The following is a 115,343-nucleotide window of genomic DNA, read 5'->3' on the forward strand; positions in this document are numbered from 1 at the left end:
CAAACTACTAAGTTCCCAAGCTTTATGTACCCATTTAGCAACTATTTATGCATCGTGTTTATGTTAGGCATTTTAATTGTGATGTCTTTAACACCAGATATGCGTACTGCGGTCATGATGATTCCTGGTTGGATCTTATGTTTGATGGTGGCTTATCAATTTAAACGCCGGAAATTAAAGGCTGAGCAGTCTTTAACCGCCGTAGAAGCAGATATTTAATAAGATAGTAAGTTGTAGCTAAAAAAGGACGTATCTCATACGTCCTTTTTTATTTTTAAAATTTAGCAACAGAAATTAAAAGATTTTATTATTGTTATAATATAACATTTCTTCAATTTAATGATGAGCAGTTTTCCCATTTTTGGTGAAGATAGAGCATATTTATGAAGCGTTATTTAGGTTTACTTTTATTATCTCTCACGGCTTGTAGTACTCAAACACCCAAGCCAACAACTCCTCTGCGCACCCACACTTTGCCTCAACCTACAAAAACAGTGGTTAGAATAAAGCAGCAACCCGAAGATTATGTGGCTTGGATCGCAACCGCAGATCACGGACAGTCTGTACAAGCTTATAAGCAATTTCTTAAGCAAAAAGGGCTTGCCAATTTAGTTCCAGACCATGAGTTATTACGCTCGGCTCGCGATTGGCAAAAATGTGGAGTTGAACCGTATGCGGTGCCACCAAGAGAGATTTGGTCCAACATCGTTCCGACGCTTAGCATTTTAAAAGCATTAGTTGACGATGGGGTGATTAACGATTTTGAAGTGACATCGGCCTATCGAGCTTTATCTTTAAACCGCTGTGCGGGTGGTGCAGATGCTTCGCGACATGTCTTTAATGCAGCGCTTGATTTTCGAATTGGAGCAGAACAGCCTACAGATTTAGACCAGTTTAATATTCAACAAACCAAAACCAAACTTTGTCAGTTCTGGGAAACCAAGGGCCAAGCACTTAACATGGGGCTGGGTGTCTATGCTTCGGGACAAATCCATATTGATAGCCAAGGATTCCGTTCATGGGGACCTGACCATCACTATCGAACCTCGATTTGTCAGTAACTATAAAAGCAATTTTTTCAAAGACTAAAAGAGTTGGCTTAAATAAAACTAGAATAAAAACTTGATCAATAGTTATGTTATAACATAACATTATTGTGGTTTAGAAATAGATTACGCCTGTGATCTGGCCATACTTAAATGGCCAGCCATGATCAGTTTAAATATTATTCAAAGAGATCAAGCCATGCGCACTGCAATCGCCAACTCATTTGCCAAGCTTCCCGTCACTGTTTTATCTGGCTTTTTGGGTGCAGGAAAGACCACATTACTCAACCACATTTTAAATAATCGTGAAGGCCGCCGTATTGCCGTGATTGTCAATGATATGTCAGAGGTGAATATTGATGCGGCATTAGTACGCGAAGGCGGGGCGGAGCTTTCAAGAACAGATGAAAAGCTGGTTGAAATGAGTAATGGCTGTATCTGTTGCACGCTACGAGAAGATTTATTGGTTGAGGTTAAACGTTTAGCCGATGAAGGACGCTTTGACCAATTGGTGATTGAGTCAACTGGCATTTCTGAACCGCTGCCTGTGGCAGAAACCTTTACCTTTGAAGATGAAGATGGAAACTCACTCAATGAGTTTGCACGTCTCGACACCATGGTTACGGTAGTCGATGCTTTTAACTTTCTTAAAGATTACGGTTCAATGGACTCACTGCAACAACGTGGTGAGTCGCTAGGCGAACAAGATGAGCGAACTGTGGTTGACTTGCTTATTGATCAGATCGAGTTTTGTGATGTGATTATGCTGAATAAAATTGACCTGATTGATCAGGCTCAGCAACACCAGCTCATCGCAATTTTAAAAACTTTAAACCCGCGCGCTCGAATTGAAATTGCTCAATTTGGGAAGATCGCTTTAGATAAAATCTTAAATACTCAACTCTTTGACTTTGATGAAGCAGCACAAGCACCAGGCTGGTTAAAAGAATTACGTGGCGAGCATACGCCAGAAACTGAAGAGTATGGGATCAGTAGCTTTGTTTACCGTGCCCGTCGACCGTTCCATCCAGAACGTTTTTATGATTTGGTGCAGGGTGAATGGCCGGGTGTCGTGCGTTCTAAAGGCTTTTTCTGGTTGGCTGCTGAACCGACATTGGCTTATTCATGGTCACAAGCGGGTGCAATGGCGCGGCATGGCTTGGCAGGTTATTGGTGGGCCGCCGTTGCAGAAGAAGACTGGCCAAGTGACTTAGACAGCATCGAACAAATTAAAAAGGTTTGGGATGCTCAAACAGGTGATGCACGTCAGGAGCTGGTTTTAATTGGTATGCAAATGGATGAGCAAGCCTTAATACAACGATTAAACGACTGCTTATTAAGTGATGAAGAAATGGCTTTAGGACCACAAGCGTGGCAGAACTGGTCTAATCCTTTTAAACAAGAAGATGAAACCATGTTGATCGCTTAATTAAAAAAGCCCCTATTTAAAAGGGGCTTTGTTTTATGATTTCTCTTTGATAAAAATCTTTCGAATATAGCTATTAAGCGGTGTTGAATAATATTTTTCAATTGCCGCGCTAATGATGAAAGTTAGAATCAGATAGCCAATTAAAAGCATAATTTTGATGCTAGAGTCGGTTTGAGCTGGAATAAAAGCAACTTTCATAAGCCCCAGCACAACTAGATGAAACAAATAAGTTTCATAACTTCTTTGCCCCAACCAGACCATCACTTTTGTAAATAGGTTATGCGCTTGTGTTTCGGAAGGATGTTGAAAACACAAAATCAGTAAGCCTGTGGCAAAAGCAAATAGGCTGATAGCCCAAGTACTGACTTCTTTAATTGGCGCATATAAATATAGAGCGACCATGCTCAAAATAAGCAACCACGAAAGAGGTTTTTTATAGGCCCAATCTGGCTGATATTTATGAGAGAAAATAGCAGTTAAACAGCCAATTGCTATGCCATCAAAACTTGAAAAATAATGATATAAATAAGCACCGCTTTCTTCTCCAAAATGTAGAGACCTAAAATAAGGCCCGTATAAAATCACTCCAACAAGTACAGCAACAAAGACTTTATTACTGCGGGTAAGCAGGCACAATAATGGAAAAACAAAGTAAAAAACTTCTTCTACAGAGAGCGACCACAACACCCCTAAAGCGTAGTTGACCCAACCGAATTTAATAATCAGGATATTCATCCAGAAGGTTAAAGCCGCAAAAATTGTTAATGGATAGGAAACCTCAATGCCATTCGGAGCTTGGTTCATAAAGGGTTTTAAGTCAAATGAACCAAGTATGCTTACCCCTAAAATGAGTAATATCAGACACGGTAAAATACGCGCTGCCCGTCGGATATAAAAATGCTTGAGGTTAATTGCGGAAAATTGTTTGTCTCTTTTTAAAGTGTGATGGGTAATTAAAAAACCCGAAATCACAAAAAACATGGTCACGCCATAATTTCCGTTTCTTGCGATGACTGTGCTAAATGCTTCACCTAAGAAATCAAAACCTAACCATGTATCTTTAAGTTTATAAGGAATATTAAAATGATGTAAAAGAACCAAAAGGATAGAAATTCCACGAAGAATATCTATTTTATAATTACGCATTCGATGTGCTTCCAGTTTTATTAATATACTGTGTGGCAGAAGAATACTATCGATGAGTTATTTTAAATAAAAATTTTAAGCGTCATTTCGTAAACCCAAAAGGACCACACTTTTAAACTCTTGGATGGAGCACAGGGCTAGCAGAAATAACTATTAAATAAATATTAATAAAATCCTAATATATTTGAATTTATCTACATAAAACTTTAAATTAGCTCTTATAGAGTTATGTTTATTTTTTAAACTTTTTAAAATCTATTTAATTCATAAATTAACATATTGTATGTAGTTGTATATACATAGCATGTCAACTAAAATACCTTTTTGCCTGCTGCCTTTTTGAGACTTTGCTATGCCCAGAACATCAAAACAAGAACATGCTGAGCTTTCGATTGAAGCTGATAGTCCCGTTCCTTTATATCAACGCGTAAAACAGCTGATTTCACAAAAAATTTATGAAGGCTCATGGGCTGTAAATAAAAAAATTCCTTCGGAAAGTGAACTGGTTAATCAACTCGGTTGTAGCCGCATGACGGTAAATCGTGCGCTACGAGAGTTAACAACAGAGGGCTTACTCGTTCGAATTCAGGGCGTTGGTTCTTTCGTTGCTGAAGGACAGGGCCGTACTGCACTTTTTCAAATTAATAATATTGCCGAAGAGATTATTGCACGAAACCATAAGCATCATGCTGAAGTTTTAGTCTTAGAACAAATTTATGCAAATGCAGAACAAAGCGTGTTAATGCAGACTCGCGAAGGGCAAAGATTATTTCACTCGATTATTGTGCATTATGAAAATGATGTACCTGTTCAGGTCGAAGATCGTTTAGTCGATGCAGCACTGATTCCAGATTATCTACAACAAGATTTTAAAACCATTACCCCAAATGCTTATTTAATGGCAAAAGCACCTGTCTCAGAAGGTGAGCATATTGTCGAGGCAGTTTTAGCATCGCCGCAAGAGTGTAAGTGGCTGAAAATCACAAAAGCTGAACCGTGTTTATTGATCCGTCGCCGCACATGGTCAAACAAACAACTCATTTCAAGTGCGCGTTTGATTTATCCGGGCAGTCGTTATTATCTCGAAGGGAAATTTAACCCATGATTGAATTGATCAGGGCCGATCAATATACAAAAATGCTTTGGAAAAATGGTGCAGGCTTTACTTTAGAAATTGCTCGAAGCCAAGGTGAAGCTGATTTCGATTGGCGTATTTCGATGGCAGATGTGACCACTTCTGGGCCATTTTCGCTATTTCCCAATAAGCAGCGAATTATTAGTGTGCTTGATGGGAAAGGCATGGTGCTGCATGTCGATGATCTTCCTGCCAAAACGCTGAACCAAGGCGATATTTTTGCTTTCCATGGTGAGAGTCAGGTTCAAAGTGAACTGGTAGACGGGGCAATTCGGGACTTAAATTTAATTTATGATCCTGCAAAGTTTCATGCTCGTTTTCAGTGGTTGAATGATGCAGCGGAACAGGCATTTATTAGCTCGGCAGACCTGATTTTTATTTTTAATCAGCGTGATGAAACACAAGTAAATGTGGATGATCATTCCGTTCAGCTTGCTGCTCACGAGACGTTAAAAATTGAGAGAAATGCTGGAGTGACATCAATCAGTTTTCTAAAAAAACAACTCAAAAGCTGCTATGTCATTGAGTTAATTCAACGTTAAAACTAAATAAATTCTTTTTTAAAAGCACATGTCTAGTGAAAAGATATGTGCTTTTTTTATGGCTAATATAAAAATAAATTAATTTAATTCATGAGCTTATTCAATTTTTTTAAAAAAATATGAGTAACCCTCTTCACGCCGTAAAATATTTGTGTAGTATATGGATGTATATACAAGTTAATACATTACTATACAAATGCAGAAACAAGTGATGTTCTGCTGATGTAAGCTCAAAGGAAGGAGTCCGCCTGTGACAACAACAACGACAACAAAATTTCGTGATGTAGAAATTCGTGCGCCACGCGGCACTGAATTGACGGCTAAAAGTTGGTTAACTGAAGCTCCATTACGTATGTTGATGAATAACCTTGATCCGGACGTTGCAGAAAACCCGAAAGAGTTGGTTGTATACGGTGGTATTGGCCGTGCAGCACGAAACTGGGAATGTTTCGATAAAATTGTAGATACTTTAAAAAATCTTGAAACTGACGAAACTTTATTAGTTCAATCAGGCAAACCAGTAGGTGTATTTAAAACTCATAAAGATGCACCACGCGTTTTAATTGCAAACTCTAACCTTGTGCCACACTGGGCAAACTGGGAACACTTTAACGAATTAGACGCTAAAGCTTTGGCAATGTACGGTCAAATGACAGCGGGTTCTTGGATCTACATCGGTAGCCAAGGCATTGTACAAGGTACTTACGAAACTTTCGTTGAAGCAGGCCGCCAACATTACAATGGTGATTTAAACGGTCGTTGGGTTCTTACTGCTGGTTTAGGCGGTATGGGTGGTGCTCAGCCTTTAGCTGCAACACTTGCAGGTGCGTGTTCTTTAAACATTGAATGCCAGCAAGCAAGTATCGATTTCCGTTTACGTACTCGTTATGTAGATGAACAAGCAACTGATTTAGATGATGCTTTAGCGCGTATTGATCGTTACACGAAAGAAGGCAAGGTCATTTCAATTGCACTTCATGGCAACGCTGCAGAGATTTTACCTGAGCTTGTTCGCCGTGGTGTACGCCCTGACATGGTAACCGACCAAACAAGCGCACACGATCCACTCAATGGTTACTTACCAGTAGGCTGGACTTGGGATGAATATCGTGAACGCGCGAAAACAGAACCAGAAGCTGTTGTAAAAGCTGCAAAACAGTCGATGGCGAAGCACGTACAAGCGATGCTTGATTTCCAAAAAATGGGTGTTCCAACATTTGACTATGGTAATAACATCCGTCAAATGGCGAAAGAAGAAGGCGTAGAAAATGCTTTTGACTTCCCTGGCTTTGTACCTGCATATATCCGTCCATTGTTCTGCCGTGGTATTGGTCCATTCCGTTGGGCAGCGCTTTCTGGTGACCCAGAAGACATTTATAAAACAGATGCCAAAGTTAAAGAATTAATTCCTGATGATGAACATTTACATCACTGGTTAGACATGGCACGTGAACGCATTAGCTTCCAAGGCTTACCAGCGCGTATTTGCTGGGTTGGTTTAGGCTTACGTGCAAAACTTGGTTTGGCATTTAACGAAATGGTTCGTAGCGGTGAATTATCAGCTCCAGTTGTGATTGGTCGTGACCACTTAGACTCAGGTTCAGTTGCGAGTCCAAACCGTGAAACTGAAGCAATGCAAGATGGATCAGATGCAGTATCAGACTGGCCTCTATTAAATGCATTGTTAAATACAGCGGGCGGCGCAACTTGGGTGTCTTTACATCACGGCGGTGGTGTAGGTATGGGCTTCTCTCAACATTCAGGCGTTGTAATTGTGTGTGACGGTACAGATGACGCTGCTGCACGTATTGCTCGTGTACTGACCAATGACCCTGCAACAGGTGTTATGCGTCATGCCGATGCCGGTTATGAAATTGCGATTAACTGTGCGAAAGAGCAAGGCTTAAACTTGCCAATGATCACGCAATAAAAATACATGGAAGAACTAGCGGTGCTTTTTGCAATTGTGAAAAGCACTGTCTCAGCAGAATATAGTGCAAAAAATTAGGAAGCCAACATGGAATTACTGATCCAACCGGGAAAATTAACCTTAGCTGATTTACGTCGAGCTTACCTCAACCCGATTAAAGTTAAATTAGATGACAGTGCTTCAGCTGCAATCAACGCAAGCGTGGCTTGTGTAGAACAGATTGTAAATGAAGGGCGTACAGCTTACGGCATTAACACAGGTTTTGGTTTACTTGCTTCAACCAAGATTGCTCCTGAAGATTTAGAACAATTACAGCGTTCGTTAGTTCTTTCGCATGCAGCAGGTGTAGGTGAACCACTTGATGATGCAATGGTTCGTTTAATTATTCTATTGAAAGCAAATAGCTTGGCACGTGGCTTCTCAGGTATTCGCCGTAAAGTGATTGATGCTTTGTTGGCTTTAATTAATGCTGAAGTTTATCCGCACATTCCTCTTAAAGGTTCAGTAGGCGCTTCGGGTGACTTGGCACCACTTGCCCATATGTCATTGATTTTACTGGGTGAAAGTAAAGCGCGCTACAAAGGTGAATGGTTACCAGCAATTGAAGCTTTAAAAATTGCAGGCTTAGAGCCAATTTCTTTAGCTGCTAAAGAAGGTTTGGCACTTTTAAATGGTACCCAAGTTTCGACTGCTTATGCTTTACGTGGCTTGTTTGAAGCTGAAGATTTATTTGCTGCTGCGACAGTTTGTGGTGGCTTAAGTGTTGAAGCAATGTTGGGTTCACGCTCACCGTTTGATGCACGTATTCATGAAGTACGTGGTCAACGTGGTCAAATTGATGTTGCTGCGGCGTATCGTGACCTCTTAACAGACTCAAGTGAAATTGCACATTCACACGAAGACTGTAGCAAAGTTCAAGATCCGTATTCTTTACGTTGCCAGCCACAGGTGATGGGTGCATGTCTAACCCAAATCCGTCAGGCTGCTGAAGTTTTAGCAATTGAAGCAAATGCTGTATCTGATAACCCACTTGTTTTTGCAGAACAAGGTGATGTGATTTCTGGTGGTAACTTCCATGCAGAACCTGTAGCAATGGCGGCAGATAATTTAGCATTGGCAATCGCAGAAATTGGTTCACTTTCAGAACGTCGTATTTCGATGATGATGGACCGCCACATGTCACAGCTTCCACCGTTCTTGGTTGCTAATGGTGGCGTTAACTCAGGTTTCATGATTGCTCAAGTTACCGCAGCAGCTCTTGCGAGTGATAACAAAGCACTTGCACATCCAGCGAGTGTTGATAGTTTGCCAACTTCAGCGAATCAGGAAGACCATGTATCAATGGCTCCGAATGCTGGTAAACGACTTTGGCCAATGGCCGATAACGTTCGTGGCATCTTAGCTGTCGAATGGTTAGGCGCTTGTCAGGGTCTAGACTTCCGTGAAGGCTTAAAAAGCTCGCCTAAACTTGAACAAGCTCGTAAAATCTTGCGCGATCAAGTTCCTTACTACAGTGAAGACCGTTTCTTCGCTCCTGATATTGAACAAGCAAGTGAATTACTTTCGAGTGGTTGTTTAAACGAGTTACTTATTCCAAAACTACTCCCTAGTCTATCTGAAGTGTGATTGATAAAACGGTCACATGGAGTGGCCGAATCCAACTAAATATCCTCAAGGATTGGAGATTATAATGTCACAAGACTCTACATTACAGCGGGGGCTAAACACCCGCCACATTCGTTTCTTGGCATTGGGCTCAGCAATTGGAACTGGGCTTTTCTATGGTTCGGCTACTGCCATTAAAATGGCGGGGCCTTCGGTCTTACTAGCGTATATCGTTGCAGGGATTGCAATTTATATTGTTATGCGCGCACTGGGAGAAATGGCTGTCCATAACCCTGTATCCGGTTCATTTAGCCACTATGCATCACAATACATAAGTCCTTTGGCAGGTTTTACCACAGGTTGGACTTATGTTTTTGAAATGGTGATTGTTGCACTTGCCGATGTCACCGCTTTTGGTATTTATATGGGGTTCTGGTATCCCGATGTACCACGGTGGATCTGGATTTTATCTCTCATTATGTTCTTGGGTGCCATTAACCTGATTCACGTTAAAGTCTTTGGTGAACTCGAATTTTGGCTTTCCATCATCAAGGTGAGTGCTATTGTTGCCATGATTGTGGGCGGAATAGGCTTAATGTTCTATGGCTTCCATGCTGACCATAGCAATGTCGTTCCGGGACTTCAAAACTTATGGATTTATGATGGCTTTATGCCACATGGTATTGCAGGCTTAGTTGCATGTTTATCTGTGGTTGTATTTGCTTTCGGTGGTATCGAAATTATTGGTTTAACTGCTGGCGAATCACAAGATCCGAAAACGACTTTGCCAAAAGCAATTAACGCTGTTCCAGTACGTATTTTACTTTTCTATGTGCTGACCATTTTTGTTTTGATGTCGATTTTCCCATGGAATCAAATTGGTAGCCAAGGTAGCCCATTTGTACAAATTTTTGAAAATTTAGGCATTAAATCTGCTGCGAATATTCTAAATATCGTTGTGGTAACTGCTGCGATTTCGGCAATTAATAGTGATGTATTTGGTGCCGGCCGTATGTTGTATGGTATGGCGAACCGTGGTCAAGCACCTCGCATTTTCCAAAAATTATCGCGTAATGGTGTGCCTTGGATGACTGTTGTGGTTATGGCTGGCGTGCTGTTAATTGGTGTGGTGCTGAACTACCTAATTCCTGAAAATGTATTCATGATCATTGCATCAATTGCGACTTTTGCAACGGTTTGGGTATGGCTCATGATTTTGCTTTCACAAGTTGCGATGCGCCGTAAATTATCTACTGCTGAAATTAAGGCACTTGATTTCCCTGTATGGGGTTGGCCATATGCACCTGCGTTCGCGATTGGTTTCATGGTGTTTATTTTAGTCATGATGGGTTATTTTCCTGATTCACGTCCTGCAATTTATGTCGGTATAACATGGCTTGCTCTTTTAACTATTGCTTATCGCATATGGGTAAAACCACAGCAAAACTTGGGAAAGGAAAGTAATCCTATCCAGCAAAATGTTGAGATAGAAAGCTAACAAATGAACTGCCCAATGGTTTAACTATTGGGCAGTTTTGAGGAAAGGCTCATGAAAAAACTTTGGCAAAATTGCCACATTGCGACCATGCAAAATGGGCAATACTCCTACATTGAAGATGCTGCAATTGTCACAGAAGGGCATCTCATTCAGTGGATTGGAAAACAACAAAAACTTCCTACCGACACATATTCCGAAACAGTTGATTTAAAAGGCGCTTGGGTAACCCCAGGTTTCATCGACTGTCATACGCATAGTGTATTTGGTGGCAACCGTAGTGTTGAGTTTGAAAAACGCTTACAGGGCGTAAGTTATGCTGAAATTGCAGCAAGCGGTGGTGGTATTGCCAGTACAGTGCGTGCAACCCGTGAAGCAAGCGAAGAACAACTATTAAATTCAGCACTTAAACGCATTCGCTGTATGCAACAAGACGGTGTAACGACTATCGAGATTAAGTCTGGTTACGGACTCAATTACGAAAATGAGCGCAAAATGCTGCGTGTGATTCGTCAAATTGGTGAAAAATTACCAATGACGGTCAAAAGCACATGCTTGGCTGCTCATGCTTTACCACCAGAGTACAAAGACCAAAGCGATGCTTATATTGAGCATATCTGTACAGAAATGTTGCCTAAACTGCATGCTGAAGGTTTAGTCGATGCGGTTGATGCTTTTTGTGAGCATCTGGCATTTTCACCTGCTCAGGTTGAACGTGTTTTTAAAACAGCCCAATCTTTGAATTTACCCGTTAAGCTTCACGCGGAACAGCTCTCATCTTTAGGTGGCTCAAGCTTGGCAGCACGTTATCATGCATTATCGGCTGACCATTTAGAATACATGACCGAAGATGATGTCAAAGCTATGGCAGAGTCGGGTACGGTTGCTGTGTTATTGCCGGGCGCCTTTTATTTGTTGCGTGAAACACAATACCCACCGGTTGAAAGCCTGATTAAGCATGGTGTACGTATTGCACTGTCGAGCGATTTAAATCCGGGTACATCTCCAGCACTTTCTTTACGTTTAATGCTGAATATGGGAAGCACACTATTCCGCCTTACACCTGAGCAGGCACTGGCAGGGGTGACCATTCATGCTGCACAAGCACTGGGTTTAGAGCAAACGCATGGCAGTTTGGAACAAGGTAAAGTCGCTGACTTTGTGGCTTGGTATATTGAGCATCCATCTGAAATTGTTTACTGGCTTGGCGGAGATTTGCCTAAGCGAGTGATTCAGCATGGACAAGAAGTTATTTTTTAAACGGTGTCACATGAATCACACATTTAAATGGCAAGGTCGCCATGATGGCGAAGGTGAAGAGCACCAACGTATTCATCATATTATGAATAAAACCCAACACGCAGACTTTGCGTTGATTGGTTTTAGCTCTGATGAAGGCGTGAAACGTAACAAAGGCCGAGTCGGTGCTGCCGATGCGCCAGATGCAATCCGTAATCAGCTGGCTAATTTACCTATTCATCGTCCAGTGAGTATGGTCGATTTGGGTACAGTCACTTGTGAATATGACAATTTAGAACAAGCGCAAACTGAATTGGCTGAGCAAGTCGCAAATAGCCTACAAAATGGTTTAAAACCGATTGTACTGGGCGGTGGACATGAAGTTGCATTTGGCAGTTTTAGCGGTCTGTTCCAATATGTACAAACCCACGCACCAGATAAAAAAATAGGCATTATTAACTTTGATGCCCATTTTGATTTGCGTGAAGCAGAGCATGCCACCTCTGGAACACCTTTTTTACAGGCCGCAAAACTATCTGAGCAGCATCAAAAACAATTTAATTATTTATGTATTGGGGTCGCTAACCATGCCAATACTAAAGTTTTGTTTGATACAGCCGATGCGCTGAATTGCTCATATTTACGTGATCATGAGGTTAATATTTTTAACCTACCAAACGTGCTTGCGGCGGTTGATACTTTTATTGAAAAAGTCGACTGTTTGTACGTTACGATTGATTTAGATGTCTTCGCGGCTGCGGTTGCACCGGGGGTCAGTGCACCTGCTGTAAAAGGAATTGATTTAGCCACTTTTGAAGCAATTTTTAAGCATATTCAAGAGACTGGAAAAATCAAACTTTTAGATATTGCTGAATGCAATCCAAAATTTGATTTAGACAACCGAACTGCAAAACTGGCTGCGTATATTGTTTATCAATATTTGTTTTCTTGAGAAAGAATTTTTAATTTAGAAATAAAAAAAGTGCACTGAGATCGCTCATGTGCACTTTTTTAAGTTTCTGAACCATTAAAGTCAGCTACGGAATATAGATATCAACTATAAATAATTTAATTAAAAAGAAAATTAATTTATAAAATCATTGAGTTAAAAAAATACTCGATTTTTACACTATTTTATATGCTGCTTGGCACGTAATTTGTTTTGTCTTTATTTTAACCTTTGTTAAATATTTCTGGATAATTAAATGAAAAACAGAACCTTACATTTTGCTTGTATCAGTGTTTTATTTTGGATGTCTCATTCTTCTAATGCTGCAACCCCCGAAATAAATACGAATCCCATCGAAAAATCACAATCTAAACAAAACAGTGGTGTCTCTGTTCGGGTGAAAGCTTTAAACCAGCTTTTACAAGAACAGTGGGAATACACTTTGAAAAATAGTCCTGAAACTGCAACGACTTTAGGAGATTTACGCTACAACAATCGATGGACTGAGCTTTCAAAAAATCAGATCGAGAAAGATAAAAAAAGTACTCAAAATTTTTTAAAACGTTTTGAAGCGATTGATAGCACAGGGTTTTCGGCAACTGATCAATTAAATAAAGATCTAATGATTTATCAGTTGAAAGAGACACTTAAAAGTTATGATTTGAAACTCTATGAGATTCCTTTCAATCAAATGTGGGGGCTACATTTACAATTTCCGGGATTTATTAGCTCAATTCCCTTTGATAATGCCAGGCAATATCAAGACTATATTTCTCGTTTAAAACAAATTCCTCTTATTCTTGATCAAGGTATTCAGTTAGCAAAACAAGGACAAAAAGATGACTTAATGCCACCGAAATATTTAATTGAAAAGGTGGCAAAGCAGATTAATAGTATTGCGACTCCAGCAGGGAAGGACAGTGTGTTTGCTTCTCCATTAAAGCAATTTCCAAAAAACATTTCGAAAGCAGAACAAGAGCGTTTAAGCCGTGAAATGCTACAGGCCATAGATCAGCATGTTCGGCCCGCCTATCAAAAACTCGGAACGTTTATTCAGAAAGATTACTTACCCTATGGACGAGAACACGAAGGTATCTGGAGCTTGCCAAACGGTGACGAGCTCTATCGCTTTTATGTAGAAAACAATACGACCACCTCTGAAAGCCCTGAAACTATTCATCAATTGGGATTAAAAGAAGTTACTCGTATTGAAGCGGAAATGCTGAAAATTGCCAAAGCACAAGGTTTCAATGACTTAAAAAGTTTCCAACAATCCTTAAAAACAAATCCAGCCGTTTTCCCAAAATCTCGTGAAGAAATTTTAGAGATTTATCGAGGATATATTGCCCAAATGCAACCAGAGCTGCCGAAGCTCTTTGGTTTATTACCCAAAAATAAAGTCGAAGTTTTGCCTGTAGAGCAATATCGAGAAAAAGAAGCGGCAGGTGCGGAGTATCACCAAGGAACACCTGATGGATCACGCCCCGGACAAGTGTATGTGAATACAGGGGACTTCGCTGAACGTTCAAAAATATCAATGGAAGCTACGGCTTATCATGAGGCAATTCCCGGGCACCACATGCAGATTGATATTGCCCAAAACCTGCCAAATTTACCGATGTTCCGAAAGCAGCCCAACCACACAGCTTATATTGAAGGATGGGCACTTTATGCAGAGCAATTGGGTAAAGATGTTGGTTTCTATAAAGACCCGCTTTCAGACTATGGAAGACTATCGAGTGAGTTGTTCCGTGCTTGTCGGTTAGTGGTTGACACTGGGGTACATTATAAAAAGTGGACCCGTCAGCAAATGATTGATTTTATGAGAGAGCATTCTGCTTTAGATGAACCTGATATTCAGGCAGAGACAGATCGATATATTGCTATTCCTGCACAAGCATTAGCCTACAAGATGGGCCAACTAAAAATTTTAGAGCTACGAGAGTTAGCGAAACATGAGCTTGGTGATCGTTTTGATATCAAAGCATTCCATGACATGATCTTAAATGCAGGAACATTGCCTTTAAATATACTCGATGCACGTATTAAAAATTGGATAAAGGAACAAAAAGCGGCAGCATAAAATAAATTCGAAATTTAAGTCAGGTCCTCGTTGGGCCTGATTTAAAAACAGATAGAAAACATCATATAATAATGAAAAATATAGTTTGTTTTTGAATTTTAGAATGGAAAAATAATGAACCAGAAGAATAACCCGATTGGAATGATTGATTCTGGTTTAGGTGGGCTGTCTCTATTTAAGCACATTCGGCAGGCCCTTCCGAATGAAGATATTATTTACTTTGCAGACTCGAAATATGTCCCGTATGGAGACAAAGAGAGTGACTGGATTGTTTCAAGAACCACTCAGTTAATCTCAAATCTTATTAATGATGGGAAGTGCAAAGCGATCGTTGTTGCTTGTAACACCATGACTGCGGTAGCGATTGAAACAATCAGAGCACAAATTAGTGTTCCCCTAATTGCGATAGAACCAGCGGTAAAACCAGCAGTAGGAATAACCTTAAGTAAGCATATTGCTGTTTTGGCAACTGCAACTACGGTTAAAGGAAAAAATCTAGAAAGTTTAATTGCAACTTACGCACAAGATATCAAAGTGTCTTTAGTGCCCTGTATTGGTCTGGCCGAAAAAATTGAAAATGGCAAAGCACATACCGCCGAGGTTAAAAGCTATTTAAAAAATATCTTGGCGCCGCTAGTTGAGCAAAAAGTTGATACGATTATTTTAGGATGTACACACTATCCATTTGTCTCAAACATTATTCAGGATCTTGTGGGTTCTGATATTCAAATTATTGAGCCTTCAGAAGCAGTTACAGCGCATTTAATGCGCCAGTTAAAAAGATATGACTTAAGTTCAGAAAGTACAAATGAGGGGAGTCATATCATTTGGACCAGCTCAGACCCAATTACAGTCGCTGATGTTACTTTTTCGCTGTTAGGTAAGCATTTACCAGTAAAAACTACTGGTTTTTAATGCCAAGAAAAACGCCTAATCCCATAAAAATGAGTCCGCCCATCATGGACATAGATTTCTGTGACTTTTGTGTTTTATTTAATTTTTGACTAATGTAATTAGCCAAGAACACACAAACAACATCGGCTGAAACAAAGATCAAATTCACAATAAGCCCCAGAATGATAAATTGAAACCAAACTGGAAAATCTAATGAGGTATTAATAAATTGAGGTAAAAATGCAATATAAAAAATAGCGGTTTTAGGATTTAAAACTTCGACCAAAATGCTCTGCTTCAAAGATAACTGACCATCTTCGAAATTCTGTTGAATAGCAGGCTTAGATGTAGATCTAAATAATTTAATGCCTAACCAAACTAAATACAAAGCGCCTAGAATTTTAATAATATCATAGAGTTTTGGAATAATTTGAAAGATGGTCGTTAAGCCTAAAGAGGCTGCGATGATATGAAAACATCCGCCTAAAAAAATGCCAAATGCCGCCATCAAGCCAGATTTTCTGCCGCGAGAAAGCGTTTGTGCAGCGGTATACAGCATTGCTGGACCCGGAATATAAGCAAAAATAATCGTAGTAATTAAAAATGTTATAAAAAGTTCTAAAGAAATCATGTTTTACCTATCTTATTGTTACTATTTTTGAATAAATTTTACGCAATTTAAAGTATAAGAAATTTATAAGTATTTCAATTTTATAATTAGATTTATTTCTATAAAACTAAAAATCATCCAAAGAATGATTTTAAATTCTTTGGATGATTAAAAATAGCTTGATCTAACTTTTAGAGTCGCTGTCTAAAAGCCTTCACTACGAAGACCTAAGTTCAAAGCGCCCAAATTAAGCTGTTTTAAGTTCCCAGCGCTGTTTTGGGTCATTAGATCGTTGACTAATACCTACAGATGAACCCCAGAGATGTGTTAGTACAGCATCTGGTTGACCTTCTACAAAGATATAACCATCTTCAAATGCCCAATTAGTTTGGTACTGGCGACCCGCGCCTTGCAAGAAAACATTGCCACTATGCCAATTAACTGGTTTTATTTCTTTATCATTGGTACTGTTTAACGCTGTTTGCAGTTGTTCAAAAAACTCATTTGATTTTAAGCTTACTTTTAAAATCTTTTTAGCCGTATCCATATTTTTTTCATTCGTATGTAAATTTAGAGTTTTTCTAAGCTCTAAAAGGACTTTTACGGCTTCTTTTTTAAGATCTTGAGCATTTTCATATTCTTTATATGCTTTTCCATGAAGCTCCGCCATGCTTTCTTTCTTTATATTTTTTAGTAGAGCATCGATATTCTCATGGCGTAAATGCAACCGGAACTCTGACCTTGTGGTCCAATCTTTTTGATCCAAGACATCTAATTGCACAGAGGCAAGAATGATCTTATAGAGTTGTTCATTCTGTTCAGGAATACCTTCAAAGCCAGGAATATTTAAAACTAGCCAAGGAGAGCGAGCATATTCATGGAACTTTTGTTCGATGCGATGAATTGACTCATGAGCGAGTACGGCATTTAAATATTCGTTCAGCTTAGTCTCATCGAGTTTGCCAATGAGTTCGGATTTAATATTTTCTTCGCCGTTACTATAAATAAATGTCTGTAATAAATGAACAATATCAAGACAATCACTGGTTTTTAAGTGGGCGAGTGTTTCTTCATCTTGTTTTGGCAAAAGACTAAGGAAATTTTCTAAGTCTTTGTCTAATAATTTATATGCAATCGCATTTGTTTCAACATGAGCACCGAGCACCCAACTAGAACGGATATCTTTAACTTTGTTGTATAGCTTATTCTCTCGACCACTGCGATAGTCGTGGCTCTCAAAATACCAAAGTTCTTCTTCTATGTTTTTAACCTTGTCATGTACCGTAAATTCACGATCAGCGGTATGAGAATACGCTATCTGACCCGTTTCACCAAGTGCACTCACCGCATCTTGTAAACCATGTATCTGGCCACCATACAGACTTGAAATACATGCACCTGTTTCTTTATTAACGATTCTAAAGTTTCCTTTTGGGAATCCATTAGCCATGATAAGTCACTCCTTATAATTAGAAAGTTTTTGTAATTGTCGAAATTAATAGTTATCAAGTAAATTTCGAAGCGTGATTTATATCATAATTTTTCACATATAAATCCAAGTGTTTTTGTTGGTTTTTGTATATAACATTCTGATTTAATTGTATTTATTAGGGTGGCTTAATAAAAAACCTTAGACTATGTATTAGAGCTTTATGAATGCAATATAAAGTCCAATATGTATTTCAAAGACATATCTGGCTTTTTAATAGATGAGTTATCAAAGTTATGGCTGCTTTGATAACACTATACTTTTAAATTCTTCTACAGTTACTGACTTCGCCAAGTTACGTGGTTGGTCAACGTCTGTACCACGTAATACAGCAACGCGATGAGGCAACAACTGAACTGGTAGATTATAAAAATTGGTGTCAGCCCTTCGTTTACTGCTGGAATCTATACAATACATTGACGGCCTTTTTCGTTGTTAGGTAAACATTTGCATGTAAAAGCTGTAGAGAAATAAGCTCTCGAAAAGAGGGTAAGTAGGTGTTGGCTTACCATCTGATGGAGTAGGGGCTTTCTATAAAATGTTTTTATACTTCGCTTTTTCTCACCTTAGACGTATTTATATAAACTATTAAATTAGAATTAACGATTAATCTATTTTATTAACTAAATATATATAACTCATGTTTATATTTTAAATTTTATTAAAAGCTATAAATATAAAATAAGGAAAACATTATATAAACATTAATAAAATTATTATATTTAAAATTTTTTATTAAAATAAATTGACGTAATTAAAATCACCGATTATTATCTCGTTGCTGGCCTACATTGCCAGACGGTTTTGACAGACCGTAAGTCCCCATAGCGGATTATAGTTCTACTATAAGTCGTTAGACCCTTGCGTCCCCTTTCTTTGCGGTAGGACGGAAGGGGGACGCCCCGTGCGTGCTGGTCTCTATGGGCACCAGTCTGTCAACCCTCTTTCGTTCTACCACCATAAATTAATTCGCGGTGATCTGGTGGTAGGACTCCATTTTTAAGGAGTTGGCTATGCCACTATTCAAACTCATTTTCTCTCTTATTTAATTATTTTATTTATTTAAAATTTAGGTTTTTTGCGACCTGATTTTTTAAATTTATAAATTATTTTTATTTTAAAATTTTAATTATTTTATTTTCCTATTTTATGGGAGGATTAACTGTTATTTGAAAAATTATTTTAATATTTAAGTTAATCATATTTTTATTTTATTTAAAGATATAAATAATCATGAGAATAATATGAAACTTCATAAATTTATATTAGTTTTAAACCTTATGGTCGGTGCTTACAGTATTACAAATGATGAGGCCAATGCTCAGCAGGAATTTAAAAGAATTTGTTCGTCAGGTGAACACAGGCAAGCCAGTTGCAATTGTATTTGCCAACAGCTTGCACAGGTGTATTCGCCTCAAACCGTACAACGTTTAAAACACACCAGTTTGCAAAGTCCTGATCTCCCACAGGACTTTGCCCCTAACTTGTTCGGCATCATTCGACGCTGCGACAAAAATGAAATGGGCTAAGTTCGCTTAGCTCCTTTATCTCTGTGTCGCAATGATCTCTCAAACTTTAAATCAGCGCAAAAGTAAAAGTCCGTTGTGACACAGGGCCCTAGGGGAGTGTTCTCTATGATCAAACTCGATTTTCTTTCACTGGAAAGGGGCTGTGTGGCAGTATGAATGCAATAAAAAAGCCCGATATGCACTTACACATATCGGGCTTAATCAATCAGTTATTAAAGCAGGGGATGCCTTAATAATGATCTTTTTTGAATTACTCTACAGTTACTGACTTCGCCAAGTTACGTGGCTGGTCAACGTCTGTACCACGTAATACAGCAACGTGATAAGACAATAGCTGAACTGGTACGCTATAAACAATTGGAGCTAGCCATTCGTTTACTGCTGGAATATGCACAACATGTTGACGGTCTTTTTCATTGATTCCGCTATTTTCATCAGCGAAAACAAATAACTCACCACCACGTGCCTGAACTTCTTCCATATTTGATTTGAGCTTATCAAGCATTTCATCATGCGGAGCAAGAATCACGATTGGCATTTCACTATCAACGAGTGCTAATGGGCCGTGTTTTAACTCGCCCGCTGCATAGCCTTCCGCATGAATATATGAAATTTCTTTTAGCTTTAATGCGCCTTCCAATGCGATTGGATAATTCGTACCACGGCCTAAGAATAAGCAGTGATTTTTTTCTACGAATAATTCAGACAAACGCAAAATTTCTGGATCATGTTTAAGCGTATCAAGAATAACTTTCGGGCTGTGCCATAGCTCACGCGTAATTTCTTCAAGCAGAGCAGGGCTAATACGTTGTTTCACTTGACCAATTTTCAAGATTAACAACATAAGCGCAGCGAGCTGAGTCGTGAACGCTTTAGTTGAAGCAACACCAATCTCAGGACCAGCAAGAGTCAATAAGTGATGATCAGTTTCACGAACCATTGAAGACGTAGCAACGTTACAGATAGTCAAAGTCTGAATATCGATATTGTTTGCTTTCGCACGCTTTTGAGTTTCACGTAGTGCAGCTAAAGTATCGGCAGTTTCACCTGACTGTGAAATACAAATATAAAGTGTATTTTCAACAATCACTGGTGTGCGATAGCGGAATTCACTTGCGATTTCAACTTGGCAAGGCACACCAATCAGTTGCTCAAACCAATATTTCGCAATCATTCCTGAGTGGTAACTTGTACCACAAGCAATGATTTGTACGCTTTGAATTTTATTGAAATCTGCTTCAGCGTCTTTCAAGAAATCATCACGTAAGCTGTTGCCGTCAAGCGCTTGAGAAATCGTTTGCTTGATTGCTTCTGGTTGCTCATAAATTTCTTTGAGCATGTAGTGTTTGTATTCACCTTTTGATGCACTGCTTACGGTTGCATCAAGCTCTCGCACTGGACGCTCAACGCGTTCGCCATTTACAAATACTTCAATTGAAGTACGTGTAAGACGCGCAATATCACCTTCTTCTAGGTACATAAAGCGGTTCGTCACAGGTAAAAGAGCAAGTTGGTCTGAACTAATAAAGTTTTCACCAATACCTACGCCAATGACTAAAGGTGAACCTTCACGTACAGTAATGAGTTCATCTGGATAATCGCTGTGGATAATACCGAGCGCGTAAGCACCTTTAAGCTGAGGTACAACAGTTTCAACAGCTTCTAAAAGGCTATCTGTGCTTTTTAGAGCTTCAGCAACTAAGTGTGCAACAACTTCAGTATCTGTTTGAGAAGTGAAAACATAACCTAATGCTTGAAGGTCATCTTTTAGCTCTTGGTAGTTCTCAATGATGCCGTTATGTACAACAGCAACCTTACCAGACATATGTGGGTGAGCATTATTTTCAGTTGGCTTACCATGGGTCGCCCAACGGGTATGCGCAATGCCGATAGCCCCTGTAAGTTGGTGTTCAGCAACTGCATCTGCAAGATTGATGACTTTACCTACACGGCGCTCACGTAAAATTTGTTGATTATTCAGTAAAGCAACACCCGCAGAATCATAACCACGGTATTCAAGACGTTTTAAACCTTCAATTAAAATCTCGGTTACACAACGCTCTGCAACGCCTCCGACGATACCACACATACTTCAATCCTCTTATTTTTTAACCTTTTGGGGACGTTGATAATTTGCTTTTGAAATTTGTTGCGCACGTTCAAAGGAGAGACTTTGTTCGGCTACATCTTTCGTAATCACAGAACCCGCACCAACTGTTGCGCCATTCCCAATGGTCACCGGAGCAACCAGCGAGCTATTAGAACCGATAAAAACGGCATCGCCAATAGTGGTTTTGTGTTTATTTGCACCGTCGTAATTACAAGTAATAGTACCTGCCCCAATATTTGATTCAGCACCGATTTCAGCATCACCTAAGTATGTGAAATGGTTAGCTTTACTACCTAGTCCAATCGATGTGTTTTTAACTTCAACAAAGTTGCCGATATGCACTTCATTTGCCAATTTAGCCCCTGGGCGTAAGCGTGCAAATGGTCCAATTTGAGCATTTTCGCCTACAACTGCGCCATCAAAAACGCTATAGGCTTGAACTTTAGTGCCTGCTGCAATTTTGGTGTTCTTTAAAATACAGCCAGCGCCGATTTCTACAAAATCACCAAGCTCACATTCACCTTCAATAATAACATTGATGTCAATACGAACGTCTTGTCCAACTTTTACAGAACCACGTAAATCAAAGCGTGCAGGGTCAAAGAACATTACACCTTGCTGCATGAGCTTTTTGACTTGTTCTTGCTGGAACTGGCGTTCTAAAGCTGCAAGTTGTAAGCGGTCATTAACACCTTCAACTTCAAAAGCAAGCTCTGGTTCAACAGAGGCAACTTCTAAGCCATCTGCAATTGCCATTGCAACGATGTCAGTTAGATAATATTCACCCTGTGCATTTTCATTTGAAAGTTTAGGCAACCACTCATGAAGTTTTGCGTTGCTAACACAGTAAATGCCTGTATTGAATTCTTTAATTTGGCGTTGTGCTTCGTTTGCATCTTTATGTTCAACAATGGCTTGAATTTTGCCATCTTGGCGCACAATACGGCCATAACCTGTTGCATCATCTACAGTGAGCGTAACTAAACCAATTCCTGTCTGGGTCGATGCATCTAATAATTTTTGTAGCGTATTTGGATTAATACATGGCACATCGCCTGATAAAATCAGTGAAACACCTTCTTTAGGAAGTACAGGTAAGGTCATTTGTACTGCATGGCCTGTACCAAGTTGTTCAGCTTGCTCAACCCATTGAACATTTTCTTGGGCAAATGTTTGTTGTACACGGTCACCACCATGACCATAAATCGTAATAATATTTTTAGCTTGTAATTGTTTTGCCGTTTGAATGACATGCCCTAATAGTGGGCGACCCGCTAAAGGTTGGAGTACTTTAGGAAGCTGAGAACGCATACGCGTTCCTTTGCCTGCAGCAAGAATAATGACGGTAGTTGACATGTATAACTCTAATGATTAAGTCAAATGGATAATAATTAGTGTACAAAGAGCAGCCCATACACCGGCAATAATATCGTCAAGCATAATACCAAAACCACCATGTACTTGACGATCAATAACACGGATAGGCCAAGGTTTCCAAACATCGAAAATTCGAAATAATATGAAGCCGACGATCACCCACATCCAGTTCATTTGTTGTAAATAAATGAGAGGAAGAAAGGTTATAGATTGCCCTGCAAATTCATCCCACACAATTCGACCATCATCGTGTACATCTATGACTTTTGCTGTTTGTCCACAAATATAGATTCCGACCAAGGACATGATAATCATCGCGATTAAGCTTAAGTTAAATCCAAGCGATATCCAGATCGGAACGAAGAGTAGGGCAAAAGCAGAGCCAAAAGTACCAGGGGCTTTAGGTGCGAGACCAGATCCGAAACCAACTCCACAGAAAACGATGCAGCGGTTGAACCAAGACATGTCTTTAAAATGAATCGGCGGCTTATGCAAAGTGTTGGTATCCATGAATTTGCAATGGGTAATCTGAACCCAAATGCTCAAAAGTTAGTTGTGTTTGCTCAACGATCTGTCCGATCATTGTAATCTTAATGTCTAGTTGTTTTTGCAAAAGTTTTTCATAATTTTGCGGTGTTATTGTAAAACATAATTCGTAGTCATCACCGCCAGCTAGCGCATATTGCCACCGCTGCTGTTCTGGTAGTTCTTCTAGCGTTGAATCAATCGGCAACTTTTCTAAAAATAACCGAGCACCGACGTGTGAGGCTTTTAAAATATGACCTAAATCTTGGGCTAATCCATCAGAAACATCAATCATGCTAGAAGCGAGACCCTTCAGCTGTTGTCCAAGCTGACAGCGTGGTGTTGGGTAGTCTAGTCTTTTTTGTAATGGATGACCTAGGTGTTGTAAACCATAAGCTGCATCTCCAACTTGACCGCTCACGCAAACATAGTCACCGACTTTTGCGCCCGAACGTAACACAGCTTGTCCGTTTTCAATCCAGCCCATAGCTGTGACCGTAATGGTGAGATGTGGACCTTGAGTTGTATCTCCACCAATGAGAGCAACACCAAATTGATTACAGCAGTCATGGATACCCTGACTGAATCCTTCGAGCCATTCATGGTCAATGGTAGGTAGGCTTAACGCAAGTAAAATACTATGAGGTTTAGCACCCATGGCAGCGATATCTGAAAGATTTACAGCCACACTTTTCCAACCAATTGCATGGGGAGAGGTATCAAGAGGAAAGTGACGACCAGCAACGAGTGTATCTGCACAGATCACCAATTGTTGATTTTGAGGAGGGGTAACTAAGGCTGAGTCATCTCCAATACCTAAGGTGACATCTGTATAAGATTGTCTGTTAAAGTATTGGTCAATAATAGAAAACTCAGCCATATCAACTTCAAACCTATTAGTTTGCTTGTTGTTTTTCAGCACTACGTAGTGTTGAACTTAAACGATCTAAAACGCCATTAATGTATTTATGGCTATCTGCTCCACCAAAATGTTTGGCGAGTTCAATGGCTTCATCAAGAACTACACGATAAGGTACTTCTAAATGATCACGTAACTCATAAGCACCTAAACGTAAGGTTGCGAGCTCAACACCATCAAGTGCATTAAGTTCACGGTCAAGTACCGGAATGAGTAATGCATCAAGATCGTCGCGCAGTGCAATCACTTGCGTTAATAGTTCGTGATAGTAATTTAAGTCTACCTTGTGCATCGCATTTTCAGCACGGGTACGTGCTTCAATTTCATGTACAGGGTTGTGACTCATTTGCCACTCATAAATACCTTGTACAGCAAAACGACGTGCTTTGCGTTTTGCTGCATAAACGGCTTGCAGTGTTTGAGACATGCTTTAAATTGCCTTTAATAAATTAACCATTTCAATTGCAGTTAAAGCAGCTTCGCTACCTTTATTACCTGCTTTTGTACCTGAACGTTCGATGGCTTGCTCGATGCTATCAGTAGTTAATACACCATTGATGACAGGCAAGCTGCTTTCTAACGCCACTACACCTAAACCTTTTGCACATTCACCAGCAACGAAGTCAAAGTGTGGTGTGCTACCACGAATAACTGCGCCAAGTGCGATGATTGCATCAAACTGGTTTGATGTAGCTAATTTTTTAGCAACAATCGGGAGTTCCCATGCGCCAGGAGCATGAATAACAGTAATGTTATCTTCATTTACACCATGACGTTTTAATGTGTCGATTGCACCATCCAATAAGTGTTCAACAACAAAACTGTTGAAACGACCCACTAAAATCGCATAACGACCTTCGCTTGCGAGATGTAATAAACCTTCAATACGGCGAATTGCCATAGCAACCTCGATTATTTCGTTGTGATTTGATCAGCAGTGATATATTCCACTACTTCTAAATTAAAGCCAGATAAAGCATTGAAACGTAATGGTGAGCTAAGAAGCTTCATTTTTTCAACACCTAAGTCACGCAAAATTTGAGCACCAACACCAATCGTTTGATATTGATGTGAAAGTGCTGCATTGGATTTCACCGGTTTTGGCTTATTTAAATCATCCAACGCTGGTCCCAAGTCTTGCAAATGATCTTGCCCGATCCAGACTAAAACACCGCGATCACTCGCTGCAATTGTCTGTAGTGCACGGTCTAGATTCCATGCAGGTTCACCATCAGCTTTATTTAGCTTAAGTAAATCGCGAATTGGACTGAAACCATGTACACGTACTGTTGTAACACCTTCTTTTGGCTCACCTTTGACTAAAGCCAAATGGATGTCCGGGTTACCAATCTCACGATAACGATAGAGTTCAAATGAACCATATTCTGTTTGAATGGTTTTTTGATCCAGACGTTCAACCGTTTGCTCATTGGTCATGCGGTAGTGAATCAAGTCCGCGATTGTACCAATTTTTAAGCCATGCTTCTCGGCAAAAATTTCTAAATCTGCACGGCGTGCCATTGTGCCATCTTCATTGATGATTTCACAAATGACAGAAGCGGGTTCAAGACCTGCTAAGCGTGTTAAATCACAGCCCGCTTCAGTGTGACCTGCACGATGCAGAACACCACCTGGTTGAGCCATTAACGGGAAAATATGACCCGGTTGTACAATATCACTTGGCTTTGCATGCGCTGCGACAGCAGCTTGAATTGTATGTGCACGCTCTGCTGCTGAAATACCAGTCGTAATACCTTCAGCGGCTTCGATTGATAAGGTAAAGTTTGTACTGTGCTGAGCACCGTTTTGGTCAACCATCAACGGCAGGTTTAACTGCTTACAGCGTTCACGGCTTAACGTTAGGCAAACTAGACCACGTGCATGGGTAATCATGAAGTTAATATCTTCAGGACGAACATGCGTTGCTGCAATGACAAGATCACCTTCATTTTCGCGATCTTCGTCATCCATCAAGATAACCATTTTGCCTGCACGAATATCGGCGACAAGATCTTCAACACGACTCAGCGGCATTCGCTTTCACCTTTTTTTGTCGTTAGACAATTTCTATTTAATAAATTTTGCATAGTTTACGCTGTTTAGAGAATTTTGCCTATGATTCTGATTTATCCAAATTTGTGACACTTAAGAATAGATCCAGCTTTATTTATACAAATAAATCATAAGAAAGTGGAATAATTTAAAATAAAAGTCATGAATTTAAATAAAAAAAACCTAGCCAAAAGGCTAGGTTCTGATGTGCGCACTTACTTTTTATGAAGCTGCACTACTTGGGCTATCATTTTGTGGGATTGATTTTTTCCCCATCAAAATTTCAGTTCGGATATTTTGAGCAAGTTCAGCACACTCTGCATTCATGCCATTAATCATAAAGGCATGACGAGTCATGACATTACTTGGGTTTGGCATTGCAACAAGTTGATAGCTGTCTTGAATAGCCTTGAGTTGATCATTCTCAAGATATAAAGCAGATTCTTTTGCATGAAGGTGCTGTGCTAAACGTTGAGCAGCTTCTTTCGCATCAATTTGCATGGCTTCTACAGCATTACAAGTTGCACTACGAGTTTGCAAAGCAAAGCGTTTATCTTCGCGGTAACGTTTATATAAAACGTCAGAAAGCAACTGGAATACGGTTCCAATCATGAGTAAACACTCTACAGCGTGTGTATGCGAGGTTGAAATCGCAAGTGTAGCGCCGTCAGCATTAAACTCATTTACGACTTCAATATCCGCTAACTTTAACTGGTAATGTTTCACGCATAACTCAATACTCTTGTTTAAAAAGAGCTGACAGAGTTTAAAGTACGGAACAGATACCGATTGGTTAACACTGCTTAATAACTGTTTAGGGTCATAAAACTGAATATTGAGTGCCAACATATGTTGGTCAGCTGAATCTGCGGTTTTCTCTGGCTGTGGACGAGCCGCTGGTTTACCTTTGGCTTGTTGCTGAGCTTGAGCAACCAACGTTACTGTATTTTGTTTTTCTAGAGCCAATGCCTGAGTTAACTGCTGAATTTCATGTTTTAAGCGGTTTTCTTCGTTAATGCGTGCCAAGTATTCGCTACGGGTCGGACGAGCAATCGCGCGATAGGCAAGCCACAATAAAACATGCAAAAACAGAGAAGCTAAAATTGCTAGCCATTGAGTACGCAGAATTTCACCAATACTTGGCTGAATAAGCGTAATTTCAATAGAGCCCACTTTCTTTTCGTTTTGCAGAGCATCGCGAGCAAAAATCTCACCTTGGCGAGTTTTTGAAATTCCGCTTGTTGCCAGCACTTGTTTATTGGCATCAAGAATGCGAATAGACGCAACGCTTGGATTGGTCGCATAGCGATTAGCAATCAGAGCTAAAGATACCGTATTTGCCGGTTCTAGCTCGGATAAGCTGTCTGCAACGAGCTGACTGGTCATGAGCTGACCTTGACTCGCACGGTTTTCATTGAGCTGGTGTGTCGTTGCAATCACCAATAAAAAGGTATGCAATGCAAAACTAACGATCAGTAGGCTAGCAAATAGCCCTTGTCTAGGCGCAATCAAGTTAAACTTCCAAGGCAATTATATTGAAATTCGATTATGATTCTTACAATAGTTGTCACTCAGACTAGAGTCAATTCATGCGAGAAATCATTCTTATATCCTTTTTAGGACCAGACCAACCAAACCAGTTTACCCGATTAATGCAAGTACTATCCGTACATTCATTGCAAATACTGGATGTAGGTCAGGCTGTTATTCATAATCAACTCACATTGGGCATTGTAGTCGCGTCAGATAATGAAACTGCGACCGCATTGGCAATGAAAGAAATTCTGATTTTAGCACATGATATTGGCTTAACAGTGCGCTTTAAACCAATCACAGGCGCAGAATACGATCAATGGGTAACTGAAGGTGGTCGTACTCGTTATATCGTCACGGCTTTAGCGCCTGAACTCACTGCTGCCCACTTACAAGCAGTTACACAAATTGTGTCTAGCCAAGGCTTTAACATTGAAACTGTTACCCGTTTATCGGGCCGTGTCGACTTTGAAAAGGATAGCGCATTCCCACGTCGTGCATGTGTACAGTTTGGTTTAAGTAGTGGCCCAACTTTAGATGCGCAAGCCATGCGTGCTGCCTGTTTACGTCTTTCAAGCGAATTAAATATTGATGTTGCTGTTCAAGAAGACAATGCTTATCGACGTAACCGCCGTTTAGTTTGTTTCGATATGGACTCAACACTCATTGAACAAGAAGTGATTGATGAGTTAGCGATTGAAGCAGGGGTAGGCGCACAAGTTGCTGAAATTACTGAAAGAGCGATGCAAGGTGAACTTGATTTCCAGCAAAGCTTCCGTGCTCGTGTTGCATTATTAAAAGGGCTTGATGCTGCTGTTTTACCTAAAATTGCAGAGCGTTTAACCATTACTGAAGGTGCAGAGCGTCTTATCTCAACCTTAAAAGCACTGGGTTATAAAACGGCAATTTTATCTGGTGGATTCCAGTATTTTGCTGAATATCTACAAGGTAAACTTGGTATTGATGAAGTTCATGCCAACATTTTAGATGTGCAAGACGGTTTCGTAACAGGTGAAGTGAAAGGCGCAATTGTTGATGGCGCTCGTAAAGCTGAGTTATTACGCGAACTTGCAAATAAAATGGGTATTTCTCTAGAGCAAGCAATGGCAGTAGGCGATGGCGCAAACGATTTGCCAATGCTTGCGATTGCAGGGCTTGGTGTAGCTTATCGCGCTAAACCTTTAGTTCGTCAAAATGCAAATCAGGCTATTTCAAGCGTTGGCTTGGATGGGGTACTGTATTTACTTGGTATGCATGACAAAGATTTAAACCGTGCTTAATCTATAAGGCTAAGCTTTAAGCGCTACTTCAGAGTAGCGCTTTTTTTATGCAGAATAGTTATAAAATCAAGGGTGTTATGCTCAAATCATGCACAGAAAAAAGGCAATAAAAAAATCTGAAAAAAACTTATTTTGGCCCTTAAAAACAGCATATTTTTTTGTAATGACACGCCAGAATTGATGCCATATAGGGAATCGAACTTTTTTAATTTTACAAAAATGTAATGACAAAAGAATGTTGCGACAAAGTATGTCGCATTAAGAAAAAACGGGTCTTTTTTTCTAAAAAAAAACATCCATAATGCATCCTAAGCTTCAACACAAATTATGAATTAAAGTTGTTTTTGGAATGAGGTCGGGTTTTTAAGACCGAATCTTTTTAGACGTTTTCATTAAGACGGAGGTTTCTATGGTAACAGCGAATTTTGCCGCTATCGCCGGATTCAGCTTGATCGCTGTCGCGCTTGTTGCTGTTTTCTTTTCTCCTTACCGTCGTTGGCTTGGTTTTATGCTTGCAGGGATGTTCTTTTGGGGGCTATTGGAAGTGGTCCGTTTTGGAGTTCAAGTCACTTTTGAAATGCCAGTCACATATAGTTATTTAACTGCACTAAGTCTAGCGATGGTAATGGTTACATTTGTTTTGTTACGTGAGGATAAACAGGCACAAAAGGCGTTGGCAAATCGCCAATATATAGAACACACGCCAGTATATGAAGATGATCAGCAGCAATGTTCTAGCCGATAATTAAATTGTTATCTAACGGTAAAGAGGTATGCACAGCATGCCTTTTTTTATTTACGAAACGTGATTTTTATTATACAAAGCATTTATTAAAAAATAGCCAGTTATGCTAGGATATACGCGTCTGTTGACGTTTCATCTAGATTGCGTTGCCAGCTAAAAATTATCAGTTGATGCACAAAACACAAGCAATGGTATGTCCTTGCCGAGTTTTGCTATACAGTTTTCATAAAAATACAATAGGCGTGAATGTTCATGAAACTTTCTTCTATACCTGTAGTCAAATTACCTCTCGTTGATGTCAGTACAGACCCGTTAGATTTATTGGTAGCAGGTTTAGTGCTGCGTATGAAGCAATTGGCACGTACTAGCCCTAAGTTTATTGAATTGATTCATGACCGCGCTTTCCGTATTCAAATTGGTACGGATTTAGGTGTTGCACGTCAGATCATTATTAATAATGGACAGATCGATACTGTTGCAGGTGCAGCTGAAAAAGCTGACTTTATCTTGCAGTTTGCAGATAGTGAGCAGGGTGTAAAAACTTTGATTAAAGGTGACCCAACAGCATTTATGACCGGTATGCAAAACGGCAGTATTAAAATGGAAGGAGACTTCAGCCTACTCGTTTGGTTTAACCAAGTGGCTAGACTCATTCCACCTAAGTTGCCAAAACCAGTTAAAGATAAAGTACGTCAGGCGCGTGCTTTTATTAAAGAGAAAACTGGTCGTTAATCACCAGATATAAAAAAACTCCCATTTGGGAGTTTTTTTATATCTACGCTTCGACTTCTAGATTGAACGTCACAGGGCCATCATTAATGAGATGAACCTTCATATCGGCTGCAAAGATACCAGTTTGAACTTTTTCAAATTGTGAATGTGTATATTCAACTAACTGTTCATATAACGCTTTGGCATCTGCTGGTGGCATGGCTGGACCAAAATCTGGACGTAAACCTTTTTGCGTTTGAGCCATCAGGGTAAATTGTGAAACAAGCAGGATTCCACCATGTGCTTGAGAGACATTCCAGCCCATTTTGCCTTGTTCGTCATCAAAAATACGATATTTCAAAATCTTATCAATAAGCTTTTGGCCCATTGCTAAAGTGTCATCACGGCCGAGGCCTAAAAAAACCAGTAGTCCGTGTTGGATTTCACCAGTCGTCTCACCGTCAACCACCACTTTGGCTTCAAGAACTCGTTGTATTAAAGCGCGCATAGTTAAAGCAAATTTCTGCAATTAATTGAATTAGTTTAGTTTAGCAGAATTTAAATTAAATGATTTTTAAAAGGAAATTTCATGGAATTGCAACAATGGTCTAAAAGCTCGCAATTGATTTATAAAAATATGCTTTAATGCTAAGAAGCAAGCGAATAATCATTGACTATGTCTCCAATTATCCATTCTTTACTAGATACAGACTTGTACAAATTTACGATGTTACAAGTGGTTTTGCATAAATTCCCGCAAACCCATAGTGTCTATCATTTCCGCTGTAGAAATTTAGAAGACACAGTCTATCCACTAGTAGATATTCTGGATGATTTAAACGAGCAACTCGACTACTTATGTAGCCTTAAATATAAAGAAGACGAGCTTCAATATTTGCGTAAATTACGCTTTATAAAAAGTGACTTTGTTGATTATTTAGAACTATTTCAACTGAAACGACGCTTTATTCAGGCAAGCATCGATGCTGAAGGTCGTTTGGATATTCATATTGAAGGTCCGATGGTTCAAGCCATGATGTTTGAAATTTTTGTATTGGCAATTGTAAATGAACTTTATTTTAGCCGTATCAAAACTGATGAAGTATGGGTTGAAGGTAAACGCCGTTTAAAAGCCAAGCTTGAATTGATTCAGGAATATGAAAAAACTCAAAAACCGAATGATCCGCCATTCTTAGTTTCTGATTTTGGTACACGTCGCCGTTATAGCTTCGTATGGCAAAAACATGTTGTGGCAGCCTTTCATAAAACAGTGCCAAATGTGTTTCGTGGTACAAGTAATGTCCTGCTTGCAAAAGAGTTAAACATTACCCCAATCGGCACGATGGCTCATGAATTTCTACAGGCTTTTCAGGCGCTTGATGTACGACTGCGTGATTTTCAAAAAGCGGCTTTAGAAACATGGGTACAAGAGTATCGTGGCGATTTAGGAATTGCCCTAACTGACGTCGTTGGTATGGATGCTTTCCTCCGAGATTTTGACTTGTATTTCGCGAAACTCTTTGATGGCTTACGTCATGACAGCGGTGACCCCTATGAATGGGGCGATAAGGCCTATGCACATTATCGTAAATTAAAAATTGATACCAAAACCAAGATGCTGACTTTTAGCGATGGTCTTAATTTGCCAAAAGCATGGGAATTACATCAATACTTTAAAGATCGTTTTCAGGTGAGTTTCGGTATCGGAACTAATTTGACCAATGATATGGGCCAAAAGCCGCTCAATATTGTGTTGAAATTAGTCGAATGTAATGGTCAGTCGGTTGCGAAAATCTCTGATAGTCCGGGTAAAACCATGACTGATAACGATACTTTCTTGGCTTACTTACGTCAGGTTTTTGAAATCGAAGAACTTGAAGAAGTGGTTTAATTAAAAAATAGTCTCGCTATTTTGTATTTTTAAAAGTAAGAATGCTGATATCTGATTTTCTGCTAAAGAGTTGCAGAAAATCAGAGTTTGTTAGATATAAGCTTATGCTAATATGAAATTAAGCTGGTATAAAAAGAAACCATGACGATGACACTCCCGGATTTTAAACTCGATTTATTAATAGAAGCAGAAGAATTAGTGCCTTTTCTAGGCAATGAATATATTCGCATTGTAGATTTGAGCCGTGCTTCTGTTTATGAGCAACTTCATATTCCGCATGCTATTCACTTACAACCAAAATGGTTAGTGACTCAACACGAAGAAGCCACAGGCATTTTGCCAGATGAAGCGGGTTTACAAGCACTGATTGAGAAATTGAATATTTCACCTAATCATCATGTTGTGGTCTATGATGATGAAGGCGGAGCATGGGCTGGACGTTTAATCTGGAATTTGCATTGCTTAGGATTCACCCGCACCAGTTTAATTAATGGTGGTATCCATGCATGGTTAGGAGCAGGGTTGCCAACTACAGCAGAAGTCGAAAAAGTTTCTCCTGTTGCAGACTTAATTCAGATTGATTTATCGCATGCCGCTCAGTTCCGTGTGAACTATGAAGAACTACGTAAACAAGTAGAACAAGAAAATGTTCAATTGTGGGATTGTCGAACGAGTGATGAATATAGTGGGATTCGTTTAGCAGCGCGACGCGGCGGTCACATTCCAAATGCGCTCCATTTTGAATGGAGTACTGCACTTAATCGTCAAAATCATCTAAAATTGCATCCGCTTGAACGCACGCGGCAGCGCCTTGAACAACTTGGGTTCGATTTACAGCAACCTGTAGTTGTGTACTGCCAGTCACATCACCGTTCCGGTTTGGCCTATATTTTGGCTAGGCTCTTGGGCTGGGAAGCAAAAGCCTATGATGGTGCGTGGAGTGAATGGGGCAATCGCCTCGATAGTCCTATTATTACTGGAGAATCACCGTCGTGAGTTTCACATCTCGATTAAAAAAAGAATTATTTATTAAGGCACAAAACCTTGTACCACAGCATCAATTGAGCCGTGTGGTAGGTAAAGTTGCTGCGAGTGAAAATCCAGTTGTGAAAACTGCTGTTATTCATGCATTTAAAACCAAATATGGAATTGATTTATCGATTGCTGAACAAGGCAATGCACTGAAATATAAATCTTTTAATGACTTTTTTACTCGTGCTTTAAAAGATGGCGTGCGTCTCGTTGACGAAAATGCAGATAGCATTGTGTCACCTGCTGATGGCGCTATTTCTCAGATTGGTAAAATTACTGCGGGTGAAGTATTTCAAGCAAAAGGCCAAAGCTTCTCTGTAGAGAAACTCATTGGCGACCCACAACTTGCTCAGCCGTTTCAAGAAGGCGAGTTCGCGACAGTCTATCTATCTCCACGCGATTACCACCGTGTACATATGCCGTTTGCAGGTACATTGACTGAAACTTTGTATGTACCAGGTGAGCTATTTTCGGTAAATCAAGTGACCGCTGAAAATGTACCGGGACTATTTGCCCGTAATGAACGCATGGTGTGTTTGTTTGATACTGAACTTGGCCGCATGGCAGTTGTTTTAGTGGGTGCAATGATTGTTGCTGGTATTGAAACTGTGGCAACAGGTAAAGTAAAACCTTCAGGTCGTATCGAATTACAGCATCATCAGTTAAAGCTAGAGAAAGGTGCTGAGCTTGGACGTTTTTATTTAGGTTCTACCGCAGTTATTTTATTTGAAAAAGATAAGATCGAATGGGAACAACGTTTTAAAGCTGAGTCTGTAGTTGTAATGGGCGAGCGCATGGGACATACAGTTTAGTAAACGATATAACCCCTATAAGATAAGTAAACCCTGACTTTAATTATTCAGGGTTTATTTTTTGAGTTAAATCATATAAAAGTAAAATATATAACTATGTTTGTATTTATATTATATGGAAATATAATTGTTATTAAGTGATCTGAAATAGGACGTTATAAAAGCTAGTCTGTAAATATGTGTCTGAAGAGAGCAAAAATATTAATATGATTGAAAATTAATAAATAAAAATAGAAAGAAATATTTAAGTTAGACTTAAGTCGTAATTTTAATTTTATTTGAAGATAAGTTATTAAATATAAAAAAATTATTTAATTTTATAAATATGAAGCGCTTTTTAGATATTGCACAGTTTTTAGCCTTGGCATAATGATTGCTAACTATTCAGGACCTTACTGTAATTTTCATATTTTTTAGGTTCTGAAATCATGTTAAAAGTTAAACGCCTGACAGCTTCGGTTTTATCTGCACTTTGTATTTCACTCAGCCATGCCAATGATTTTAAAGTTTTAAATCAAATTTCAAAACAGCCTACTCAACTTCAAAGTGGCGAATATAAAGGTAATTATTACGTTCCATCTACTTTAAATACCATTACATGGGGTTATTTACCGAATCGGGATGCTAAACCCGTCCTTACCGTTCCGTCGGGTAGTGTTGTGACATTTGATACGGTTTCTCATGAAGGTTTGCTTGAAGATCAAGGGCGTAATGCTGAAAAGTTCTTTCAATCGAAAGGTGTCAAATCTAATGAAATCTTGGAAGATGCAAAAACAATTACGCAGTCAAATTTAAAGCATGATTTTCATAAAGATGGACCACATATTGTGACAGGTCCTGTTGCAATTGAAGGCGCACAGCCCGGTGATATTTTGAAAGTTGAGGTACTTAAAGTTGAGCCGCGTGTACCTTACGGTGTTATTTCAAATCGACATGGTAAAGGTGCTTTAGTGGGGGAATTTCCTAAAAAAGCAAAGCAAGAAAATGCATCGGCTGAGCACCCTGAACGCTATGGAAATGTCTCAATTTTCACACCAATTGAAAAAAATACTAAAGGTGAGTACGAAGGCGTATTAAAAACAGAATCGGGTAAATCAATACGTTTCCCTCTTTATCCTTTTATGGGAATTATGGGGGTAGCAGCCAATACTTCTGAGCCTGTTCACTCTGTACCGCCTGCAATGTATGGTGGAAATATTGATATTAATGAACTAGGTGCAGGTTCAACAGCTTATTATCCTGTTCAGGTCAAAGGCGCCTTATTTTATACGGGTGATAGCCATTTCGCGCAAGGGGATGGTGAAGTAGCATTAACTGCACTCGAAGCTTCAGCCCGCGCCACACTAAAATTTACCTTGCTCAAAGCAGGTAAAGATAAAATACCGGGCAAAGAGCTGGAACAACCTTTAGCTGAAAATGCTGAGTTTTGGATTACACCGGGACTTGATGAAGATCTAGATGAGGCGATGAAAAAGTCTACACGTGAAGCCATTCGTTTCTTAAACCAAGAATACGGTATTGATGAAGCAACGGCTTATGCGTATTTAAGTGCCGCAACTGATTTTGAAGTTTCACAAGTTGTAGATAAAACCAAAGGGATCCATGCAAAAATCAGAAAATCTGATTTTAAAGAGTTTGAGAGTAAATAATTAAGTGCACTAAGCTTGGTATTTAAAATATTAAATACCAAGTTAAATTCATTTTAACTATTAATAAGTTTTACATATTTTATAATTGAGTATAATAAATATCACACATATTTATTAGTATAAAATCTAATGCACTCACTTCCGAACGCTCTACTTTATATTGCTGCATTATTAACATTCTGTGCCGCATTACTTCATTTTGTTTGTGTGTTCTGGGGGGCAAATGGTTTTCAGTTTTTAGGGGCTGGGAAAAGTATTGTCCAGATGGTCGAAAGAGGGCATTGGTATCCTAATTTTACAGCTATAGCTGTGGGGTTAATTCTAACGGTATGTGCTACTTATGCTTTCTTTGCAGCAAAGGGAATAAAGGTATTACCATTTACTAAACTTATTTTGTCGCTTGTTGCAGCGGTTTTTCTTATCCGTGGTCTGGCTTTTCCGTGGTTAAAGTCAAAATTTGTCGGTAATAGTGATTTATTTTGGTATATCAGTTCAGCCTTTTGTCTCATATTGGGAAGCTTATATGCCGTTGGAGTATATTTAATTTGAAATGAATATATTCTAAGTGAACTAGAGTGAATAATTTTAAAAAAGGGAGCAACGCTCCCTGTTTTACTTATTTAGTCCAACCATATTTTTTGAAAATAGTATTACCTTGCTGAGACGATAAGAACTCTACAAAACGTTTAGCTTCAGTGTCTTTTAAACTATGCTTGGTTAAGGCAACACCTGTATCACGATAGACAACCAACTCTGGTTCAATAGGTATAATTTGCCCAACATCTGGGTTACTAATTCCCCAAATATTAAAAACTAACCAAGCATCATAGCTGCTATTTTCTTCCCAGCTTTTCTTGGCAATACCCGTATTAGCTGCATAGGTGGTAATATTTTTTCGAACAGATTTGGTTAATTGAATGTTGCCAGTTCTACCAGCGATATCCTCCCACATACCGACCTGACCTGCACCATGAGTAACTAAAACTTTAACGCCAGATTTAGCTAGGTCTTTAAATCCTTTAATATTTTTAGGATTTCCTTTGCGTACTAAAATGGCTGCGGGGCGTAAATATAAAGGTTCCACCGAGTCTTTTATAATTTGCTCAGAAAAAGCATTTTCAAAATCCGACATCATGGCTTCGGAACCACTATATATAACATCGGCATCTAGTTTCGCTTGGTCAGACCATTGAGATGTAGGCCCAGCCGTTACATGGACTGCTATGCCCGTTTTATTGGTGAATTGTTTGGCGGCTTCTTTCATGGCGGGTGCTGGCCCACCAGGACCATATACCTGTACGTCTGCAAAACTATGGATGGGTAGAGAACCGAGAATAAGACAAATCAGATACGATATAAATTTATATTGTTTTGACATTTTAATCGCTATAGTAATTAAGAAAATATCAGCATATATTTTTTATTATTTAAACGGGATTAATTTTTGCAACGATATTTATAATACATTTCTTTAAAATATATTTTAATTGGATTTTAAGTGACTGTATAAATGTAAATTCTTTTGAAGTAAATATAACTATAGAAGTTTTTATGGTAATTTATATTTTATAAATTGATTATTTGAATAGATATATTGTAAATAATAGAGGAGTAATCCCTTGATTAAAAAAAGTAATTCTTTTTTAAAAATTTTATTTAGCAGCACTTGTTTGGTGTCTTGCTCTGCTATGGCTGCTCCAATTACAGATTTGGGTAAGCAAATTGTGAGCGACAAACCGGGTTCAATACTGTCGCTAGAACAGCAAGATGTGACGGATTTATTTCCTCATGCAGATCAGCGGTTGTTGATCAATTATCGTAGTCGAGGTATTCAGGGCGAGCCCATTGTGACATCGGCTTTTATTTTATTACCTAAAGGTACACCACCAAAAAATGGTTGGCCAATACTCGCTTGGGCGCATGGCACGACCGGAGTAGCTGATACTTGTGCACCTTCGGGTGATTATGTTGGTGGGCCCGTTCATTCATACCAAGAAGTTGCTTCTAAAGCGTTAGATGGTTGGCTTGCGCGTGGCTATGCAGTTGTCGCACCTGATTATCAAGGTTTAGGTACACCGAGTGGGCATCCCTATATGAATGCAAAGAGCCAATTGCATACGGTAGTCGATGCGGTGCGTGCATTACATTTGCTTAAGCCCAAGAGTTTTAATAAACAGTGGTTGGTGATGGGACATAGTCAAGGCGGGGCTGCGGCAATTGCAGTGTCTGCCTATGGTCAAAAAGATGCGCCTGAACTGGATTTAAAAGGGGCAATCGCTCTTGCGCCAGGCGGCTATCAATATGAAGGCATTGCAGAATATGTGCAGACTCATCCAAACCCAGAACCTAGTGTGGCAGCATTTTTCCCGATTGTTTTATTAGGAGCACAAGCAGCAGAACCAAGTATTGTTCCTGAGAATTTAGTCAGTCCAGAAATGAATGCGGTGCTGACTCAAGGGCGCAGTCGTTGTTTATCTGAACTTCAAGCTGATTTGAAGAAATCGCCTTCTAGCATATTTCGATCTGATGCGGATTTAAAACCTCTTTTGGCTTATCTAAAACAGCAGTCCATTGAAAATATGGTGCCTACCGTACCGTTAATGATTGTTCAGGGTTCTAAAGATCATTTAGTCGATCCTAGAGGGACATCTGCTTATTACCAGCAGCTATGTAAATTAAAAAAACCAGCTATATATCAAACGATTGATGGCGGAGATCATCGCGATGCATTGCGCCAGAGCAATACGTTTGCCACTAACTTTTTAAACGTAATAGAGAAAAATCAAAGTAAATCGTATTGCTCGAATTTTAAGTAAATTATTTTAAATAATACAAAAAAGCCGACTTTTCATAAGTCGGCTTTTTATTTAAATAGAGGTGACTTTAGGTCATGTTATATAGTCTTTCTTTCGGAAAAACTACGGTAAAGGTTGAACCTTCATTTTCTTTAGATTGCACATCTAAATGGGCACCGTGTTGCATAAGCACGTGTTTTACAATCGCTAAGCCTAAACCTGTACCACCTGTTTGGCGACTACGGTCACTATCAACACGATAGAAGCGTTCGGTTAAACGTGGCAAATGTTTTGGGTTAATTCCAATACCTGTGTCTTGTACACTAAAGTAAGCATGTTCACCATCATCATGCCAGCCAATTGTAATAGTTCCGCCTTTTGGTGTGTACTTGATGGCGTTAGTAATTAAATTACTAAATGCACTGGCAATTTCCATGTCAGAACCAATCAGGTCACAATGACTATCAATGTGTAAATTGAGCGTGTGTCCATAATCGGCATTGTAGGCCTGAGCATCATCAAAAAGTTGACTCATTAAACTCGGCATTTCAATAATCTGATTCTTTGCAATTTTTTTATTATTTTCTAAATTCGATAACAGTAGTAAATCATTCACCAAAGCATTCATACGCTTGGTTTGTGATTGCATCTGATCAAAGGCACGTTTCCAGCGCGGACTAATATCTTCCTGATCTGTAAACGTTTCGATATAACCACTCAGTACGGTTAATGGCGTACGGAGTTCATGAGAAATATTGTCGACGAAGTCTTTACGCATTTGCTCAAGGTTGTGCATACGCGTCACGTCGTAAGCCACCAATAAGCGACTTTCTCCACCAAATCTTGTCAGCTTAACCTGTACATATCGGTCATCGTCAAAATTTGAGTGAAGCTTAATCCCATCGGGTGCCTGATCAATATTATTAAAATATTCAATAAAGGTTGGCTGACGTAAAATCGTTAATAGATTTCGGCCGCGGTCGAGAGGACTGATTCCTAACAAACGTTCAGCAGCAGGGTTCCACCACTCGATTTGATGTTGGTCATCAATTAAAACAACGGCTTCAGCAAGTGCAACTAATGAAGACTGTGCTCGGTCAATTAAACCGACCATTTCCGCCTGAACAATTCGCTCCTGACGCTGAGCACGGTAAACATTAAATAATAATGCCCCCCAAATCCCGTTAAGATTGGGAGGAACGTCATAAGGTTTATTCGCAATCCAGTCATTGACCAGATATAAAGAACGCAACTGGAGTGTAAAAAACACCACGAAGGCGATAAAAATACAGCTCCAGAAATACCCAAGGCCTAAACCGACTAAACCGGCAATAATTAGAAAAAATAATAAAAGCCGTAAATCTTGTTTGGCAAACGTCCATAAACTACTGTAGCGGGAAAGTTTTTGTTCACGTACCTGTTCGGGGACGGGGTAGGGTTCATACATAAATCTTGGTTAACCTGCGGCTAAATCTGCACGTGTTGAGAAACGGTAGCCAGTTCCACGCACAGTCTGAACAAATCGGTCAACACCAAACGGTTCTAAAACTTTACGCAAACGGCGAATGTGCACATCGATAGTGCGGTCTTCGATATATACATTACCGCCCCACACCTGATCGAGCAACTGGGCACGTGTATATGCACGCTCTGGATGGGTCATAAAAAACGCAAGTAAGCGATATTCAGTTGGACCCATTTCTAAAATATTGTTGCCAAAGCTAACACGCTGGCTTACAGGGTCAAGAATCAAACCATTGGCATCAATGGTTTTTTCCCCACTTAATGCATTGGCACGACGCAGAACTGCCTTAATACGTGAAACCAGTTCACGTGTTGAGAACGGCTTAGTCATGTAGTCATCAGCACCTGCGTCAAGACCTTGTACTTTGTGGTCTTCTTCTCCGCGGGCAGTCAACATAATGACGGGAATTTCTGATAGATTTTCATCTCGTTTTAAGCGGCGACATAAATCGACACCACTTACGCCTCCAGGTAACATCCAATCAAGCAAGATAAGCGCCGGACGTTGGTCGACGATAATTTGATGAGCCTGTTTGGCATCTTCTGCCTGTAAACACTGAAAGCCTGCCATGTCCAAAGAAGTATGGATCATTTCGCGAATAGGAAGCTCATCATCGACAATTAAAATATAGTCATCTTTCACAGCGCAATATCCTATAGATTTAACGGTGAACCGTTTTGTAGTTATGACAGGCTTATTACAAAGATTAATTATGACAATTTCATTGCAGAAAAGTCTATAAAATTAAATTTAGCAATAATTTGTGACAAAACCAAGGCAAAGCTATGACCAAATTATGACATCAAGACTTTAGTTTTCTTAAAATCATTCAATAGCTTATCAATGAAGTAGCTTAATTAGTTTTGCACATTTATCGCTGTCAAAAAACTTTAATATTATTTTGAAACTTGCGCTAATAAAGATAAGAAAACGATACGGCATGCGGTTAAAACCTGCTCAAGCGACTGTTCAAACCCTCCCATGACCCATCGAATCGCAATTTGAGTGACATATCCATTTAAGCCAGTTGCGATTAATGAGAGCTCATTTTCATGGTGTTGAATTTGCGGCATGGTCAGCATAACAAAGGCTTGAATCATGCGGTCAAATTGCGCAAGTGTTTCTTGAATGGTGGCCTGATTATGTAATTCTTGTACCAAAACTGCGTCGACATAGACAATACGAGCTAATCTCGGATCTTCTTTTAATGTTGTCAGTAGTGCTCTTAAACCAGCATCGACCATTTTTTCTGGATCGGGAGTAGCTTTAATCACGGCTTGCATCAAGTTTTGCTGTAATTCTTCAATCATTTTTAAAAAGATAGTTTGAAATAAATCTTCACTTTTTTTAAATGATTCATAAAAATAACGTTCTGTGAGTTTTGCCTCTTGGCATACATCTTTGACCGTCACGGAAAAAAACCCGAGGGTTCCGTAGGTCGCAATACCTGCTTCAATCAGTTTTTCACGGCGCGCCTCTTTACGTTCAGATAGAGATAACCCTTTGAACTGACGTTCTTTACTCACACTTTTTGTTTTCTTTTTACTGGTTGAGTCGTTAGTCGCCATAAATAAGTCGTTTCCTAAAGATTGGTTTCCTAATTTATAGGTTTTAGCCAAATATGTTCACTATGATAAAGCTCTCAGTAGAATTGTGCCATTCTATCTGAAATTACAGTGTACTATATTGACAATGGATATTGTCAAAATTATATTAAAGATGTCTAAACTGCACATGCAATGAACCGGTTGTGCAAATATCGAAAAACAAAGGATGGACAATGAAAAATTTTAAAAACAAAGTCGCTGCAATTACGGGCGCGGGTTCTGGCATTGGACAACAGTTAGCAATTCTTTTGGCAAAGCAGGGCTGCCATCTTTCGTTGAGTGATATTAATGAAAAAGGATTACAACAAACTGTCGAGCTTTTAAAACCGTACAGCAATATTACTGTTACTACTAAAAAGCTTGATGTGTCTGAACGTGAAGCGGTAAAGCAGTGGGCACAAGAAACTGTGCAAGATCACGGTTCTGTTAACCTGATTTTTAACAATGCTGGTGTTGCTTTAGGCTCAACTGTTGAAGGTGCGACCTACGAAGATTTAGAGTGGATTGTTGGGATTAACTTCTGGGGTGTGGTGTACGGAACTAAAGAGTTTTTACCGTTCATTAAGCAAACTCAAGATGGCCATATTATTAACATATCGAGCTTATTTGGTCTGACTGCTCAACCAACCCAATCTGCTTATAACGCGACTAAATTTGCTGTGCGTGGTTTTACCGAGTCATTGCGCCAAGAGTTAGATATTGAAAAAAGTGGCGTAAGCTCGTTGTGTGTACATCCGGGCGGAATCCGCACCAATATTGCTAAATCTGCAAAAATGAGTGATAGCCTGAATAGTTTGGGTATGGACCCAGCTAAATCGATCCAAAACTTTGATAAGTTCCTGCGTACTCCACCTGAAGAAGCAGCTCGTCAAATTTTACAAGCGGTATTAAAAAATAAACGCCGTTTATTAATTGGTAGTGATGCAAAATTTCTTGATGCATTGCAGCGTTTGTTCCCAACAGGATATCAACGTGCTTCAACCATTGTGACCAAATTAATGAAATAATTTTTTAACGAAAAAAAGCCATCAAATGATGGCTTTTTTTATGTGGTTTGAATGGTTCTAAATGAGAACTTTGATCTTCTTTTTCTTCCAAATGAATTGGTAATACAAGCCTTGAATAATACATAAACTCACAAATGCTAATGCATAGGCAACCCAGATTCCTTTAAGCCCCCACATTGAGCTAAACCAGTAAGCACATGGAATTTCAATAAATAAAATAGCAGAAATATTAAGTAGCATTGGAACGGTCACGGTTCCGCTGGCACGCATGATCGATGCAAAAATGGCACCCGCACCAAAGAATAAAATTGCCCAAAGCACAATAAATAAAAGTTGCTGCCCTAACACGACCACAGTTGGGTCGGTAATAAACAGAGCCATTAAATATTTTGAAAATAGATAGCCAAGTGCAATTAAGGTACCTGTAAATAAAAAGTTCATTCCCAAAGCTGTGCGGGTTACTCGTGCTAACAGATCTGATTTGCCTGCACCAATCGCTTGTGCGGCAAAAATTGAAGCTGCAATTGAGATCGACAAGGCAGGGAACTGAATGTAGTTAAGCACCTGATTCACCGCACCATATGCTGCTGTAGCATGCGATCCGTAATGGTTAACCAACCCAACAATAACCAAGCCAGCCATTGAGGTGGTAATCATTTGAATGCCGGTTGGGACGCCTAAGCGCAAAATGATTTTGCTTAGTTCTGGATTGTGACGGATATGTTGCAAAAGCTGACGATTCGGCCGAAGTGGATGATTTTTCTTGTTCAGATAAATTGCCAGAAAAATTAAGATAGCAACATAACCCGTGATCGTTGCAATTGCTGGAGCAATAATTCCCAGAGCTGGCAAGCCAAAATAACCTTTAAGCAATATCGGGGTAATCACTAAGCCAATTACACTGGTTAAAGCCAATGCAAGTAACGGCGTGGTACTGTCGCCTACACCACGTAAAATTGAGGTATAAATAATATAAATAAACAGAAGCGGGCTACCCGCCAGCATCCATTGCACATAAGGCAAAGCAAGATGCATTACCTTTGGATCTGTACCTAATAATTCTAAAATATCATGGGCAAAAAACACACCGATAATCGCGGTAATTACCCCACCAATCAGTGTCATAAACAGGGTAGAACCGACCACACTTTGGACTTTCTCTATGTTTTGTGCACCCCACGCTTGCCCTACTAAAACAGTAGTACCCGTTGAAATCCCGATAATAAAAGCAAGGAGCAAGAATAAAATAGGGAAAAAAACAGAGACGGCAGCAATCGCATCAACTCCCATCATTTGACCAACAAAGATGGTGTTAATCGTTCCCGATAAGTTCTGCAAAATATTGGTTGCAATGAGAGGCAGTAAGAAAACAAAAAATGTTTTCCATAGATTTTGCTGATGAATTAAAGACTGTCTTGGTGGCATGTGTTCTCCATCGCCCATCTCTTTGATGAGCGGGGCAGACATTCAACTTAGCATATTTAGGTGAAATTTCTTGTAGTGTTTTACTATGCTAAGTTTCTAAATTTATTAACATTCATTCAATATTTCTCCTGCTTTTTGCAATGTCTCATCATTTTTAGCAAAGCAGAAGCGAATTAAGCGTAAAGATTCTGGCGCTTGTTGGTAGAAAACCGAAACAGGAATAGCCACAATTTTATGTTGCTCCGCAAGAAATTGGCACATTTCTACATCGTTTAAATCGGGTCTAATTTGACTGTAATCAAGGTTTTGAAAATAAGTACCTTGAGATGGTTTTAGCAAGAAACGGCTATTGTGAATCGCCTGATTAAATCGATCTCGCTTAGTTTGGTAAAACTGCGAAAGCTCTTGAATATGTTCCGGATGTTGCTGTATATATTGCGCTAGGGCAATCTGACAAGGTGTCGTGCCACAGAAATTCGCATATTGGTAAATCTGGCGGAATAAACGCATTAACTCAGGTGAAGCGACGCAATAACCTGTTTTCCAGCCCGTCACATGAAAGGTTTTCCCAAAAGACCCAATCACAAAACTACGCTCTCTGAGCTCTGGAAAATGCAAAGCACTAAAGTGTTGTTGGTTATCAAAGACTAAATGTTCATAGACTTCATCGGATAAAACCACAATGTTTTTATCTTGAATGAGTTCAATGAGTTCTAACCAGTCTTGTTTATCCCAGATGGTACCTGTTGGATTATGGGGAGTATTCACCACAATCATACGGGTTTTGTCATTAATCAAATCTTTAACGTGTTGCCAGTTCACCTTAAAGTCAGGTGCCTCAAGTGCAATATGAACTGCTTTACCACCTGCTAACTGCACAGAAGGGCCATAGCTGTCGTAACTTGGGTCAAAAATAATGACTTCATCACCTGCATTGATGCATGCCTGTATGGCACAAAAAATTGCAATGGTTGCGCCGGGAGTAATCGTGATTTGCGTTACAGGGTCAAGTTGAAGTTGTTCACGTTGCTGAAATTGTAAAGCGAGTTGTTCACGTAAACCGAGAATACCGTCACCGGGTGGATATTGATTATGCCCAGCTAAGGTCGCCTGAGATAAAGCTTCCAGTAAGGCTTGTGGTGCCGGAAAATCTGGAAAGCCTTGTGACAGGTTGAGAGCACCTAGACGATGTGCCATTGCCGTCATGGTACTAAAAATAGTCACGCCTTGAGTGGCCAGTTTTGACTGTAGCTGTAGCATATTGTTCTCTTATTAAAAATATTTAAAGTTATAAAATTGATTCAATCACTGCTCGAATTACACCGAGGGTTAAACCAATAAATGCACCGACTACAACCCCGTTCACACGGATCATATGTAAGTCGCCACCGACTTCATTTTCAATTTTCCCAATCATTTCGCGTGAATCCCATTCATGAATGCGTTCGCTCACATAGCGGATGATTTTATGGCTATATTGATCTGTAAAAGTCAGCGCAAGTCCTGTCATTTCTTTGTTTAGCACTTCGCGTACTTTGGCATTTTGAACAAGGTTTTCACCCAGTTGCTGAATAGCAGCTCTTAGGTTCATTGCAATGCCAGAGTCTTCTTTCATTAAATCTTCTTTAATGGCATTACACAAAATCGTAACAGCGCCACTAATGAAATTTAAGACTTGTGGACTATCGAGAAGGGCATCTTTACCGCTGTTGAGACGTTGGCTAGCAACGCTGTCTGGTTTTGTCAGCTCAAGCATCAGAGAGTGGGCGATGGTTTCAATTTCTTGTCGCCATGGGTGCTCATCATCTGCCAACATCGATTCTACTTTTTCAACGAGTGAGTCGATAGTACGTTGTTGAACATCAATACCAATCCAGCTTGCGCCTTTTGCAAGTGACCAGACCCCAAGCGCTTTAAACATTTTTCGGGTTAATTCACGGGTTTTATCCGGGTTTTGTACCACCCATTCATGCGCGATATCGAGTCCACGCTGTAAGACGTCTTGATGGAAATCATTTTCCAATACCGCGCGTAGCATTTCACTTGCGAGTTTATTGACCTCGGTATTACGTACCCACTGCACACTATTGTTTTGCACAAAATTGGCAATTTGATCTTGGCTAACAAACTCAAAAATTTTCGGTACGGTTTGCTGAATGAGCTGTACCACTTGAGTATTGTTTTGTGGGCTTGCTAACCATTGACCAATTGCGAGGCTCAAATCAGTTTTTTCTAAGCTTCGTTCGACCACTTGAGGCGAAAGAAAATTTTCTTGTACAAAACGACCCATTGACTCTGCAATGCGAGCTTTGTTGCGCGGAATAATCTCGGTGTGGTCGCGTAAAAACTTAGGAATTGGTAACTTACCAAATGGGTTCCGAAACAGAACTGTAATCGCGTACCAGTCGGCTAAACCACCGACGACACCGGCTTCTGCCCCTAACATTAAAATATGAATAAAACCTGTGTACTCTGGCAGAAAACGATCAGCCACCATCAGTGCAATCCACAGCACAACGACAATAATAAGCGCCAGAGTAGCAAAATATTTGCTACGTTTTAGACTGGGCACGTGGTGAACTTCTTCTGCCATGTTCATAAATTTATCCTATTCATTTTTGTTTTACTGGAGGCTCAGGCGGTGGCAACAGCTCTCCTGTCGGACTCAATCCATATTTTTGTCCGATTGATTTCAAGATCAAGGTTGCATCAAAAGCATCCTGTGGAGCCTGCTTTTGATCCCGATAACATTCAATAGTATACGATACTTGAACAGGATCGATATTGACCACTTGTGGGTAATCATAGAACGGATCATGCCAGAAACCTGGGTAGCGACGACCATAACCATATGGGTAAAAGCTTGGAGCTGATGGATAAACCACAGCCTGACGTTGTGGTTTCTGGCTCTGATTGCTTGGATCATTTTGCACTTTAAAAAAGCGGAAACCTTTTTGTATCGTCGTTTGTGCTGATTTTACCAAGGTAATTTCTTCAGCTCTGCCGTAACTCATATTTGGGTCGGCTTGAAAACTAATACGGAATGTTTGGGCATTTAGAGGATATGCTGAAAACTGTCCAAGTTGATCAAAAGTTCTTGGTTTACTTGGAGTCGTTGCACACGCAGTTAAAGTTAAGGCAGTGCCTAAGGCTAAACAAAGAGAGAGATATTTCATGATGAACTCCCAGCTGAGCATTAAAAAATAGATGACTCAGCATTAAAAATTAAGAAGTTTTAAAAACTACTGTTCGGTTCTAATAAAAATTCGGTTTCCTCTGGAGTGGAAACACGCCCGAGAATGGTATTTCGATGAGGATAGCGTCCAAAGCGATCAATAATGACTTTATGCTTTTTCTCAAAGTTTAAGTTAATTTCATTGCCGAGGCGTTGAAAGAGTTTCAAGGCAAACTCATGAATCAGCTTCGATTCACTGTGCATAAACGGCATATATAAAAAAGAACGTTGCTCTGGATTAAGCTGTGCATCAAGTTGTAAGCTAATCGTTTCTTGTGCCAAAGCTAATGCCAAACTGTCATAGGCAAAAGATTCGGGCTGATCACGATAAATGTTGCGAGAAAACTGGTCTAGTACAATAATCTCTGCCAAACGGCCTTCCGCTGTTTTTCGCCAAGACCACAGTTCTGCTTGAGTTGCCTGTCGATGAACGTTAGAAAAATTTTCACGGATTTTTTTGTCAAAATCATCACTTTTTGCAAACCAAAGTGAACGGTGTTCAGGAGAAAACCAGAAGTTTAAAATGTCTTGTTCGTTCATGATATTGACAACTCTTTAGCAATTATTCTTCAATAAAATCACAATTCTTTCGTGTCTTAAATAACAAGATTGTGATAAAAATTGCCAAACTGGAATGATGTGAGTATATAAATAGCCGTATCATCTCACGATTTTGTATATAGTGATCTTTAATAAGCGAGCAAATGCATGAGTCAACCCACTACACCCTCTCAATCAGTTATTCCTGCTTGGGTGGATTCGTCGCTACTACAAGGCATGTTACGTGGAATAGAGCGTGAAAGCCTACGTATGCAAAGTAATGGGTTCTTATCACAAGAGTTACATCCAAAGACATTGGGTTCGGCTTTAACACATCCACAAATTACGACTGATTATTCAGAAGCATTGATGGAGTTTATTACCTCACCTAAGCCAACCATTGGTGAAGCTTTGAATGAGCTCACCGATATTCATGCGGTTGTGCATCGTCATTTAGAAAATGGTGAGAAACTCTGGCCGCTGTCTATGCCATGTATGTTAGACGACAATGAAGAACGGATTCGTCTAGCACAATACGGCACTTCTAATATTGGTCGCTTTAAAACACTATACCGCCGTGGGTTGGGAATTCGATATGGTCGCCGCATGCAGACCATTTCAGGCGTGCATTACAATTTATCTTTTCCAGATACGCTTTTTGCCGAGCTACAAGCTCATGAAACTGACGAACAATTAAAATCATTAAGTTTGCAGGATTATCGTAGCCATCGTTATTTTGGTCTTGTTCGTAACTTTATTCGTTTAACACCACTGGTTATGTTTTTAGTGGGTGCTAGCCCAACAGTATGTCGTTGTTTCCTAACTGGACATAAACATCAGTTGTTGCCTTTAATCAAAGGTTCATACTATTTACCGTATGCTACAGCTTTACGTATGGGGCGATTGGGCTATCAAAACTCAGCTCAAAAAAGCTTAGGTATTCATTACAACAATTTGACTGGCTATCTGGATGGTTTACAAAAAGCTGTTCATTCTCCTTACCCGCCATTTAGCCGTTTAGGGTTAAATGATGCCTCTGGTGAGCCGTTGCAAATCAATGATCATGTTTTGCAGATCGAGAATGAATATTACAGTCTTGTACGTCCAAAACAGGTGCCTCAAGCAGGTGAAACACCATCTCAAGCCTTGAAAAATCGAGGGGTGGGATATGTTGAACTACGTGCTGTTGATGTAAACCCATACTCGGCAATTGGTGTTGATGAAACGACAGCAGGCTTTCTTGAAGTGTTAGCACTTTATTGTTTACTAAGTGACAGCCCTGATTTGTTAGGTCCAGAGCAAGACTTGGTTGAGAAAAATCAGACCGAAGTGGTAAACCGAGGTCGAGCACCGAACGCAACCGTTACAGATTTAACAGGGTCATATCACATTGAAGATTGGGCACGTTTATATATTGCTAACATGCAAGATTGTGCACAGCTACTCGATCAGACCTACGCAACAGACTTATATGGTTCAGCATTAGCGATCATGCAAGCACGAATTGATGAAGTTGATGAGACTTTGTCGGCCCATGTCATTGACGATACGTTAAAACATGGTGGAACTTGGAGTTTTGGTAGCCACATGGCGCAATTACATGCTGAAAGTTATGAACAGCATGAGCTTAGTGTGGAAACCTTGAAACATTTTGAACAATTGGCTGCACAGTCGTTACAGCAGCAAGAACAACTTGAGCAAGATACTCTGGTCAGTTTTGATCAATATCTTGAACAATATCGATAATAAAACGAGGTTTTACATGCGATTAAGTTACCGTTTGGTGAGTGGACTACTTGTTTTAGCAAGTATTGTCGGCATGTCTTTTGCGTTGTATTTGGAACATGTAAAAGGTTTAGAGCCATGTCCGCTCTGTATTTTTCAACGTGTTGGCTTAATGGCAATGGGTTTTGTGGCACTGATTGCCTTTTTGCATAACCCAGTGTCCAACACGATTAAACGCTTTTATGCATTTTTGGCTGGCATCGCAATTTTATGGTCAGTCGGAGTAGCAGGCCGTCATGTGTGGATACAGCATTTACCAGCAGATCAAGTACCAAGTTGTGGACCGGGTTTAAACTATTTAATTGATGCCTTACCGATGAAAGCAGTTTTGCAAGAAGTGCTTGCTGGTTCAGGTGAATGCGCTGCAATTGATTGGACCTTTTTAGGTCAAGCTTTACCAGTTTGGTCATTAGTTTATTTCATTTTGCTCTTACTGGTCTGTTTATGGCAGTTGTTCCGTTTTTATCCAGTGTTTAAGACTGCTAAAAAGTAAGTTTAAACAGATTAAAAAAAGCCCAATATTATGTTGGGCTTTTTTTATTGTTTTAGAATTAATCAAACTATAAAAAAATGAATTAAAAAAAAGCATAACGATATAGACAGATAGTTCTGTTTTTTATAAAGTGCAGCCGTTTATATATCCTTATGATTATAAAAAATGCTTTTTAATATATTTAATGTTTTGGAAAAAATAGGGTTAAGTGCACAGAAACGCGCGATTCACGTGCAATTTTCTAATGAACTACTCAATAACCAAGTTTTTTTACAGCGTATCGAAGGCCAACACCAGCTAAATGGGGAAATTGAAGCTGAGTTAATTTGTCTTTCGACGAGTGCCCAAATTGCATTGAAGCAGTTTATAGGGGTACAAGTTGCTGTTGATCAGGTCACAGATTCGGGACAATTATTCCGAACTACAGGAATTGTGACTGAAGCCAGTTATGGACAAAGTGACGGTGCTTTAACGCTTTATAAACTGACCTTAAAAGACGCGACAAATTTATGGCACAAGCGCCGTAATAGTCGTGTTTTTATGAATAAAAGTATTATTGAAGTCACGGAAATTTTATTTAAAGAATGGCAAGAAAAAAGTCAGCTTTTTGCGATAAGTTTAGGTCTCGACCTTAGTGGCTTAAGCCAGAGTTATGATATCCGTCCATTCATCATGCAGCACAATGAATCTGACTATGACTTTCTGACGCGCTTATGGCGAAGTGAAGGCGTTAGTTGGTTAATTGATGAAACAGAGCTTTTTGTACCTCATTTTACTGCACCAATACAGGCTCAAAAACTGAGACTCATTGATGACAATAGTCAGTACCAAGCTTTAGAACGTCGTAATATTCGTTATCACCGAAGTAGTGCAACAGAATATCAAGATAGCATTACGGGCTTTGTAGCAGTGCGGACTCTGCAACCCACCGCGGTACATGTGCAGCGATGGCAACCGGATGCTCTGGCACACGAAGAGGGTGTAGGTTCAGTTATCACTACACACATACATTCAGAGCAGTTTGATTCAGCGAGTTTGAGCCTTGAACAAGCATGGCACATGAGTCCAGCTTGGATGCAAGATTTAAAAGGGGAAGATCAGGCTACTGCTTCAAGTAGTAATCAGCTAGAAAAATTAAATCAGCACTTTACGGATATGTATGCGAGTCAGGCCAAATACTTTAAGGCCTATAGTAGTGTGCGCGATAGCCAAGTCGGTTATTGGTTTAACCTACAGGAGCATCCAGAAATTGATCAGCATGATGGGGCTGATCAAGAGTTCCTGATCATTGCTAAAAATTTCTATAACCAAAATAACTTACCGAAAGATTTACATCAGCAAGTTAGCCAGTTGTTAACTCAAAGTCGTTGGGATAAACATGGTTATGATGATATTGAACGTCAAGGTAATGAGCTGACCTTAATACGCCGTCAAATTAAGACTGCACCTGAATATAATCCAGAACAGCATCGACCAATTGCCTACCCACAAAGAGCGAAAGTCGTGGGGCCAGAGGGAGAGACCATTCATGTCGATGAATGGGGACGTATCAAAGTACGCTTTCTATTTACCCGTAGTGATGATCATGGGCATGATGGTGGTGCAGGTAGTAATGACAACGATACTGACTCGGCTTGGGTCGATGTACTGACTCCGTGGGCAGGTGAAGGCTATGGAGCACGTTTCTTACCGCGTATTGGTGAAGTAGTTGTCATTGACTTCTTTGATGGCAATATTGACCGTCCATTTGTGACGGGGCGCATCCATGAAGCACAGCGTTCACCAACCAAGTTCGATATAAAAGGCCAGCTTCCTGCGACTAAAAAACTAAGCGGGATTCGCAGTCAGGAAATCAGTGGTAGTGGCTTTAACCAATTACGCTTTGATGACACAACCGGGCAAATCAGCACTCAACTACAAAGTAGCCATGCAGCAACACAGCTGAATTTGGGTAATTTAAGCCATCCTAAAGAACAAGAGATGAGTCAAGGCCGTGGTGAAGGCTTTGAGCTTAGAACAGACGCTTGGGGCGCTGTGCGTGCAGGTAAAGGTATGCTGATTAGTACCTATGCACAAGAACAAGCGATTGCAGATCATTTAGAGGCTGCACAAGCACAATCATTACTTTCACAAGGGTATGACAGCATGAAAATGCTCAGTGAAGTTGCAGCTAAGCAACAAACTGATGCTTTGAATGTGATTAATCGATTACCCAAATTTATCCAGTCACTTGAGCTAAAAACTACAGGACAGGCACTAAATAGTACTGTGAACCTATTTAAAGAAGGGATTAATAACGATCCTATTCACGCACTAAAAGACTGTGGTGGCTTTATTCAAGATATGGGTGCGCTAGGGGGAGATGCAAAAGGCGTTGTAGATGAATTTAATACTTTCTTTAGCGACGCTAAAGATGCGGTAGAGAATTTAAAAGCGTTCATCGAAAACGTTGAAGAGCATGGGGCTGACATTGTTAAAGGAAAACTTGCCAGCATTAAAGATCGGATTCATAAAAATCCATTTGAAAGTATTAAAGAGGTTGGGAAAGTCTTAGGGAATGTCGAGACTAAAGACTTTGACATGATGAGTGTATGCGGAACTTTTAGTAAGGGTAGTAAATTAGAAGTGACACCTTCTAAAGCATTGAGTTCTTTGCAAGGCTTTATGGAAGGTTATACCCAAGGTTTAGAAAGTAGTGCAGATACGAAACAACAAGAACAAGGCAAAATCTTTAGACAAGCCCTGATGTTATTAGCATCGCCAAACGGTATTGCTTTGACGACACCCGAAAATATTATTCTGCAAGCTTCACAAGATATTGCTGAAAGTGCCAGCGGTTCAATTAATTTAAGCGCACAGAAAAACATTATTGGACATGCACAAGACAAAATCAGTTTGTTTGCGGCACAAAAGGGTTTTCGCGCTTATGCAGCAAAAGGAAAGCTCGAATTACAAGCGCAAGATGATGCAATTGAAGCAATTGCCAAGAAGGTGATTAAGCTCATTTCTACAGAAGAAAAAATCGAGCTTACAAGTCCAAAAGAAATTGTATTAACAGCAGGTGGATCGCAGCTCAAAATTAATGCGGATGGCGTATTTTCAACAACAGGTGGTAAGTTTGAAAGTAAAGCTGGGCAGCATTTGTTTACGAGTGGAGCTAAGGTTTCTTATGAGGTTCCTGAGTTGCCAAAAATTGGACCTTATGCTGTTGATTTTTTATTTGCTAGTTTAGCTGGAAATGGTATAGGAAATGCAAAAATACAGTTGTATGAACCAGATAAAAAAGAAATTATTTGGGAGGGTAAAACAGATTTAACGGGGAAAAGTAATTTATCTCTCCAGGATGAGGCAAAACGATATGAAGCTCTGATTGGTTTTGATGATTGGTCAAGTATATTTGATGATGAAGATAATTATGAAGAAGAACATGAAGAAGAATTTGAAGTAGGTGAGCATGGTATGCAAGCTGAAGAAAATAATTTAGAAGAATAGGTATAATTTATGTCAAAAATTTATATTGTTAAATCAGGTGATACTCTTTGGGGAATTTCAAAAAAGCATCATACCTCTGTAAAAGAGTTAGCTAGAATTAATTCATTAACAGGTAGAATGATTCATAATCTTAAAATTGGGCAAAAGATTTATCTACAAGATGATGTAAATAACGCTAATAATTTTGAAACCGAATTAAAGATTATTTTAATGGATCTTTCTTTTAAGCCTATATCAAAAGCTACCATTCAATTAGAGTTTGATGGGAAAAAAATTATTAGAAATACAAAAAATAGTATTTTTGAAGATATAAAAATTCAAGATCATTCGAAAGGATTGAAAGTTTTTTTTAAAAATTTAAATGGTAATTTCGATTTAATTGCTGATCATAAAGTGCTTCCATTAGGGCGAAAAGTACTAAAATTAACATCAAGAAAAATGAAAGTAGAAGGTTCTCATTATGCAAAAGATGGAGTATTAAATGAAACAGTTAATCAGATTATGAATAATTTAAAAAGGATTGGAAAACCTATAGTTGAAAGTATATCTACTACTACATCTAATAAAGAGGAATTAAAAAATAAGCAACCACAACCAAAAATACCTGAAGAAAAAATAGAGCAAAAGCGTACCGATAATGGTATTAGTACCCATATAATTGCTGCCCAATTTACAGAAGATAATTTTTTATTAAAACCTGTTAATAATAAATATCGAGCTTATATTGTGAGTGCAGCTAAAAGACATGGTTTTACTCCCCACTCTTTAGCGGCTGTTATTGAAGCTGAAGCAGCAAAAATAAAAAAGACAGGCGAATGGAATACTAATAGTAAAGCAAATTCGAGTACAGCAGCAGGATTGACCCAATTCTTAGATGAAACATGGTTAGCTATGTGTAAGGATAAAAGTTCATTAGTTGGGCAATATGTAATGAATCATCCTAAACTAACGATACAGCAGAAATTAGATTTAAGATTTAATGCGGAAATGGCGATTGATGCTGCTGCTGCCTATGCAATTAGTAATTTTAAATCATCTGGCTTACCTTATCAAAAACTAACAGAACCAAGTTCAATCGCTAAGTTTGCTTATTTGCTACATCATGAAGGAGCTACGGGAGGGAAAAATTTTGTACTAAACACTTTAAGTCAGGAACGTGCAAAAAAATTACTTTTTACTCAATTTGGAAAGAATGGTGCCAAGCAAGCTGCAGATTTTTTAAATCGGTATAAAGGTGATGCAAAAGCTGCTTATGGAGCATGGCTGAGAAATTATATTGATGGCCATATAAATATTTATCAATATGTTGTAGATAAGAGTAAGACTTCTGGAATAAACTTAAGTACGGATGAAACTATAAAGTTATTGAAAGGACAAACAATTTCCGCTCCTGCTCCTAAAATATCAAATACTTCTAATAATCAAGACACAACAAAAGTCAGTACTATTGAAAAATCTGAAGCTAAAATTGGAATTAATACTTCACAAACCCCAACAAATAATGTTGGAGGAGATAATAAGTGGCATAATCCTTTAGCAGATTGCAAATTAAGAACAGCAGGTCTGGCAAATGCTAAAGGTGCAACATTTGGTAAAGTAAGAAATAATGGTACTAAAAATCATCAGGGTGTTGATTTACAAGCTAATCCAGGTACAAAAATATATGCAGTCTGTGGTGGCATTATTGCTTTTGCTGGGGCAACTGGTGGTGCATATGGTAAAGTCATTGTCTTAAAAGTTGATATAAGCGATTTACCCGAAAAGCAAAAGAAATATGCTCAAACTAAACTTACAAAAAATAAATATGTCTACTTCTTTTATGCTCATTTATCGGTTATTGATGTAGATAAAGGTGATCCAGTTGATACTGGAGAAGTAATTGGAAAAACTGGTGCAACAGGTAATGCGAATAAAATGACCACTATATCCAAAGGTGCTCATCTTCATTTTGAATCTAGAAGTGCTCCCTTATTAGGGGTGGGATTAGATGGAAGAATTGACCCAATACCATTTATAAATGCAAATTTACCATATTAATTTTGAGGTACTTATGAAAATTTTAAATTCTTTTGCAATGATGATAGCTTGTAGTCTTTTTTTCAACATTTGTTATGCAAAAGGAAATAGTGAGTGGAATGATTATTTACAAGATTCTACACAAATAAATTCACCTATAGAATACATAGATACTTATAACAAATATACGGTTATCAATCCTAATTTAAAAATTAAATTAACAGATTTCGGTGATATTGAAAAAACCAAAAAAGAGATTAAATATTCTTTAAAAAAGTATGGAGTTCAAATTTTAAACAAGAAAGAAGTGTATAATGTTTTTGAGAGTAAAGTTCCCCTAAAGTCAAATGTTGATTTTACTTTATTATATAATGATAAAAATATTGTGGCTTTTAGGACTCGGGAAAGTAGTAATATAGACTATGTCAAAGAACCATATAAAAATTTCACTGCAAATGCATATTTTTATAATTTGATAAATAATAAATTTATTGAAGTACCAGTTTTAAATTCAGATAGTGAGGATAAAAGTAAGGCGACAGATATCTTACAAGGAGATCAGTTAACTTATGATTCAAAAAAAGGACAATATATTTATTTAGCAAATATAAAATCTTATAAAACAGGGAAAATACAATCTGTCAAAACTATTTTTAATAGTAACTTAAAATGTATTTCTTCTACTTTAGGATGCGAAACAATAGGGGCTCTTCCTGCTACAAAAGCTAATTAATTAAAAAAGCCCAACTTAAGTTGGGCTTTTTTTACGTCTCTACAATTCCTTCTAAATCTTCGAGCGTATAGTTCGGCATATCAATAATATGAGTTTGAATACCTTCTTGCACATAATCATTAATATTAGGATATAGCCAGCGAGTAATCTGTTCTGCGACGCTCGAGTGATACTGAATTTCAAAGTGATTTAAGCCATAAAATACGGCTTTATGAGAGTCTGGAACTTTGAGCTGAAAACGTGGATTTGGGTGCTCGCCTAGCGCGCTTTTTACACTCACCAAATAGTCGCCAATCACAGTAAGCGCTTTGTTGCGTACTTTTTCAAATTCGAGTGTTCCTGCTACTAAAAAGGTATTGATATGGGAAGGTAGAGGAGCTGGGGCACGGTTATCATCCATCATGCCAATTCGGGCATCCATATATTCCCAGTCGTCATCGCGAACGCTGCCGTGGCGTAAGTCTAAAATGCCATTACTACGAATATTAACCAGTTGACCGAGTAAACCCACAAAAGGGAAGGCCCCAAGTTTATCTTGTATGGTAAAGCCGAAGCGCTCCAACACTGCACCATGATGTGGAGAACCGATACATACCAGATTCTCGACCATATGAATCCATTGATACATATTTTGTTTGCCATAAAACAAGGCGCTACGAGAAACCAGTCCGCCCATACTATGGCCAATAATATCAATGCTGGTAATTCTTGGATTACGTTGTACTAAGTCTTCTAATAAGTTGGAAAAACTGCGCCCATTTGCTGAAATGCGTCGACCTGTATTGTAATTTAAATATAGCATGGTGTTATGGTCACGCTGGGCTAACAGACGTTCACCAATGCCGCCATAGTGTGCATTTGACCAACTAAGATGATTCATACACAAACCATGAACCAAAATCACAATACGCCCTGCAAGTTCCCCTTGTTGTATTGCACCGTAGTGATCGTATAGCACCGTCGGTAAGGCGAGTGGACTATGTTGTTTAAGTAGGTAATCCCCAAAAATTCCATTCAAAATTCCGACCAAAAAATGTTGGCTCTGAGTGAGTGGTTTTTCGTGAAGTGTGGGATATTTTTCAATAATGTGACGTAAACTTGGGGCTAAAAAGTGGCTACCATATTTTTGTAATGCGCCATAAGAAAATTGATATGCCTTTTGCACAAATGGTCGTTTTTGAAAGTTTTTTGCATTTTGAGTGCTCACACCAAAAGCATTTTTTAATACTTCAATATTAATAACTTGTATTAATTCATGTACACCATTTAAGCTGGTGCTGAACAGTTGAGCTAAACCTTCTAGTACGTCTGCCTGACTAGGTGGCGTACGATCCCATTTACAATAAGTCTCATGTAGTGGTGTTAAGCTCGGCATATCTTTTCCCCATATACGTTATAACTGACGTTTTAAGCTGTACTTTTTATCAACGGCAGTAAACGTTTCCATCTTAGTAGTTTAAATAACACATTTTTTTAAAATACTGATGAATGGTTAGTTGAGTGGTTTTTCTTGTCTGACAATTGTGCTTTTCTATACAAACTGAGAACAAAATTGTGAAATTTGTCTCAATTTAGAGGGAAATATATGAATATTATCTACCTCCATGGTTTTAATAGTAGCTCTCTTTCGATTAAAGGACTGAGCTTAAGGCAGTATTGTAGCGAATTAGGGATTGATGTGCATTTGCCAAACCTAAATAGATCTCCAGATCAGGTGGTTGAGCAAGTTTCAGAACTTATTGAAAGTCTGGATGATGTTGCATTGGTTGGTAGTAGTTTAGGTGGTTTTTTTGCGACATATTTTGTCGCGAAATATAATATTCCAGCTGTACTGATTAATCCTGCTATGCAACCATGGAAGTTGTTTGATGAGTTGTTTCAAGTTGAAAGTATGCCCTATGTGGTGAATGATCAATGGTCAATTGATCATGTTCAGTTGCGACAGTTACAACAACTGGAACTGAAACAACCTAAAAATGCCGACAAAATACTCGTCTTGTTGCAACAAGGCGACGAAATTTTGGATTATCGTCAAGCACAACGCTATTATAGTGCTGCAACGCCATCCTCATTGATTTTGACGGATGCTCATGGCAATCATGCTATGGAAGATTTTGAAGAAAAATTACCGTTAGTGATCGAATTCTTTGCGCACACCATCAAATAAGGAAAACGTACAACGTGACACAATATACGGCTCAATCGCTTGAAGTCCTTTCTGGTTTAGACCCTGTTCGTCGTCGTCCAGGGATGTATACCGATACGACTCGACCTAACCATTTAGCTCAGGAAGTTATTGATAATGCTGTTGATGAAGCATTAGCGGGTCATGCCGACAAAATATGTGTCACAGTTTATAAAGATGGTTCCTTGTCGGTTGAAGATAACGGCCGTGGTATGCCGGTTGATATTCACCCTGAATATGGTCAATGTGGTATTGAAATTATTTTGACCAAGCTCCATGCTGGCGGTAAATTTAGTACCGATAATTACCAGTTTTCTGGTGGTTTGCATGGCGTGGGAATTTCAGTTGTAAATGCTTTATCAACACGTGTTGAGGTCGAAGTCCAACGTCAGGGTAACCTATACCAAATGGCGTTTGAGCAAGGTGAACCCGTTGCACCTTTGGCTGTTCTCGAAGGTAAAGCTCCAAAACGCGCGACAGGTACAACAGTACATTTTTGGCCAGAAACCAAATATTTTGATAGTCCGAAATTTGCTTTAAAAGCCCTAAAACATAATTTAAAAGCCAAAGCTGTTTTAGCCGCTGGTTTAAAAATTATCTATATCGATCAAATTAACGATGAAAAAATCGAATGGCAATTTGAAAATGGCCTCGTCGATTATTTGATGGATGAATTGCAAGACCGCGAAATTTTGCCAAATCCTGCTTTTGTGAGTAATGGTCAGGCAGATCGTGCGGCATGTGAGTTTGCGATTTGCTGGAATGTAGAAGGTGGTGAGCAGGTTCAAGAAAGTTATGTCAACCTGATTCCAACCGCGCAAGGCGGTACTCATGTGAACGGTTTACGTTCAGGGGTAACCGAAGCATTACGTGAGTTCTGTGAGTTACGTAACTTGTTGCCACGTAACCTTAAACTTTCGGCAGAAGATGTTTGGGATGGCGTGAACTATATTTTGTCACTCAAGTTCCAAGAACCGCAGTTTTCAGGTCAAACCAAAGAGCGTCTCTCTAGCCGAGAAGCATCTAATATTGTTTTAAATATTGCCAAAGATGCTTTTTCACTTTGGCTAAACCAACATGCTGAAATTGCCATGCAACTGGCAGAAATGGCGATTTCTAAAGCAGGTCGTCGTTTAAAAGCAGCTAAAAAAGTTGAGCGTAAAAAGATTGTTTCTGGCCCTGCTTTACCAGGTAAATTGGCTGACTGTGTTGGGCAAACCCGTGAAGACACTGAGCTATTCATTGTCGAGGGTGACTCAGCAGGTGGTAGTGCCAAGCAAGCACGTGATAAAAACTTTCAAGCCATCATGCCAATTCGTGGAAAAATCTTAAATACGTGGGAAGTTTCTTCAGATGAAGTATTGGCTTCTCAAGAAGTTCACGATATTGCGATTGCCATTGGCGTAGACCCAGGTAGTGATGATTTATCAGAGCTGCGTTATGGCAAAATCTGTATTTTGGCCGATGCTGACTCGGATGGTTTACATATTGCGACCTTATTATGTGCTTTATTCGTTAAACACTTTCCTACATTGGTTGAGGAAGGTCATCTGTTTGTAGCAATGCCACCCTTGTTCCGTATCGACATTGGTAAAGATGTCCATTACGCGCTTGATGATGATGAGCTGGAAGTCATCTTGAAAAATGTGAAAGGCAATCGTAATCCGCAAATTACCCGATTCAAAGGACTGGGTGAGATGAACGCGAGCCAGCTACGTGAAACGACCATGGATCCAAACACTCGTCGTTTAGTACAGCTCGATCTAGATGATGCTCATTTTACAGCGGGCTTACTTGATAAGTTACTTGCCAAAAAACGTTCGGCAGATCGTAAGCAGTGGCTTGAGCAGAAGGGTAACTTAGCTGATATCACTGTTTAAAATAGAATAAAAAAATCCCCGCTTATATAGGCGGGGATTTTTTATGTAAATCTAAATTGTTGGAAATTACCACAATGGGTTCTGCCATTAAATTAAAATAGACAGATCTGTATATTTTAATTTAGGCCGTAATTTTTATCGCAAATGGAAATTGAAAAACATCACAATTCGCTCCTGCTCCAATTCGATCCACTACTACAAAATCACTCGGTGCTTCAAAGGTAAGCAAAGGATGATGCCAAGTGCCTGCCCGATAATTGATACTTTGCTTTCCATTTGAAACAAATGCACATAGCTTTGAAATGTCGGGAGTATTCTCGTCTAAAGCAGGTGCCACAATAATTAAAAACTTTTGTTGCTGTAGTGGAATAAATGCCTGAGAGCCTTTCGGATGACGTTCTAGCATTGAAATTTCCAGAGGCAATACACTGGCTTTAATATTACGAAAAATACTAATTCCTGCGTTTGCTTCCCCCTCAATCTCAGTTTGGACGAGCGCATGGTAGCGTTCGGTGTGGGCATCATTAATATGAAAAAAGTCATGCCCGTCACAACAAATGACCTCTCCGAAGGGCTGAAAGTTCTCAATTGTTAAAGGCTGAATTTGGACATTATTCATGATCATGACTTGGCAATTTTTCCCCATAAACGAACGCGGCTAATTCCACCATCCGGAATCATGTTAATACGAATATGGGAGATTTTTTCATGCTGTAAAATCTCATTCACATATTCATGAATATGGTCCATTTGCATTGGTTGAGCTTCAAGTAAATAAGACCAGAACATACTTTGTGGAATTAGCTGTGCATCAGTTGCATTTTCAAGGTAAACCGCTTGTATGGATACTTGGGCAGGGAAATTGCCTTTAAAGTGAGCCGTATCAATTTCAAGCTTCTCAATTTTTCCGCTTTTACCCAACGCAAGAATACACCAGTCATAACCGGGTGCTCGGCGGCGTTTGGTTTCCCATCCATCGCCCATGTTCACGCCACGGCCAGGGTTAATCAAATTACGCGGATGTCCGAAATGAGCATCGCTATAGGCAACTACGCGGCCACCATTTTCTAGAGCTAATAAATCGAGAGTTTGCTCACTATCAGTCACCTGAATATGAACGTCTCCATAAACTCGTAAACGGGCAATACCACCATCTGGGAAAATATTGAGGCGTATATGAGTGAAAAGTGCATCATTATTGACCATAAAAATATGATGCTGGCTTGGGCCGAGTTCCGTATTTCCTAAAAGACTCTCCCATTTTGCCCCTGTAAGGTCATCATTTGGTGCATAACATGCTTCTAATGATGCAGATGCAGGATAATTTCCTGTAAAAAAGCTGGTATCAATATCGAGTGCACTGATTTTTCCACTTACACCAAGCTTCACAATGCACCAGTCATAGCCTGCGTGACGCTTACGACGCGTTTCCCAACCGTCCATCCATTTGCCGTTGTCATCAAATTTATCTTCAACAAAAATAGGTGCATCAAATTGCAGCATACGCTTTGCTTCTGCAAAGAAATCATCTGAACACTCAATGACTTGTGCACCAATTCGGGCATCTACCAAATTGGTTTTCGTATTCAAAATTTCAGGAAGTTCAAATGCTGGGGCGTGCAATGTTGCCATAGTAGATTATCCGTATTTCTTGTTAAAAACATGATTTTTCATTTAAAACTGCGCCAACACGGAGCGTGCTGAGACGAGTTTTACACGTAAATATATAAGCATGGTGCATGCCAGTTTTGTGGAAAAGCTAAATAAATTTTGAAGGATGGCATGTTTTTAGCATAAGCACTCTATAGGTGAATATCTATAGGAGCGTGTTATGAATGTGGTGATTATTGGTGCGGGAATGGGAGGTCTAACCACAGGCATTGCATTAAAAAAATTTGGTCACCAAGTTCGTATTTTTGAGCAAACTGAAAAGATTCTTCCAGTTGGTGCTGCAATTTCGCTGTGGTCGAATGGTGTCAAATGTCTAAACTATCTAGGATTAACTGACAAAATCGCCAAACTTGGTGGACAAATGGATGATTTGGCCTATGTGGATGGTTTAACTGGAGATGTGATGACACAATTCAGTTTACTACCATTAATTGAAGAAGTAGGCCAAAGACCTTATCCAGTTGCACGTGCCGATTTACAAAATATGCTGATGGATGAATTTGGCAGAGATCAGATTTATTTAGGTAAAAAAATGGTCAGCCTTCAAGACAAAGCTGATTATGTTGAGGTCCATTTTGCAGATGGCAGTTCAACGCAGGCTGATCTATTAATTGGGGCTGACGGTACTCACTCACTTACACGGACCTATGTTTTGGGCCAACAAGTACAGCGCCGTTATGCGGGTTATGTGAACTGGAATGGCCTGGTTGAAATATCTGAAGATTTAGCTCCAGCTCAGCAATGGACAACTTATGTGGGAGAGGGCAAGCGAGCTTCTTTAATGCCGGTTGCAGATGGTAAGTTCTATTTCTTTTTAGATGTACCTTTGCCAGTAGGTCTAGACAATAATCGAGATGACTATAAAAAACTTTTAAAACAATATTTTGCTGATTGGTGTTTGCCAGTACAGCAACTCATTGAACGTTTAGACCCGCAAAAGACCAATCGGGTAGAAATCCATGACATTGAACCGTTTACTCAGTTTTATAAAGGTCGTGTGGTAATTTTAGGTGATGCTGCACACAGCACCACACCTGATATTGGTCAAGGCGGTTGCCAAGCGATGGAAGATGCGATTTATTTAGCGCGTTCTTTGCAAATTAACACTTTAGGTGTCGAAGATGCTTTACGTCGCTATCAAAATAAGCGCAATGAACGTGCAAATGAATTGGTACTTCGTGCGCGTAAACGCTGTGATGTGACCCATATGAAAGATGAATCGGTTACACAAGCGTGGTATGCAGAATTACGCCGTGAACAAGGCGGACATATTATGCAGGGGATTATTAGCAATATTGTGGGTAATCCACTCGATTAAAACAAAAACAGCAAGGAATTTTCCTTGCTGTTTAATCTTCTAAATCATAATTTTAGAAGTGGTATTTAACCAAAGCACTGACGTTATTTTCGTCTGCACCTTTAATACCGAATTTGTTATTCCACACAGAGTGCTCAATACCGAGGTATAAACGTGTGTCAGGAGAAATGTGCTTACCTACATTCCATTTCCATTGTGTTGTCCAGTTCAACTCGCTGGCATGATCGCCCTCAGCAGTTGACCAGTCAAGGAAACCATCTACCAAGAAATCTTCAGATGCGATTTTAAATGGAATGCCATAAACGAATGTCATTTGATAATCGTCGTCGGTCTTGTCATTATCCGCACGGTAGAAGTTTAAATTTGCATATTGGAAATATGGGATATTTAAGTCAACTGCAAAACCATACAAGAAATTGTTGAAGTTGTTACCGTTTTCCCTATTGCCCTCCCAAGTAGTACTAATCAGTACATCTTTGATCGGACCATACGCCAGTTTTTTGCCTGACACTTCGCCTAAGCTTAAACGTGGTGATAACTCAAAATATGTACTTTTATGATCGTCTTCACCACGCATGTGGTCCATGAAGAAAAACACATCAGCATATTTAACTTTCGCCGCATATTCCAAAGTAATCGTGGTTTCTTTGTCATCTACAACTTCATAGTTTTCACCATAAAGTCCAGTCACGCTAAAATCTTGCCAGATTGGTTTTGCCTGAACCATGGCAGTTGCAGATAACAAGGCACAAGTCGCCGCAAGTTGCTTTAATTGCATTTAAATGATCTCCCCCCAAATAAAGCACGCTAAGGATACAGTGTCTTAAGCAAAAATGAAGCCAAATTTGATCAACGGTTAAAAAAATGCCCACCGAAGTGGGGCGCTAAAAACTAAAAGATTAATGTGGGTTTTGTGTCTTTATTGTTTGGCTTAAATGCGGGGTACGCGAGCTGCGAAATGTGGGGAAATGATTAAATAATAAATTCAATAAGATAGCAAAAATACATGTTGAGCTAATGCCAGAATGGAATAAAGTTTGTACCCAAACTGGAAAATGAGCATAAAACTCATGATTAATAATTGGGATCATTCCTGCCGATAAAGCGGTCGCTACAATAATTAAATTTTTCTGATCGTTATAATCTATTTTTGCCAAAGTGCGAATTCCACTCGCTGCAACCGATCCAAATAAGACCAAACCTGCACCACCAAGTACAGGCATTGGAATCGCGGCAATCAAACGCCCCATAATAGGGAGTAACCCCAAAATAATCAGAATCACACCGCCTGCTGCCACGACAAAACGGCTTTTGATGCCGGTAATTGCAACCAGTCCAACATTTTGGGCAAAAGCGCTTTGCATGAACGAACCAAAGATAGGTGCAAAAGCACTTGAAAACATATCTGCACGAACACCATTGGCAATACGTTTAGCATCTACTTCAGTTCCTACAATGTCTCCGACAGCAATAATATCGGCTGTGGTTTCCGTCATAATGACTAGCGTCACAATCAACATCGACAAGATTGCACTAAGCTCGAAAGTCGGCAAACCAAATGCAAATAGGTGTGGAAATTGCAGCCATGCGCCTGAGCTCACCTGAGTAAAATCACCAAAACCCATAAAGTAGGCGAGGGTGGTACCAGCAACAATAGCCAACAAAATTGATAAGCGGCGAATGCTTGCTTGCGGCAGCATATTTAGAATAATCACAATGCCTAAGGTCAGTAAGGCTAAAGAGATATTTTCTACGCTCCCCCAATCCGGTGCTTTGTTGTTACCTCCCATCATCCAGCGAATCGCAACGGGTAAAAGAGATAGTCCAATAATCGTGATGACGCATCCGGTCACAACGGGTGGGAAAAAACGAATAATTTTTGAAAAGTAAGGTGCAAGGCATAGTCCAATCAGAGATGCGACAATCACCGCACCATACACAGCAGGTAAGCCGCCACCTGTAGTGATGATGGCAACCATAGTTGCAACACCTGCGAAAGACACACCCTGAACTAAAGGTAATTTTGCGCCTAGATATTTGGTTCCAATGGTTTGAATTAGTGTTGCTAATCCGCCTACAAATAGGGCTGCTGCAATCAACATTCCGACTTGTGCTGAGCTTAATCCAGCGGCTGTTCCAATAATGAGTGGCGGGGCAACAATGCCCCCATACATGGTCAGCACATGCTGTAAGCCGTAAGCAAAACTTTTGGAAATTCCTAAATATTCATGCTCTGGAGAAATCGCATTTTTTTGCTGATGATTCATATTTTTCTCCTATTTATATTTGAATTAACTACCGCGATAAGTGGAGTAAGCAAACGGGCTGATCAGTAAAGGAATGTGATAATGCTGATTGACGTCTTCTATAAAAAATTGAATACAAACACGCGGGAAAAAAGTTTTGATTTGCTGAGATGAAAAATAAGGCGCAATTTCAAATTCAAGTTGATAAGCACCTTTTTCAAAGTCCTTTATTCCAAAGTCACCAACTCGACCGTCTGGGTTAGTGGTTGCGGTCGCAATCAGCTCATGGGTTTCTGCATGAAACAACTTCACTTCTACGTGTGCAGCTGGTTTGCCTAAATTCGTATCTAAAATATGAGTGCTGATCATGCTTGTATTTCCTGAGATAGACGTAATAGAGCAATCGCTGCGAGTTGCTCATGTACAATTACTTTTTCGATAGCTAAGTCATGTTGTAAACGTTCATGTAGTTTTTTTAAAATCTCATCGCTACTAAGGCCCGCTGCTTTAATTAAAAAAATAAAGCCAAATTTTTGTTCATAATCGAGGTTGCCTTGTAGCAGCGCTTGTTGCGTTTGTTCATCTAAAGAAATGCCAGCTTGTTCCTGATTTGAAAAATGTTGCTCTTTTGCATTGAGTTGCTTTTTTGCTTGTCTTTCACCAATTTTTGGGTGGGTTGCTAAAGCAGTTTCAATGTCTTGCCATGACCACATTTGACTTAAATTGTCTGCATGATCTAAAAGAGATGCTCTTGTTGAATAAGGGCGTTCTGAGATGATTTTCTCGGCCCATGCGGGAATGTGGACACAGTTTTTTAACAAAGTCTTGAGTTGTTCGGGTGGGGCTTGATTAAACTCGGCTAAAAACACTGTTATTCCTAAACTCATTGTCGTGATATAGAGTTTTAGCAATAACAGTGCCAAGAGGGGTTCATGATTTGCTTATTAATTTGGAAAATTAAAAATCAATTATTTAGTTATGTGATTTTTATACCAATGTTCAGCAATATCTTGACGACTACATATCCAGACACGATCGTGCATTTGAATATAGTCGAGAAATTTTTGTAGTGCTTTAAAACGACCCGGATGCCCTAAAATACGGCAGTGCATTCCAATCGACATCATTTTTGGTGCAGTTTCTCCCTCTGCATACAGCACATCAAAACTATCTTTTAAATATTGAAAAAACTGTTCTGAACTATTAAATCCGCCTGGTGAGCAGAATTTCATGTCGTTACATTCCAAGGTATAAGGAATAATTAGATGAGGACGTGATGCACCCGCAGCATTGGTGAGAGTCGTCCAAAAAGGTAGATCATCGCCATAATAATCAGAGTCGTATTGAATTTGTGGGAACTCTGCAAGTAACTGACGGGTATTGGGGCTGTCGCGTCCGGTGTACCAACCTATCACTTTATTTCCAAACAAGTTTTCTAAGACAGATAAAGCTTGTTCCATATGCTGTTTTTCAACTTCAATATCGGTATCTTGATAGTGAAGCCAACGATAACCATGAGAAACCACATCATAATCAGCTTGTTTAATCGCTTCCACAATATAAGGATTGCGGACAAGTGCCATTGCAACCCCAAAAATGGTCATTGGAAGTTTGCGCTTTTGGAACTCATTATGAATGCGCCAAAAACCAGCACGCGAACCATATTCGTACATCGAGTCCATCGACATATGTTTAGCTGGGTAACTTGCTGCACCAATAATCTCCGATAAAAACTGTTCTGAGCCATCATCGCCGTGCTCAATATGTTTTTCGCCACCTTCTTCATAATTAAGAACAAATTGCACTGCAATCTTGGCATTGTTAGGCCATTTCACCTGTGGAGGCTGTCCGTGATAACCGATCAAATCACGTGAATAAGGAGACTTTTGAATTTGCTCAATGAGCTCGGCTCCAGATAGATAAGATTTGGACACGATTGCTCTCCTTTTGTTCAATTTTTCATAAAAATTTAAAAAATCAGCTTGCATATTTTTATAGATGGACTGATATTGAAGATATGAAGATCTTCAAAATAAATTAAAACCAGTACGTTTAAGTCAGGAGATAACAAACCATTACACCATCAAAATGTACAATTGAAGTCAGTTCATGCATGCTTAAAACATGCCAACATAAAAAAGTTTTGCATAGAAAAGTTCCACAGTAAGAAAGAAAGGATGGTATTTATGAATATTGAAATCCGCACAGATAAAAACATCCATAATAGTGAACGTTTAATTACTTATGTACGTACAGAACTTACTCAAGAATTCCAACGTCACAGCGAACGTATTACGCATTTCTCGGTTCATTTTAGTGATGAAAATGGGGACAAAAGTGGTGACAAAGATATCCACTGTATGATTGAAGCACGTCCTTCAGGTTTGAAACCAGTTGCAGTTCACCATAAGGCAGGAAATATTGACGCTTCAATCCATGGCGCGATTGAAAAATTAAAACGTAGCCTCGAACATACTTTTGAGAAAAAAGAACACCCGAGAGGTGGGCAACCAGAATTCATTGATGATGAAGTTTAATTGAAAATGCTAAAAAGCCCTTCGGGGCTTTTTTTATATTTGATGAAAATAAACTATTCACAACATTAGGTTTGCAATGCGATGCAATCAACCTCTAAAATCTGGAGATGAGATTAGGCATAATAGCCCTAATATATTTTTGAGAGATGGTCATGTTAACCACCCAGCAGCAAGCTTTAATTAAAGCCATAGAAGAATTAGAACTCGCGCAAGTGCAGAAATTACTTGCTGACGGACTTGATCCGAACTTTATTGATCCGGAGCAAGGGCCACCTGTATCAATTATCTGTGACGGAATTTTTAAATGGTGGGAAAATGTATCGGAAGCTTATGAAGCTGGTACACCATTATCAAAAGAAGAGAAGCAACAATCGTTACAAGTTTACCTCGATATTCTTGAAGCTCTAATTCAAGCTAAAGCCAATGTACACCTTTGGGATGCAGAAGAGTTTTACGGTCCGTTATGGGATGCTGCAAGCTCGGCATGTGCTCCAGCTGTTCAACGTTTACTCGATGAAAAAGTTGATCCAAACTCTCGTGATGAAGAAGGACTCACCATTTTATCTTCAATCAGTCAGTTGTTCTTTGATTGTGATTTTGATGAAATAGATTGGTCAGAATCGCTTGAAGAAGAGCGTGAAACATTAGAATTATTGCGCCGTCATGGGGCTAAAATGACGAAAGAATTAACTACTTGATTGGATATTAAAATGAAAATAGTACAAATTTTAACTTTTGCCCTTACAACTGTTGCTGCTGGAAGTACTTTCGCCGCAGAGTTTTCCTTTGACCGTCCTGGAGCAGGCTTCGGAACAGGTATTACACCAGTGGGTAAGTTAGCTTGGGAACAAGGTTTACCTAGTGCGACTTATACAGAGTCGACTGTCGATGGCGTTAAAGAAAAGACCGTAACTGTAAATGAGGATATGCTATTCCGTACAGGTTTGGCTGATGGCTTAGAATTACAATTAGGGTGGCAAGGTCCAGCATGGACTCAAACCAAACGTGCTGGCAAAAAAACTGACAATTCAGGTTTTGGTGATGTAAGCATCGGTTTGAAAAAAGCAATTGATCTAGATGATGACAACTTATCAATGGCTGTGTTAGCTCAGGCTGTCATTGCAACTGGTAATGATGAATTTACTGCGCATGATGATATTTATAGCCTAAGCTCAGCAGTGGCTTATAAGTATGATGACTTGATTGATACTTCAATTACCATGCGTTACGAAGTGCAAAACAGTAATTGGGCTGTGACTGCAATTCCAGCAATCAACTATAAGATCGCTGGTAAACTTTCTGGATATTCTGAATTCATTTACCGTAAAGCTGAAAGCCAAGACTATGAATACGGTTTAGGTACAGGTTTAGTGTACGCCGTAAATAATCGTACTCAGCTTGACGCAAGTATTGGGGTGGATTTAGAGGGTCAAGACAAGAGCTACAATGGTGGCTTAGGCGTGGCGTTCTTGTTCTAATCGAAGCAATTTAAATTTATGTTAATGAAAAAGCTTATTCATCAGGGAATTCTTTATTTTCTAGCAGTTGCTGTTTGTGTGTTTAGCCAGTTGGCTGCTGCGCAAGATAAGTTGCTCTCTCCCGAACAGGCTTTTTCATTTTCGGTTGAATCTTCTGAGTCGCATACGGCGAGTTTATCTTGGCAGATTCAGCCAAATTATTATTTATATCAGCATAAATTTACCGTACAACAAGGTACTCAACCTTTAGCTTTAAAATTACCTAAAGCGATTGCTCAATATGATGAAAATTATGGGCAAAGTCAGGTTTACTACCATCAAGTTAATTTCCAAATTAAGACAAAGCCTTCAGAGCACTATAGTGTGACTTGGCAGGGCTGCGCCAAAGACCGTATTTGTTATCCGCCACAAACGATTGAGTTTCAAACCGATGCAGATGGTTTGGTTGGTGTGCAAAACCAAGCGGGAACAGTGCCAAAACGATTGCTAGATTTGGCAAATACCCAATCCGACACTTCTTCAGATTCAAAACTTTTAGAAAAAGAGCAGAGTAAAGAGCCAGTAATAGACTCATCTACAGATTCAGAGCCACAAATTGCACAAGATCAGATTTGGTCAGCTAAGTTAATTGAACACTCGCTTTGGTATGGAATTTTATTATTTCTCGGTTTAGGCATGCTGCTCGCATTTACACCATGTTCTTTACCGATGCTGCCTATTTTAACTTCATTAATTATTCGAGAACATAAAGGTCTAAAGGCTTGGGCCATTGCACTTACTTTTGTTTGCAGCATGGCATTAGTCTATGCAGGCTTGGGTTTAATTGCTTCTTCAGCAGGCTTAAATTTTCAACGCTGGTTACAACAGCCTGCGACTTTAATTGCTTTTAGTTTGTTGTTTATTATCTTTGCTCTGAACTTATTTGGCTTGTTTGAAATTCGTTTACCGCAAACATGGTTAAACCGACTTGACCGTATTCAGTCGATGCAACAAGGCGGCACTTTAGTTGGTGCGGGAGTCATGGGTGTGGTTTCTGCACTTTTGGTCGGTCCTTGTATGACTGCACCTCTCGCTGGAACTTTATTATTTATTTCTCAAACACAAAACCAATGGCAAGGGGCTTTGCTTTTATTTTGCCTAGGTTTTGGAATGGGAATTCCGTTGTTACTGGCAAGTATTTTAGGGGCCAAATTCTTGCCTAAAGCGGGAGACTGGATGCATCAGATTAAAGTGATTTTTGCTTTTCTGATGTTGGGTTTAAGCCTCTACTTTATTCGTCCTTTATTGCCAGATTGGGGCATGCAAGTACTTAGTTTAGTGCTAGGCCTTGCTTTTATAGCCTATGCTGTTTATCAGTTTTTTTGGAAAAAAGGGCAGCTACAGTGGCTCTATGCGATCTTATTATTAATCGTTACCCCTTTTGTAGCCTATAACCAATATCAACATATTCAAAATCGAAATTTGCAAAGTTCCGAGCACATGGCCGAGTGGCATGTTGCGACTAGCGCGGCAGACTTCCAAAAGATTTTAGCAGCAGCACCTACTGATCGGGCTATTGTGGTTGATGTATATGCAGATTGGTGTGTTGCTTGCCAACCGATCGAGCATCGTATTTTAAAAGCACCAGAAGTTCAGACAGCTCTCGCACCTTACTATTTAATTAAGCTTGATTTGAGTCATTATGATCAGTCACATGAAGCTCTACTCAAGCAATGGAATATTTTGGGGCCACCGACTTATCTATTTTTAAGCCCAGAGCAAAAAGAAATTCGCGCTTTGCGTTTAACGGGTGCTTTTAGTCAGCAAGAGCTTTTGCAGCAACTCGTGAGTTTGGCAAAACTAAAAAAATCATAGTGTATTAAGAACTTCAGTTTGATGAAATGTACGTACCTGATTACGTCCTGAAGCTTTTACCGCATAAAGTGCTTGGTCTGCCTGCCGAATAACAAGATAAGGGTCTTGTGCAAAAGCTGAACAGCTTATTCCAAAACTTGCACTAATATGAATGGGATTATTTTGAGTGCTACAAACAGGTAATTCTTGCAAAGCATGACGACAACGCTCAGCAATTTTTTCTGCTTGAATAATATCGGTATGGGGGAGTAGTAAAATAAATTCCTCTCCACCAAATCGACCAATAATATCTTCATTACGCAAATTTTCAGAAAGACATTGAGCGATTTCTATTAAGACCTGATCACCTTGGTGATGTCCGTATATATCATTAATTTTTTTAAAATGATCGATATCAAGAAGTACCACCGCATATTCAAATTGCTGTTGGTGCATTGATTCTAAATGCGTGTTTAAACTCCGCCTATTTAATACATTCGTTAATGGGTCGATTTGGCTTAAGCGTTGAATATAGGTTTCTCGCTGACGCCATTGGGTCAGTAATATTTCAAATAAAATAAAACAGGCCAACAAAATAGGCATAATAAAAAATGCCATGCTTCCTAACCAAAATGGATTAGTTTGGGCACGTTGCATAGCAATCAGATTAAATAAAGGCGCATAAGGCAAAGCACCTTTCATACTTAAATAAGTAGATACAGTTAAAATAATTGTCGCAGGTACGAAAGCGCTATAAACAATTTTTCGGTCAAATAACACCAGACCGACACCAATGGTACCGACATAACCCACCATGGTAGCGGGGCTAATACTGCCAATTAAATATCCATCGTGGCATAGCATGAGCGTAAAAAATTGCACACTCACTAAAGGAATAATTCGTTGAGCCCATTCATCATTTTTGTAGCGATAGCAGGGGATAATCAAAAGAGCCAATAAAAATAAGGTTAATAAATTGAGCCAGAGTTGCGACTCAACTAAAGGTAAGTGTGTCCATTGCCAGACACTAGGGGTAATGAGAATATAGCCTTTCCATAAAATCCAACTGAAATTCATTGCACAGGCAAGTGTGAGCATCAGGGCGCTCTTTTGTAATGGCGTCCAGTTAATGATGTGATTATTGTGGATGAAATCGATTATCACCTGTTTTATTCTATGTATTAGATGAGTGATTAAACGACTTTTCATAATAAGTAAGGGCTCCTAAATATAGATGCCTCTTTGTTGGACCATCCTAAAATTGGATTGTTTAAATAATTTATATTTTAAACATAACATGATTTTCAATTTATACATGATCACTTTTTATAAAGTAAATGATGTGAAAAGTTTTATTCACCGTTCACATCATTCATAGATAAATTAAGTTTTATCGAGTTCGTGAGCAAATTCAGCAATATCTGCCAATGCTTGTTTAGCCTCATCAAACCATGCATTAAACATCTGGAAGTTATGCCACATGCCTGTATAAAGTTTGAATTGAACTTTAACACCAGCTTCTTCTGCTTTTTCTCTAAAACGTTTGGCGTCGTCTAATAATATTTCTTTAGAGCCCACCTGAACTAAGGTGGGTGGTAGGCCGTGCAAGTCATCAAAAATAGGTGAAACACGTGGATCATCGGCCGCGATCTGATTGCCTATATAATATTGAGTTCCTGTTTGTAGGGCTTCAATAGACAATAGGGCATCATGTTTTTTATTAAACCGAAGAGACTCGCTGGTTAGGGTTAAATCTAAAAATGGAGATAGCAAAATCAGGCCACTTGGCATGAGCTCAGGTTGTTCTTTTAAACGTAAGCAAAGTGCTAGCGCTAAATTTGCTCCGCATGAATCACCTGACAAAATAATATCTTTAGGCTGAATGCCTTGTACCACTAAAGATTGATAGATGTCATATAGAGCTTCAGTTGCATCAGGATAGGGGTGCTCAGGTGCAAGCGGATAGTCCACATGAATAACCTGCATTTGGGTGCGGGCAGCTAAATCCGTCATGAAAGCATGATGTGTTTTGACACTACCAAGAAAAAAAGCGCCGCCATGAATGTGAAAAATCAGTTGAGTGGCAGAATCTTGTGGTTTGATTTCTTCACCTTTAATGCCTGCTAACCGAATTGGGCGTACAGAAACATTTTTTTGTCGAGGGAAAGCACGACACATCTGATCTAGAACGGGACGTAAGGCGGTAGCCGGCAAATTGAGCTGACTTGGCTTGCGAATTGTTGTTTTAAGAAAAGTTTCTGTAAAGTAATATTTCCAAACATTTGATATATTCATACAGCATCCATTTTTATGCTAGTTTCTTGTTTTCTTGTAAATTTTATTTTGCAAGATTACAAGGTTACACGAAACAGTCACATTCAAAAATTGCAATATCTTTGCGACTTCTGAATACTAAAAATCTTGAAAGACCCAAGGATATTACAAAAATGAAAAAGATTGCTTTAGCTTTAGGACTCATTGGTATGGCTGCATTTGCCAATGCGGCTGATACACTCAATGGAACGGTATGGAAAACAATTGATGATCAGACCAACAAGCCAAAAGCCGTAGTTAAATTTACGGAACAGAAGGATGGAACCTTAACTGCTAGCATTCAAAACATTTTGACGCCAGGCGAAGAAAACGCTTGTACAAAATGTGAAGGTCCGTACAAAAACAAACCGCTTAAAGGTGTCACCATTGTACATAATTTGAAAAATGTGGGTGGCAATAGTTATGAAAACGGTACGATTTTAGATCCAAAATCTGGCAAAACTTACAAATTGAAAGGTGAGTTAACAGACGGCGGTAAGAAGCTTAAATTGCGTGGCTATATTGGTGTTTCTGCACTTGGTCGTAACCAAACGTGGATTCGCGCTAACTAAAAGCCCTCAAAAAAAACGAGCCATTTGGCTCGTTTTTTTATGCTTGGATATTCTGATAGGTAGATTCATCAAAACCTACAACAAAACCTTTTGAGGTTTGTAAAACAGGTCTTTTAATTAAACTTGGTTGAGCAATCAGTGCTTCAATAAGGTTATCTTCACTGCTTAAAGCACGAGTTTGTTCTTCTTCTGAAAGCTTGCGCCAAGTCGTTCCCTTTTTGTTGAGAACAGTATCTTGCCCAATTTCTTTTAACCAGATTTTTAAGGTATCTGCATCGATGCCTTGTTTTTTATAATCATGGAAATCGTAGCTAAGCGCTTTAGCCTGCAAAGCATCAAATGCTTTTTTCATTGAACTACAGTTTTTAATTCCATAAATTTTTAACATTTTATCGGACCATGTCAAAAAGAGAGATCACACAGCCTAACTCAAAATGCATGTGAGCACTACTTTATACAGATACTTTTAAAACAAATGAAAAATAATGATTAATCGAAAGAGAAGTGTCATGTTATTGTCATAAGACAAAGCGATAATGAGCTTAATAAGAAGAAATTAAAACTAAAAGAACTTAGCGCAAAAAATAAGAGACTGAAAAAGAGAAAACCCGCATTTAATCATCCTGATCATGCGGGTCTCATTTCAACGTCCAATGTCACATCCTTGCAAATAAACTTATCATAAGTTTATTTTATCTTCCTACGGCGTCCTATCCTTTTGCGTCATCCTGACTGCTTCCCTGTGCCGTGCAGCTATAATGCCGTTAAAGCTGTGTAAGAAAAATACTCAAAAACGACATATGCTGTAAGCGAAAACGACAATGCAAGTGAACACTTGTTCACTTACTCTTGAATTTTATAGTCAATAATAACAGGTGCATGGTCGCTAAACCATTGATCTTTAAAGACCCATGCATTGGTTGTGCGCGCTTTCCAGTCTGGTGAGCATGCATGATAGTCAATACGCCAACCTACATTTTTTGCACGAGCTTGACCGCGATTTGACCACCATGAATAAAGTTCTGCTTCTGCGCGAACTACACGGAAGGTATCAACATAGCCAAGTTCATCATAAATATGATCAAGCCATGCACGCTCATGTGGTAAACAACCAGATGATTTTTGGTTACCTGACCAGTTTTTAATATCAATTCGTTTATGAACAATGTTGTAGTCACCACAAATGATGACTGACTTATTTTCATCACGCCATTGTTTCAAGATTTTTGCGTATTCACCTAAAAATAAATCTTTACGTGCTTGCGCTTCTTCACCACTTGAGCCTGAAGGTAAGTATAATGACGCAATATGTACCGGATGTGACAAACCTAAATCGAATTCAGCAGAAATAAAGCGGCCTTGACTGTCAGCCAATTCAAATCCTAAACCGTCTTTAACAGAGACAAAGGGTAAGCGGCTATATATGGCAGTTCCTGCGTAGCCTGCACGCTCTGCTGGAAAGAGATGGGTATGCCATCCTTCGGGTCTAAATTTTTCAGTCCATTGTTCATGGGTAATGCGGCTTTCCTGCATGCATACGACATCGGCATCTGATTGTTCTAACCATTCAAGTAAGCCTTTCGTCACTGAAGAACGCAAGCCATTTACGTTAATGGAAACGACTCGAAGAATTTTTACATCACTTGGATACTGATCCTTTGGTATCATGCGAAAATTTAACCTCAATTGTGAATTTGGAGCACCTCATGACAACGCCTGTGTCATTTAACCCGCAAGCATTTATCGAACTCGCATTATCACGCGGTGTGCTTAAATTTGGTGAGTTTACTTTAAAATCTGGACGCGTGAGTCCTTATTTTTTTAATGCAGGCCTACTCAACGATGGTGAAGCTTTATCTCTTTTAGCACAAGGCTATGCCGATAAATTAATACAATGTGAAAATGTTGATGTGATTTTTGGGCCGGCTTATAAAGGAATTCCATTTGTAGCAGCGACTGCTGTTGCTTTGTCGCAAACACATAATAAGAGCGTGCCATGGGGCTTTAACCGTAAAGAAGCTAAAGATCATGGTGAAGGCGGTGTTTTAGTGGGTGCTGCTGTTGAAGGTAAAAAAGTCTGGATTATTGATGACGTGATTACCGCAGGTACAGCGATTCGTGAAGTTGTAACGATTTTGAAAAATGCTGGCGCAACTATTGCGGGTGTGTTGGTGGCATTAGATCGTCAGGAATGTGGGCAAGGTGAACTTTCTGCTATTCAAGAAGTTCAAAAAGAATTAGAAATTCCTGTGCACGCACTGATTACCATGAAAGATTTAATGGATTATTTAGATGCCAAAGGCGAAAAAGAAGCGCTAGCAAATATGCAAGCTTATCGCGAGAAATATGGTATCTAAAAATAAAAAGGCATACCTCTAAGTAGGGGTATGCCTTTTTATTATTTACTTAAAACTGATAATTCAAACGCAATAACACATTACGTGGTGTGCCTGGCATGCTATCTGAACGCCAATATTCTTTATTGGTTAGATTATTCACAGCAAGCGTAACATTCCACGGATCTGCACTATAGCCAATCGCCGCATCCACACGATTGAAGCCTTCCATTTTTACTTGATTATTAATATTTGGATAATAAGACCCGACATAGGTCACGCCCACTTCGGTATACCACTGCTCGGTTGGTAAATAACGAACAAATAAATTACCTGTGTTTTTAGATGTGTTGGCTAAATAGTTACCTTCTTGTTCGGGCTTTTGTTTGTCTTCTTTTACTTTCGCATCTGTGTAGCCATAACCACCTCGCACAAAGACATTATCAAGTACACGGCCAATAAAACTAAATTCCAGACCACGAGATTGATGCTGACCCGCAGTTGCCCATACCTCTGGTTCACTGTCAGGGTTTGGTTTATAGCGGATATTATTTTTACGAATATCAAAGACAGAAAATTGAGTATTTAAACGACTATCTAACCATTCGCTTTTTACCCCAACTTCGTATTGCTCGTTATATTGAGGCTCTTTATCCATTTTTGTGACATCGGTGCTTCCAGTGACTTGGTTAACACCCATTTGTCCGCCAAATGGTGCAAAGCTCTTAGAGTAAGACGTATAAAAGCTATGTTCAGGAAGCGGTTGCCATACTAAACCAACATTTGGGCTAAAGCTGCCATCTTTTACATTACGGTGTTCATTAGTTAACTTGTTGGTAGTTGAAAAATCGAAGTAATCGTAGCGGACACCCATCATGAGTTTAAGTTGGTCATTTAGACCAATTAAATCTTGAATAAAAATGCCATAAGTTGTGCCTTCATTATAGTTATGCTGTCTCATCACTAATGGACCATTGCCACGGCTATATTCACGTTCACCTGTGAATGGATTAACGTAGCCGTAAATAGAACCATTTTTAGCTTCATTTGCTAAGCGTGGCTCTCGCTGTTCATACGTCCAGTCTGTACCCATCATGATTTGGTGTTCAAGCGGACCTGTTTTGAACTTACCCTTAATATCAAAGGTATTGGTGGTGGTTTTATTGCTGGTCTGTTGCCAGTAGTAAATTTGATTGATGTAGCCTTTTTTACTGGTGCATGCTTTACCTTTTAGGTCATTTCCATCGAGGCCACAATAAGTTCCAAAGTAAAAGTGATCAAAGTTTTGTTCTGCTTGTCGGTAACTTGCTGCCCAGTGAAAGTTCCAATCAGGCGCATATTGATAATTCACATCGGTGCGGACCACTTGCAAAATATCATCAACATAGTCGCCGTTTTGGGCAAATCCCATTTTAATTGAAGTTCCCGCAGGCAAGTTTTCATATGTTGGACCACGATCAGGCACTCGACCTAATTTGTCATAGGTATATTGTGTGGTCCAAGTGAGTGTTCCATCATCATTTTTATAAGTGAAACTTGGTGAAAACATTTCAATTTTATTTTCAATGCCAGAGCGGAAGCTTCCTGACTCACCATATTCTCCAGTCAAACGTATTGCTAAATTGTCATTAATGACTTGGTTGATGTCAGCCGTTGTTCCGTAGTTGTCGTAAGAACCTGCGTACGCACCAACTGAACTTTTAGAGTCAAAATTGGCGAACTTACTCACCATATTCACAACCCCGCCACCAGCACTACGACCATATAAAACAGAAGCGGGGCCTTTTAAAATTTCAATACGTTCGATATTTGCTGTACTACGACGTACTTGTCCGCTTTCACGTATGCCATCGCGGTAAATATCACCTGTATCGGCACCAAAACCACGAATCGTGATGCCATCACCGCGCATATCGTAACTGGTTGATACCCCTGGGGTGCCTTGCAGCATAACGCTTAGATCATTTGATCCATAAATTTTATATTTCTGAACATCAATCGTATCAACGGTTTGAGGAATATCTTTTTTGTCTAAACCATTGCGTGTGACATTGGCTTTGTCATAGTCGATATAACTTTTAATTGGGTCGAGTTCACTCATGGCCTCAATTTTTATGGTGGGCATGGTGGCTGCAACTTTTGCGGCTGAATCAGTCGCTTCCTCTGCATAAGCACCTTGAATGTTCAAGATCATTAAACTGAGTAAGCTCAGAGGGAACAAACGCTTAATTTGGGGAGATGATAAAGAAATTCTTAACATAAAATAAAATCAATTAACAAAAATAAAAGTATAAATGATAATTATAATCATTTAATTGTTTAGAATAAAAGAACTATTGTCTTAAAAAATGACATATTTATTTTTTAATAACTATTTTTTAGGAATGTAATGAGTGAATTAACCAAGCTGTGTAAATTAACTCATTAGTTTTTGTTGTTAATTGAGTTTTGGGGAGGGGCTTTTATCGATAAAAACTCCCTCTTGGTATTAAGCATTATTTTTCAGAACATCTAAAATATCCATTTCTGGATTATAATTTTCATCAATTGTTTTGCAAATTGCTTGTCCAACAATGACGTGCGTGCCATTAAAGGTCATGGTTGGCGCTTCATATAATTCCCAACCATGATTCAGTGCTTTAGTCACTCGTGCACAAAAAGCAGAGTCATCAGGACCAGTTAAATAGCGATAAAGTTTCATGTTTAGCCTTTAAAAATAATGTTTTATGCTCATAGTTTAACTGAATTTACCCAAATTCCAGATCAAAAAATAACAGATAAGGTTTTACTGAAATTAAGAAAAACCAGTGAAAAATCTCAGCTATACTCATGTTAATTTAAATTTTAAGAAGAGCTTGAGCATGCGTGTACTTGTCGTCATGGATCCGATTGAAACCGTAAACCTTAAAAAGGATTCAACCATGGCAATGTTGTGGGCGGCGAGCCGTCGTGGACATGAATTAGGTTATGCATTACAACAAGATTTGTATATCGATCAAGGTAAGGCTTACGGCCTAATCTCACCATTAAAAGTTTTTGAAGATTACAATCATTACTATGAGTTAGGCGAAAAGAAAAAAGAATCTATCGCTACTTATGATGTAGTGCTTATGCGTAAAGACCCGCCGTTTGATATGAATTTTGTTTACACGACTTACGTGCTTGAACAAGCTGAGCGTGAAGGTTCATGGATTATTAATAATCCTCAATCATTGCGTGATTGCAACGAAAAACTTTTTGCAACGCAATTTCCAGAGCTACAAGTACCTACACTTGTGACATCGCAACAAAGTTTAATTCGTGAATTTATTAAAGAACATGGCGATGTCATTGTTAAGCCGCTTGATGGTATGGGCGGTATGGGGATTTTCCGTTTATACCAAGACGGTGTAAATATTGGTTCTACCTTAGAAATGCTTACAGAGCTAGGCAACCGTCCAATTATGGCTCAGCGTTATATTCCTGAAATTGTAGAAGGGGATAAGCGTATTTTAATGGTGAATGGCGAACCTATTCCTTACTGTCTAGCTCGTATTCCACAAAATGGTGAAGTGCGCGGTAACTTGGCGGCAGGCGGTTTAGGGCAAGCGCGTCCGCTTACTGAAAACGATAAACAGATTGCAGCTAAAATTGGCCCTTTCTTGCGCGAAAAAGGTTTGATTTTTGTGGGCTTAGATGTGATTGGTAATTATGTCACTGAAATTAATGTCACTAGCCCGACGTGTATTCGTGAAATTGATGCTCAATTTGGTACATCAATTGCCGATGATCTATTTGATGTATTAGAAGCTGGACGTTCATCTTAATTAGTTATTTCAGGTGGTTTTCCGCGGTATTTATGGGAAATCACCTGAAAATATATGAATTAATAAAATAACAATACTAAATACACCACAGCTTTGTAGGCATATTTTCAAAAAAGCACATCTTTCTGTTATAAACGAGTGAAATTAGCTTTTCGTTAATGAAGCTTTAGGATTAAAATAAACGGCTACAAAAATAGATGACAATTTCCATTGTTTTTAAGTTGAAGAATTAGACCGTGACCGATTCACAGCAAAGCAAACCTAAACATGTCATGATGATGGCTGCCGGTACAGGTGGACATGTTTTTCCAGCCCTCGCCGTAGCCAAAAAACTTCAACAACAAGGTTGTCAGGTTTCATGGTTAGCCACGCCAACAGGTATGGAAAACCGATTATTAAAAGATCAAAATATTCCAATATATCAAATTGATATTCAAGGTGTTCGTGGCAATGGGTTAGTCCGTAAAATTGCTGCACCTTTTAAAATTTTAAAAGCCACTTTTAGCGCAATGCGTTATATGAAACAGCTTAAAGTTGATGCAGTTGCAGGCTTTGGCGGTTATGTTGCGGGACCGGGTGGTTTGGCAGCACGTTTGTTAGGTATTCCTGTACTTATTCATGAGCAAAATGCAGTTGCTGGTTTTACCAATGTGCAGTTGTCTCGTGTTGCTAAAGTCGTGTGCGAAGCATTTCCAAATACATTTCCTGCTGGTGGAAAAGTCGTTACTACAGGAAATCCTGTACGTCATGAAATCACAGATATTTTAAGCCCAAAGTGGCGTTATGATGAGCGCGCGCAAGCAGGGCAGCCTCTAAATATTCTAATTGTTGGTGGTTCTTTAGGTGCCAAAGCACTCAACGAACGCTTACCTCCAGCATTAAAACAATTACAAGTTCCACTCAATATTTTTCACCAGTGTGGTCAGCAACAAGTTGAGGCAACTCAAGCACTTTATACGGATGCTCCAGCTAATTTAACCGTACACGTTTTGCCGTTTATTGAAGATATGGCAAAGGCTTATAGTGAGGCAGATTTAATTGTTTGCCGAGCTGGAGCACTCACGGTAACAGAAGTTGCAACTGCAGGTGTGGCCGCAGTTTTTGTACCACTTCCTATAGCAGTTGATGACCATCAAACTGCAAATGCCAAATTTCTGGCAGATTTCGGTGCTGCAAAAATTTGTCAGCAATCGACTATGACACCAGATGTTCTACATGAATTGTTCACTTCGCTGATGAACCGCCAGTTACTTACAGAAATGGCAGTGAAAGCGCGTCAACATGCCCAACCAAATGCGACTCAGCATGTGGTTGATCTTATCCAAAAAATGTAATCGGATTTACTATGTCTCCATCAACAGCTGCGAACCAAGCAAAAAAACTGATTAAAGTGCCTGAAATGCGCCGTATCAAACACATTCATTTTGTGGGGATCGGCGGTGCTGGGATGTGTGGCATTGCAGAGGTATTGGGTAACCAAGGTTATAAAATTTCCGGTTCAGACATTAAAGCATCTAAAACTACAGAACAATTAGAGCAAAATGGCATCAAGGTTTATATTGGCCATCAAGCGGAAAATATTAAAAATGCCAATGTGCTTGTAGTTTCTACAGCGATTGATCCAGAAAATCCGGAAATTAAAGCAGCGATTGAGCAACGTACTCCAATCGTACGCCGCGCAGAGATGCTAGGTGAGCTTATGCGTTACCGTCACGGTATTGCTGTAGCGGGTACACATGGTAAAACGACAACCACAAGTCTTTTAACGACTATGTTGGCTGAAGAAAACCTTGATCCAACTTATGTTATTGGTGGTTTACTTAACAGTACAGGCGTAAATGCTGCATTAGGTGAAAGCCGTTTCATCGTAGCGGAAGCTGATGAATCAGATGCATCTTTCCTTTATTTGCAACCAATGGCAGCGATTGTAACGAACATTGATGCTGACCATATGGATACCTATGAAGGTAGCTTTGATAAATTAAAAGATACGTTTGTACAGTTTCTTCATAACTTACCATTTTATGGTTTGGCTGTAGTTTGTGGTGATGACGCCAACATTCGTGAAATTATGCCGCGTGTAGGCCGTCCAGTAATTACGTATGGTTTTAACGAAGACAATGATATTCGCGCAATTGATGTTGAACAAGATGGAATGCGTTCACACTTCACTGTGTTACGTAAAGGTCGTGAGCCGCTACGTCTAACGATTAATCAACCGGGCATGCATAATATTTTGAATGCTTTGGCTGCTATTGGCGTTGCGACTGATGAAGGTGTTTCTGATGACGCAATTAGCCGTGCTTTAGCAGGCTTTAGCGGTGTTGGTCGTCGCTTCCAAGTACAAGGTGAATTTGAGCTTGCCGATGGTAACGTTAAGTTAGTTGATGACTACGGACACCATCCGAAAGAAGTAGAAGCAACCATTAAAGCCGCTCGTCAGAGCCATCCGGATCGTCGTTTGGTTATGTTATTCCAACCACACCGTTACTCTCGTACCCGCGATTGTTTCGATGACTTTATTGAAGTGCTTTCTCAAGTCGATCAATTATTATTATTGGAAGTTTATCCTGCCGGTGAAAAGCCTATTGTAGGTGCAGACAGCCGTACTCTAGCGCGTAGTATTCGTTTACGTGGACAGGTAGAACCGATTTTAGTTGATCCGGTTGAAGGTAATTTACAAAACATCATGCAAAATGTGTTACAACCAAATGACTTGTTATTAACGCAGGGTGCGGGTAACGTTGGAGCAATTTCTGTAGAACTTGCACAACACCATTTGTATGTGAAATAAACAAAAATATTGAATTATCGGGTTAAGGATTTAAACGTGTCAAATGCTACAAAATTCGGCAAAGTTGCCGTGCTATTTGGTGGGAAATCGGCTGAGCGTGCTGTGTCTTTAGATAGTGGTCAGGCAGTTTTGGACGCTTTATTGCGTTCAGGTGTTCAGGCTGAAGCATTTGATCCGCAAGACCGCAGTGTGACTGAACTTGTAAATTATGATCGTGCATTTATTGTATTGCATGGTCGTGGCGGTGAAGATGGCCAGATTCAAGGTGTGCTTGAATGGTTAAATCTGCCTTATACAGGAACAGGTGTACAAGGTTCTGCGATTGGCATGGATAAAGTCAAAACCAAGCAAATCTGGCAAGGTAGCGATTTACCTACAGCGCCATATCGCATTATTACTAAAGAAACAGATTTAGATGCGGTGATTGCTGAGTTAGGCTTACCTGTAATTATCAAACCTGTACATGAAGGCTCAAGTGTTGGCATGAGTAAGGTGGAGAAAGCAGAAGATTTTGCTGCTGCGATTGAGAAGGCGACTCAGCACGATGCTGTTGTGATGGCAGAAAAGTGGATCACAGGTCGTGAATTCACAATCTCATTCCTAAATGGTCAGCCTTTACCGGTTATTCGTTTACAACCACCAGCAGATGTTGCCTTCTATGATTACGAAGCAAAATATCAACGTAATGATGTAGAGTATGGTATTCCTTGCGGTCTAAGTGAGACGGAAGAGAAGAATCTACAAGCATTGTGCTTACGTGCTTTTCAGGCAGTTGGTGCAGAAAGCTGGGGCCGTATTGATGCAATGCAGGATGAGCAGGGTAATTTCTGGCTTTTAGAAGTAAACACTGTGCCAGGTATGACCAGCCACTCTTTAGTTCCAAAAGCTGCGAAAGCTGTTGGCTATAGTTTTGATGAATTGTGTGTTGCCATTCTTGAGCAAACATTGGAAGGTACGGCTTAAATATGGCACAACTTCCGGCTTCCATGCGCCGTAAACGTGCGGCCATCACCTCTATTCATGATAAGCCACCTACACGTAAGCAGAAGCTTGCCAATGCTGGTGGATGGGTGCTGTTGGTTATTGCTTTTGTAGTGCTGGCATTCGGAATTTATGGGCTATATAAAGTTATTACAGATGCAACAGTTGCAAAGCTAGAGGTTGTGGGGTCAACGTCTTCAGTTGAAACACAACAAGTGATGCAGCATGTTGCTCCAATTATAAAAGCGAATTATTTCACATCTGATTTAGAACAGATTCGTGACAAAACATTAGAAATTTCGTGGGTAGACCGAGTTGTCGTATCTCGTGCTTGGCCTAATGGTATTCGTGTTCGTGTGATGCCTCGACATGCTATCGCCCGTTGGGGAACAGGTCGCTTGTTAAGCGATGGAGGCGATGTATTCAGTGAAGCAGATCCGACGATTCATCCTGAGCTTCCGTTACTGCATGGTCCTGTAAGCCAGTCGAAAATGATGATGCGACGCTATAATGAAATCAATCAATTATTTCATCCAGCTAATTTGCGCCTAAAAGAGTTATATCTGACGGAGCGAATGACTTGGTTTATGCAGTTTGATACAGGTTTACGAATTATCGTTGACCAAGATCAAACAATGAATAAGTTGCAACGTTTAAGTCATCTGGCACAATCTGACTTAAAACCGGTGTGGTCGAAAATCTCAGCCATTGATTTGCGATATCGTAATGGATTATCTATTCAATGGAAGAACGCAATACCACCTAAAATTGTGAATGGTCAGTTTGTTGTAACGATTGATGACACAAGCATTGCAGGTGGAACAAAAGCAAAGCCATAATACGTGGCTTTAAAATAGGCAATTTGCCTGGTATTAAACAACAAAGAAATGGTATGAGTGATGAATGAAGCTGTTCCCTCAGTTGTTGCGATTGACATTGGGACGCATAAAGTTTCAGTTTTGATTGGAAAAATTCATGCGCCGGATAACATTCAAGTTATCGGTATGGCAACTGCTCGCAATCGTGGCATGAATAAAGGAAAAATCGTAAGCCTCGATAAAGTTATCGCTGCGATTAAAAATGCTGTCGCTGAAGCGGAAAATATGGCCGAATGTCGCATTCATAGCGCATGGGTATCGATTCCGAGTACCGAGTTGCAAAGTTTTTATGCCTCTGGCCGCACACCAGTTGCTAATCCAGCACATGTTATTACAACAAATGAAGTCGTGCGCGCGTTAGAATTGGCAAAAGCAAGTCATGTGACTTCTGATTACTATTTAGCAAGTGCAGTGCCGTTAGGCTTTGAATTGGGTGATTCTGCTGAATGGGTGCAGAATCCAATTAACATGACTGCCCATAGTATGACAGGACATTATCAGTTAATGATGATGCCGATTGCGACTATGCAAAACCTTGATCGCGCTATGAAAGGTGCAAATATCGGGGTTGAAAAAATGGTGGTATCTTGCCTGGCAACCGCTGAGGCAAGCTTGCTTAAAGATGAAAAAGAATATGGTGTTTGTCTGGTCGATATTGGCGCAGGCATTACCAATCTTGCGGTTTATCTAGATGGACGTTTGGCTCTGGCACGTACATTGCAACGCGGTGGTGAGCACGTTACGCGTGATATTGCTGCTGTATTGCAAACTACGACAGAAGAAGCTGAGCGTATTAAAATTCTATATGGTTGTGTCGATTTAAGTGCTGTTAAGCCAGATCACATGATTCAGGTAGAAGGAATTGATGGCCCTCAAACCATTAGCCGAATTGAGTTGTCAGAAATTATTATTGCTCGCTATGAAGAGATCTTTAGCCAGATTCGCGATGAACTCGAACATAGCGGCGCAATTCATGGTTTATACCATGGTGTAGTGTTGACAGGGGATGCTTGTCAAATTGAAGGTATGGTGAGTTTGGCTCGCCGTATGTTGGGGGTATCCGCACATTTGGGTAATCCGCCGTTACAGGTTTATGCTGATGATCAACATCAGGCAGCATTACGTCGTTCGATGTATGCAACAGCCGCTGGTTTGCTCATGTTTAGCCAAAGTGAGTTGCAAGAAGCTGTTGAAGAGCCTGAAGAGGCAAATGACCGTTCGGTATGGGAGCGAATGGTAAATGGCTGGAATGCATTTAATAGCAAGCTAAAAGCCATTTTTTAGGATGTATGGATTTATTGGTAGAATTGTTAGGAAGTTGTAAGAGAAAACCACTGTACTTGACAAGGTTTGTATTGCACAGCATTCTTAAAATTAGTTATTTTTGAAAATCAAGGCAGTATACGGGCTGAAGTGACTGCCATAATGTATTAGGAACCCTAAAGGTCATGGCCTCATTTGAATTTATAGAAGATGAACTAAACGATGGCAACGGTCAAGCCCGTTTCACTGTATTTGGTGTAGGTGGTGGTGGCGGTAATGCCGTTCAACATATGGTGCAGTCTGATATTCAAGGTGTTAAATTCGTTTGTGCCAATACAGACAAACAAGCACTAGACTGTATGAATGCACCTTTCAAAATTCAGTTAGGCGAGCAAAGTACACGTGGTTTAGGTGCTGGTGCTAACCCTGAAGTAGGGCAAGTTGCAGCAGAAGAAAGCCGTGAAATTATTCGTCACCACCTTGAAGGTACGGATATGGTATTCGTTACCGCTGGTATGGGTGGTGGTACGGGTACAGGCGCGGCACCTGTCGTGGCTGAAGTTGCCAAAGAAATGGGTATTTTGACCGTTGGTGTTGTAACAACCCCATTTAACTTTGAAGGCCGTCGCCGTTTAAAATCTGCTGAACGCGGTATTGAAGCGCTTGAAGCACATGTTGATTCATTGATTATTATCCCTAACCAACGCTTACTTAGCGTATATGGCGATATTTCAATGAAAGATGCTTATAAAAAAGCTGATGATGTATTGTTAAACGCTGTACGTAGTATCTTTGACCTTGTTGTAAACCGTGGTCACATTAACCTTGACTTCGCCGATTTGAAAACTGCAATGAGTACTCGTGGTTACGCAATGATGGGTGCTGGTTTGGGTCGTGGTGAAGATCGTGCACGTCAAGCTGCTGAACAGGCTATTCGTAGTCCATTGCTTGACAACGTCAATATTATTAATGCTAAAGGTGTGTTGATTAACATTACTGGCGGTGATGATATTACGTTACGCGAAACTGAAATCATTACTGATGTCGTGAACCAGATTGTTGACCTTGATGAAGGTGAAATCTTCTACGGTACGGTATTTGATCCAGATGCGCGTGATGAATTACGTGTAACAGTGATTGCAACTGGTTTAACTCGTAATGCAGCAGATGCAGAGCCGAGAAAACGTAATACAGTTAGTCATGCATCGTCTCAAGCAGCTCAATCTGTTGATGAAGATGACGTTCCTGCTATTAATAAGCGTCAAAATGCAGACAATGAAGTGAGTAGCAACGCAAGTTCTTCTCCACGCTCTTCTCCGATGAGCATTCAAGATTACTTGAAAAATCAGCAACGTAAGTAAAAAATTATTAGATTTTAAAAAAGGCAGTGTTTAAACACTGCCTTTTTTTGTTTTTGATCAATGACTAAATATGCTAACGTATAGCGGTTTTAAAAAAGAAGTTACAAAGCATGGTGAAACAACGTACTCTCAATCGTGTGGTAAAAGCGAGTGGAATAGGTCTTCATAGCGGTCAAAAAGTGATGATCAATTTCATTCCACATACCGCGGATGGAGGTATTGTATTTCGTCGTATCGATTTAGACCCGCCCGTTGAAATCCATGCAAATGCATTGCTCATTCAAGAAGCTTTTATGTGCTCTAACTTAGTGATTGGAGATATAAAAGTTGGAACAATTGAGCATGTGATGAGCGCAATTGCAGGTTTGGGAATTGATAACCTTATTGTTGAGGTATCTGCGTCCGAAGTTCCGATTATGGATGGGAGTGCTGGTCCGTTTATTTACCTATTAATGCAAGGTGGATTACGTGAGCTGGATGCACCGAAAAAATTTATAAGAATATTAAAACCAGTTGAAGCATTAATAGATGATAAAAAAGCGATTTTTAGTCCACATAATGGTTTTCAATTAAATTTTACAATTGATTTTGACCATCCTGCCTTTGCTAAAGAATATCAATCTGCGACTATCGACTTTTCTACTGAAACTTTTGTATATGAAGTCAGTGAAGCTCGTACTTTTGGTTTCATGAAAGATCTAGATTACCTTAAAGCAAATAACTTAGCCTTAGGTGCAAGTTTAGACAATGCCATTGGTGTAGATGACACAGGCGTTGTTAACGAAGAAGGCTTACGTTTCGCTGATGAATTTGTAAGACATAAGATTTTGGATGCAGTAGGTGATTTGTATTTGCTTGGTCATCAAATTATTGCCAAGTTTGATGGCTATAAATCGGGACATGCTTTAAATAATCAGTTGTTACGCAATGTTCAAAGTGATCCGAGTAATTATGAAATTGTAACATTTAATGACGAGAGTGAATGTCCAATTCCATATGTCAGTGTGACATAAGTCATTGTCTTTACTTGGCTACGTTATATTGTAACATTATAAAGTGTGATTATTATCACATAATAAGAACGACTCTAATTAAGAAATAGAAAGCTCATCATTTTTTATTGCTTGCCAAACGTAGTAAAGCTTGGCTAAGCTTAGGGTCGCTCACAAAGTCGGCTGCACTACGTAACATTTCTTGTGTTTCCGGGGGGATGGGTTTAGATGGCTCAGATGAGGGTGCTTTTGAAATGCTTTTATTTCTCAAGCGAACCTGAATTCTTTGTAAGTCTTTTAACCCTTCAAGTTGAGATAATTTAGATACATATTGGTTCTGTAAATAACTGAGTTGACTGATCATCGCCTGATTTTCACCAGTAATGATTAAAGAACCATTTTGATAACACACGACCTGCCATTGTTCCGGTTGGGGCAATAAGGGTTGGATCATTTTCGTAAGTCTTTGCCATTGCGCGACTTGCGTTGTTAGAAACGTAAGGTTTCCTGTTTTTATGTGTTTTCCGGTTTGTTGAAAAACGTTATCGGGTTTAGACATGGATCATTCTCGAATAGATTCTTGTCTTTATCTTAAGCGTTCATTTCGATTGATATCAAGGAAGAGATCATAAGGAACTTGAGTAAGAACAGTTTCAAGAGGTTTTTATGCACACGCGTCGTATTTTATTAGCGTTTTCACTTGCCGCTTCGGCAGCATCAGTTGCTTTTGCAGATTATCAAACTATTAACCAATCTACTGATTCAGATCGATTGGAACAACTATCAAAAACATTATCTCAAGGTTCATATACCCATCCTGATGATTTAGATCTTCCAGCGAGCGCTAAAGTTTCAGTGACCTTACGCCAAAAAACGGTTGAGCTCAATAACGAATCGCTCGCAAAAAAATATGGCAATTCGAGCGCAAAGAACTCTTTTAATGCCTCTTCTTCAAATGCTTACTCTTGGTTAATTTCTCATCCGCTTCCTGATACTGTACGAGTTTCTTCAAACTTTGGTGGTCGTACAATGAGCGGTCGTGCCGAACATCATGGCGGTTTAGATATGGCTGCTCCGAGTGGCACACCAATCTATGCGACCGGCCCAGGTATTGTAACTAAATCTGGCTGGGGCACTGGCTATGGTCAATATGTTGAAATTAACCATGGTAATGGTTATTTAACACGCTATGCTCATGCTTCACGTTTAATGGTTCGCGTAGGTGACCAAGTGTCGGCAGGTGAACATATTGCGAATGTAGGTTGTACAGGTCGCTGTACTGGTCCACATTTGCACTATGAAGTAGTAAAAGATGGTCAACGTAAGAATCCAACAACTTACTTGGCGATGCTTCCTTAAAAGCATAGTTAAAAAGGGTTAGGTTATTAAATTTATGAATCTGAAATTAACCTAAACCTTTTTTAACGTAAACATTGTATAAAAAAACGCCATTATTGGCGTTTTTTTGTTATTTTGTTTAATGCTCGGTCAATGACTATTCATTCAGAAAATAATAGGCCCCCCTCACATTCACCCGTGGCAATAACTAGAGAGGGGTAAAACGTGGTAAAAATACAAAGTAGATTAAAGAACAAGGAACAGGTGAATTATGGCGTTTTACGGTGACTCCGATGCACAAGAAACCCAAGAGTGGCAAGATGCATTCGATTCAGTTTTACAACATATGGGAACTGAGCGCGCGGCATTCTTATTGGAAAAACTTTACCAACAAGCAATTGCTAAGCATGTTCCCATTCAACGTCTCAATACACCTTACTTAAATACAATTTCTGTTGAAGAACAACCTGCAATGCCAGGCGACCAAGATATGGAACGCCGTATTCGTGCATTGATTCGTTGGAATGCCTTAGCAATGGTACTCCGTGCGAATAAAACAGGTGATGATTTAGGTGGACACTTGGCGAGCTTCGCATCAAGTGCAACATTATATGACGTAGGTTTTAACCATTTCTTCCGCGCAAACAGCGATAACTTTGGCGGAGATATGATTTATTACCAAGGACATTGTGCTCCTGGTATTTATGCTCGTTCATTCCTTGAAGGGCGTTTGACTGAAGAACAGTTAAGTAATTTCCGCCGTGAAGTTGGCGGTAACGGTTTACCAAGCTATCCACATCCATATTTAATGCCGGACTATTGGCAATTCCCAACTGTATCAATGGGTCTTGGTCCAATCATGTCGATTTATCAAGCGCACATTCAAAAATATTTGATGAATCGTGGCTTGATCAAAGAAGAAAATCGTAAAGTCTGGGCTTATCTTGGCGATGGCGAGATGGATGAGCCAGAAAGTACTGGTGCAATTTCACTTGCTGGTCGTGAAAAACTTGATAACTTGATCTGGGTTGTTAACTGTAACTTACAGCGTCTAGATGGCCCTGTACGTGGTAACGGTAAAATCATTCAAGAATTAGAATCTTTATTCCGTGGTGCGGGCTGGCGTGTCATTAAAGTGGTATGGGGTCGTCATTGGGATCCGCTACTTGCGAAAGACAGCACAGGCGCTTTAAAAGCGGTAATGGGAGAAACAGTTGATGGCGAATACCAGCGCTATCAAGTGAAAGGTGGTGCATATACACGCGAGAAATTCTTTGGTAAGTACCCAGAAGCTGCGGAACTTGTAAAAGATTTAAGCGATGAAGACATCGATAATCTTAACCGTGGTGGTCATGACCCGTACAAAGTTTTTGCTGCCTATGCAGAAGCAATGACAGCCAAAGGTCAACCAACAGTTATTCTTGCGAAAACTGTTAAAGGTTATGGTTTGTCTGAAGAAATTGAAGCGGTGAATAAGACTCACCAAATCAAGAAAATGCAGATCGATTCTTTAAAATATGTACGTGACCGTTTTAACCTGCCATTTACAGATGATCAATTAGAAGAGCTTCCATTTTATCGCCCAAGTGAAAACTCTCCAGAAATGAAGTACATGAAAGCGCGTCGTGAAGCATTAGGTGGTTATCTACCTGCACGTCGTAAAGAGAGTGAAATTTTAGCGATTCCTAAATTATCTGCATTTGATGCAGTATTAAACGGTTCAGGTGGTAAAGAGCAATCTACCACTATGGTGATGGTTCGTTTAATTGCAGCTTTACTTAAAGAAAAAGCAATTAAAGACCGTGTAGTACCAATCGTTCCAGATGAAGCGCGTACTTTTGGTCTAGAAGGTATGTTCCGTCAGCTTGGTATTTATGCTGCTCACGGTCAAAAATATACCCCAGAAGACCAAGAACAGTTAATGCATTACCGTGAAGCAAGTGATGGTCACATGCTTCAAGAAGGGATTAACGAAGCTGGTGCGATGAGCGCATGGGCTGCGTTGGCAACAAGTTATTCAACGAATAACTTGCCAATGATTCCAATGTACATGTACTACTCAATGTTTGGTTTCCAACGTATTGGTGACATTGCGTGGGCTGCGGGTGACGCACAAGCTCAAGGTTTCTTGTTAGGTGCAACTGCTGGTCGTACCACATTGAACGGTGAAGGTTTACAGCACCAAGATGGTCATTCACATATCTTGGCGAACACGATTCCTAACTGTGTATCTTATGACCCATGTTTTGGTTATGAGTTAGCTGTAATCGTTCATGACGGTTTACAACGTATGTATGTGAACCAAGAGCGTGTGTTCTATTACCTCACTGTAATGAACGAAAACTACGAGCATCCTGCAATGCCTGAAGGCGCTGAGGAAGGCATTAAACGTGGTATGTACTTGTTCGAAAAAGATGAAAAAGCAACTGTCCAATTGATGGGTTCAGGTGTAATTCTTCGTGAAGTGATCAAAGCTGCAAAAATCTTACGTGATGAATACCAAATCCATTCGAACGTTTGGAGTGTAACAAGCTTCAATGAGTTGTCGCGTGATGGTATGGCATGTGAAGAATACAACCGCTTACACCCACTTACTGAAGAAGTGAAAGAATCTTGGGTATCTAAACAATTACGCGGTACAGAAGGTATTGTTGTTTCAGCAACAGACCATATGCGTGCGTATAGCGAACAAATCCGTGCTTATCTTCCAGATGGTCGCCCATTTGTTGCGTTGGGTACAGATGGTTATGGTCGCTCAGATACACGTGCTAACTTGCGTAGTTTCTTTGGTGTTGATGCTGCACATATCGTCGTTGCTACTTTGAAAAAATTAGCTGACGAAGGTGAAGTAGATGCACGTTTAGTTAAAGATGCAATTTCTAACTTTGAGTTAGATACTGACCGTCCAGTGGCATGGGCTCCGCAAGCACATCCAGAAGTTCAGGCAGTTGCTGAATACCATGAAGTGCAAACAGGTGAGGGGAACTAAGCATGCAAATTAAGACCCCTGATATTGGCGTAGATAAAGCAATTGTTGCTGAAATTTTGGTAAAAGTTGGTGACAGCATTGCTGAAAATGACAGCCTTGTTTTGCTTGAATCGGATAAAGCGTCTGTTGAAGTGCCTAGCACTTCAGCAGGTGTCGTAAAAAGTATCTTAATCAAAGAAGGCGATAGCGTAACTGAAGGTACGGTATTGTTTGAACTTGAAGCTGAAGGTAATGCACCTGTAGCTCAAGCAGAAGAAGTTGCAAAACCTGCACCAGCAGCTGAACAAACAGCAGCGGTACAGCAGGCTTCAACTGCTGCACAACCAGCAGCGGCAACTACTAGCCAAGTGGTTGAAGTTCAAGTTCCTGACATTGGTGTTGAAAAAGCACTCGTTGGTGAAATTTTAGTAAAAGTTGGTGAGCAAATCGATGTTGAGCAAAGCATCGTTATAGTTGAATCTGACAAAGCAACTGTAGAAGTACCAAGCAGTGTTGCTGGTACTGTAGAAAGCATTCAAGTTAAAGAAGGCGATACAGTTAAAGAAGGTGTTGTGCTCATTAAAGTGAAAACAACATCTGCAGCAAGTGCGCCAGTTGAAGCTCCTGCTTCTACAGCAGCTCCAGCGGCAGCATCTGCACCAGTTCAACAAGAAACTGTAGCTGCGACTGCTACTCAATCTGGACCAGTTGATATTAACGTTCCAGATTTAGGCGTAGACAAAGCAGTTGTTGCTGAAATTTTGGTACAAGTTGGCGATAAAGTTGATGTAGACCAAAGCCTTGTTGTGGTTGAGTCAGATAAAGCGACTGTTGAAGTTCCAAGTACTGTTGCGGGCGTTGTGAAAGCAATTCACTTGCAAGCAGGCCAACAGGTTTCACAAGGTATATTGCTTGCAACAATTGAAGCGGAAGGCCAAGCACCAGCTGCTGCACCAGCGGCAAAAGCAGAAGTAGCTCCAGCTCCGGCAGCAGCACCTAAAGCGGCAGCTCCTGCTCCGACTCAGGCTGTATCTGCTCCAACATCTGGTAGTGATAAGTTAACCAAAGAGCAAGAAGCCGAAAACGCTAAAGTATATGCAGGTCCTGCTGTACGTAAGCTTGCTCGTGAACTTGGTGTGATTTTGTCACAAGTTAAAACTTCTGGTGAGCATGGCCGTGTTGTTAAAGAAGATATCTTTGCTTATGTGAAGACTCGTTTAACTGCACCACAAGCTGCACCAGTTGCTGCGGCTGCACCAGCGGTTTCGGGTTTGCCAAAGCTTCCTGACTTCACTGCATTTGGTGGTGTGGAAGAAAAAGTACTGACGCGTTTGCAGCAAGTATCTATTCCGCAATTGTCGTTGAATAACTTTATTCCGCAAGTCACCCAGTTTGATTCGGCTGACATTACTGAGTTAGAAGATTGGCGTAATGAGCTGAAAGGCAACTTCAAAAAAGAAGGTATCAGCCTGACGATTATGGCATTCATTATCAAAGCGGTTGCGCATTTGTTGAAAGAAGAGCGTGAGTTTGCAGGTCATCTATCTGATGACGGTAAATCAGTGCTCTTGCGCAATGAAATCCATATGGGAATTGCGGTAGCAACACCTGATGGTTTAACTGTGCCAGTACTTCGTAACCCAGACCAAAAATCAATTAAGCAAATTGCAGTTGAATTGGGTGTGTTAGGTCAAAAAGCACGTGATAAGAAATTAACACCGAAAGACTTACAAGGTGCGAACTTCACGATTACAAGCTTAGGTTCGATTGGTGGTACATCATTTACACCACTTGTGAACTGGCCACAAGTTGCGATTTTGGGTATTTCACCTGCAACGATGCAACCGGTTTGGAATGGTAAAGACTTTGATCCACGCTTAATGTTGCCGTTGTCGATGTCTTATGACCACCGTGTAATTAATGGTGCAGATGCCGCTCGCTTTACCAATAAACTTACGAAACTTCTTAAAGATATTCGTACTTTATTAATCTAATATTTTGAAATGAATCATTAAAACCTCGCTTCGGCGGGGTTTTATTTTGGTCTTTAATTTAATTGATTTTAGGTTAATCTACAGATAAAGAGGGAGTGATCGAGAGAGGAAAAAATTCTCGTTTTAGACAAAGGAGAAATAATAAATGGTAGGTTTTTTAAAAATCATGTTGCCGATTCTGTTGGTTGTATTTTTATTGATGGGATTATGGGTCAGTCTTTTGCACTTTCCTTGGGAGTGGATGACCTACGTTGCAATGGGTTTGGAAGTATTTGTGGCAACGCTTATTTTGCCATTCGAATTTCAATCACAACATATAGCTGGCGTTAATAATTTTGGTTTTATTAACTTAAGTATCTGTTTAGCTTTAGTATTGGGCTTGGGGCGGCTGTTAGTGTGGGCATGGATAAAATTTTTTGTTTGAAAAATAGAACTGCTCGAATATAATGAGCACATACTTCATTGGGGAGTAGCCGCTATTCATTTCTGAATGAATAGGTGATGATCAACATAATTGTTCAACAGAACATGGTCATCATAGCTTAAACGTCTCATCGTTTCCGAGTTGGCAAGACCTTTGATTTACCACTCTGCAGATATTTGGCTAGCAGGAGGGGTAGGTCATGGGCATTTATGCTAGCCAGAGAAACGACATGCAAGAATTTCTGATTTCTACCTCGATTGTTGCCCTAGCTGAAATGGGCGATAAAACTCAATTGTTGGCCCTTTTACTGTCTGCACGTTTCCGTAAGCCAATCCCTATTCTCATTGCGATTCTTTTAGCTACTTTAATTAACCATGGTATCTCTGCTGTACTTGGGCAGTGGATTACGACCGTTTTGAGTCCCGAAATTTTAGTTTGGGTACTTGCGGGTGGTTTTATTGGTATGGCGTTCTGGATGCTTATTCCCGATAAGCTAGATGATGAAACTGATAGCATTAACAGATGGCAAAAATTTGGTGTTTTTGGTGCAACCTTTATCCTGTTTTTCTTAGCAGAAATTGGTGATAAAACTCAGATTGCGACAGTTGCTTTAGCTGCACGTTATGACAGCATTTTCTGGGTAATGTTAGGTACAACCTTAGGGATGATGATTGCCAATGCACCAGCTGTATTTATTGGTAATAAATTAGCTGAACGTTTATCTATCTCTCTCATTCATAAAATTGGCGCTGCTATTTTCTTAATTGTCGGTGTCTCTACTTTAGTGCAGCATTATTTCTTCTAAAACATTTAAAGCTGCCATAAAAAACGCACTCAATTCGAGTGCGTTTTTTTGTAGGTCATTTTAGTAGTTAAATTTCACTGTAAAATTAATTTGGCGTGGGTTACCGAGTGTCACTAAATTTTCATTTAGTGCACCTGCATAGTAATCTTTATCAAATAAATTACGAATCGCAAGTTGGGCACCCCAATGTCCAGCGTCATAGCCAGCTTCAGTGTCAAATACTGTATAGCCCGGAACGTGAACATCTAAGCCATCGACAGTTTTATATGTTTCACCACGGAATCCACCGCCAACATACCAACCAAGTTTTGATGTTGGGTCAAATTTATAGCGCGCTGACAAGCTATAAGCATGCTCAGGAATATTATCGAGTGCTTTTCCTACATTGCTTGAGTTTGCATCTTTACTAATTTCAGCATCAATCGTGTAGGTATATGCAGCCGTTAATTTTAAGCCTTCTAAAATTTCTGCGCTGAGTTCAGTTTCAATACCACGTGTTAACTGTTCGCCACGTTGTACTTTTTCATTTGGATTTACTAAATCATTAACTACAACATTCTGACGTTTTAAATCATACCAAGCGATAGCACCTTGAATCCGTTGGTCTGGGCTTTGTAACTTCATCCCGACTTCAACCTGTTTACCTTCTTCAGGTTTGAACGGATTTTTATTTACATCAGTACCGCTGTTAGGTGTAAATGAAGTGGCATAGCTAACATAAGGGGCAACAATGTCATTAAGGGTATACATGACAGAGGCACTACCCGTAAAAGCATTGTCTGATTGTTTACTCGCACTACTTGTAACTAAGCTTGTGCTTTGGGTTTGTGCCCAGTCTTGGCGTCCAGACAAGCTTAAAAGCCATTGATCATTGAGTTGAATACGGTCACGAATATATAAACCTGCGTATTTTAAGCGGTTAATATCGTGGTTGCTGACAGGGTCGGAACAGGTAACAGTTTGCCCATATACAGGAGCATATATGTTTAAATCACCTACATTACAACGGTTATTGGTGTAATCACTTTTTTCTTGGAAGGCATCTACACCTATATTGAAGTCATGTTGCATACCATATAAATCAAACTGTTTATTTAAACGGTTATCGATGGCGAAACTTAAATTATCAATAATTTGGTGGCGGCTGTTATTTTTACGGCTTATGGTGGTGTAGTCTTTATCTGCCCAAAAGTTACTACCTGTACGAGCAAAAACCGCAGTGCCATCCATTTCAGTTTTTTGCACGGCAAAATTCTGGTTAAAGTTCCAGCCATTATCAAATGCATGTTTAAACGTATAACCCGTACGATAAACATCTGCCTCATATTTACCGAAATTAGGATCGCCAATATACAAGCTTCGGTCTATAGCGCCGTTAGGATTATCTTTTAAAGTACCAATTACAGGCAAACCTTGTTGACGAATATATTCGCGGTGCTGATAGCTTGCGATTACAGAGAGGTCAGTGTTATCACCTAAGTCGAAATTGTAAGAAGGGGAGATATAGTAATTTTTAAAATACACATAATCTGTCGGGTCATCTTGGTCAGAGATGCGGCCATTTAAACGGAAAGCACCTTTTTCACTATTATTAGGGCTATAGTTTAAATCGAATGTACCTTCTTTTAAGTTATAGCTGCCATAAGTCATGCTAGCACGCGCAAAGTTTTCTGCTTCAGGTCGTTTAGTGACTAAATTCACCATGCCGCCTGGCGCAACCAAACCGAAATTAATAGAGGCTGGGCCTTTTAAAACTTGGACCTGATCCATGCCCGATAGTTCAGCTGCTACAGATGGCGTTGGAGAACTTTGACCGATTCTTAAACCATCTACATAAACCGAATCGGAAGAGGTCTGGCCTCGAATAACAAAATCATCCCAACCACGACGACCAAGTTTTCCAGCTTCAACACCTGCAATGCCTTCAAGTGCATCTGCTAGAGTTCTAGCTTGTTTCTGGTCGAGCTGTTCACGAGTCACCACAGAAACCGATTGAGCCGTCTTAAATAAGGGTGCATCCGATTTTAAGGCAGAGGTTGCTTTTGTTGCGACATAGGCAGAGCTGGTTTCTTTTTGCGCCTGAATAGAAATTGTGGGCAGCACACTGGTTGAATTTTGTTGTTCTGCTGTTTCATCAGCATGACTTGCTGTCATTAAGCTAAAAATAGCAACTGCTAACAATGTTTTGGAGCTTGAAAAATAAGGTGCTTGGTTCATGGGAGGCCTAGGCAGCGCAAAAGACAAAACTGATAATGAGAATTATTTTAATTTATTATGTTTTAATTTTAAATAACATTATGATTCATTTATAAAATAAGAAAAGCAAAAGCTATTTTAAAATATTATGAGAAAAATAAAGCAATTCATTGCAAGAATTGTTGAATCCCTTTATTTTAGTATGGATATAAAAATATCTAATATTTAAAGTTTTTTTGGGGAAATTGTATGGGGTTTGAAAAAACAACATCGCAGATACTATTTGATAATGGCATTCATAAATGTATTAGTTTTACCAGTTTGGTCAAAGGGGAAGGTATCCAAGCCAATCAATTTTTAATTATTGATCATGAGCGCGCTGCTGTAATCGATCCGGGTGGCGATTTGACCTACGTTCCATTAACGATGGAATTAAATAAATATACACGCTTGAAAAATCTAGACTATGTGATGGCTTCGCATCAGGATCCAGATATTATTACTTCAATGCCGCGCTGGTTAGTCTATACAGACGCTAAAGTGGTGGCGTCAAAATTATGGGCACGTTTTCTACCGCACCTAAATTCCTCATTTATGAGTGAACGTATGAAAGGGAATTGGGAAGATCGCCTAATTGAACTACCTGATCAGGGTCAAGTGATTCAATTGGGGGAGTCAAAGCTTGTGGTAGTTCCTGCTCATTTTCTACATTCGGTCGGTAATTTTCAGTTTTATGATCCAGTCGCTAAAATTCTATTTTCTGGCGACATGGGCGCTTCGATTGTTGAGGATGCTAATCAACCTCTAACAGATTTCGATATGCACGTTCTAAAAATGAAAGCTTTTCACCAACGCTATATGTGTTCCAATAAGGTTATCCGTTTATGGGTAAACATGGTTCGCCAGATGGATATTGAAATGATTGTTCCACAGCACGGCAGCCCATTTATAGGTAAAGAAATGATTAATCGGTTTTTGGACTGGATTGAGCCTTTACCTTGTGGTGTCGACTTAATGACAGAACAAGTTTTTAGTTGTCCTGCCTAAATATAATGTCAAATGAGCAACCCAGATAAAATTCTGGGTTGCAAAAACATAGATTAAAAAATAACGTTAAAACTATAATAAGTGGGAATTATTTAGAGCAGCTCTACATCTATTGCTGAAAAAGGCAAAGATAATATGAAAATTGCATTGAAATTTGTTTATAATAGCTCACGGAATTTACCAGTGAGATTGTTATGCTGACCATCGTTCAAGAAGCGCTAACCTTCGATGATGTCTTATTACTTCCTGCCTACTCTACTGTTCTCCCAAAAGATGTCTCTCTAAAGACACGTTTAACTCGCGGCATTCATTTAAATATCCCATTAGTTTCAGCTGCAATGGATACAGTGACTGAGTCACGTATGGCGATTGCGATGTCACAAAATGGTGGTATCGGGATTTTGCACAAAAACATGGATATTGCTGCTCAAGCTGCAGAAGTACGCCGTGTAAAGAAATTCGAAGCGGGTATGGTGAAAGACCCTATCACTGTAACGCCTGAAACTACAGTACGTGAACTGATTGCAATTACCACTGCTAATAACATTAGCGGTGTACCTGTTGTTAAAGACGGCAAGGTTGTTGGTATTGTGACAGGCCGTGATACGCGTTTTGAAACCAATTTAGAACAACCTGTTAGCAACATCATGACAGGCCAAGATCGTTTAGTCACTGTGCGTGAAGGCGAGTCTAAAGAAAATATTCAAGCATTATTGCAAAAACACCGTATTGAAAAAGTCTTGGTCGTTGGCGAGAGCAACGAACTTAAAGGCTTAATTACAGTGACTGACTTCCGCAAAGCTGAGAGCTATCCAAACAGTTGTAAAGATGATCTTGGTCGTTTACGTGTTGGTGCTGCGGTAGGTACAGGTGCTGATACACCAAGTCGTGTGGAAGCATTGGTTGAAGCTGGTGTTGACGTAATCGTTGTTGATACAGCACACGGTCATTCAGCTGGTGTAATTGAACGTGTACGCTGGGTGAAACAAAACTTCCCTCAAGTACAAGTGATTGGCGGAAATATCGCAACTGGTGATGCTGCATTAGCATTATTAGATGCAGGTGCAGATGCTGTAAAAGTGGGTATCGGTCCTGGTTCTATCTGTACAACTCGTATTGTGGCAGGTATTGGTATGCCACAAATTTCTGCGATTGACAGCGTTGCTAATGCATTGAAAGATCAAATTCCTTTAATTGCAGATGGTGGTATCCGCTTCTCTGGCGATATGGCAAAAGCGATTGGTGCGGGTGCAAGCACAATCATGGTTGGTTCACTTCTAGCTGGTACTGAAGAAGCACCTGGCGAAGTTGAGTTTTTCCAAGGTCGTTACTACAAAGCATATCGTGGTATGGGTTCATTAGGTGCAATGGCGGGAGCAACTGGTTCTGCTGACCGTTATTTCCAAGATTCAAAAGCGGGTGCTGAGAAGTTAGTACCAGAAGGAATCGAAGGCCGTGTTCCATATAAAGGCCCAATGGGTAACATCGTTCATCAAATGATGGGTGGTTTACGTTCATCGATGGGTTATACAGGTTCAGCTGTGATTGAAGATCTTCGCCAAAACGCGAAATTTGTGAAAATCACTTCAGCGGGTATGTCTGAGTCACATGTTCACGATGTAACGATTACTAAAGAAGCTCCAAACTATCGTGTTGGTTAGAATTTGGTAACCAAAACAATGAAGAAAGCCGTCATTACACTGACGGCTTTTTGTTTTTGGTGTAAAGTAAAACTGAAGAAAAGAAATATGGCGGAATTGCCATATATGAAGTGAGCCACCGCTGAAGTGGCGTAAGAATGAGATAAGCTATGAGTTATTTTGGAACGGATGGTATTCGTGGAAAATTTGGGCAAATGCCTATTACTCCAGAGTTTGCTTTAAAACTCGGTTTTGCTGCAGGGAAGGTATTAAAACGAACGAGTCCAAAAAATAAACCGCTCGTTGTATTAGGAAAAGACACACGTTTATCTGGTTATATTTTAGAATCTGCTTTGCAGGCAGGCTTAAACGCTGCTGGCGTATATGTTCATTTACTTGGCCCGTTACCAACACCAGCAATTGCACACCTTACTCGTGCTTTGCATGCACATGCAGGTATTGTTATTTCTGCATCACATAATCCATATTATGATAATGGGATTAAATTCTTTTCAAGTGAAGGCAAAAAATTACCGGATTCATTACAAGAAGAAATTAACCGCGAATTAGAAAAAGATTTATTTATTGAGGACACTGCAAACTTAGGTAAAAGTGTTCGTGTAAATGATGCAAATGGTCGCTATATCGAATTCTGTAAATCTACATTCCCCTACCACTTTGATTTAAATAATTTAAAGATTGTGTTGGACTGTGCTCATGGTGCGGCATATAGCGTTGGGCCTTCAGTTTTCCGTGAGCTAGGGGCAAAAGTTGTTGCTTTATATAATGAACCAGATGGCTTAAATATTAATGAAGGCTGTGGTTCAACACATCCTGAACACTTACAAAAAGCAGTGGTTGAGCACGAAGCAGATTTAGGTATTGCCTTTGATGGCGATGCTGACCGTGTTGTGATGGTCGATAAGTTTGGTAACTTAATTGATGGTGACCATATTTTATATATTTTGGCGACTCAGGCGCAAAATAAGCCAGCGGGTATTGTTGGTACTGTCATGAGTAATATGGCACTTGAAGTTGCATTTGAAAAAGCAAATGTTAACTTTGTTCGTGCAAAAGTCGGTGACCGCTATGTATTACAGGCTTTAGAAGAAAATGGTTGGGTGATAGGTGGTGAGCCTTCTGGTCATATTTTAACCTTAGACAAGAGTACGACTGGTGATGCAATTATCGCCGCACTTCAAGTTTTAACTGTGATGGTTGAGCAAAACAAGGCTCTTCATGAATTGGTTCAAGACTTTAAATTATTCCCACAAGTTCTTTTAAATGTACGTTTAGAACAAATGCTTGATCCATATTCTATTCCAGCATTGGTAACTGAATTTGATAAAGCTGAAGCACAGCTCAAAGGCCGTGGGCGTATCTTGATTCGTAAGTCAGGAACAGAGCCTGTGATTCGTGTCATGGTTGAAGGTGACGATGAGCAAGAAGTGAATGCTTTAGCTCAGCATTTAGCAGATTCAGTTCGTTCACAAGCACAAGTCGCATAAGGTGCCATGACATGAGTGATGTCATCAAAGATTTAAGTGAATTACGCTTGAGCTATGAGCAAGGCGAGTTGTATGAGGGGCAGGTTGACTCTAACCCTCATCAGCAGTTTCTTGGTTGGTTTAACCATGCTCTAGCAGCCAATTTGCATGAACCCTATGCCATGTCATTAGCAACAGCAAGTGCGAATGGTAGACCTCATGTTCGAACAGTATTGTTACGTGGGGCCACAGAAGCTGGTTATGATTTTTATACGAATTATGACAGTCAGAAAGGTATAGATTTGGCAGAAAATCCTTATGCCGAATTATTATTTTACTGGCCAAGTCTAGAGCGTCAGGTAAGAGTTGGTGGTCATGTAGTTAAAATTGCTGAGCAAGAATCTACAGATTACTATCTTAAGCGACCACGTGATAGCCAGATTGCAGCACATATTAGTACTCCACAAAGCGGTAAAATTGAAAGCCGAGAGCTGTTACAGCAACGTTTTCAAGATCTACAGCAGCAAGTTGAAACTCGTGAAGTGCTTGATAAGCCAGAGTTCTGGGGAGGCTATCGTCTGCAACCAGATTATTATGAATTCTGGCAAGGGCGACCAAATCGTTTACATGACCGCTTGAGTTATGAAAAAATCGACGGTCAATGGACGCTGCACCGACTGATGCCTTAAATGACAAAAATACAAATCAAACAAAGACCTTTATTGACACGCCCTGAACAGTTTCAGGGCGTGCCTCCGTTTATTGCCGAGATTTTGGCAAGGCGTGGAGTACAATCTGAGCAGGAATTAGAATTAAAGCTTAAGAATTTACTTGCTCCTCAGCTCAAGGGATTAGAAACCGCTGTAGCTTTAATAGATCAAGCCATTGATGAGCATGAAAAAATTGTTATTGTTGGGGACTATGATGCTGACGGTGCAACCAGCACAGCGTTAATGGTATTGGCGCTTCGTGATATGGGAGCACAAGTCGACTATTTAGTTCCAGACCGATTTAAATATGGTTATGGGCTTACCCCCGCAATTGCAGAGCTTGCATATCAAACTTATCAGCCCGATTTATTAATTACAGTCGATAATGGAATTTCCAGCCATGCTGGGGTTGATACAGCCCATGCATTGGGCATGCAAGTTATTATTACAGATCATCATTTAACAACTAAAGAAACACCTCCGGCAGAAGCGGTGGTTAACCCAAATCAGTTAGGTTGTGATTTTCCAAGTAAAGCGCTTGCAGGGGTTGGAGTTGCTTTTTATGTGCTGGCCAATTTGGCAAGTTTACGTAGCAGACAAGGTAAAAGCACAAGTAAAGTCACTCAATATCTAGATTTAGTCGCTTTGGGAACTTATGCGGATGTTGCTGTATTAGATTATAACAACCGCATTTTAGTGGATGCAGGCGTGAAGCGCATTCAGCAACATCAATGTCGAGTTGGAATATTGGCACTGTTGGATATTGCTGGGCGAGAGGCGTCGTCTTTGCGTGCACAAGATCTAGGTTTTGTTTTAGGTCCGCGTATTAATGCTGCTGGGCGTATGGAGAGCATGCGTATAGGCATTGAATGTTTATTAGCAGATTCTATGGAAACAGCTTATCCGATTGCTCAACAATTAAATCAGTTAAATATAGAGCGGCGACAAATTGAAGGGGAGATGAAGCAGCAAGCTTTATCTGCTTTAGATAGTTTGCAACTCTCAAAAGAAGATATTCCACAAGCTCTTGTACTCTTTGAAGAGAGTTGGCATCAAGGTGTGATTGGAATTGTAGCAGGACGTTTAAAAGAACAGTTTCATCGACCAGCTATTGTCTTTGCACCAGATGAAGATGGTGTGCATATTAAAGGATCTGCGCGTTCAATTGATGGTGTACATATCCGAGATATGATTGAACAGGTTGCTGAACAACATCCAGAATTGGTGAGCCATTTTGGCGGACATGCGGCAGCAGCAGGTTTAACGATACGTAAAGAAAATTTTGATGCTTTTAAAACAGTTTTTACTGCCTGTGTTGCAGCTATGGAAGAATCTCTTTTTCAGGCTACTTTGTGGACAGATGGAGAGTTACCAGCTTCGGCTTTGCAACTAGATACATTGGACTGGATAGAACAGCTTGGACCATGGGGGCAAAAATTCCCTTTTCCTCAGTTTGAAGGACACTTTAAAGTTGTTGATTATCGCTGGCTTAAAGAAACACATCTAAAGCTTAGATTAGCCCTTGATCAATATACTTTTGATGCGATTGCTTTTAATGCCGCGGGAAGATTTGAATTTGATCCTATGCGAAATGAAGTTCATTTAGTCTATGAGATTGATCGTAATGTATTTAAGGGCAATGTAAATTTACAATTGCGTATTGTGCATTTAAACCAATAAAAAAATCCGCTCATTTGAGCGGATTTTTTTAGAAACTTTTAGACTAGATTAGAAACGGTAGCCTGCACGAACACCATAAGTGTTGTCGTTGTCACCGAAACCAATACGACCTTCAAGACTTACTTGTTGATTTAAGAATTTTTTAGCATTAATACCAAATTCATCTTTATCAGTTAAGTCGTTATTGTAGTAATCCACACCAAGACTTAAAGTTTTATCGATGTAGTAGTCACCACGAACTTTATATTCGTCTAGGTCACCAAACGCACCGAACGCTTCAAGGTTTACGTCATGTTGACCTACTTGAGTTACGTATTTAGCACGAACTGTTGGATCAGCGCCGTCTTTACCGTCTTTTTCGTCGTAACCTTTAACACCTAGCGCAAGTAATAAACCTGGAGCTGGTAAATAACCTACTTCAGCTGCATAAGTTGTTACTTTACTATCAATATTGGTGTTATCAATTTCACGCTCAGTACGACCTACATCACCGCTAAGGTAGAAATCTGAGTTAGGAACATAGTATTCAACACCTACGCCATACTGAGTGTCTTTTGTACCGCTGTTATCGCCATAGTTGATAAGTGCGTTAACATTACTTGCACGGCTTAAAAAAGCTGCTTCAGCAAGTGGAGCGTTACGAGTTTGAACAGGATTAAAGTAATAAGTCCCGTCAACACCGAATTTACTTACGCTGCTACCGTTGTCTGGATCAAGATAATTGTAAGAACCACCAACTTCAGCTTGGTAAGCGTTTGCTGCGCCACTTACTGCGAGTGCAGATAAAAGAGCTGATGCAATTGCTAGTTTTTTCATGGAATCTCTCCCCTCTAAAAAGCGATTTATAAATGTTTTGTTACAAGTTTCAGTCTAGAGGAAAATGAGTTAGCGTCAATCTTGTGCAAGTAACCATACTGTAACTATGTGCTTTTTTTGTAAATATGTTTAACTTAAGTATTTGATTTTAAAATTTAAAATTAGAATGTTTTATTTTATTAAAATTGAGGATATTTTGTGTAGATCATAAAAAATGCTGTAAAAGTACCCAATTTTGTATGAGGATGTTACTAGTTAAACTTAAAATGAACTGAAGAAAAATTAGAAATCAGATGAGTGAAATATAATGAGAAATACAAAGCAGGTTCGAAGATAACCGCAGCTATGCTAAAATAATTGACTGTTTATCTGCTCTTATGGGAACACTCGCGTGGAAATTAATCCTTATCTAAACCAATTGAAAGACTTAACTGATCGTAGCCAAACACTACGGGGGTATCTTTGACTACGATCTGAAAAAAGAGCGTTTAGAAGAAGTTTTACGTGAGTTAGAAGATCCTGCGATCTGGAATGACCAAAGCCGCGCTCAGGCCATGGCGAAAGAAAAGGGCGAACTAGAAAACGTTATTAATGTATTGGATGGGTTATCAACACAACTTGAAGATGCAAAAGCAATGTTGGATTTGGCTGTAGAAGCCGATGATGAAAGCTTGCTTGAAGATGTTCAGTCTGAACTTGGCGCTGCTGAAGATGAACTGGCTAAACTTGAATTCCGTCGTATGTTTAGTAACCCAATGGACCCGAATCCTTGCTATGTCGAGATTCAATCAGGTTCAGGTGGTACCGAAGCACAAGATTGGGCATCTATGCTATTACGTATGTATATGCGTTGGATTGAACGTCATGGTTTTAAAGCAGAGCTCATGGAAGTATCTGATGGTGACGTAGCTGGTATTAAGTCTGCAACGATTCGTGTTGAAGGTGAATATGCCTATGGTTGGTTACGCACAGAGTCAGGTGTACACCGTTTAGTTCGTAAATCACCATTTGACAGTGGTAACCGCCGTCATACTTCGTTCTCGGCAGTGTTTATTTCCCCAGAAGTTGATGACAATATTGAAATTGATATTAATCCTTCTGATGTTCGTACAGATACTTACCGTGCATCTGGTGCAGGTGGTCAGCATATTAACAAAACCGATTCGGCAGTCCGTTTAACTCACACTCCAACAGGTATTGTGGTGGCGTGTCAGAACCAGCGTTCGCAACATGCTAACCGTGACCACGCATGGAAACAGTTACGTGCGAAATTGTATGAATTGGAAATGCAAAAACGTAATGACGCAGCTCAAGCGCTAGAAGACTCGAAGTCTGATATTGGTTGGGGAAGTCAAATTCGTTCATATGTATTAGATGATTCGCGTATTAAAGATTTACGTACGGGTGTTGAAAACTCTAATACAGGTGCTGTTCTTGATGGTGACCTTGATCGCTTTATTGAGGCGAGCTTAAAACAAGGTTTATAAGAGTCTGCTGAACTTTTAGTTTAAATACAGTTCATCTATGAATATGTAGAACTCTTGGATTTTTAGCGATTAAAACGGCAAAGCAGTTCAGTCTTCGAATGTTAATCGAAAAAATGCGATATGAATATCGAAAAAAACAGATATGAATATCGCGGAAATGCGATATGATGTTTTCGAAATGCTGAATAAAGCTTTGTTCGTTTAAAAGACGTGTTGAGCCTATGGATATTGATGCAATTAGCAAAGCCCTTTCCAATCCGCTACGTCGGCAAATTTTGCAATGGTTGAAAGAACCTGACCATTATTTACCAGTGGAAGAGTGTGGTGGTAGTTTTGAGAAAGGTGTTTGTGCAGGTCATATTGAGCGGTTGGGCAAAGTAGCGCAGTCTACAATGTCGAATCATTTGTCTGTTTTACAACAGGCGGGCCTAATTCAGGTCCAAAAATATGGTCAATGGTCTTATTTTTCACGTAACGAAGCTTTGATTCAGCAATATATCGAACATTTAAAACAAACACTTTAACGATATTAAAGTGTAAGTCGAGGCGACAATGGCTGAACTCAATACTCCTTTAACGGTTGGTGATTTTGAAATCAAAAATCGATTAGTAATGGCTCCATTAACGCGTGCGCGTAGTGGTGAAAGTCGAGTACCTAATGATTTAATGGTTGAATATTATCAACAGCGTGCAAATGCTGGTCTTATTTTGACTGAAGCAACAGTGATTGGTTCAAAAACTGTAGGTTATGCAGAAACCCCAGGATTATGGTCACAAGAGCAAGCACAAGCTTGGAATAAAATTATTGAGGCAGTTCATGCTCAAGGTTCAAAAATTGTAGCTCAACTTTGGCATGTGGGTCGTATTTCGCATCCTGAACTTTTAGATGGTGATATTCCTGTTGCACCAAGTGCAATTCAACCTGCGGGTGAAGTGAGTTTATTACGTCCTAAACGTCCGTATGTAAAACCGCGTGCACTTTCACTTGAAGAAGTGAAAGAGGTTGTTGCTCAATATAAACATTCAGCAGAATTGGCTAAAGCAGCTGGTTTTGATGGTGTTGAATTACACGCAGCGAATGGTTACTTAATTGACCAGTTCCTTCAAAGTAATACGAATCAACGTGATGACGAATACGGTGGTCCTGTTGAAAACCGTGCACGCTTATTATTAGAAGTCGTTGATGCATTTATTGAAGTGTGGGGCGCTGGCCGAGTAGGTGTACATATTGCACCACGTGGTGATTCACACGATATGGGTGATGAAAACCCGTTAGCAACTTTTGGTTATGTGGTTGAACAATTGAGCCAACGTAATGTTGCTTTCATCTTCTCTCGTGAATATGAAGCTGCTGATAGTATTAGCCCTAAACTTCGTGAAAAATTTAATGGTGTATGGATTGCGAATGAGAACCTAACACCAGAGTCAGCAAAACGTATTTTGCATGATGGTGAAGCTGATGCAGTATCTTTTGGTAAAGCATATATTGCCAACCCAGATCTTTTACAGCGTTTAGAGCAAGACTTACCTTTAAATGAACTTCAACCAACAACTTTATATGCGAAAGGTGCTGAAGGTTATACAGACTATCCAACGCTAGAAGCTTCATAATTTTTTGAACAGATGATTTACTGACTTATTTGATTTATGGGCTCAGTAAATCGCTTTTCCTTGTAATGGTAGAGTTTAGGTATCGAAACTCTGCCATTTTTTCTATCTATGTTATATTTTCCCCAGTTTTAAACTTTGACTATTTGAGGCAAACCGCTTGGCGACCCCATTTTGGTACAACACCGCACTCCATTTATTAAAACCTTTTTACCACTGGCGGATAAAAAAACGTGCAGAAAGCCAGGAATTATATAATCAGGAATGTCTTGAAAGATTTGGGCCGTTTGAATCTCCGAAAAATGTGAGAGCAATTTGGTTCCATGCTGTTTCGGTTGGAGAAACCAATGCTGCGCAGCCTTTAATCGAGCATTATCTTAAACTTGGACAACCTGTTTTGGTTACCAATACGACTAAAACCGGGCAGGCACGCGCTAAATCATTATTTTTAAAAGCACCTTATTTAGATTTATTTCAAGCAGTTTATTTGCCTGTTGATCAAAAGCATCTTTTAAAACAATTTTTTGAGTTGTATCAGCCAAAACTTTTAGCATTGGTTGAAACTGAACTTTGGCCAAATTTAATCGATCAAGCCAAGCTACAACAGGTTCCTTGTTTATTGTTAAATGCGCGGTTATCAGAAAAATCAGCTAAAGGTTATAGTCGAGTTTCAGGTCTAACAGCAGGAATGCTGAAACAAATTGACTGGGTGTTGGCACAAGATAATGCTACTCGTCAACGCTATGTCGAGCTTGGCTTAGATCAACAAAAAAGTCAGGTGGTTGGAAATATTAAATTTGATATTCACGCACCAGAAGCATTTATAAATCAGGCAGCAAAGTTACACCAGCTATGGTATTTGGGCCAACGAAAAGTACTGACAATTGCCAGTACACATGCACCCGAAGAACAACAAATTTTGCAGGCACTTCAGCCTTATTTAAAGTCAGATCCAGAGTTAGTTTGTATTGTCGTACCTCGACATCCTGAACGTTTCGACGAAGTATTTGAAATTTGCCAAAACCTAGATTTAATTACTCATCGTAGAAGTTTGAACCAAAGTATTCATCCGAGTACACAGGTTTATCTAGCTGATAGTATGGGTGAGCTTTGGTTATGGTACGCCTTAAGTCAGGTGTGTTTTGTGGGTGGTTCTTTAAATGAGCCGGGTGGTGGACATAATATTTTAGAGCCTATGGTTTTGAATGTGCCGACCGTAATTGGACCTCGTTACTTTAATTTCCAAACCATTGTCGATGAATTTATTGACGAAAATGGTGTGTTGATTGCTCAAGACGCTGAGCAAGTTGTGGCAATTTGGATGGCATGTTTAGCTGAACCTGATCAGAGCCAACAAGTGGTGGAACAAGCGCATAAAGTCTTGCAACGTAACCAAGGTTCATTGCAAAAACATATTGGCGTAATTAATCGGTATTTGGCCGATAAATCATGAATATCGTTTTGCTAGAACCTGAAGATGTTCAGTCAGACACGTGGTCAATTCATTCAAAGCGCCAATTACAGCATTTACGTGAACATCTTGATATTACGGTGGGCCAAAATCTAAAAGTTGGTGTTCGTAATGGCGCTCGTTATACGACCGAGATTATTTCGATTAACGAGCAAGAAGTTTGTATAAGCCCTATTAGTGAAGAAGCTGTCCCTGCAAAACTCCCGGTTCATTTAATCGTAGCTTTACCTAGGCCCAAAGTTTTACGTCGTTTAATCATGGACAGTGTGACTTTAGGGGTCGAAAAGATTAGTCTGATTCATAGTTATCGCGTCGATAAAAGTTATTGGCAAACTCCATTTTTGCAACAACTCGACAACTATGTGACTTTAGGGCTTGAGCAAGCAGGTGACACGATTGTTCCTGAAATTCAAATGTACAAACGCTTTAAACCTTTTGTTGAAGATGTTTTGCCAAGCTTAATTTCGAAAGAAACACCCGCTTATGTGGCTCATCCTTATGCCGAGCAGAGCATGCCCGTCAATATTCCACATGCTTGTAGTGTAGTTGTTGGACCTGAAGGTGGTTTTATTCCCTATGAAATTGATTTGCTCACAAAAAACGGCTGCCAAGCTGTGAGCTTAGGCAACCGTATTTTAAGAACTGAAACGTCTATTTCTTATATTTTAGGTCGTTTATTTAGTTAATGCTTCAGGGTTTAAAAGTGGCTGATTTGCTGCCATTTTTAATTCCTGAATTGGGTAAGGAATATTAATTCCGTTCGCATTAAAAGCTTGTTTGACCTGAGCTTGAATGGTGCTCGTAGATGACGAAATATCAGTTTCAGTCGTATCAACCCACCAGCGTACAGTCAGGTTAACCGAGAAATCTGCTAACGCTGTAACGTTAACCGAGAAGGCTGGCTGACTGAGTACATTTCGGTCATTATTAAGAATATCTAAAATAATCTGCTTGGCTTTTTGTTCGTCATCTTCGTATCCAATTCCGACTACAAACTCACAGCGTCGTTGTTGATAAGCAGTATTTACAGTTAAAGCACTTGTATAAACAGTTGCGTTTGGAATAACAATGCGACGGCCATCTGGCGAGCGTAAGAATGTTGCACGAATTTGAATATCTTCAACAGTTCCTTCAAGCGAATTGACAACAATGGAATCGCCAATGCGGAATGGCTCGCTTAATAAGATTAAGATGCCTGACAGTAAGTTTTGAAAGATGTCTTTAAATGCAAAACCAATAGCGACAGAACCAATTCCAAGAGCACTCATAAGTTGCCCTGGTGTAAACCCTGGAATCGAGATCACTAAAGCAATTAAGAAACCAAAGAATAAAATCGCTGTACTGCCTACACGGTTTAAGACCAAAACGAGGTTTTGGCGCGTGTAAGAGCGGTTTTCTAAGGTTTTACGAACAAAGAACTTAAATAATTTGGTCAGTAGCCAAAAAATAATAAAAACGATAATCGCAATACATATATAAGGCACACGTTCCCAGAAGTTATCCACGATTTTATCAATTGTGGTATAGGCATCATGATACTTTTCGGTATGCGCTAAAACCGTTTGAGTGGTTTTAGTACCCGCTTCTTGCAAAAGTTCGCCTGTATTTTTTGCGACATCCGTTAAGGATTTTTGTTCATCAGCCACGGCAAGTCTCAATTAAAAAAAAATTTATGAAAGCGATTTTCGGCTTTCATCATAGTAGGAGATAAAATGTGCGCCTACTATAATGAGTTCATCTAAATAATAAAGTGTTTTTTAATTAAAAGTATTCCGTTCCTTTTTGTAAGATTTGTGTCGGTGTTTCTAAGGTATCAGTCCCTGAGAAATAATAAAAAATTCCTGCTGTTGAAATAAGGCTAACTAAAATAGCGACTAAAATAAGCCAAGCCATGAGTTTTTCTATAAACGTTGCTGGTCGAACAGGGCCGTACTCATTTGGACCTGCTGTACCTGAGGCAAGCAGTAAATAAATCATAAAAAAGAACTGAACAACTGGAATGAACAACAGTAATCCCATCCAGCCACTCTTATTTAGATCGTGCAAGCGTCGAACAACGAGAACAATATTTAAATAAATTAAAAACAGCGAAAAAGCCCAGACCACTAAAGCACTGGCTCCAGAAAGAGAGCTATAAAATTCAAAATTAAATAAATTGCTTGAAAGCTGAAAACTTCCAAGAAATGAGGCCAAAATGAAATAGCCCAAGAGGGTGACTAAATAAATCAGTCCATAACCACCTAAATAGCTCATACGATTAAAGCGTCCATGAATTGAAAACGGACTATCTCTAAAAGGGAGCTGAGGTGGGCGTGAGGAGCTTGTTTGGGCAAACATATTATTTTATTCCTGTGTTGCGTATGAGAGACAAAATAATCTTTGTTGATGATCAAAACCATCAAATCTTGCAAAAATTATAAAAGTAAAAGCTATAGACAAATGTTTTAAATCAACTTAATTTTATAAAAATGTTCACAATTTCGTATGCTTGAGTAAGTGGTTAATATATGACCAAAGTCGCATTGTTTGGACTTTGAAAGAGTCATCATACTGCAAAGGCATGCAAATAAGATCCAGTAAAATAATAGCCACAGTCTCGAGATGGGATGCACAAGATCAAGGAAGTTGCGTATGAATGAGATCTATCCAGTACCAGAGGAATTTAAAAAAACAGCTCGTACTGTTGAAGCAGACTACTTTAAACGTTATCAACACTCTATCGAGAACCCTGATGAATTCTGGGCAGAGCAAGCTAAAATTGTCGATTGGATAAAGCCATTTACCCAAGTTAAAAATACGAGTTTTGACAAAGACAATTTCAAAATTGAATGGTTTGCTGATGGTGAGTTGAACGTGTCAGCAAACTGCCTAGACAGGCATCTTAAAGAACATCCACATAAACCTGCAATTATTTGGGAAGGTGACCATCCTTCTCGTCATAAAATCGTTTCTTATAAAGAATTACACGACGAAGTCTGCCGCTTTGCCAACGTTTTAAAGAAATATGGTATTGGTAAAGGTGACCGTGTTGTGCTGTATATGCCAATGGTGACAGAAGCTGCAATTGCCATGTTGGCCTGTACTCGTATTGGTGCGGTTCACTGTGTGGTCTTTGGTGGGTTCTCGCCAGACTCTTTAGCAAGCCGTATTGAAGATAGCCAAGCTAAACTGGTGATTACCGCAGACTCAAGTCTACGTGCTGGAAAACTCTTACCACTCAAAGAAAATGTTGATTTGGCTCTAGAGTTGCCGGGCACAGAGTGCGTTGAAAATGTAGTGGTGGTTTACCGTAATGCGAACCCGATTGAAATGAAACCGGGCCGTGATTTGTGGTATCACCTCATTATTATGGAAGTGGATGCAAACTGTCTTCCAGAACCTATGAAGGCTGAAGACCCCTTATTTATTCTCTATACATCCGGTTCGACAGGTAAACCGAAAGGTGTTTTGCATACTACAGGTGGTTATCTGGTGTATGTGGCAAGTACCTTTAAAGAGGTCTTCGATTTAAAACAAGATGATGTGTACTGGTGTACAGCCGATGTAGGCTGGATTACAGGACATAGTTATTTGCTCTATGGCCCACTTGCAAATGGTACTACAACTTTAATGTTTGAGGGTGTACCTCAGTATCCAACTTGGGCACGCCTTGGCCATGTGGTCGATAAGCACAAAGTCTCTATTTTATATACGGCCCCAACCGCGATTCGCGCCATGATGCGAGAAGGTGATTCATTTGTACGTGAAAGTAACCGTAGTAGCTTGCGTTTACTTGGTTCGGTCGGTGAGCCTATTAACCCTGAAGCTTGGAACTGGTACTACAACGTTGTTGGTGAAGGTCGCTGCCCAATTGTTGATACATGGTGGCAAACCGAAACAGGCGGTATTTTGATTGCACCATTACCGGGTGCAACAGCTTTAAAACCGGGTTCAGCAACACGTCCATTATTTGGTATTCAACCAGCCATTGTAGATGGCGAAGGCAATGAGCTAGTAGGGGCTGTAGAAGGTAATCTGGTCATTAAAGATTCATGGCCGGGCCAGATGCGTACCATTTGGGGTGACCCAGACCGTTTTATTGAGGCGTATTTCTCGACCTTTAAAAATACCTATTTTACAGGTGATGGCGTCCGCCGTGATGAAGACGGCTATTATTGGATCACAGGTCGTGTTGATGATGTTTTGAACGTTTCTGGACATCGTCTGGGTACTGCTGAAATTGAAAGTGCTTTGGTGTCACATGAAACTGTGGCAGAAGCTGCCGTCGTGGGAATGCCTCATGACATTAAAGGGCAGGGTATTTGTACTTTTGTGACCTTGCAAGCGGGTGTTCCAGAGTCGGAAGAACTACGTAAAGAATTAATTAATTGGGTGCGTAAAGTGCTTGGGCCTGTGGCTTCACCTGATGCACTACACTGGGCACCAGCATTACCTAAAACGCGTTCGGGTAAAATCATGCGCCGTATTTTAAGAAAAATCGCGGCAAATGAGCTTGATAGTTTAGGTGATACTTCAACTTTGGCTGAACCTGCTGTGGTAGATCAGCTCATTGCAACGGTTTACCCCGATAAGCAAAGCTAATTTTAAAAAAGCCCCATTTGGGGCTTTTTTATTAAGCTTTATTAAGAGCTTGCTAAAAAATCAGTAGTATTTTGTACATTCGCAAACGTGCTAAGGGCAGTTAAAAAAGCAGTTTGTACATCTTCTGCTTTTGCAGTCTTCCCAGCATAGCTTAAATCACGAGTTGCGGTGGCATCTGCAATTAAGATGGGTTGATAGCCCAGTTCTTTGGCTGCACGTGTACCTGAATCAATACAC

The 115,343-nt window shown here is 39.7% G+C and carries 102 protein-coding genes, 1 pseudogene and 1 riboswitch (2 of these 104 running past the window's edge); of the genes and pseudogenes, 61 read left to right on the plus strand and 42 right to left on the minus strand.

What is annotated here, in order from left to right; all coding sequences use genetic code 11:
* The 3 genes from F935_RS15750 to zigA form a co-directional block, all read left to right on the plus strand.
* Positions 1-219, plus strand: partial view of an amino acid permease gene (locus F935_RS15750; RefSeq protein ID WP_016139788.1) — the 3' end only. It extends 1,170 nt beyond the left edge of the window; 219 of the gene's 1,389 nt are visible here — the last part of the coding sequence; its start codon lies off the left edge, out of view; the stop codon is at positions 217-219.
* 164 nt (positions 220-383) lie between these two features.
* Positions 384-1,061, plus strand: a complete 678-nt coding sequence (locus tag F935_RS15755) for a D-Ala-D-Ala carboxypeptidase ZrlA (RefSeq protein ID WP_016139789.1) — start codon at positions 384-386, stop codon at positions 1,059-1,061.
* A 148-nt stretch (positions 1,062-1,209) separates the two neighbouring features.
* On the plus strand, positions 1,210-2,475 hold the full coding sequence (zigA, locus tag F935_RS15760) for a zinc metallochaperone GTPase ZigA (RefSeq protein WP_080645635.1): 1,266 nt from the start codon (positions 1,210-1,212) through the stop codon (positions 2,473-2,475).
* 33 nt (positions 2,476-2,508) lie between these two features.
* Here the strand turns inward: zigA and F935_RS15765 are convergent, their stop codons facing one another.
* On the minus strand, positions 2,509-3,621 hold the full coding sequence (locus tag F935_RS15765) for an acyltransferase family protein (RefSeq protein ID WP_016139791.1): 1,113 nt from the start codon (positions 3,619-3,621) through the stop codon (positions 2,509-2,511).
* Between the two features lie 352 nt (positions 3,622-3,973).
* Here F935_RS15765 and hutC point away from each other — a divergent pair, with 352 nt between their 5' ends.
* From hutC to murI, 9 genes are all read left to right on the plus strand, one after another.
* A complete protein-coding gene (hutC, locus tag F935_RS15770; RefSeq protein WP_016139792.1) occupies positions 3,974-4,726 on the plus strand; it encodes a histidine utilization repressor in 753 nt (250 codons plus the stop codon).
* Positions 4,723-5,298: a HutD/Ves family protein gene (locus tag F935_RS15775; RefSeq protein ID WP_016139793.1), complete on the plus strand. Its 576-nt coding sequence runs from the start codon at positions 4,723-4,725 to the stop codon at positions 5,296-5,298. Before hutC ends, F935_RS15775 begins: the two co-directional genes overlap by 4 nt.
* 250 nt (positions 5,299-5,548) lie before the next feature.
* Positions 5,549-7,228: a urocanate hydratase gene (gene hutU / locus F935_RS15780; protein WP_004640122.1), complete on the plus strand. Its 1,680-nt coding sequence runs from the start codon at positions 5,549-5,551 to the stop codon at positions 7,226-7,228.
* Positions 7,229-7,315: 87 nt separating this feature from the next.
* The gene (gene hutH / locus F935_RS15785; protein ID WP_016139794.1) at positions 7,316-8,854 is read left to right on the plus strand and encodes a histidine ammonia-lyase; all 1,539 of its coding nucleotides are present in this window, start codon (positions 7,316-7,318) and stop codon (positions 8,852-8,854) included.
* A gap of 64 nt (positions 8,855-8,918) precedes the next feature.
* Positions 8,919-10,331: an amino acid permease gene (locus F935_RS15790; protein ID WP_016139795.1), complete on the plus strand. Its 1,413-nt coding sequence runs from the start codon at positions 8,919-8,921 to the stop codon at positions 10,329-10,331.
* Between the two features lie 51 nt (positions 10,332-10,382).
* The gene (hutI, locus tag F935_RS15795; protein WP_016139796.1) at positions 10,383-11,588 is read left to right on the plus strand and encodes an imidazolonepropionase; all 1,206 of its coding nucleotides are present in this window, start codon (positions 10,383-10,385) and stop codon (positions 11,586-11,588) included.
* A 10-nt stretch (positions 11,589-11,598) separates the two neighbouring features.
* Complete coding sequence (hutG, locus tag F935_RS15800) at positions 11,599-12,519, plus strand: formimidoylglutamase (protein WP_035366359.1); 921 nt, start codon at positions 11,599-11,601, stop codon at positions 12,517-12,519.
* A 253-nt stretch (positions 12,520-12,772) separates the two neighbouring features.
* Positions 12,773-14,599: a DUF885 domain-containing protein gene (locus F935_RS15805; RefSeq protein ID WP_016139798.1), complete on the plus strand. Its 1,827-nt coding sequence runs from the start codon at positions 12,773-12,775 to the stop codon at positions 14,597-14,599.
* A 114-nt stretch (positions 14,600-14,713) separates the two neighbouring features.
* Positions 14,714-15,514: a glutamate racemase gene (gene murI, locus F935_RS15810; RefSeq protein ID WP_016139799.1), complete on the plus strand. Its 801-nt coding sequence runs from the start codon at positions 14,714-14,716 to the stop codon at positions 15,512-15,514.
* On the opposite strand, the gene F935_RS15815 is transcribed toward murI, so the two are convergent.
* The 3 genes from F935_RS15815 to F935_RS18765 form a co-directional block, all read right to left on the minus strand.
* Entirely contained in the window at positions 15,501-16,124 is a 624-nt protein-coding gene (locus F935_RS15815) for a LysE family translocator (RefSeq protein WP_016139800.1), read from the minus strand. The two genes, murI and F935_RS15815, sit on opposite strands and share 14 nt — an antisense overlap.
* 226 nt (positions 16,125-16,350) lie before the next feature.
* Positions 16,351-17,553 carry a hypothetical protein gene (locus F935_RS15820; RefSeq protein WP_016139801.1) on the minus strand — a complete coding sequence of 401 codons (1,203 nt, stop codon included), beginning with the start codon at positions 17,551-17,553 and terminating at the stop codon, positions 16,351-16,353.
* A 273-nt stretch (positions 17,554-17,826) separates the two neighbouring features.
* Positions 17,827-18,009: a hypothetical protein gene (locus tag F935_RS18765; protein ID WP_016139802.1), complete on the minus strand. Its 183-nt coding sequence runs from the start codon at positions 18,007-18,009 to the stop codon at positions 17,827-17,829.
* Positions 18,010-18,836: 827 nt separating this feature from the next.
* Between F935_RS18765 and F935_RS15825 the strand changes: the two are divergent.
* A pseudogene (locus F935_RS15825) lies at positions 18,837-19,131 on the plus strand (hypothetical protein).
* A gap of 240 nt (positions 19,132-19,371) precedes the next feature.
* On the opposite strand, the gene glmS reads toward F935_RS15825, so the two are convergent.
* The 8 genes from glmS to F935_RS15865 form a co-directional block, all read right to left on the minus strand.
* Entirely contained in the window at positions 19,372-21,210 is a 1,839-nt protein-coding gene (glmS, locus tag F935_RS15830) for a glutamine--fructose-6-phosphate transaminase (isomerizing) (protein WP_016139804.1), read from the minus strand.
* A gap of 12 nt (positions 21,211-21,222) precedes the next feature.
* Positions 21,223-22,587, minus strand: a complete 1,365-nt coding sequence (gene glmU / locus F935_RS15835; protein WP_016139805.1) for a bifunctional UDP-N-acetylglucosamine diphosphorylase/glucosamine-1-phosphate N-acetyltransferase GlmU — start codon at positions 22,585-22,587, stop codon at positions 21,223-21,225.
* A 15-nt stretch (positions 22,588-22,602) separates the two neighbouring features.
* The gene (locus tag F935_RS15840) at positions 22,603-23,118 is read right to left on the minus strand and encodes a phosphatidylglycerophosphatase A family protein (protein ID WP_016139806.1); all 516 of its coding nucleotides are present in this window, start codon (positions 23,116-23,118) and stop codon (positions 22,603-22,605) included.
* Positions 23,096-24,013: a thiamine-phosphate kinase gene (thiL, locus tag F935_RS15845; protein WP_016139807.1), complete on the minus strand. Its 918-nt coding sequence runs from the start codon at positions 24,011-24,013 to the stop codon at positions 23,096-23,098. Before thiL ends, F935_RS15840 begins: the two co-directional genes overlap by 23 nt.
* Positions 24,014-24,029: 16 nt before the next feature.
* On the minus strand, positions 24,030-24,479 hold the full coding sequence (gene nusB / locus F935_RS15850; protein WP_016139808.1) for a transcription antitermination factor NusB: 450 nt from the start codon (positions 24,477-24,479) through the stop codon (positions 24,030-24,032).
* 3 nt (positions 24,480-24,482) lie between these two features.
* Entirely contained in the window at positions 24,483-24,953 is a 471-nt protein-coding gene (ribE, locus tag F935_RS15855; protein ID WP_002119264.1) for a 6,7-dimethyl-8-ribityllumazine synthase, read from the minus strand.
* Between the two features lie 11 nt (positions 24,954-24,964).
* On the minus strand, positions 24,965-26,086 hold the full coding sequence (gene ribBA, locus F935_RS15860) for a bifunctional 3,4-dihydroxy-2-butanone-4-phosphate synthase/GTP cyclohydrolase II (RefSeq protein ID WP_016139809.1): 1,122 nt from the start codon (positions 26,084-26,086) through the stop codon (positions 24,965-24,967).
* A 240-nt stretch (positions 26,087-26,326) separates the two neighbouring features.
* Entirely contained in the window at positions 26,327-27,634 is a 1,308-nt protein-coding gene (locus F935_RS15865) for a hypothetical protein (RefSeq protein ID WP_080645636.1), read from the minus strand.
* A gap of 59 nt (positions 27,635-27,693) precedes the next feature.
* Here F935_RS15865 and serB point away from each other — a divergent pair, with 59 nt between their 5' ends.
* From serB to F935_RS15885, 3 genes are all read left to right on the plus strand, one after another.
* The gene (serB, locus tag F935_RS15870) at positions 27,694-28,917 is read left to right on the plus strand and encodes a phosphoserine phosphatase SerB (protein ID WP_016139811.1); all 1,224 of its coding nucleotides are present in this window, start codon (positions 27,694-27,696) and stop codon (positions 28,915-28,917) included.
* Between the two features lie 409 nt (positions 28,918-29,326).
* Entirely contained in the window at positions 29,327-29,662 is a 336-nt protein-coding gene (gene aciT / locus F935_RS15880) for a ciprofloxacin tolerance protein AciT (RefSeq protein WP_004704819.1), read from the plus strand.
* Positions 29,663-29,914: 252 nt separating this feature from the next.
* A complete protein-coding gene (locus F935_RS15885) occupies positions 29,915-30,394 on the plus strand; it encodes a hypothetical protein (protein ID WP_035366362.1) in 480 nt (159 codons plus the stop codon).
* A 43-nt stretch (positions 30,395-30,437) separates the two neighbouring features.
* Here F935_RS15885 and dtd read toward each other — a convergent pair whose 3' ends face one another.
* Positions 30,438-30,881, minus strand: coding sequence for a D-aminoacyl-tRNA deacylase (dtd, locus tag F935_RS15890; RefSeq protein WP_016139813.1), 444 nt, complete (start codon positions 30,879-30,881; stop codon positions 30,438-30,440).
* A 168-nt stretch (positions 30,882-31,049) separates the two neighbouring features.
* Here dtd and pncB point away from each other — a divergent pair, with 168 nt between their 5' ends.
* The 5 genes from pncB to F935_RS15915 all read left to right on the plus strand — a co-directional run bounded on the left by pncB (position 31,050) and on the right by F935_RS15915 (position 36,306).
* Entirely contained in the window at positions 31,050-32,264 is a 1,215-nt protein-coding gene (gene pncB / locus F935_RS15895; protein ID WP_016139814.1) for a nicotinate phosphoribosyltransferase, read from the plus strand.
* Between the two features lie 147 nt (positions 32,265-32,411).
* Entirely contained in the window at positions 32,412-33,260 is an 849-nt protein-coding gene (locus F935_RS15900; protein ID WP_035366365.1) for a sulfurtransferase, read from the plus strand.
* The gene (gene asd, locus F935_RS15905; protein WP_004790127.1) at positions 33,257-34,108 is read left to right on the plus strand and encodes an archaetidylserine decarboxylase; all 852 of its coding nucleotides are present in this window, start codon (positions 33,257-33,259) and stop codon (positions 34,106-34,108) included. Before F935_RS15900 ends, asd begins: the two co-directional genes overlap by 4 nt.
* A gap of 428 nt (positions 34,109-34,536) precedes the next feature.
* Positions 34,537-35,757 carry an acetamidase/formamidase family protein gene (locus F935_RS15910; RefSeq protein ID WP_016139816.1) on the plus strand — a complete coding sequence of 407 codons (1,221 nt, stop codon included), beginning with the start codon at positions 34,537-34,539 and terminating at the stop codon, positions 35,755-35,757.
* 129 nt (positions 35,758-35,886) lie between these two features.
* A complete protein-coding gene (locus tag F935_RS15915; protein WP_016139817.1) occupies positions 35,887-36,306 on the plus strand; it encodes a hypothetical protein in 420 nt (139 codons plus the stop codon).
* 67 nt (positions 36,307-36,373) lie between these two features.
* Here F935_RS15915 and F935_RS15920 read toward each other — a convergent pair whose 3' ends face one another.
* On the minus strand, positions 36,374-37,135 hold the full coding sequence (locus F935_RS15920) for an AcfC family putative adhesin (RefSeq protein WP_016139818.1): 762 nt from the start codon (positions 37,133-37,135) through the stop codon (positions 36,374-36,376).
* A gap of 241 nt (positions 37,136-37,376) precedes the next feature.
* On the opposite strand from F935_RS15920, the gene F935_RS15925 reads away from it, so the two are divergent.
* Positions 37,377-38,573 (plus strand): alpha/beta fold hydrolase, encoded by a 1,197-nt coding sequence (locus tag F935_RS15925; protein WP_016139819.1) that lies wholly within the window; start codon positions 37,377-37,379, stop codon positions 38,571-38,573.
* A 67-nt stretch (positions 38,574-38,640) separates the two neighbouring features.
* On the opposite strand, the gene phoR is transcribed toward F935_RS15925, so the two are convergent.
* From phoR to F935_RS15940, 3 genes are all read right to left on the minus strand, one after another.
* Positions 38,641-39,999: a phosphate regulon sensor histidine kinase PhoR gene (gene phoR / locus F935_RS15930; RefSeq protein WP_016139820.1), complete on the minus strand. Its 1,359-nt coding sequence runs from the start codon at positions 39,997-39,999 to the stop codon at positions 38,641-38,643.
* Positions 40,000-40,008: 9 nt separating this feature from the next.
* Positions 40,009-40,719: a phosphate regulon transcriptional regulator PhoB gene (phoB, locus tag F935_RS15935; RefSeq protein ID WP_016139821.1), complete on the minus strand. Its 711-nt coding sequence runs from the start codon at positions 40,717-40,719 to the stop codon at positions 40,009-40,011.
* A 254-nt stretch (positions 40,720-40,973) separates the two neighbouring features.
* Positions 40,974-41,645 (minus strand): TetR/AcrR family transcriptional regulator, encoded by a 672-nt coding sequence (locus tag F935_RS15940; protein WP_016139822.1) that lies wholly within the window; start codon positions 41,643-41,645, stop codon positions 40,974-40,976.
* A gap of 212 nt (positions 41,646-41,857) precedes the next feature.
* Here F935_RS15940 and F935_RS15945 point away from each other — a divergent pair, with 212 nt between their 5' ends.
* Positions 41,858-42,691, plus strand: a complete 834-nt coding sequence (locus tag F935_RS15945; protein ID WP_016139823.1) for an SDR family NAD(P)-dependent oxidoreductase — start codon at positions 41,858-41,860, stop codon at positions 42,689-42,691.
* A 57-nt stretch (positions 42,692-42,748) separates the two neighbouring features.
* Here F935_RS15945 and F935_RS15950 read toward each other — a convergent pair whose 3' ends face one another.
* The 5 genes from F935_RS15950 to F935_RS15970 form a co-directional block, all read right to left on the minus strand.
* Positions 42,749-44,116, minus strand: a complete 1,368-nt coding sequence (locus F935_RS15950) for an MATE family efflux transporter (protein WP_016139824.1) — start codon at positions 44,114-44,116, stop codon at positions 42,749-42,751.
* A gap of 105 nt (positions 44,117-44,221) precedes the next feature.
* A complete protein-coding gene (locus tag F935_RS15955; protein ID WP_016139825.1) occupies positions 44,222-45,376 on the minus strand; it encodes a pyridoxal phosphate-dependent aminotransferase in 1,155 nt (384 codons plus the stop codon).
* Positions 45,377-45,404: 28 nt separating this feature from the next.
* On the minus strand, positions 45,405-46,715 hold the full coding sequence (locus tag F935_RS15960) for a DUF445 domain-containing protein (protein ID WP_016139826.1): 1,311 nt from the start codon (positions 46,713-46,715) through the stop codon (positions 45,405-45,407).
* 13 nt (positions 46,716-46,728) lie between these two features.
* Positions 46,729-47,292, minus strand: a complete 564-nt coding sequence (locus tag F935_RS15965) for a CC0125/CC1285 family lipoprotein (protein ID WP_016139827.1) — start codon at positions 47,290-47,292, stop codon at positions 46,729-46,731.
* Positions 47,293-47,351: 59 nt separating this feature from the next.
* Positions 47,352-47,891 (minus strand): DUF924 family protein, encoded by a 540-nt coding sequence (locus F935_RS15970; protein WP_016139828.1) that lies wholly within the window; start codon positions 47,889-47,891, stop codon positions 47,352-47,354.
* Positions 47,892-48,059: 168 nt separating this feature from the next.
* Between F935_RS15970 and gshA the strand changes: the two genes are divergently transcribed.
* From gshA to F935_RS15995, 5 genes are all read left to right on the plus strand, one after another.
* The gene (gshA, locus tag F935_RS15975) at positions 48,060-49,637 is read left to right on the plus strand and encodes a glutamate--cysteine ligase (RefSeq protein WP_016139829.1); all 1,578 of its coding nucleotides are present in this window, start codon (positions 48,060-48,062) and stop codon (positions 49,635-49,637) included.
* 16 nt (positions 49,638-49,653) lie between these two features.
* Positions 49,654-50,169, plus strand: coding sequence for a disulfide bond formation protein B (locus F935_RS15980; protein ID WP_016139830.1), 516 nt, complete (start codon positions 49,654-49,656; stop codon positions 50,167-50,169).
* 165 nt (positions 50,170-50,334) lie between these two features.
* A complete protein-coding gene (locus tag F935_RS15985; protein ID WP_016139831.1) occupies positions 50,335-53,661 on the plus strand; it encodes a type VI secretion system Vgr family protein in 3,327 nt (1,108 codons plus the stop codon).
* 9 nt (positions 53,662-53,670) lie between these two features.
* Positions 53,671-55,698, plus strand: a complete 2,028-nt coding sequence (locus tag F935_RS15990; protein WP_016139832.1) for a peptidoglycan DD-metalloendopeptidase family protein — start codon at positions 53,671-53,673, stop codon at positions 55,696-55,698.
* Complete coding sequence (locus tag F935_RS15995; protein ID WP_171068118.1) at positions 55,679-56,410, plus strand: hypothetical protein; 732 nt, start codon at positions 55,679-55,681, stop codon at positions 56,408-56,410. Before F935_RS15990 ends, F935_RS15995 begins: the two co-directional genes overlap by 20 nt.
* Positions 56,411-56,441: 31 nt before the next feature.
* Here the strand turns inward: F935_RS15995 and F935_RS16000 are convergent, their stop codons facing one another.
* Positions 56,442-57,785, minus strand: a complete 1,344-nt coding sequence (locus F935_RS16000; RefSeq protein ID WP_016139834.1) for an alpha/beta fold hydrolase — start codon at positions 57,783-57,785, stop codon at positions 56,442-56,444.
* Between the two features lie 210 nt (positions 57,786-57,995).
* Between F935_RS16000 and F935_RS16005 the strand changes: the two genes are divergently transcribed.
* On the plus strand, positions 57,996-58,577 hold the full coding sequence (locus F935_RS16005; RefSeq protein WP_016139835.1) for a YqiA/YcfP family alpha/beta fold hydrolase: 582 nt from the start codon (positions 57,996-57,998) through the stop codon (positions 58,575-58,577).
* 14 nt (positions 58,578-58,591) lie between these two features.
* Positions 58,592-60,475, plus strand: coding sequence for a DNA topoisomerase IV subunit B (parE, locus tag F935_RS16010; protein ID WP_016139836.1), 1,884 nt, complete (start codon positions 58,592-58,594; stop codon positions 60,473-60,475).
* Positions 60,476-60,596: 121 nt separating this feature from the next.
* On the opposite strand, the gene F935_RS16015 is transcribed toward parE, so the two are convergent.
* Complete coding sequence (locus F935_RS16015) at positions 60,597-61,100, minus strand: ureidoglycolate lyase (RefSeq protein WP_016139837.1); 504 nt, start codon at positions 61,098-61,100, stop codon at positions 60,597-60,599.
* On the minus strand, positions 61,097-62,107 hold the full coding sequence (gene alc / locus F935_RS16020) for an allantoicase (RefSeq protein ID WP_016139838.1): 1,011 nt from the start codon (positions 62,105-62,107) through the stop codon (positions 61,097-61,099). The genes F935_RS16015 and alc overlap by 4 nt, the downstream gene beginning before the upstream one ends.
* 199 nt (positions 62,108-62,306) lie before the next feature.
* Here alc and hpxO point away from each other — a divergent pair, with 199 nt between their 5' ends.
* The gene (gene hpxO / locus F935_RS16025) at positions 62,307-63,464 is read left to right on the plus strand and encodes an FAD-dependent urate hydroxylase HpxO (protein WP_016139839.1); all 1,158 of its coding nucleotides are present in this window, start codon (positions 62,307-62,309) and stop codon (positions 63,462-63,464) included.
* Between the two features lie 52 nt (positions 63,465-63,516).
* Here hpxO and F935_RS16030 read toward each other — a convergent pair whose 3' ends face one another.
* The 5 genes from F935_RS16030 to puuE all read right to left on the minus strand — a co-directional run bounded on the left by F935_RS16030 (position 63,517) and on the right by puuE (position 67,644).
* Positions 63,517-64,242 carry an outer membrane protein OmpK gene (locus tag F935_RS16030; protein WP_016139840.1) on the minus strand — a complete coding sequence of 242 codons (726 nt, stop codon included), beginning with the start codon at positions 64,240-64,242 and terminating at the stop codon, positions 63,517-63,519.
* A 121-nt stretch (positions 64,243-64,363) separates the two neighbouring features.
* Positions 64,364-65,731 carry a nucleobase:cation symporter-2 family protein gene (locus F935_RS16035; protein WP_016139841.1) on the minus strand — a complete coding sequence of 456 codons (1,368 nt, stop codon included), beginning with the start codon at positions 65,729-65,731 and terminating at the stop codon, positions 64,364-64,366.
* 24 nt (positions 65,732-65,755) lie between these two features.
* The gene (uraH, locus tag F935_RS16040; RefSeq protein WP_016139842.1) at positions 65,756-66,079 is read right to left on the minus strand and encodes a hydroxyisourate hydrolase; all 324 of its coding nucleotides are present in this window, start codon (positions 66,077-66,079) and stop codon (positions 65,756-65,758) included.
* Entirely contained in the window at positions 66,076-66,579 is a 504-nt protein-coding gene (uraD, locus tag F935_RS16045) for a 2-oxo-4-hydroxy-4-carboxy-5-ureidoimidazoline decarboxylase (RefSeq protein WP_016139843.1), read from the minus strand. Before uraD ends, uraH begins: the two co-directional genes overlap by 4 nt.
* Before the next feature lie 99 nt (positions 66,580-66,678).
* Positions 66,679-67,644 (minus strand): allantoinase PuuE, encoded by a 966-nt coding sequence (puuE, locus tag F935_RS16050; RefSeq protein WP_016139844.1) that lies wholly within the window; start codon positions 67,642-67,644, stop codon positions 66,679-66,681.
* Positions 67,645-67,896: 252 nt separating this feature from the next.
* On the opposite strand from puuE, the gene F935_RS16055 reads away from it, so the two are divergent.
* The 4 genes from F935_RS16055 (at position 67,897) to dsbD (ending at position 71,579) form a co-directional block, all read left to right on the plus strand.
* Positions 67,897-68,247, plus strand: a complete 351-nt coding sequence (locus F935_RS16055) for an HPF/RaiA family ribosome-associated protein (protein ID WP_016139845.1) — start codon at positions 67,897-67,899, stop codon at positions 68,245-68,247.
* 152 nt (positions 68,248-68,399) lie between these two features.
* Complete coding sequence (locus F935_RS16060; protein ID WP_016139846.1) at positions 68,400-68,945, plus strand: ankyrin repeat domain-containing protein; 546 nt, start codon at positions 68,400-68,402, stop codon at positions 68,943-68,945.
* 12 nt (positions 68,946-68,957) lie between these two features.
* Positions 68,958-69,725: a transporter gene (locus tag F935_RS16065; protein ID WP_016139847.1), complete on the plus strand. Its 768-nt coding sequence runs from the start codon at positions 68,958-68,960 to the stop codon at positions 69,723-69,725.
* 18 nt (positions 69,726-69,743) lie between these two features.
* Positions 69,744-71,579, plus strand: a complete 1,836-nt coding sequence (gene dsbD / locus F935_RS16070; protein ID WP_016139848.1) for a protein-disulfide reductase DsbD — start codon at positions 69,744-69,746, stop codon at positions 71,577-71,579.
* On the opposite strand, the gene F935_RS16075 is transcribed toward dsbD, so the two are convergent.
* Both F935_RS16075 and F935_RS16080 read right to left on the minus strand, forming a co-directional pair.
* Positions 71,574-72,767: a GGDEF domain-containing protein gene (locus F935_RS16075; protein ID WP_035366366.1), complete on the minus strand. Its 1,194-nt coding sequence runs from the start codon at positions 72,765-72,767 to the stop codon at positions 71,574-71,576. The genes dsbD and F935_RS16075 overlap by 6 nt on opposite strands.
* 174 nt (positions 72,768-72,941) lie before the next feature.
* Positions 72,942-73,853: an alpha/beta hydrolase gene (locus F935_RS16080; RefSeq protein ID WP_016139850.1), complete on the minus strand. Its 912-nt coding sequence runs from the start codon at positions 73,851-73,853 to the stop codon at positions 72,942-72,944.
* Positions 73,854-74,005: 152 nt separating this feature from the next.
* Here F935_RS16080 and F935_RS16085 point away from each other — a divergent pair, with 152 nt between their 5' ends.
* Complete coding sequence (locus tag F935_RS16085) at positions 74,006-74,443, plus strand: DUF2147 domain-containing protein (protein ID WP_016139851.1); 438 nt, start codon at positions 74,006-74,008, stop codon at positions 74,441-74,443.
* A 37-nt stretch (positions 74,444-74,480) separates the two neighbouring features.
* On the opposite strand, the gene F935_RS16090 is transcribed toward F935_RS16085, so the two are convergent.
* Both F935_RS16090 and F935_RS16095 read right to left on the minus strand, forming a co-directional pair.
* The gene (locus F935_RS16090) at positions 74,481-74,831 is read right to left on the minus strand and encodes an arsenate reductase (RefSeq protein WP_016139852.1); all 351 of its coding nucleotides are present in this window, start codon (positions 74,829-74,831) and stop codon (positions 74,481-74,483) included.
* A 455-nt stretch (positions 74,832-75,286) separates the two neighbouring features.
* Positions 75,287-76,111, minus strand: coding sequence for an exodeoxyribonuclease III (locus F935_RS16095; protein WP_016139853.1), 825 nt, complete (start codon positions 76,109-76,111; stop codon positions 75,287-75,289).
* Between the two features lie 38 nt (positions 76,112-76,149).
* Between F935_RS16095 and pyrE the strand changes: the two genes are divergently transcribed.
* Positions 76,150-76,800, plus strand: a complete 651-nt coding sequence (pyrE, locus tag F935_RS16100) for an orotate phosphoribosyltransferase (protein ID WP_016139854.1) — start codon at positions 76,150-76,152, stop codon at positions 76,798-76,800.
* A gap of 49 nt (positions 76,801-76,849) precedes the next feature.
* On the opposite strand, the gene F935_RS16105 is transcribed toward pyrE, so the two are convergent.
* Positions 76,850-79,039 (minus strand): TonB-dependent receptor, encoded by a 2,190-nt coding sequence (locus F935_RS16105; RefSeq protein ID WP_016139855.1) that lies wholly within the window; start codon positions 79,037-79,039, stop codon positions 76,850-76,852.
* Between the two features lie 228 nt (positions 79,040-79,267).
* Positions 79,268-79,480, minus strand: coding sequence for a DUF1737 domain-containing protein (locus F935_RS16110; protein WP_016139856.1), 213 nt, complete (start codon positions 79,478-79,480; stop codon positions 79,268-79,270).
* A 160-nt stretch (positions 79,481-79,640) separates the two neighbouring features.
* Here F935_RS16110 and gshB point away from each other — a divergent pair, with 160 nt between their 5' ends.
* From gshB to lpxC, 8 genes are all read left to right on the plus strand, one after another.
* Entirely contained in the window at positions 79,641-80,585 is a 945-nt protein-coding gene (gene gshB / locus F935_RS16115) for a glutathione synthase (RefSeq protein WP_016139857.1), read from the plus strand.
* A 236-nt stretch (positions 80,586-80,821) separates the two neighbouring features.
* A complete protein-coding gene (gene murG, locus F935_RS16120) occupies positions 80,822-81,919 on the plus strand; it encodes an undecaprenyldiphospho-muramoylpentapeptide beta-N-acetylglucosaminyltransferase (RefSeq protein ID WP_035366367.1) in 1,098 nt (365 codons plus the stop codon).
* 11 nt (positions 81,920-81,930) lie between these two features.
* Positions 81,931-83,379 (plus strand): UDP-N-acetylmuramate--L-alanine ligase, encoded by a 1,449-nt coding sequence (gene murC, locus F935_RS16125; RefSeq protein ID WP_003654096.1) that lies wholly within the window; start codon positions 81,931-81,933, stop codon positions 83,377-83,379.
* A gap of 36 nt (positions 83,380-83,415) precedes the next feature.
* Positions 83,416-84,342: a D-alanine--D-alanine ligase gene (locus F935_RS16130; protein WP_005300616.1), complete on the plus strand. Its 927-nt coding sequence runs from the start codon at positions 83,416-83,418 to the stop codon at positions 84,340-84,342.
* A gap of 2 nt (positions 84,343-84,344) precedes the next feature.
* Positions 84,345-85,199 carry a cell division protein FtsQ/DivIB gene (locus F935_RS16135; RefSeq protein WP_016139859.1) on the plus strand — a complete coding sequence of 285 codons (855 nt, stop codon included), beginning with the start codon at positions 84,345-84,347 and terminating at the stop codon, positions 85,197-85,199.
* 60 nt (positions 85,200-85,259) lie between these two features.
* On the plus strand, positions 85,260-86,522 hold the full coding sequence (gene ftsA / locus F935_RS16140) for a cell division protein FtsA (protein WP_016139860.1): 1,263 nt from the start codon (positions 85,260-85,262) through the stop codon (positions 86,520-86,522).
* Positions 86,523-86,686: 164 nt separating this feature from the next.
* The gene (ftsZ, locus tag F935_RS16145; protein ID WP_016139861.1) at positions 86,687-87,862 is read left to right on the plus strand and encodes a cell division protein FtsZ; all 1,176 of its coding nucleotides are present in this window, start codon (positions 86,687-86,689) and stop codon (positions 87,860-87,862) included.
* Between the two features lie 110 nt (positions 87,863-87,972).
* Complete coding sequence (lpxC, locus tag F935_RS16150) at positions 87,973-88,875, plus strand: UDP-3-O-acyl-N-acetylglucosamine deacetylase (RefSeq protein ID WP_016139862.1); 903 nt, start codon at positions 87,973-87,975, stop codon at positions 88,873-88,875.
* A 97-nt stretch (positions 88,876-88,972) separates the two neighbouring features.
* Here the strand turns inward: lpxC and F935_RS16155 are convergent, their stop codons facing one another.
* Positions 88,973-89,413 carry a DciA family protein gene (locus tag F935_RS16155; protein ID WP_016139863.1) on the minus strand — a complete coding sequence of 147 codons (441 nt, stop codon included), beginning with the start codon at positions 89,411-89,413 and terminating at the stop codon, positions 88,973-88,975.
* Positions 89,414-89,520: 107 nt separating this feature from the next.
* Here F935_RS16155 and F935_RS16160 point away from each other — a divergent pair, with 107 nt between their 5' ends.
* From F935_RS16160 to F935_RS16180, 5 genes are all read left to right on the plus strand, one after another.
* Positions 89,521-90,213: a M23 family metallopeptidase gene (locus F935_RS16160; protein ID WP_016139864.1), complete on the plus strand. Its 693-nt coding sequence runs from the start codon at positions 89,521-89,523 to the stop codon at positions 90,211-90,213.
* A 250-nt stretch (positions 90,214-90,463) separates the two neighbouring features.
* Entirely contained in the window at positions 90,464-93,181 is a 2,718-nt protein-coding gene (gene aceE, locus F935_RS16165) for a pyruvate dehydrogenase (acetyl-transferring), homodimeric type (RefSeq protein ID WP_016139865.1), read from the plus strand.
* 2 nt (positions 93,182-93,183) lie between these two features.
* Complete coding sequence (locus tag F935_RS16170) at positions 93,184-95,154, plus strand: 2-oxo acid dehydrogenase subunit E2 (protein ID WP_016139866.1); 1,971 nt, start codon at positions 93,184-93,186, stop codon at positions 95,152-95,154.
* Positions 95,155-95,299: 145 nt separating this feature from the next.
* Entirely contained in the window at positions 95,300-95,578 is a 279-nt protein-coding gene (locus F935_RS16175; RefSeq protein ID WP_016139867.1) for a hypothetical protein, read from the plus strand.
* A 28-nt stretch (positions 95,579-95,606) separates the two neighbouring features.
* A riboswitch (yybP-ykoY riboswitch) is annotated at positions 95,607-95,792 on the plus strand.
* A 15-nt stretch (positions 95,793-95,807) separates the two neighbouring features.
* Positions 95,808-96,383, plus strand: a complete 576-nt coding sequence (locus tag F935_RS16180; RefSeq protein ID WP_003654075.1) for a TMEM165/GDT1 family protein — start codon at positions 95,808-95,810, stop codon at positions 96,381-96,383.
* 60 nt (positions 96,384-96,443) lie between these two features.
* On the opposite strand, the gene F935_RS16185 is transcribed toward F935_RS16180, so the two are convergent.
* Positions 96,444-98,600, minus strand: coding sequence for a TonB-dependent siderophore receptor (locus tag F935_RS16185; RefSeq protein WP_016139868.1), 2,157 nt, complete (start codon positions 98,598-98,600; stop codon positions 96,444-96,446).
* Positions 98,601-98,828: 228 nt separating this feature from the next.
* Between F935_RS16185 and F935_RS16190 the strand changes: the two genes are divergently transcribed.
* The 5 genes from F935_RS16190 to recJ all read left to right on the plus strand — a co-directional run bounded on the left by F935_RS16190 (position 98,829) and on the right by recJ (position 105,143).
* Positions 98,829-99,626 carry an oxygen-binding di-iron domain-containing protein gene (locus tag F935_RS16190; RefSeq protein WP_016139869.1) on the plus strand — a complete coding sequence of 266 codons (798 nt, stop codon included), beginning with the start codon at positions 98,829-98,831 and terminating at the stop codon, positions 99,624-99,626.
* 194 nt (positions 99,627-99,820) lie between these two features.
* Positions 99,821-101,287 carry an IMP dehydrogenase gene (gene guaB, locus F935_RS16195; protein WP_016139870.1) on the plus strand — a complete coding sequence of 489 codons (1,467 nt, stop codon included), beginning with the start codon at positions 99,821-99,823 and terminating at the stop codon, positions 101,285-101,287.
* Between the two features lie 149 nt (positions 101,288-101,436).
* Entirely contained in the window at positions 101,437-102,774 is a 1,338-nt protein-coding gene (glmM, locus tag F935_RS16200; RefSeq protein WP_016139871.1) for a phosphoglucosamine mutase, read from the plus strand.
* An 11-nt stretch (positions 102,775-102,785) separates the two neighbouring features.
* A complete protein-coding gene (gene pdxH / locus F935_RS16205) occupies positions 102,786-103,442 on the plus strand; it encodes a pyridoxamine 5'-phosphate oxidase (RefSeq protein ID WP_016139872.1) in 657 nt (218 codons plus the stop codon).
* The gene (gene recJ, locus F935_RS16210) at positions 103,443-105,143 is read left to right on the plus strand and encodes a single-stranded-DNA-specific exonuclease RecJ (RefSeq protein WP_016139873.1); all 1,701 of its coding nucleotides are present in this window, start codon (positions 103,443-103,445) and stop codon (positions 105,141-105,143) included.
* Between the two features lie 48 nt (positions 105,144-105,191).
* Here the strand turns inward: recJ and F935_RS16215 are convergent, their stop codons facing one another.
* Positions 105,192-105,959, minus strand: a complete 768-nt coding sequence (locus F935_RS16215) for a putative porin (RefSeq protein ID WP_016139874.1) — start codon at positions 105,957-105,959, stop codon at positions 105,192-105,194.
* Positions 105,960-106,350: 391 nt separating this feature from the next.
* Between F935_RS16215 and prfB the strand changes: the two genes are divergently transcribed.
* From prfB to F935_RS16240, 5 genes are all read left to right on the plus strand, one after another.
* A protein-coding gene (gene prfB, locus F935_RS16220) for a peptide chain release factor 2 (protein WP_155237758.1) occupies positions 106,351-107,446 on the plus strand; the annotation gives its coding sequence in 2 pieces (ribosomal slippage) (positions 106,351-106,422 and positions 106,424-107,446; 1,095 coding nt in all).
* A 221-nt stretch (positions 107,447-107,667) separates the two neighbouring features.
* Positions 107,668-107,970 carry an ArsR/SmtB family transcription factor gene (locus F935_RS16225; protein ID WP_016139876.1) on the plus strand — a complete coding sequence of 101 codons (303 nt, stop codon included), beginning with the start codon at positions 107,668-107,670 and terminating at the stop codon, positions 107,968-107,970.
* Between the two features lie 28 nt (positions 107,971-107,998).
* Positions 107,999-109,057 carry an alkene reductase gene (locus F935_RS16230; RefSeq protein ID WP_016139877.1) on the plus strand — a complete coding sequence of 353 codons (1,059 nt, stop codon included), beginning with the start codon at positions 107,999-108,001 and terminating at the stop codon, positions 109,055-109,057.
* Positions 109,058-109,214: 157 nt separating this feature from the next.
* Positions 109,215-110,507: a 3-deoxy-D-manno-octulosonic acid transferase gene (locus tag F935_RS16235; RefSeq protein ID WP_016139878.1), complete on the plus strand. Its 1,293-nt coding sequence runs from the start codon at positions 109,215-109,217 to the stop codon at positions 110,505-110,507.
* Positions 110,504-111,211 (plus strand): 16S rRNA (uracil(1498)-N(3))-methyltransferase, encoded by a 708-nt coding sequence (locus F935_RS16240; protein WP_016139879.1) that lies wholly within the window; start codon positions 110,504-110,506, stop codon positions 111,209-111,211. Before F935_RS16235 ends, F935_RS16240 begins: the two co-directional genes overlap by 4 nt.
* Here F935_RS16240 and F935_RS16245 read toward each other — a convergent pair.
* Positions 111,200-112,171 carry a mechanosensitive ion channel family protein gene (locus F935_RS16245; protein ID WP_016139880.1) on the minus strand — a complete coding sequence of 324 codons (972 nt, stop codon included), beginning with the start codon at positions 112,169-112,171 and terminating at the stop codon, positions 111,200-111,202. The genes F935_RS16240 and F935_RS16245 overlap by 12 nt on opposite strands.
* Positions 112,172-112,286: 115 nt before the next feature.
* Positions 112,287-112,862 carry a DUF805 domain-containing protein gene (locus tag F935_RS16250; protein ID WP_016139881.1) on the minus strand — a complete coding sequence of 192 codons (576 nt, stop codon included), beginning with the start codon at positions 112,860-112,862 and terminating at the stop codon, positions 112,287-112,289.
* A gap of 294 nt (positions 112,863-113,156) precedes the next feature.
* Between F935_RS16250 and acs the strand changes: the two genes are divergently transcribed.
* Positions 113,157-115,106: an acetate--CoA ligase gene (acs, locus tag F935_RS16255; protein WP_016139882.1), complete on the plus strand. Its 1,950-nt coding sequence runs from the start codon at positions 113,157-113,159 to the stop codon at positions 115,104-115,106.
* A 41-nt stretch (positions 115,107-115,147) separates the two neighbouring features.
* Here the strand turns inward: acs and F935_RS16260 are convergent, their stop codons facing one another.
* On the minus strand, positions 115,148-115,343 hold the 3' portion of the coding sequence (locus F935_RS16260) for a cysteine hydrolase family protein (RefSeq protein WP_016139883.1). It continues 347 nt past the right edge of the window; 196 of the gene's 543 nt are visible here — the last part of the coding sequence; the start codon falls outside the window, past its right edge; the stop codon is at positions 115,148-115,150.

The organism is Acinetobacter calcoaceticus ANC 3811, from assembly GCF_000399665.1.
Lineage (GTDB): Bacteria > Pseudomonadota > Gammaproteobacteria > Pseudomonadales > Moraxellaceae > Acinetobacter > Acinetobacter calcoaceticus_B.

Bases quoted from the DNA above. Each gene is read 5' to 3' on its own strand.
- F935_RS15755 (WP_016139789.1), top strand. From the start codon at position 384: ATGAAGCGTTATTTAGGTTTACTTTTATTATCTCTCACGGCTTGTAGT.
- zigA (WP_080645635.1), top strand. From the start codon at position 1,210: ATGATCAGTTTAAATATTATTCAAAGAGATCAAGCCATGCGCACTGCA.
- F935_RS15765 (WP_016139791.1), bottom strand. From the start codon at position 3,621: ATGCGTAATTATAAAATAGATATTCTTCGTGGAATTTCTATCCTTTTG.
- hutC (WP_016139792.1), top strand. From the start codon at position 3,974: ATGCCCAGAACATCAAAACAAGAACATGCTGAGCTTTCGATTGAAGCT.
- F935_RS15775 (WP_016139793.1), top strand. From the start codon at position 4,723: ATGATTGAATTGATCAGGGCCGATCAATATACAAAAATGCTTTGGAAA.
- hutH (WP_016139794.1), top strand. From the start codon at position 7,316: ATGGAATTACTGATCCAACCGGGAAAATTAACCTTAGCTGATTTACGT.
- F935_RS15790 (WP_016139795.1), top strand. From the start codon at position 8,919: ATGTCACAAGACTCTACATTACAGCGGGGGCTAAACACCCGCCACATT.
- hutI (WP_016139796.1), top strand. From the start codon at position 10,383: ATGAAAAAACTTTGGCAAAATTGCCACATTGCGACCATGCAAAATGGG.
- hutG (WP_035366359.1), top strand. From the start codon at position 11,599: ATGAATCACACATTTAAATGGCAAGGTCGCCATGATGGCGAAGGTGAA.
- F935_RS15805 (WP_016139798.1), top strand. From the start codon at position 12,773: ATGAAAAACAGAACCTTACATTTTGCTTGTATCAGTGTTTTATTTTGG.
- murI (WP_016139799.1), top strand. From the start codon at position 14,714: ATGAACCAGAAGAATAACCCGATTGGAATGATTGATTCTGGTTTAGGT.
- F935_RS15815 (WP_016139800.1), bottom strand. From the start codon at position 16,124: ATGATTTCTTTAGAACTTTTTATAACATTTTTAATTACTACGATTATT.
- F935_RS15820 (WP_016139801.1), bottom strand. From the start codon at position 17,553: ATGGCTAATGGATTCCCAAAAGGAAACTTTAGAATCGTTAATAAAGAA.
- F935_RS18765 (WP_016139802.1), bottom strand. From the start codon at position 18,009: ATGTATTGTATAGATTCCAGCAGTAAACGAAGGGCTGACACCAATTTT.
- glmS (WP_016139804.1), bottom strand. From the start codon at position 21,210: ATGTGTGGTATCGTCGGAGGCGTTGCAGAGCGTTGTGTAACCGAGATT.
- glmU (WP_016139805.1), bottom strand. From the start codon at position 22,587: ATGTCAACTACCGTCATTATTCTTGCTGCAGGCAAAGGAACGCGTATG.
- F935_RS15840 (WP_016139806.1), bottom strand. From the start codon at position 23,118: ATGGATACCAACACTTTGCATAAGCCGCCGATTCATTTTAAAGACATG.
- thiL (WP_016139807.1), bottom strand. From the start codon at position 24,013: ATGGCTGAGTTTTCTATTATTGACCAATACTTTAACAGACAATCTTAT.
- nusB (WP_016139808.1), bottom strand. From the start codon at position 24,479: ATGTCTCAAACACTGCAAGCCGTTTATGCAGCAAAACGCAAAGCACGT.
- ribE (WP_002119264.1), bottom strand. From the start codon at position 24,953: ATGGCAATTCGCCGTATTGAAGGTTTATTACATCTCGCAAGCGAAGGT.
- ribBA (WP_016139809.1), bottom strand. From the start codon at position 26,086: ATGCCGCTGAGTCGTGTTGAAGATCTTGTCGCCGATATTCGTGCAGGC.
- serB (WP_016139811.1), top strand. From the start codon at position 27,694: ATGCGAGAAATCATTCTTATATCCTTTTTAGGACCAGACCAACCAAAC.
- aciT (WP_004704819.1), top strand. From the start codon at position 29,327: ATGGTAACAGCGAATTTTGCCGCTATCGCCGGATTCAGCTTGATCGCT.
- F935_RS15885 (WP_035366362.1), top strand. From the start codon at position 29,915: ATGAAACTTTCTTCTATACCTGTAGTCAAATTACCTCTCGTTGATGTC.
- dtd (WP_016139813.1), bottom strand. From the start codon at position 30,881: ATGCGCGCTTTAATACAACGAGTTCTTGAAGCCAAAGTGGTGGTTGAC.
- pncB (WP_016139814.1), top strand. From the start codon at position 31,050: ATGTCTCCAATTATCCATTCTTTACTAGATACAGACTTGTACAAATTT.
- F935_RS15900 (WP_035366365.1), top strand. From the start codon at position 32,412: ATGACACTCCCGGATTTTAAACTCGATTTATTAATAGAAGCAGAAGAA.
- F935_RS15910 (WP_016139816.1), top strand. From the start codon at position 34,537: ATGTTAAAAGTTAAACGCCTGACAGCTTCGGTTTTATCTGCACTTTGT.
- F935_RS15915 (WP_016139817.1), top strand. From the start codon at position 35,887: ATGCACTCACTTCCGAACGCTCTACTTTATATTGCTGCATTATTAACA.
- F935_RS15920 (WP_016139818.1), bottom strand. From the start codon at position 37,135: ATGTCAAAACAATATAAATTTATATCGTATCTGATTTGTCTTATTCTC.
- phoR (WP_016139820.1), bottom strand. From the start codon at position 39,999: ATGTATGAACCCTACCCCGTCCCCGAACAGGTACGTGAACAAAAACTT.
- F935_RS15940 (WP_016139822.1), bottom strand. From the start codon at position 41,645: ATGGCGACTAACGACTCAACCAGTAAAAAGAAAACAAAAAGTGTGAGT.
- F935_RS15945 (WP_016139823.1), top strand. From the start codon at position 41,858: ATGAAAAATTTTAAAAACAAAGTCGCTGCAATTACGGGCGCGGGTTCT.
- F935_RS15950 (WP_016139824.1), bottom strand. From the start codon at position 44,116: ATGCCACCAAGACAGTCTTTAATTCATCAGCAAAATCTATGGAAAACA.
- F935_RS15955 (WP_016139825.1), bottom strand. From the start codon at position 45,376: ATGCTACAGCTACAGTCAAAACTGGCCACTCAAGGCGTGACTATTTTT.
- F935_RS15960 (WP_016139826.1), bottom strand. From the start codon at position 46,715: ATGAACATGGCAGAAGAAGTTCACCACGTGCCCAGTCTAAAACGTAGC.
- F935_RS15965 (WP_016139827.1), bottom strand. From the start codon at position 47,292: ATGAAATATCTCTCTCTTTGTTTAGCCTTAGGCACTGCCTTAACTTTA.
- F935_RS15970 (WP_016139828.1), bottom strand. From the start codon at position 47,891: ATGAACGAACAAGACATTTTAAACTTCTGGTTTTCTCCTGAACACCGT.
- gshA (WP_016139829.1), top strand. From the start codon at position 48,060: ATGAGTCAACCCACTACACCCTCTCAATCAGTTATTCCTGCTTGGGTG.
- F935_RS15980 (WP_016139830.1), top strand. From the start codon at position 49,654: ATGCGATTAAGTTACCGTTTGGTGAGTGGACTACTTGTTTTAGCAAGT.
- F935_RS15985 (WP_016139831.1), top strand. From the start codon at position 50,335: ATGCTTTTTAATATATTTAATGTTTTGGAAAAAATAGGGTTAAGTGCA.
- F935_RS15990 (WP_016139832.1), top strand. From the start codon at position 53,671: ATGTCAAAAATTTATATTGTTAAATCAGGTGATACTCTTTGGGGAATT.
- F935_RS15995 (WP_171068118.1), top strand. From the start codon at position 55,679: ATGCAAATTTACCATATTAATTTTGAGGTACTTATGAAAATTTTAAAT.
- F935_RS16000 (WP_016139834.1), bottom strand. From the start codon at position 57,785: ATGCCGAGCTTAACACCACTACATGAGACTTATTGTAAATGGGATCGT.
- F935_RS16005 (WP_016139835.1), top strand. From the start codon at position 57,996: ATGAATATTATCTACCTCCATGGTTTTAATAGTAGCTCTCTTTCGATT.
- F935_RS16015 (WP_016139837.1), bottom strand. From the start codon at position 61,100: ATGATCATGAATAATGTCCAAATTCAGCCTTTAACAATTGAGAACTTT.
- alc (WP_016139838.1), bottom strand. From the start codon at position 62,107: ATGGCAACATTGCACGCCCCAGCATTTGAACTTCCTGAAATTTTGAAT.
- hpxO (WP_016139839.1), top strand. From the start codon at position 62,307: ATGAATGTGGTGATTATTGGTGCGGGAATGGGAGGTCTAACCACAGGC.
- F935_RS16030 (WP_016139840.1), bottom strand. From the start codon at position 64,242: ATGCAATTAAAGCAACTTGCGGCGACTTGTGCCTTGTTATCTGCAACT.
- F935_RS16035 (WP_016139841.1), bottom strand. From the start codon at position 65,731: ATGAATCATCAGCAAAAAAATGCGATTTCTCCAGAGCATGAATATTTA.
- uraH (WP_016139842.1), bottom strand. From the start codon at position 66,079: ATGATCAGCACTCATATTTTAGATACGAATTTAGGCAAACCAGCTGCA.
- F935_RS16055 (WP_016139845.1), top strand. From the start codon at position 67,897: ATGAATATTGAAATCCGCACAGATAAAAACATCCATAATAGTGAACGT.
- F935_RS16060 (WP_016139846.1), top strand. From the start codon at position 68,400: ATGTTAACCACCCAGCAGCAAGCTTTAATTAAAGCCATAGAAGAATTA.
- F935_RS16065 (WP_016139847.1), top strand. From the start codon at position 68,958: ATGAAAATAGTACAAATTTTAACTTTTGCCCTTACAACTGTTGCTGCT.
- dsbD (WP_016139848.1), top strand. From the start codon at position 69,744: ATGTTAATGAAAAAGCTTATTCATCAGGGAATTCTTTATTTTCTAGCA.
- F935_RS16075 (WP_035366366.1), bottom strand. From the start codon at position 72,767: ATGAAAAGTCGTTTAATCACTCATCTAATACATAGAATAAAACAGGTG.
- F935_RS16080 (WP_016139850.1), bottom strand. From the start codon at position 73,853: ATGAATATATCAAATGTTTGGAAATATTACTTTACAGAAACTTTTCTT.
- F935_RS16085 (WP_016139851.1), top strand. From the start codon at position 74,006: ATGAAAAAGATTGCTTTAGCTTTAGGACTCATTGGTATGGCTGCATTT.
- F935_RS16090 (WP_016139852.1), bottom strand. From the start codon at position 74,831: ATGTTAAAAATTTATGGAATTAAAAACTGTAGTTCAATGAAAAAAGCA.
- F935_RS16095 (WP_016139853.1), bottom strand. From the start codon at position 76,111: ATGATACCAAAGGATCAGTATCCAAGTGATGTAAAAATTCTTCGAGTC.
- pyrE (WP_016139854.1), top strand. From the start codon at position 76,150: ATGACAACGCCTGTGTCATTTAACCCGCAAGCATTTATCGAACTCGCA.
- F935_RS16105 (WP_016139855.1), bottom strand. From the start codon at position 79,039: ATGTTAAGAATTTCTTTATCATCTCCCCAAATTAAGCGTTTGTTCCCT.
- F935_RS16110 (WP_016139856.1), bottom strand. From the start codon at position 79,480: ATGAAACTTTATCGCTATTTAACTGGTCCTGATGACTCTGCTTTTTGT.
- gshB (WP_016139857.1), top strand. From the start codon at position 79,641: ATGCGTGTACTTGTCGTCATGGATCCGATTGAAACCGTAAACCTTAAA.
- murC (WP_003654096.1), top strand. From the start codon at position 81,931: ATGTCTCCATCAACAGCTGCGAACCAAGCAAAAAAACTGATTAAAGTG.
- F935_RS16135 (WP_016139859.1), top strand. From the start codon at position 84,345: ATGGCACAACTTCCGGCTTCCATGCGCCGTAAACGTGCGGCCATCACC.
- ftsA (WP_016139860.1), top strand. From the start codon at position 85,260: ATGAATGAAGCTGTTCCCTCAGTTGTTGCGATTGACATTGGGACGCAT.
- ftsZ (WP_016139861.1), top strand. From the start codon at position 86,687: ATGGCCTCATTTGAATTTATAGAAGATGAACTAAACGATGGCAACGGT.
- lpxC (WP_016139862.1), top strand. From the start codon at position 87,973: ATGGTGAAACAACGTACTCTCAATCGTGTGGTAAAAGCGAGTGGAATA.
- F935_RS16155 (WP_016139863.1), bottom strand. From the start codon at position 89,413: ATGTCTAAACCCGATAACGTTTTTCAACAAACCGGAAAACACATAAAA.
- F935_RS16160 (WP_016139864.1), top strand. From the start codon at position 89,521: ATGCACACGCGTCGTATTTTATTAGCGTTTTCACTTGCCGCTTCGGCA.
- aceE (WP_016139865.1), top strand. From the start codon at position 90,464: ATGGCGTTTTACGGTGACTCCGATGCACAAGAAACCCAAGAGTGGCAA.
- F935_RS16170 (WP_016139866.1), top strand. From the start codon at position 93,184: ATGCAAATTAAGACCCCTGATATTGGCGTAGATAAAGCAATTGTTGCT.
- F935_RS16175 (WP_016139867.1), top strand. From the start codon at position 95,300: ATGGTAGGTTTTTTAAAAATCATGTTGCCGATTCTGTTGGTTGTATTT.
- F935_RS16180 (WP_003654075.1), top strand. From the start codon at position 95,808: ATGCAAGAATTTCTGATTTCTACCTCGATTGTTGCCCTAGCTGAAATG.
- F935_RS16185 (WP_016139868.1), bottom strand. From the start codon at position 98,600: ATGAACCAAGCACCTTATTTTTCAAGCTCCAAAACATTGTTAGCAGTT.
- F935_RS16190 (WP_016139869.1), top strand. From the start codon at position 98,829: ATGGGGTTTGAAAAAACAACATCGCAGATACTATTTGATAATGGCATT.
- guaB (WP_016139870.1), top strand. From the start codon at position 99,821: ATGCTGACCATCGTTCAAGAAGCGCTAACCTTCGATGATGTCTTATTA.
- glmM (WP_016139871.1), top strand. From the start codon at position 101,437: ATGAGTTATTTTGGAACGGATGGTATTCGTGGAAAATTTGGGCAAATG.
- pdxH (WP_016139872.1), top strand. From the start codon at position 102,786: ATGAGTGATGTCATCAAAGATTTAAGTGAATTACGCTTGAGCTATGAG.
- recJ (WP_016139873.1), top strand. From the start codon at position 103,443: ATGACAAAAATACAAATCAAACAAAGACCTTTATTGACACGCCCTGAA.
- F935_RS16215 (WP_016139874.1), bottom strand. From the start codon at position 105,959: ATGAAAAAACTAGCAATTGCATCAGCTCTTTTATCTGCACTCGCAGTA.
- F935_RS16225 (WP_016139876.1), top strand. From the start codon at position 107,668: ATGGATATTGATGCAATTAGCAAAGCCCTTTCCAATCCGCTACGTCGG.
- F935_RS16230 (WP_016139877.1), top strand. From the start codon at position 107,999: ATGGCTGAACTCAATACTCCTTTAACGGTTGGTGATTTTGAAATCAAA.
- F935_RS16240 (WP_016139879.1), top strand. From the start codon at position 110,504: ATGAATATCGTTTTGCTAGAACCTGAAGATGTTCAGTCAGACACGTGG.
- F935_RS16250 (WP_016139881.1), bottom strand. From the start codon at position 112,862: ATGTTTGCCCAAACAAGCTCCTCACGCCCACCTCAGCTCCCTTTTAGA.
- acs (WP_016139882.1), top strand. From the start codon at position 113,157: ATGAATGAGATCTATCCAGTACCAGAGGAATTTAAAAAAACAGCTCGT.